This window comes from Amycolatopsis sp. NPDC049159, assembly GCF_040648295.1.
GTDB classification, from domain to species: Bacteria; Actinomycetota; Actinomycetes; order Mycobacteriales; family Pseudonocardiaceae; genus Amycolatopsis; species Amycolatopsis pretoriensis_A.
Genome location: NZ_JBEZDL010000018.1, coordinates 1 through 111271 on the forward strand (window position 1 = coordinate 1; position 111271 = coordinate 111271).

A 111271-nucleotide genomic window follows, 5' to 3' on the forward strand; every position below is an offset into this window, starting at 1 on the left:
ATGCCGTCGCTCTCCGCCTCGGCGAACCCGCGGATGGCGGCGTTCACGGTCTCGGACGAGGTCACGTTGATGGCGGGGTAGGCGAACTCGTTCGCTTTCGCCCGGTCCAGCATCTCCGCGTAGACCTCGGGGGTCGCGATGGGCATCGGTATTCCTCCTTGGCAGGGATGGGTCCCGACCGCATCGTACGAGGTGTACCGCCGCCGCACACCGGTCCCCGCGCAGAAACTTTTCCGCACGTGGGATCGGTTCAGAAGGGTCTGCCCGGCCGCCGGGCGCCCCGGCGGCCGGACGGGGATCACAGCAGCTCGGCGGCCAGCGCGCGGTAGCCCGGCCACGGGTCCTCGTTCAGGACCTGGACCACGACCTGGTCCGCCCCCGCCTCGAGGTGGGCCGACAGGCCGCGCGCGATCGTCGCGGCGTCGCCGTGCAGCGCCAGCGCGTCGACCAGGGAGTCGCTGCCCTCACCCTCCAGATCGGCGTCCGTGAAGCCGAGTTTGCGCAGGTTGGCGACGTAGTTCGACAGCCCCAGGTAGTACTTCACCGTCTGCCGGCCGATCGCCCGCGCCTCGGTCGGGTCGGTCGACAAGACGACCTTGTGCTCCGGCGCCAGCAGCGGGCCCGCGCCGAGGATCTCGCGCGTCGAGCGGGTGTGCTCCGGCGTCGTCAGGTACGGGTGCGCGCCCGCGGTGCGCGCGCCCGACAACTCCACCACCTTCGGGCCCAGCGCCGCCAGTGCGCGCCCAGCCACCGGCACGCCCGCCGCGTCCAGGCCGTCCAGGTAGTCGACCAGCGCCGCGTACGGCTTCTTGTACTCCTTCGTCGCTTCGCGGTGGCCCGCGCCGACGCCGAGCAGGAAGCGGTCCGGGTACTTGCCCGCGATGCGCTCGTACACGCGGGCGATCGCCGCCGGTTCGTCCTGCCAGATGTTCACGATGCCGGTCGCGATGACCAGCGAGTCCGTCGCCGCGAGCAGGTCGTCCACCGACGCAAGGTCGGCGACGCCGGGCGAGCCGCCCAGCCAGATCGCCCCGTAGCCGAGCTTCTCCGCTTCCGCCGCGAACTTCGCGTCGACGTTTGCGTGGTACCGCCAGATCCCGAGCTTGCCCAGTTCGATAGCCATGGAACACTCCAACGCGTGGGACGGCGATTTTCCTCCCGGATCGGCGAACTACCGTCGAAGGCATGACCAAGCTGGGAAACACCGACCTCGACGTGTACGGGCTCAACCTCGGCGGCAACGTCTTCGGCTGGACGGCCGACGAGCCGCAGTCCTTCGCCGTGCTCGACGCCTACACCGCCGCGGGCGGCAACTTCGTGGACTCCGCCGACCTCTACGGCGGGGGCGGTGGCTCCGAGGAGATCTTCGGCAACTGGCTGGCCGCGCGCGGCCGCCGGGACGACGTCGTCGTCGCGACCAAGGTCGGCATGTGGGAGGGCCGCCCCGGCCTGTCCGCGAAGAACATCCAGGCCGCGGCCGAGGACTCGCTGCGCCGCCTCCAGACCGACCACATCGACCTCTACTACGCCCACCGCGACGACCCCGACACCCCGCTCGAGGAGACCCTGGAGGCGTTCGACGCGCTGGTCCGCGCGGGCAAGGTGCGCTACCTCGGCGCGTCGAACTACACCGCCGAGCGGCTCGCCGAAGCACTGTCCATTTCGGACCGAAACGGGCTCGCGCGGTACGCCGTGCTGCAGCCGCACTACAACCTCCTCGAGCGGGACTACGAGCGCGACCTGGCCCCGCTCGTCGCCCGCGAAGGCCTCGCCACGCTGCCGTACTTCTCGCTGGCGAAGGGCTTCCTCACCGGCAAGTACCGGACGAAGGGCGCCGTGACCGACAGCCCGCGCGCCGCCCGTGCGGAGTCCTATTTGGACGAACGCGGCGAGCGCGTGCTGGCGAAGCTCGACGAGGTCGCGAAGGCGCACGACGTCGCGGTCGCCACGGTCGCGCTCGCCTGGCTGCGGCAGCAGCCGACGGTGGCCGCGCCGATCGCCAGCGCCCGGACCCCGGAGCAGCTCCCCGACCTGATCGCGTCCGTCACCTTGACGCTGTCCCCCGACGAGCTGGCGTCACTTTCATAGGGAAAGTGGCGCCTACTCTTGGGTAGCTTACTGCGGGTAAGTTGAGGTACGGTGCCCTCAAGTGACATCAAGGAGGGCACCGTGGCCAACCCGTTTTCGCTGTTGAGCGGCACCAAGAAGGTCGACGGGAAGGTCGTGCTGATCACCGGCGCCGCCCGCGGCATCGGCGCCGGGCTGGCCGAACGGCTCGCCGCCCGCGGCGCGAAGGTGGCCCTCGTCGGCCTCGAAGCCGAAGAGCAGAAGAAGGTCGCCGACCGGATCGGCCCGAACGCGCACGCGTGGGAAGCCGACGTCACCAGCTGGGACGCCCTCGAAAAGGCGACCGCGGGCGTCGTCGAGCACTTCGGCGGGATCGACATCGTCATCGCCAACGCCGGCATCGCGACCGCGGGCTTCGTCCGCTCGGTCGACAAGGCCGCGTTCGAGAAGGTGATCGAGGTCGACCTGCTCGGCGTCTGGCGGACGTTCCGCGTCACGCTCCCGCACGTCATCGAGCGCAAGGGCTACCTGCTGGCCATCTCCAGCCTCGCCGCGATCACGCACGCGCCGGGCATGGCCAACTACTCCGCCGCGAAGGCCGGCGTCGAAGCGTTCTCGAACAGCCTCCGCGCCGAGGTCGCCCACCTGGGCGTCAAGGTCGGCGTCGCGCACCCGACGTGGATCCGCACCGACCTGGTCGAGAGCGCCGACGCGCACCCGGTGTTCGGCAAGCTCCGCGCGTCGATGCCGGGCCTGATCGGCAAGACCTACCCGCTCGAAACCGCGCTGGACGACCTCGAAGCGGGCATCCTCAAGCGCGCCCGGACGATCCACGTGCCGCGCTGGGTCGGCGGGCTCAAGCTGCTTCGCGCGTTCCTGCCGCCGATCGTCGAAATCGGGTCCCGCAGCCGGGTACCTTCGGCGGACAAGGCCGCGCTGGCCGACATCGAGGCGCGCGGCGCGTTCGAGTCGGCGGTCACCGGCCACGGTGGACGAGCCGCCACCAAGGGGTGAACATGTCCCGTCGCGACCAGATCCGGATGACCGAGGACGAGGTGCGCGAGTACCTCGCCGGGCAGCAGGTCATCAACGTCGCCAGCGTCGGCCCGAACGGGCGGCCGCACCTCGCGCCGCTCTGGTACTTCCCGCACGGTGACGGCGTCGCGACCTGGACGTACGGCACCTCGCAGAAGGCCAAGAACTTCCGGCGGCTCGCGCAAGCGACCGTGCTCGTCGAGGACGGCGACAGCTACGAGAAGCTCCGCGGCGTTTCGTTCGAGGCCGACGTCGAGATCGTCGAGGACACCGCCGAGGTCACCCGGATGGGGATCGAGCTCATGCAGCGGTACGCGGGCGCCAAGCCGGGCGACCCCGTACCGGACGAGCTGAGGGCCTTCATCGCAGGTCAGGCCCCCAAGCGCGTCGGGTTGATCTTCCGGCCGACCAAGGTCGCCAGCTGGAACCACGGCAAGCTCGGCGGGACGTACTGATCAGTAGCCAGTACTTCCAAGTAACTGTTACTTGAGGTAACGTCATCTCCGCAGTTTCCTCGAAGCAGCGGAGGCCGACAGATGACCGAGCGGTTCAAGGTCGTGATCGTGGGCACCGGGTTTTCCGGGCTCGGCCAGGCGATCCAGCTCGAAAAGGCCGGCATCCGGGACTACGTGATCCTGGAGAAGGCCGGCGAGGTGGGTGGCACCTGGCGCGACAACTCCTACCCCGGGTGCGCGTGCGACGTGCAGTCGCACATGTACTCGTTCTCGTACGAGCAGAACCCGGACTGGTCGCGGTCGTTCTCGCCGCAGCCGGAAATCTTCGAGTACCTCAAGGGCGTCGCCGACAAGTACCGGCTGCGCGAGAAGATCCGGTTCGGCGTGGAGCTCACCGGCGCCCACTGGGACGAAGGCGAACGCCGCTGGACGGCGACCACCAAGGACGGCCGCGAGTTCGTCGCGCAGTTCCTCGTCTCCGGCGTCGGCGGCCTGCACATCCCGCAGGTCCCCGAGCTGCCCGGGATCGGGGAGTTCAAGGGCCAGACCTGGCACTCCGCGCAGTGGAACCACGAGTACGACCTGCGCGGCAAGAAGGTCGCCGTGGTCGGCACCGGCGCCAGCGCGGTCCAGTTCGTCCCGAAGATCGCCCCGGACGTCGCCGAGCTGACGCTCTTCCAGCGCACGCCGCCGTGGATCATGCCGAAGCCCGACCACGCGATGCCGTCGTGGGCGCAGACGCTGTTCAAGCGCGTCCCGGGCACCCAGCGCCTCTACCGCAACGCGCTCTACTGGCTGCTCGAAGCGCGGGCCATCGGCTTCAACGGCCACCCGGCGATCATGAAGGCCGGCGAGCTGATCGCGAAGCGCAACATCGCGAAGGGCATCAAGGACTCCGCGCTGCGCAAGAAGGTCACGCCCGACTACACGATGGGCTGCAAGCGCGTCCTGATCTCCAACGACTACTACCCGGCGCTCGCGCGGCCGAACGTCGACGTCAACACCTCGGGCGTCAAGGAGGTCAAGGCGCACTCGATCGTCGACTCCGCCGGGGTCGAGCACGAGGTCGACGCGATCATCTACGGCACCGGGTTCAAGGTGACCGACGCGCTGGAGTACCTCGACATCACCGGCGTCGACGGCCGCGACCTCGCCAAGGAGTGGGCGGCCGAGGGGATGCGGACGCACAAGGGCATCACGGTGTCCGGCTTCCCGAACCTGTTCTTCCTGCTCGGCCCGAACACCGCGCTGGGCCACAACTCGGTCGTGTTCATGATCGAGTCGCAGTCGAAGTACGTCGTCGACGCCATCAAGCTCGCCGACTCCCGTGACGCGGCCGCGCTCGACGTCCGGCCGGGTGTGCAGGAGAAGTTCCAGCGGGAGATCCAGGACAAGCTGGTCAAGGGCGTCTGGACCCAGGGCGGCTGCAAGAGCTGGTACCTCGACGCCAAGGGCGTCAACCGGACGATCTGGCCCGGCTTCACCTGGCGCTACTGGCTGGAGACGCGCAAGGTCGACCCGGCCGACTACGAGCTGTCCGGCCGCGCGTCGTGACCTCGCCGGAGGAGCAGCTCGTGCTGCACGCCCGGGACGTCGAATTCGACTGGGCGGCGCTGCCGATGCACTGGATCCCCGGCGAACCGCAGGCCACGCACACCATCAACGTCCTGCACCTGGCGCTGCCCGAAGGCGAGCGCTGGTTCGTCGAGGTGTTCAAGCAGGCGGTCCCGCTGATCCGCGACGAGCGGCTCAAGGCGGACGTCCTCGGCTTCATCGGCCAGGAGGCGGTGCACGCCGAGGCCCACGACGGTGCGGCGGCGCACCTCGAAAGCGCGGGCGTGCGGGTGCGGCCCTTCATCGCGCAGATGGAGTGGCTGTTCCGGAAGCTGCTCGGCGACCGCGACCTGACCGGGAAGGCTGCCGAGGAGTGGCTGGTCGAGCGGCTGGGGATCGTCGCCGCGATCGAGCACTACACCGCGTTCCTCGGCCAGTGGGTGCTCGACGCGCCCCTGGAGGCCGCCGGCGCCGACCCGGTCATGCTCGACCTGCTGCGCTGGCACGGCGCCGAGGAGGTCGAGCACCGGTCGGTCGCGTTCGACCTGTTCATGCACCTCGACGGCCGGTACACGCGCCGGGTCCGCAGCATGGCGGCGGTGACGCCGGTGCTGGCGTGGGTCTTCACGCGCGGCACGCGGTACTTGATGCGCAACGACCCGACCCGCCCCGGCCGCGCGTCCCTGCGGGCCTACCGGCGGGCGGCGAAGCGGGGACTGCTGCCGAGCGGAGGTCAGCTGCTGCGCGAGATCCGGCCGTACTTCCGGAAGAGCTACCACCCGACGGAGACCGGCAGTACCGAGCAGGCCGTGGCGTACCTGGCGAGTTCACCGGCCGCCCGGGCGGCGGGGTGACCGAAGTGCCCCCCTCGAATCCCGCACTTTCACGTGAAAGTGCCCACCTGGGCCCCGCACTTTCACGTGAAAGTGCGGGGCTCGGGTGGCCGGGGCGGCTGGACGGGAGTGGCCGGACCGACCTGCTGCTGTCCACTTTGGTCGGCGTCGTGGGTGCCTACCGGCGGATGTCGGGGTTCAGCGGGAGACGGCGGCCGCCGGTGCGCGCGGTCGACCGGGACCTTTCGCTCGTGGTCGAAGCGGTTCGAGCCGAAGCCGAAGACGTCGTCAGCCTGCGGCTCTCGAACGGCACGCCGTTGCCGGGCTGGCGGCCGGGCGCGCACCTGGACCTCGTGCTGCCGTCGGGCCTCGTCCGGCAGTACTCCCTGTGCGGCGATCCGTCCGAAAAGGATCATTACCGCATTGCCGTGCGGAAGATCGGCGTCGCGTCCGGCGAGGTCCACACCCTGCGGCCCGGTGCGCGGGTGACCGTGCGCGGCCCGCGGACGGCGTTCCCGTTCGTCGGCGCGGGTCCGTTCCTCTTCATCGCGGGCGGCATCGGGATCACGCCGATCCTGCCGATGGTCCACGCGGCGAGTGCGGCCGGCGCGGACTGGCGGCTGGTCTACACCGGCCGCAGCCGCGAGTCGATGCCGTTCCTGGCCGAGTTGCCGGCCGACGACCGCGTCCGGATCCGCCCGGACACCGAGTACGGCGTCCCGGCCTCGGGCGCGGAACTGCTCGAAGGCATCCCCGAGAAAGCGGCGGTGTACTGCTGCGGCCCGGTGCCGATGATCGCCGGCGTCCGCCTCGATCTGGCGCTGACCAGCGCCGCCGTGCACTTCGAGCGGTTCGCGCCGCCGCCGATCGTCGCCGGGGAGCCGTTCCGGCTGACGCTGCGCCGGTCGGGGCAGGTCCTCGACGTCCCGGGCGACCGGACCGCGCTCGACGTCCTCCTCGAGACGCGGCCGGCGACGCCGTATTCGTGCCGCCAGGGCTTCTGCGGGACCTGCGCGGTGCCGACGGCCGACGGCGGGTCGATGCGGATCTGCGTCGACCGCCGCCCCGCGGTGCTCGACCTATGACCCCTGGGGCAGCCAGGCGCCGATCACCGGCTTGAACTCGCGGACGGTCCGCTCGGCGACGACGCCTTCCAGCGCGTACGGGTCCTTGTCGAGCGTCTCCTGCAGGTGGGCTTCGTCGTCGGCCTGGTAGAGCGTGAGGCCGCCGGTGCCGTCGCCGAGCGGGCCGGCGACCGCGACGCGGCCCTGCGCGGCCAGCTCGCTCAGGAACTCGCGGTGCCGCGGCCGCACCTCCTGGAGCTTCTCCTGGACGTAGGTGATTTCGACGAGGTACCAGGCCATGTGGATCTCCGGGGCTGGGCAGGGGCGGGACAGGACCGACGCTACCCGGGCCCTGATCGCGTCCCAGCATCCGATCTGTGGCGACAGGAGGCCAACCCGATAGGCTGGGCGTGCGTCAGTACCTGTGTGAGCGCTGTGAATACCGTGAACCTGCTGACGCGACACACCGTGCAAACCGGGGTCGGAGACAGGCAGGGGTTCATGCTCGAGGGCAATGCGGAACGCAGTGTCGAGGCAACCCTCGGCCAGCTGCGGGTCATGGACGGGCCGGCCCCGGCGCAGGCAGCTGCGCCGCTGACCCTCGAAGACCTCTACCGGCAGCACCGGATGCGGCTGGTCCGGCTGGCGATTCTGCTGGTGGACGAACCCGCGACGGCGGAAGACGTGGTCCAGGAGGCCTTCACCGGCCTGCACCGCAACTGGGGACGGCTCCGGGACGCCGCGGCCGCCGTCGGCTACCTGCGCACCGCCGTGGTCAACGGGTCGCGCAGCGTGCTGCGCCGCCGCAAGACCGCCCGCGAGTACGTGCCGCCGCACGCCGTCAACGCCCGGTCCGCCGAGAGCCTCGCGATGCTCTCCAGCGAGCACCAGGCCGTCGTGTCCGCATTGTCCAAACTGCCGCCCCGCCAGCGCGAAGTTCTGGTGCTCCGTTACTACGGAGGGCTGAGTGAAGCCGAAATCTCTGAGGCGGCGGGCATCTCCAAGGGTACCGTTAAATCGACCGCCAGCCGGGCGCTCGAGGCGCTCCAGAAGGCCATGCAAGCCCCACAGTGACCCGGGTGGACCATTCCGATCACTGAGTCGTATCACCATGCTTGGTCCAGACCAATATATGCTGGGGTGCGTGAGAGGCGCCGGAGATTTCGTGATCATGGGCGGCCGGGTCGCCGCCCCGGACCGTGTACTCGACGACGGCTGGGTAGCCGTCTCCGACGGGCGGATCGCCGGCGTGGGTTCCGGGACCCCGCCGTCCGGCGAGCACGTGGACGTCGGAGGGGCGCTCGTCGTCCCCGGGTTCATCGACACCCACTGCCACGGCGGGGGAGGTGCTTCGTTCACCTCCCTCGATCCCGAGGAACTCCTGACGGCGGTGCGGGCGCACCGCCGTCACGGCACCACGACCATGCTGGCCAGCCTGGTCTCCGATCCGGTCGACATCCTGCGTGAGCAGGTGGCCGCGCTGCGTGAGATCGTGCAGGACGGCGAGGTCGCGGGCATCCACCTGGAGGGGCCCTTCATCTCGAAGGCCCGCTGCGGGGCCCACGACCCGGAGACGCTCCTCGAGCCGGACACCGGCACGGTCGAGAAGCTCCTGCGCGCTGGCCAGGGCGCGATCCGGATGGTCACCATCGCCCCCGAGCTGCACGGCGGCGTGAAGGCCGTCCGGCAGCTGGCCGAGTCCGGCGTCATCGCCGCCATCGGCCACACCGACGGCGTCGAGGAGCAGCTGCTGCCCGCCATCGACGCGGGCGCTTCGGTGGCGACGCACCTGTTCAACGGGATGCGCCCGCTCCACCACCGCGAACCCGGCCCGGTCGGGGCCCTGCTCGATGACGAGCGCATCACGATCGAGCTCATCTGCGACCTCGTCCACCTGCACCCGACGGTGGTCCGGCTGGCCGCGAAGCACGCGGGCCGCAACCGCACGGTGCTCATCACCGACGCGATGTCGGCGACCGACGCCGCCGACGGCCGCTACACGCTGGGCCGCCTCGAGGTCGACGTCCACGACGGCGTCGCGACGCTCGCGGACAACGGCTCGCTGGCCGGCAGCACCCTGACGATGGACACCGCCTTCCGCAATCTGGTCGGGGGTGCGAAACTCGGCATCCTCGACGCGGTGCACGCGACTTCGCAGCGGCCCGCGGAGCTGCTCGGCATCGCGGACCGCACCGGGATGCTGTGCACCGGCTACGAGGCCGACATCGTGGTCCTCGACGAGGGCCTGCGGCCGTCGAAGGTGCTGCGCCGGGGTGAATGGGTCGCCGAAGTGGGTACGGCTACCTTGAGCACTTAGGGTTTTCAGCACGAGGAGACGGGCGGAGATGAGCGAGCCGAAGGACCCCGAGCAACTGCTGGCGGACGCCCTTCGCGCGCAAGCCGTCTTCGCCCCTTCGGCGTCACCGGCGCCCGCCCGCGAGCCGGAGCCGGGCACCGACGCCGTCCCGACCAGCGCGATCAACGAGCTGCCCTCGGCGTACGGCCTGCTCTCGGGCGCCAGCGCGGACTCGCTGGAGCGCGAGCGCGCGGCGCTGGACGCGGCGTCCGAAGCACCCACGGCGTACGCACCGGCGCCGCCTCCGCCGCCGCGTTCGTCGGCGCAGCTGCCCGCGTACTGGATCTTGCTGCTGGCGGTGCTGCTGGGCCTCGCGGCGGGATCCGTCGTGGGCCTGCTGACGCTGGTCTGACGGGTCTCAGTAACGACTCAGGGTGACCCTGTACCGTTTTCCAGGTGATTCTCGCCCAGAGCACGGTCAACACGATGTCGCTGCTGCCGTCATGGCTGGACCCGCAGCACCTGCTGAGCGGCCTGACGACGCCGGTCATCGCGGTGCTGTGCCTGATCATCTTCATCGAGAGCAGCATCTTCCCGGTGCTGCCCGGTGACTCCCTGCTGTTCACGGCCGGCCTGTTCATCGCGAACGGCACCCTCGACGCGCCGTTGTGGCTGGTCTGCGTCCTGGTGACGGTCGCGGCCCTGCTCGGCAACGTGGTCGGCTACTACATCGGCTACTTCGCCGGGCCCAAGCTGTTCAACCGGCCGGATTCGAAGTTCTTCAAGCGGGAGTACGTCGACAAGACGCACGAATTCCTGGAGAAGCACGGCCCGAAGGCGGTCGTGCTGGCCCGGTTCGTGCCGTTCGTGCGGACGTTCATCACGTGGATCGCGGGCATCGGCCGCATGGACCCGAAGCGCTACTTCACGTACACGGTCATCGGCGGCATCCTCTGGGCGGCCGGCATCACGGTCCTCGGCTCGCTGCTGGGCAACATCGGCTTCATCCGCGACAACGTGGACGCGATCTTCGTGCTGATCGTGCTGGTGTCGGTGGTCCCGATCGGCCTGGAGATCCTGAAGTCCCGCCGCGAGAAGAAGGCGGCCCTGCAGTCGGCCGACCCGGACGTCACGCAGCGGATCCCGCGGATCAAGGACTGACAGCTTTCGAGATCTGGGCCCCACCGGTCGGCGGTGGGGCCCTTTTCGTCAGGTCATCGAGAACATCGACCCCGGGTTGAACAGGTTCTCCGGGTCCAGCGCCTGCTTGATCTGCCGGTGCACCCGCAGCCCCACCGGGCCGATCTCCCGGGCCAGCCACTCGCGCTTGATCTTGCCGACACCGTGCTCGCCGGTCACCGTGCCGCCGAGGGACAGGCCGACCTCGAGGATCTCGTCGAACGCGCGCTGGGCCCGCGCGAACTCGTCCGGGTCGTCGGGCTGGTAGACGATCGTCGGGTGCATGTTGCCGTCGCCGGCGTGCCCGACCACCGCGATCCGCAGGCCGACCTCGGAGCTGATCTTCTCGCAGCCGCGGATCAGTTCGGCGATGCGCGTCCGCGGCACGCAGACGTCGTCGGTCAGCCACATGCCGTACGTCTCCAGCGCGGTGAGCACCACCCGGCGGGCCTGCAGCAGCATCCGGCCCTCTTCGAGGTCTTCGGTCGTGTACGCCAGGTCGGCGCCGCAATCGACGCAGATCTGCTCCAGCGCCGCCAGCTCCCGGCGGGCGACCTCGCCGCCGGCGTCGGACTGGCCCAGCAGCAGCGCCTGGCAGTCCGAGCCCGCGCCGAGGTCCGTCTTCAGGTACGTCTCGGACGCCTTGATCGACGACGCGTCCATGATCTCCAGCAACGACGGCACGAGCCCTTCGCGCACGACCCGCGCCACCGCTTCGCCGGCCGCCTCGGTCGTGCTGAAGCCCGCGACCAGCGTGGCCGGCGCCTGGGGCAGCGGCTTGAGCTGGACCGTCGCCTGCGTGATGACGCCGAGCGTCCCCTCGCTGCCGACGAACAGGCGGGCCAGGTCGTAACCGGCCACGCCCTTGACCGTCCGGCGGCCCGTCTTCAGCAGCGACCCGTCGGCCAGGACGACCTCGAGGCCGAGCACCGAGTCGGTGGTCACGCCGTACTTCACGCAGCAGAGCCCGCCCGCGTTCGTCGACAGGTTGCCGCCGATCGTGCACCAGTCGTAGCTGGACGGGTCCGGCGGGTAGAACAGCCCGTGCTTCTCGACGGCGGTGCGGAAGTCCAGGTTGACGACGCCCGGCTGGACGACCGCGAGCCGGTTGCCCGGGTCGATCTCGACGATCTCGTTCAGCTTGGTGAGCGAGAGCGTCACGCAGCCGTCGATCGCGTTCGCGGCGCCGGACAGGCCGCTGCCGGCGCCGCGCGGCACGATCGGCACCCCGGCCTCGGCGCACGCCTTGACCACCGCCTGCACCTGCTCGGTGTTCGCCGGCAGCACCACCGCCAAGGGCTTGCCGGAGGGCGCCAGCGGCATCATGTCGCGCGCGTACGACGCCGTGACGTCGGAGTCGGTGAGCACGGCGCTCTTGCCGAGCAGGTCGCGCAGCTTGGTGACCAGGGCTTCGTTGCTCATGGCCTCATGGTAAGCCCGCAGAGTCCGCACTGCGGAACCAAAATTTCAAAACCAGCCGCGCGGAGCAGCCGTCACCGCACCAGGCCGAGCAGCTTGTCGACGTGGATCGTCAGCAGCACCCGCTGGTCGGTGACCATCGCCGCCCGGTACTCGTCCCAGTCCGGGTGCTCGCCCGCCTCGCGGCGGTAGTAGTCGACGAGCGCCTCGACCGTCGCGTCGTCGGGCGCGGCCGCCGGCGCCGTCAGCGAAGCGCTCCCCTCCGCGACCACGTAGCTCCAGCCGTCCTCGCTGCCGACGTGGTACGTCACCCGCGGATCCCGGCGCATGTTCTTCGTCTTCGCCCTGGTCTCGGTGATCGACGCGATGATCGTGGCCGATTCCCGGTCGTACAGGTGCGTGATGGTGGACAGCTGCGGCCGCCCGTCGCGGCGGATGGTGGCCAGGACGCCGTGGCGGTGGGCGGCGAGGAAGTCCTTCAAGGCTGTGTCGTCGGTCATACCTCCTGCAACCGCCGGAGACCGCGGTTGTTCCGAGAGCAGCCCGGAGGAAATCTGCTTGCATACGGCAACTAAAGTGTGTTCGGACACATCGAACGCGCGTCCGCTTGCATAACCGGTGGTGAAGGCACATCCTTGCCTGAGGCAACTAGTTGCAGCCGCCAACCAACGCCGTTGAAGGATCCCGCATGGCACCGAACAGCTCCGCCACCCGGCCCAACGCCGAACTCGACCTCGCCGACCAGCTCGGCCACGAGCTCGTGCGCCTGGTCCGCCTGATCAACAAGGCGAAGTCGCAGGTTTCGAAGCAGGGCCCGGACGGCATCGAGCGAGCGGCGTACGCGATCCTCTTCACCCTCATCCACGAGGGCCCGCAGCGCACCAGCCGGCTCGCGGAGTCGCTCCACTCCGAGATCTCCACGATCAGCAGGCAGTCGAGCTCCCTCGTCCAGCACGGCCTGGTGGAACGCCAGGCCGACCCCGAGGACGGCCGGGCGTGCCTGCTCGCGCCGACCTCCGAGGGCATGCGGGTGTTCGAAGAGAACCGCAAGCAGCGCAACCGATGGCTGGCCGAAGTGCTCGGGGACTGGACCGACGGGGAGGTCCAGACCCTGAACAAGCTGTTCGGCCGACTCAACACAGGTATCGAGAACCACTCTCCACAACTGGCCGACGCGCACGCGTCCGCCGGTGCTCCGGCCAAGGGGGCCAACGCATGAGTTCCACCACCGAAGCAGTCGCGCAGCCCGAGGTGGGTCAACCACCCCGGCTGAGCCACCGCCAGATCGTCACCATCCTGAGCGGCCTGATGTGCGGCATGTTCCTCGCCGCGCTCGACCAGACGATCGTCGGTACGTCGATCGTCAAGATCGCCAACGACCTGCACGGCTTCGACCTGCAGGCGTGGGCCACCACGGCGTACCTGATCACCTCGACGATCGTCACGCCGATCTACGGCAAGCTCTCCGACATCTACGGCCGCAAGCCGTTCTACCTGGCCGCGATCGGCATCTTCGTCGCCGGTTCCGCCGCGTCGACCTTCTCGACGTCGATGTACGAACTGGCCGCGTTCCGCGCGGTGCAGGGTCTCGGCGCCGGCGGTCTGATGTCGCTGGCCATGACCATCCTCGGCGACATCGTGCCGCCGCGTGAGCGGGCGAAGTACCAGGGTTACATCCTGGCCGTGTTCGGCCTGTCGACCGTGCTCGGCCCGGTGCTCGGCGGTTTCTTCGCCGGCATCGACAGCCTGGCCGGCCTGCACGGCTGGCGCTGGGTCTTCCTGATCAACGTCCCGATCGGCATCATCGCGCTGTTCGTCGTGGCCAAGGTCCTGAACGTGCCGCACCAGCGCCACGAGCACAAGATCGACTGGTGGGGCGCGCTGACGCTGGTCGTCGCGGTCGTGCCGTTCCTGATCGTCGCCGAACAGGGCCAGAAGTGGGGCTGGGGCGACGGCAAGGCGATCCTCTGCTACGTCGTCGGCGGCGTCGGGGTGATCTCGTTCATCCTGGTCGAGAAGATCATGAAGGACGCCGCGCTGATCCCGTTGCGGCTGTTCAAGAACTCCACGTTCACCGTGGCGATCATCGGCGGCGTCATCGTCGGTGTCGCGATGTTCGGCGCGATCACGATGATCCCGCAGTTCATGCAGGTCGTGCAGGGCTACACCCCGACCGAGTCCGGGCTGCTGATGCTGCCGCTGATGGCGGGCATCATGACCAGCTCGATCGTTTCGGGCCGGCTCACCGGGAAGACCGGGCGCTACAAGATCTTCCCGATCGTCGGCACCATCCTGATCGCCGGTGGCGCGTTCTTCTTCGCGCAGGTCAAGTACGACTCGCCGCTGTGGCACCCGCTGGTCGCGGCCGCCATCATCGGCCTCGGCCTCGGCCAGTGCATGCAGACGCTGATCATCGCGGTGCAGAACGCGGGCCCGCGCAGCGACATGGGCGTCTCGACCGCGTCGGCGACGTTCTTCCGCCAGATCGGTGGTACCGCCGGTGTCGCGATCTTCCTGACGGTCCTGTTCAACACCCTGATGCCGAACATCACGAAGGCGTTCGGCGGCAAGCTGCCCGAAGGCGCGGGCGCGAACATCGGCAACCTGTCCGAGAACACCAGCGTGATCCAGTCCCTGCCGGACGCGATCAAGACGCCGATCCTGGTCGGCTTCACCGAGTCGATCACCACGGTCTTCTACATCGCCGGTGGCGTGGCCCTGCTGGCCACGATCGTGCTGCTGTTCATGAAGGAGATCCCGCTGACCAACGCGGCCCCGGCCGCGGCGGCCATGGAGGGCGGCGAGGCGCTGCTCGAGGCGGACGAGCACGACTTCGCCGACGAGCCCACCGAGATCGTCGAGCCGGTCCGGCCGGCCGACCGCGAGCCGGCGCTGGTCGGCGGCGGGAAGCACGCGCTGAGCACCAACGGGCACGGTGACTACCAGGCCGTGTCGGGCGCGCTGCCGATGCCGATCACCAGCTCGATCGCGGACTCCGAGGTCGACGTCCCCGTCGGCACGGGCGGTGTGCCGGTGATCGGGCACGTGCGCCGGCAGGACGGCAGCCACGTCTCGGGTGCCGCGCTGACGCTGATCGACCAGCGCGGCCGCCAGGTCGCGCGGGCCACCGGTGCCGCGGACGGCAGCTACTCGGTGCCCAGCCAGGGTCCGGGCGCGTACGTCCTCATCGTGTCGGCCCACGGCCACCAGCCGCAGGCCTCCAGCGTCGTGATCAGCAACGGGCCGGCGACGGTCGACGTCACGCTCACCGGGTCCGGCGAGCTGACCGGCACCGTCCGGGCGGCCGCGACCGGCGCCCCGCTGGCGAACGTGACGGTGACGCTGACCGACGGCCGGGGCGAGGTGAACGGCGCGTTCATCACGACCGCGGACGGCACCTACGCCTTCGTCGGGGTCGGCGCCGGGGCCTACACCCTGGTCGCCAGCGGCTCGGGCTACCGGCCCGTCGCGCTCACGCTGACCGTGCCGGACAGCGGCGTGCTGCGCCACGACGTCGAGCTCGCCAGCTCGGTGCTGCTCGGCGGCACCGCGCGGACCGAGGGCGACCGGATCGTGCCGGACGCGCGGATCACCGTGCTCGACGCCGAAGGCAACGTGGCGGCCGTGGCCCGGACCGACGGCGAAGGCCGGTACGTGGTCAGCGACCTGCCCGCGGGCGCGTACACCGTGGTCGCGAGCGGCTACCCGCCGGCGACCAGCCAGGTGGAGCTGACCGGCGGCGAAGCCGACCACGACGTCCGGCTGAGCTACGACCAGGCCCTCGACGAGCTGGTCGACCGGTCATGACCGGTCTGCGCGCGACCTTCCGGACGGCCGAGGGCTGGGCGGTCGAGCACGCGGTGCTCACCGTCACGGACCCGGCGGGCCGGCAGGTCGCCCGGCAGGCGGCCGACGTCCGCGGGGAGGTCGTCACCGACGCCCTCCCGGCGGGCGCGTACACCGCCGTCGTCACAGCGGCCGGGTACACCCCGATCGCCCGGACGGCGCAGGTCGCCTCGGACGGCTCCGGCTCGCTCGGCGACGTCGTGCTGGCCCCGGTCGCCGAGGCGATCGACCTGCCGCCCGCCGGGCCGTGGGTGATCGACCCGATGCACTCGTCGGTCATGGCGACCGCGCGGCACCTGGGCATCGCGAGCATCAAGGCGCGGTTCCCGGACGTGTCCGGCCGGATCGAGATCGGCCGCCCGGCCGAGCGCTCGTCGGTGCACGCCGAGATCAAGGCGGCGAGCATCGAAACCGGCATCAAGATGCGCGACGACCACCTGCGGTCGCCGGACTTCCTCGACGTCGACGTGCACCCCGTCATCACGTTCACGAGCACCGGGCTGCGCCAGCGCGGCGTGGACTCGTGGACGCTGGTGGGCGAGCTGACGCTGCACGGCGAGCGCCGCGAGATCGAGCTCGAGCTGACCTACGGCGGCTGGGGCCCGGACCCGTGGGGCGGCGTGCGCGCGGCGTTCCACGCGGAGACGACGCTGCACCGGAACGACTTCGCGATCAACTACAGCGCGATGGTCCGGGCGGGCGTCGCGGCGGTCGGCACGACGGTGAAGATCGAGCTGGACGTCGAAGCGGTCCAGGGCGAGTCGCTGCCGCAGTTCTGAGTTCCCCGGGTTGCCGAAGGCCCTCTCACCGCTGGTGAGGGGGCCTTCACCGTTCGTAGAACTGAATATTCCGGACAGCCGGATTCGACCGTTCGCCGCGGGGTGTTCACCTCGGCCACGTAGGCTTCCGGTGTGAACGTCGTGAGCATCGAGGCCGCGGGCGTCGGCGTGAGCTGGCTGGACACCGCCGGTCCGCTGCTCGTCTGGGTGATCGTGCTGAGCTTCGTGCTGGTCGAATGCGCGTTGATCATCGGGCTGTTCCTGCCCGGCGATTCGCTGCTGTTCGGGGCCGGCGTGGTGCTGGCCCAGCACGGTTCGGACGCGAACGCGTGGTTCCTCTCGGGGGCCGCGCTGATCGTCGCGGTGCTCGGGAACCAGATCGGCTACTACATCGGCCGCACCGGCGGCACGAAGCTGATCGCGCGCCGCGACGGCAAGGTGCTCAACCGCCAGGCCCTCGACCGCGCGCAGCGGTTCCTGGACAAGCGCGGCTTTTTCGCGATCGTGGCGGCCCGCTGGATCCCGTGGATCCGCACACTGGCCCCGCTGATCGCGGGCGCCGCCCGGATGGACCCCCGACGCTTCATGGCGGCGACCGCACTGGGCGGCCTGCTGTGGGTGCCGACGCTGGTGCTGCTCGGCTACTACGGCGCGGGCCTGCTGGACACGCTGCCGTGGCTGAAGACGGCGGCGCTGTGGATCAGCATCGCGTTCTTCGTGGTCGGCACGGGCTGGGGAGTGCTGCGCTACCGCCAGGAGATGCGCCGCCCGGTCGAAGAACGCGACGACGCCCGAGCCTGAGGCGTCAGAGTTCGGGATCGGCCCAACCTGCGGACGGCATGAACGACCCTTTCATGACGTCCGGCGAGCTGAACGAGTCGTTCATGACGTCCGGGCGGGAAACGCTCAAGCCGCAAGCACCCCGGCCGCGAAGCGTCCCCCGGGAGCAGTTCGGCGAGCACGCCGGAACTCGCTGAACCTCAGAGCTCGGGATCGGCCCAGCCCGCGGACGGCATGAACGACCCTTTCACGACGCCCGGCGCGCTGAACGAGCCGTTCATGACATCAGGGCGGGAAACACTCAAGCCGCAAGCACCCCGGCCGCGAAGCGTCCCCGAGGAGCAACTCGGCAAGCACACCGGAACTCACTGGACCTACAGAGTTCGGGATCGGCCCAACCTGCGGACCACATGAACGACCCTTTCATGACGTCCGGCGCGTTGAACGAGTCGTTCACGACGTCAGGGCGGGAAACACTCAAGCCGCAAACACCCCGGCCGCAAAGCGTCCCCGAGGAGTAGTCGGCGAGCAAGCCGGAGCTCAGAGTTCGGGATCGGCCCAGATCTCGAGCTGGATGCCGTCCGGATCGCGGAACACGACCACCTTCGAGCCCTCGAACGTGCGGGACGGTGCGATCGGCAGGTAAGAAACGCCGAACTCCGCCAGCCGGGTCTCCCACTCGGCCAGTTCCGCCGTCGAGCTGACCCGGAACGCCACGTGGTCGAGGCCCGCTCGGTGTTCGTCGAAGCCGCGTCTGCCGGTGTCCGCGTGCTGCACCAGCACCACGGAGAACTCGTCGCCGGCGGACCGGAGCACGACCTTCCGCAGACCCGTGTCCGGCTCTTCGCGCCGGAGGACCTCCTCGAGGTCGAGAACGCGGGCGTACCACGGCACGCTGCGGTCCACGTCGGTCACGGTGAGCGCGAGGTGGTGCACGGACATGAGTTTGGCCATGGCTTCCGAAGCCGTCCTTTCGAGTGGCGGCTTCCCAGAGTTGCACAGCGTTCGCTTGCCGAAACCGAGGTGACCAAGTCCGCGTCCGATCGTGATCTCGCCGTCTCCGGGCGTCTCAGCAGGCGGACGCCGGTGACCGAAGGTCATTCACGTCTTCCGGACAGTACTCAGCCGGTCACCGGCCGCCACCGACTTCCAGGACCGCTCCCGTCGTGAACGTCGATGCCGGGGACAGCAGGAACAGCACCGCTTCGGCGATCTCCGCCGGCTCGCCCGGGCGGCCCATCGGGATCTGCGGCGCCAGCCGGTCGAGGCGGTCCGGGAGGCCGGCCGCGTCGTGCAGGCCGGTGCGGATCATGCCCGGACGCACGGAATTGACCCGGACGCCCTCGCCGCCGACCTCCTGGGCCAGCCCGAACGTCAGCGTGTCCACCGCGGCCTTCGATGCCGCGTAGTGCACCCACTCCCCGGCCGAGCCCGTGCGCGCCGCCGTCGAGGAGATGTTGACGATCGCGCCGCCTTCGCCGCCGTAGCGGGTCGACATGCGGCGGACCGCCTCGCGGCAGCACAGGAACACCCCCGTCACGTTGACGTCGAGGGTGCGCCGGACGACGTCGGCCTCGTAGGAGTCGAGCCGGCCGGGGGTGTTGCCGGTGATTGCCGCGTTGTTGACCAGCCCGGTCACCGGGCCCAGCTCGGCGGCCGCGTCGAACAGCGCGACGACGTCGTCCTCCACGGAGACGTCGGCGCGCACCGACAGCGCCTGGCGGCCCGCCGCCCGCACCCCCGCGGCAACCTCCTCCGCGGGCGCCGGATCACGCGAGTAGTTCACGACGACGTCGTGGCCGCGCGAGGCCGCCAGCGCGCAGACGGCCGCACCGATCCCCCGGCTGCCGCCGGTGACGATCAGGACGCTCAAATCGCGAAGTTCGCCAGCGGCAGGTTCTCCAGCACCAGGTCGGCGCGGTCCCGCGTCTGCGAGATCAGGTCGGCGTTGCGCTGGTCCGAGCCGAGCGCGCGGCGCCGGGCCTCGACCAGCGAACGGCCGTAACGGCGGTGGCGCGACACCAGGCGTTCGATCCGCTCGGGCTCGTCCGGCGCGAGGAACCACGCCTCGGTGAGCAGCGGCCGGATGGCGCTCCACGGGTCGTCCGGCAGCAGCAGGTAGTTGCCCTCGGTGATGACCAGCTGGACCTCGGGCGGCACGGCCACCGCGCCGGCGATCGGCTCCTCGATCTCGCGGCGGAACTCCGGCGCGTACACCGTCTCGCGACCCTCGGCGAGACGGCGGATCAGGTGGTAGTAGCCGGCCGCGTCGAACGTGTCCGGCGCGCCCTTGCGCTCGGTGCGCTCCAGCCGGCGCAGCTCGACCTGCGCGAGGTGGAAGCCGTCCATGCCGACCACGGCGGCGCGCGAGCCGAGCGCGTTGGCCAGCGCCCACGCGAGCGTGGTCTTGCCCGACGCGGGCGCGCCGATGATGCCCAGCACGTTGCGCTGCCCGCGCACGGTCAGGCCCTCGGCCCGGGCCAAGAGGTCGTCGAACGCCGTCATTTCCTGTTCCTTCCTGCGATCGCGGCCGGCCACGACCGCGGTCCCACCTGCCGCACCCGTTCGGCGGCCACCTCGTTCGCGAAGCGGATCCGGTCCGCTACCGTCGGTTCGCGTGCCACGGCCACGGCGAGCGCGCCGTGCCAGACGTCGCCCGCACCTAGTGTGTCCCGAGCTTCGACGGCGGGTACAGGCACCTCACCCGAGCTGCCGTCCGCTGTGGACCACCGCACCGGGCCGGGCCCGGCGGTGGTGATGACGGTGGGGACGCCGCGCTGGTGGAGGCCGGGTTCCGGCGCGCTGAAGTGCGCGGAGCACGCGGCGACGTCGACCAGCGGCAGCAGTTCGTCGAGCACCGGCTTCCAGCTGCCGGCGTCGAGCACGACCGGCACCCCCGCCGCCTTGGCCGCTCCGGCGACCGCCAGCGCAACTTCCGGATAATGCCCGTCCACCAGCACCACATCAGCCCCACTCGCCCCAAAACTGGGAACTTTCCCTAGGAAAGTGCGGTCCCTGGCGTTGCGGGAGACGACTGTGCGCTCGCCGTCGCGGTCGCGGACGGCGACGGCGCTGACCGGCGGCGGGTCGGGCAGGCCGGGCGCCAGGTCGATCAGCCGGACCCCGTGCGCTTCGAGGTCGGCGCGGGCGAGCGCCGCCAGCGGGTGTGCACCGAGGACGGTCAGCAGGGTCGCCTCGGCCCCGAGCGCGGCGGCCGCCACCGCGGCGTTCGTCGCGGGCCCACCGGCCGCGACGTCCACCGACAGCGACTGCACCTTCTCGCCCGGCGCCGGGAGTTCGGTGACCCGCTGGACGACGTCCACGGTGCACAAGCCCGCCAGCAGCAGCTTCACTTCAACCCGGCCACGTGCGTCGCGGCGGCGGCTTCTTCGACTTCACCGTTCTCGTTGAGCCGCAACGCACCGGTGAGCAGGCCGACGACCTGGTTCATCGAGTGCGTCTTCGGCGACACGACCGCGACGCGCTTGCCGAGGCGGTGCACGTGGATGCGGTCGGCGATGTCGAACACGTGCGGCATGTTGTGGCTGATCAGCACCACCGGCAGGCCGCGGTCGCGGATCCGGCCGATGAGGTCGAGCACCTTGCCCGACTCGGCGACGCCGAGCGCGGCGGTGGGCTCGTCCATGATCACGGCCTTGGTGCCGAACGCGGCCGCGCGGGCCACGGCGACGCCTTGGCGCTGGCCACCGGACAGCGTTTCGACCGGCTGGGCGATCGACTTGATGTTGATGCCCAGCTCGTCGAGGATCCGCTGCGCCTCCGACCGCATGGTCGCGGTGTCGAGCTTCCGGAACAGCCCGAGCGGTCCCTTGAGCCGCTTTTCCCGGCCCAGGAACATGTTCGACGCGATGTCGAGCGCGGGCGCGACGGCGAGGTCCTGGTACACCGTCTCGATCCCGTAGTGGCGAGCGTCCAAAGGGGACTTGAAGTGGACGGTCTTGCCGTCCACCTGGATCTCGCCCGCGTCCGGGATCACCGCTCCGGAAAGGGATTTGATCAGCGACGACTTGCCGGCGCCGTTGTCGCCGACCACGGCGAGCACCTCGCCGGGCAGCAGGTCGAAGTCGGCGCCGTCGATGGCGGTCACCCGGCCGTAGCGCTTCACCAGGCCACGGGCCCGCAGGATGGGTTCGGTCATGACTGCTGCTGCCTCCTCGCGATCCGGTCCACCACGACGGCGGCGATGAGCAGGGCGCCGGTGGCGAGGTCCTGGTAGTTGCCGTCGACGTTCATCTGCGTGAGGCCCGACCGCAGCACCGCCACGACCAGCGCGCCCATCAGGGTCCCGAGCACCGAGCCGCGGCCGCCGAAGAGGCTCGTCCCGCCGAGGACGACGGCGGTGATCGAGTCGAGGTTGCCGAGCTGGAACTGGTTCGGGTCGGCGTTCGGCGTGCGGCCGAGCGCCTGCCAGGCGGCGATGCCGAAGGTCAGCCCGGCCACGATGTACACCGAGAGCACCGTGCGGTTGACCTTGATCCCGGACAGCCGCGCGGACTCCGGCGCGTTGCCGACCGCGTAGACGTGCTTGCCCCATGCGGTTTTCGTCAGCGCGTACCAGACGCCGAGGTACATCAGCAGCGCCAGCGTCATGCCGTAGGTGATCGGGATGCCGCCGAAGAGGTAGCGCTTGGTGCCGAGCCACTGCAGCAGCCCGTCGGTCACCGGCACGGCCTGGCCGCCCGCGATCAGCTTCGACACCGCGGTCAGCATGGTGAACGTGCCGAGCGTGATGATGAACGCCGGCAGCTTGATCCGCGTGGCGAGACCGCCGATGAAGATGCCGACGATGATGGTCAGCACGACGCCGGCGAGCAGCGCGACGAAGCCGTTCGTGCCTGCCGCGGCGAGCTTCGCCATGATCAGCGTCGCGACGACCATCGAGGCCGCGTTGGACAGGTCGATGCCCGAGATGAGGATGACGAGCGTCTGCCCCAGCGCGAGCGTCCCGACGACCAGCGACTGCTGGACCACCGTCGACAGGTTGTCGAGGTCGAAGAACGTGTCCGTGGCCAGCGAAAACACCACGATGGCGACGATCAGCGCGAGCGCCGGGCCGACCGCGGGGGCGCGGAGGAGGAACTCGCCGAGGGACTCACGTTCCTTTGTGGACACTGCCGTGGCCGTGGTCACTTCTTGCCTCCCCAGCAGTTCTGCAGGCCCCACGCGGAGTCGTGGCTTTCCACGCCCGGCATCGGCTTGTCGGTGATCACGGCGGACCCGGTGTTCACGAAACCGGACGGCTTCTTGCCGGTCTTGGCGTATTCGACGGCGGCGAGCACACCCTGCTCGGCCATCTTCTTCGGGAACTGCATGACAGTGGCGGCGAACTGGCCGTTCTTGACGTTCTGGACGCCTTCGCAGCCGCCGTCGATCGAGCCCATCACGATCTGGCCGGTGAGCCCGCGGGCGTTCAGCGCCGCGTACGCGCCGCGGCCCATCGGCTCGTTCATCGAGTAGACGGCGTTGATGTCGGTGCTGCGCTGGAGCAGGTTCTCCATGCCCTGCTGGGCGAGGCTCTGGTCGCCGTTGGCCGCGGTGTGGCCTTTGATCTCCGGCGAGGAGTCGGTGAGCCCGATGCCCTTGAGGAAACCACCGTGGCGCTGGGTGTCGACCGTGCTGCCCGCGGTGCCGTCGACCATCAGCAGCTTGGCCGGGACGCCGTTGAGCGCGGCCTTGACGTAGGCGCCCTGCCCCTCGCCCGCGGCGAAGTTGTCGGTGGCGAAGGTGGCGTCGACGGCGTCGGCCGGCTCGGTGGCGGTGTCGAGGGCGATCACCAGGACACCGGCGTCGCGCGCGTCCTTGATCGCCTTGAGCACGCCGGTGGACGAGCTGGGCGTGATGAGGATGGTGTTCGCGCCCTGCTGGCGGAGGTTTTCGATGGCGCGGACCTGGCCGTCGTTGTCGCCGTCGAACTGGCCGGCGAGCGCGCTGAAGTCGGCGCCGTTGGCCTGCGCGGTCGCTCTCGCGGCGTTGCGCAGCTCCACGAAGTACGGGTTGGTGTCGGTCTTGGTGACCAGGCCGACCTTGGCCTTGCCGCTCCCGCCGGTGTTGGTGTTGCCGCCCCAGTGCCGTTCGACCGTGCAGCCGGTCGTCGCGGCGAGGACGGCGGCCAGCGCCACCGCGGTGAGACTTCGCTGTCTCATGGGTTCCCACCCTTTGTCTGGGTTCGAGGCTTGCCGATGGACGGGAAGGTAGACAGACTGCTCCGTGGACGCAAGCGTTTGCGCAAACGCTTGCCGGAAAGGATTGGCATGCCCCAGCCGAGGTCGTCGCGACCGACCCAGCGCGACATCGCCGAGCTCGCCGGCGTTTCGATCACCACGGTCTCCCACGTGGTGAACGGGACGCGGGCGGTCGCCGAGGACACCAAAGCGGCCGTGCTGCGGGCGATCGAGACCACCGGCTACACCGGCGACGCGATCGCGCGTTCCCTGGTCACCGGCGGTACGCGGTCGATCGGGATGGCGATCTCGCTGGTCGCCAACCCGTACTTCGCGACGCTGATGCAGGCGATCGAGCGGGAGGCGTCGGAGCACGGGTACACCGTCCTGCTGGCCGACACGCACGACACCGCGGACACGGAGCGTGACACCGTGCGAGCCCTGCGCTCCCGGCGCGTCGACGGCCTGCTGATCACCCCGGCGCCCGGCGACGGGCCGGTGATCGGCGAGCTCGTGTCGCTGGACGTGCCGACGGTGCTCATCGACCGGCTGGCCACCCGCACCGACGTCGACCAGGTGGGTTCGGAGAACATCCAAGCGACGTCGGCCCTGACCGCGCACCTGGCGACGCTCGGGCACCGGCGGATCGGGATGATCAGCGGCGCGCCCGGGTTGTCGACGAGCGAGGAGCGGGTGCTCGGCTACCGGCTGGGGCTGGGGCGATCCGGGCTGACCTGGTCGTCCGAGCTCGTGGCCTGCGGAAACTCGTCGCGCGAAGGCGGTGCGCTGGCGTTGAGCACGCTGCTGGCGCTGCCCGAGCCGCCGACCGCGCTGGTCGTCGGGAACGACAGCATGATGGTCGGGGTGCTGCACGCGGCCCGGCAGCGCGGGCTGCGGATCGGGCGCGACCTGCCGGTGGTGGTCTACGACGACGTCGAGTGGGCGGACCTGGTCGACCCGCCGCTGACGACGATGGCGCAGCCCATCGAGGAGATCGGCCGCCAGGCGGTCCGGCTGCTGCTGGCCCGCATAAACGACCCGGCCCGCAAGGCCGAGACGGTCCGGCTGGCACCCACTCTGCGTCACCGTGAGTCGTGCGGCTGCCCACCGGTTCACTCACATCAGTGATTCTGGAGTTTTGACGTCATCTCGCGGGCGTTCAGCGGATACCTTTCGGCTGAGTGTCTGAGAGGCCGTCACCAATCCGACCGGAAGTAGGCGGATACGGACCGCGACCGAGCTGCACCAGGCGCCGGTTTCCGCCGTGGCTGCGGCGGATTGGTGACGAAACGGCAGAGTATGACCGCACTTTCGCCAGACCTCCGGTTGTGGGACCCCCCGGTCACCTACCGGATCGGCGTCGCGATGGGTGTGCACGCGAACCCCTACTCAGGTGAGCTGCTGCGCTCGATCAGGGCAGCCGCCGCCCACGAGGGCTGCGACGTCGTGCTGGCGGACACCGACGACTCGGTCAGCGAAGAAGCCGCGCTGGTCCGCGCCCTGCGCGCGGACCTGGTCGACGGCGTGCTGCTGGTCCCCTCGGCCGGCGACGAAGCGGTGGTCAACGGGCTGGTCCGGATGGGCGTGCCGACGGTGCTGCTGGACCGGGTGGCCGCGCGCAACGACGTCGACCAGGTGGGCACGGAGAACGTGCACGCGGTGGCGTCGCTGGTCCGCCACCTGACCGAGCGGCGGCACCGCAAGATCGGCTTGATCTCGGGCGACGAGAGCCAGGAGGTCAACCGCGAACGCGTCCGCGGCTACCGCCTGGGCCTGGAGCAGTCGGGCCTGCGCTTCAACCGCGAGCTGGTGGAGAGCGGCTTTTCGAACTCCGGCGGCGCGGCCCGCGCGACAGCGAAGCTCCTGGACGGCTGGCCCTCGCCGACGGCACTGGTGGTGGCGGACGAGTCGATGCTGGTGGGCGTGCAGTACGAGGCCCACCGCCGCGGCATCCACATCGGCTCGGAACTGGCGGTGGTGGGGTACGGCGACATGGACTGGGCCCGCCGCGTGAGCCCGGCGGTGACGACGCTGGCGCAGCCGGTGGCCGAAATGGCCCGCCGCGCGGTGCAGCTGCTGATGTCGAGGATGGCAGACCCGGACCGGCCCCCGGAGTCGGTGTGGCTGACCCCGAGGTTCCTGCACGGCGCTTCCTGCGGCTGCTGATTCACGGGCGCGGTCCGGCCGGCCGATCCGAGTCCGCCGAGGTGTCCAGCGCCGAGTCGCTGCGCCTCGGCGCCTTGACCACGACCCTGCCGATCTTGACCAGGATGGGCCGGTCGTACCGGTAACTGAGCCACACCAAGATGACCAGCCCCGGAGACAGAAGACTTTGTCGAACGCCGGCATACCCGGGCGGCGAGTCGACCTCCAGCGTTTAAGCCGGTCAGAGCGTCGCCGCGGCCTCCAGCAGCATCCAGCCGCCCACCTGGACCGACATGTCGCGCTCGGGCGCGTCCTCAGGCAGGGGCCATGGCGTCGGGCGGTCCCAGTACGCGCTGAACACCCGCCCCTCCGGTGCGTCGTAAGCCCCCGACCAGCACGCCTCCGCCGACGTCAGCACCAACGACCGTGCCGTCGCGGCCTCCGGGCCCGGCAACGACCGGGCCGCCAACGCCAGGTACCGCGCCAGGATCGCCGCGAACAACCCGCCGTCGCCGCCGCCCTGGCCGCGGATCACGCCGCCGGGGGCGCAGTGCTCGGCCACCGCCCGGACCGTCCGCGCCGCATTGTCCATTGAGGACAGCTCCAGGCAAGCCCCGAGGTAAACCCCTTGGCAGTAGGTGAAGATGTGCTTGACCAGCTCACCCGTGTCCGCCCGGATCCCGTCCCACACCAAGCCCGTGGCCGGATCGACCAAAGTGGACGAAAGCCAGTCGAGCATCGCGCCGGCACGGGCAGGATTGCCCGACCGCGCGTGGAAGATCGCCGCCGGGCCGTTCGCGGGGGCGTTCTTGAAGTCGTCGCCGCGGCGCCACCAGATCCCGCCGCCGGCCGCCGCTGTCCAGCCCGACAGCAGCTGCGTGTCGATCGCCGCCAGGGCCGGGCCCACCTCGATGCCCAGCGGGGCCACCCGTTGCAGTGCGAGGCCGAGCCACGCGATGTCGTCGTAGTAGTCGTTGGTCCACCGGCCGAAGTTGCGCAGCCGCACCGAACGGACGAACGCGCGGATCCGGGCCAGCCGCTCCGGCGCAGGTGCCCGCAGCTGCGCGTCGACGAGGGTGTCCAGCAGGTGGGCCTGCCACCAGTAGTTCCAATGCCAGTGCAGCCGCTGGCCGAACGCGGGTGGCCAGCCGCTGCGGCCGAGGGCCGTGCCGGGCAGGCCCCACACCCGGCTCAGGTGGCGCGCTGTCACCGCGCGTTCGGCGGCCGAAACGTCCATGTCGCAATCGTGCCTTGCCACTCGACATACCGCTCGGTATGTTGAGTGGCCATGACGACCGCTCACGTCACCTGCCCGCTGTGCGAAGCCACCTGCGGCCTCGATGTCACGCTCGACGCGAACCGGCAGGTCACCCGCGTGCGGGGGGACGAGCTGGACGTCTTCTCGAAGGGCTACATCTGTCCCAAGGGCGCCTCACTCGGCGCGCTGCACCACGACCCCGACCGGCTGACCGCGCCGCTGCTCAAGCGCGACGGCGAATTCGTCGAAGTCAGCTGGCAGGAGGCCTACGACGAGATCGCCCGGCGGCTCCCGCCGATCCTCGAGGAGCACGGCCGGGACGCCGTCGCCGTGTACGCGGGCAACCCCGGCGTGCACAACATCGCGCTGACGCTCTACGGCCGCGTGCTCTACAAAGCGCTGGGCACCAAGAACTTCTACAGCGCGACGTCGGTCGACCAGATGCCGAAGCACTACTCCGCCGGCACCATGTTCGGCGATCCGCTCGCCATCCCCGTGCCCGACCTCGACCGCACGAAGCACCTGCTGATCCTCGGCGCCAACCCGCTGGTCTCGAACGGCAGCCTGATGACCGCGCCGGACGTCCGCGGGCGGCTGCGCGGGATCCGGGCGCGCGGCGGCAAGATCGTCGTCGTCGATCCGCGGCGCACGCGCACCGCCGCGTTCGCCGACGAGCACCACGCGATCCGCCCCGGCACCGACGCGTTGCTGCTGTTCGCGCTGGTCAACGTGCTCTTCGCGGAGAACCGGGTCCGGCCGCGAAAGCTCGAAGCACACCTCGACGGCCTCGACGACGTCCGCGAGCTGGCCCGGCCGTTCACCCCCGATGCCGTCGCCCCGCGCACCGGCATCGACGCCGACGAGATCCGCAGGCTCGCGCGAGAGCTGGCCGACGCCGAGAACGCCGTGGTCTACGGCCGGATCGGCACCACGACGCAGGCCTTCGGCACCGTCGCGAGCTGGCTGGTCGACGTCCTCAACGTCCTCACCGGCAACCTCGACGAGCCCGGCGGCGCGATGTTCCCGCTGGCCGCCTGCCAGCCGACCGGGAACCGGCGGCCGTTCGCCGTCGGGCGCTGGCGCAGCCGCGTGCGCGGGTACCCCGAGGTCGTCGGCGAACTGCCGGTCGCCACGCTCGCCGACGAGATCGAAACCCCCGGCGAGGGCCAGGTCCGCGCGCTGATCACGGTCAGCGGCAACCCGTGCCTGAGCACGCCGAACGCCGGGCGGCTCGCAAGCGCGCTCGAAAGCCTCGACTTCATGATCTCCGTCGACGTCTACCTCAACGAGACGTCACGCCAGGCCGACGTCATCCTGCCCGGCCCGTCCCCCCTCGAACGCCCGCACTTCGACCTGGCGTTCTACCAGCTGTCGGTGCGCAACGTCGCCAACTGGACGCCGGCGACGCTGCCCTCGGCGCTGCCCCAGGAGTGGGAGACGATGCTGCGGCTCACCGGCATCGTCACCGGTCAGGGCCCCGAGGCGGACGTCGCCGCGCTCGACGACTTCGTCGCCGCCGACGTCGCCCGCCGCGCCAAGCTCGAAGTCACCCACGACCGCACCGGCCCCGCCCGGCTGGTCGACCTGATGCTGCGCGCCGGCCCCTACGACGTCACGCTGGCCGACCTCGAAGCGGCGCCGCACGGCATGGACTTCGGGCCGCTGGGGCCGCGGATCCCGGAGGTGCTGTGCACGGCGTCCGGCCGGATCGAGCTGGCGCCGGAACCGATCGTCGCCGACGTCCCGCGCCTGCGCGCCGAGCTGGCGAAACCGCTGGACGACGGCCTGGTGCTGATCGGACGGCGGCACCTGAGCTCGAACAACTCGTGGATGCACAACCTCGAACCGCTGGTCCGCGGCGGCAACCGCTGCACCGTGCAGGTCCACCCCGCCGACGCGGCCCGCCTCGGCCTCACCGACGGCGGCCTCGCGGCGGTGACGTCCCGCGCCGGCAAGCTCGAGGTGCCGGTCGAAATCACCGACGAGGTCCGCCCGGGCGTGATCAGCATCCCGCACGGCTGGGGCCATGACGTCGACGGCGCGCGGACGCGGGTCGCGCGCGCGAATCCGGGCGTCAACTCCAACCTGGTCGCCGACGAAACGCTGCTCGACGTGCCGTCCGGGACGTCGGTGCTGAACGGCATCCCGGTGGAGGTCGCGCCGGCATGACCCGTCGTCTGCACGCCGTCATGATCGCGATCCTCGCCGCCGCCCTGCTCACGGTCCCCCAAGCGGCCGCCGCCACGAACGCCTTCCGCGGCGTGAACTGGGCGGACGCCCGCGACAACTACGTCGACGGCTGGGTCATCCCGACCGGCCTCACCGCCGGCGACAGCTACGACACCGTCCGCACGAAGGCGGACGGCATCCTCACCGGCTTCCGGCAGCAGCTCGGCGCGAACACCGTGCGGCTGCCGATCAACCCGCAGAGCGTGAACTCGGACTGGTGGGCGCGCTACAAGGGAGCGGCCGATTCCGCGCTGGCGCACGGCATGAAGGTCGTCTTCGGCTACTGGGAAGCGAACAAGGACGGTTTCGTCGACGACGTGACCGCGTGGAACACCATGTGGGACCGCGTCACCGCCGACTACGGCGGCACCAGCGCCGTCTACTTCGAGCCGATGAACGAGCCGTTCGGCTACAGCCTCAGCGCCTGGGTTTCGCTCTGCTCGACTTGGCTTTCCCGGCACCCGGCCGTCCCCCGCGGCCGGGTCCTGATCAGCGGCACCGGCTACAACGACAACGTCACCGGGGTCGGCGCGGCGAGCGCGTTGAGCGGAACGCTGCTGTCGCTGCACTTCTACGGCTTCTGGGCCTCGGACACCACGCGCTCGGCGTGGACGGCGAACCTGAGCAACCGGCTCGGCGCGTACTCGTCCCGGACCGTGATCGACGAGGCGGGCGCGCCGATGACGACCGGGCTCGACTACTCGGCGGGCCACCAGGACGGCAACACCTTCACCGCGTACTTCGCCGCCACCACGGACTTGGCGCGGGCGCGGCAGCTGGGCGTCGTCTACTGGCCGGGCCTGCGCTCGGGCGACACCTATTCGATCACCCGGCAGAGCGGCGGTGGCCTCGCGACGAACAACGCGTCCGGCGTCGTGCAGCTGCGCTGGGGCTGGGGGCTGTAGCTACCAGGCCGTGCTCAGGTCGGCGTGCCGGCGGACCCAGGCGTGCATGACGATCCCGGCCGCGACGCCCGCGTTGATCGACCGGGTGGTGCCGAACTGGGCGATCGACACGACCAGTGACGCGGCTTCCTGCGCCGGCTCGGACAGCCCGGGGCCTTCCTGGCCGAAGAGCAGCACGCACTCGCGCGGGATGTCGGCCGTCTCGACGGGCTGCGACCCCGGCGTGTTGTCCACCGCGACGACGGCCAGGCCGTGCTCGGCGGCGTACGTCACGAGCCCGGTGACCTCGTCGTGGTGGCGGAGGTGCTGGTAGCGGTCGGTCACCATGGCGCCGCGCCGGTTCCAGCGCCGCCGTCCGACGATGTGCACCTCGGCCGCGGCGAAGGCGTTGGCCGTGCGGACGACGGTGCCGATGTTGTGGTCGTGCTGGAAGTTCTCGATGGCGACGTGGAAGGGGTGCCGCCGCCGGTCCACATCGGACACGATCGCCTCGCGGCGCCAGTACCGGTAGGCGTCGACGACGTTGCGGCGGTCGCCTTCACGCAGCAGTTCCGGGTCGTAGCGCTCGTCGGTGGGCCAGTCGCCGGGCCACGGGCCGACGCCGACCTCTTCGCGGCTCACCCACTCGGTGGGTCCGGCGTCGGGGGAAGTGGTCACCCCGAGATTGTCGCTCAGCCCAGGTGGACCGGGCGCGCGTGGGTTTCCCCGGCGTGCTCGCGGTCGCGCCAGCGGTGGTAGACGCCGACGTAGGAGTAGACGACCACCGCGACCGCGACGATGCCGATCGCCGGCAGCCAGGCCCGCGGGAAGACGGTGTCGTACAGGTAGTACGCGTTGAACCCGCCGGGCAGGTCACCGAGGCCCTGCTGGTGGCGGAAGTAGTTCTCGAGCGCGGTGAAGGGGCACGGCACCGGCGCGACGTTCACCAGGACGCCCCAGGTCACGCCGAGCAGGTGGACGAAGATGAGCTTCGGCCAGCGCCAGGCGACGAAGCCGCCGAAACCGATCAGCACCAAGGCCAGCAGGTGGACCGCGACCGTCACGTCGGCCAGGAACTTCGCCATCACCCGCCCCCTTCACCGAACCCCCTACCAGCGACTTTACTCCGCTGATCGAGTTCGGCCGCCCTGAAGAGTGCCCCGCTGTGTGATGTTTAACCCACCGGAGCAACCCGTTCACCTGGGCGGTGACGGAGGCGTTACGCCCGGTGGGAATTCCGGCGGGCGCTTCGCGGGGTACTTGGTCGGCTCCTCGCGCGGGTACTGGTTCGGCTTCTCCCGATCGGGCTTGGTCCAGTCCGGCTGCGGCGGCGGGTCGTCCTCCTCCATGCGTCCGACGGTACGCCCGGGTCAGCGCGCCCGCGCTCCGGATTTCGCCGTCAGCCGAATTTCCAGCCGCACGGGCAGGTCCTCGACTTCGAGGGCCTGCTTGAGCCGCGGGACGGCGTGGTCGGTGATGCGTTCCCGGATGGCGGTGGCGTCGGCGTCCCGGTCGGTGGTGACGACCAGGGCGAGCTCGGGAGCGTCGCGGGGCCCGGAGAGCCAGGCGGAGGCGGCGCGGACGCCGTCGTACTCCTCGACGTCGGCGGCGACGGGGCCGGCGGCGGTACCGGAGTCGAGCACGAGGGCGCCGGTGTCGGTTTCACTCCGCCAGGCGACGCTCTTCGGCCGCCGGAACGCCTGCGCGGCCAGCCACCGGAGGCAGAGGAGGCCGAGCAGCACGGCAACGGCGATCGCGACCCAGAACACCCAGGTGGGCGGCGGTGCGGCGCCGGGCACGAGGGGCGCGGCGGGGTCGAGGAGGTGAAGGCGCCCGAAGTACGTGGCGACGGCGAACCCGCCGGCCGCGAGAAGGACGAGCCCGATGAGGGCGAGCAGAGTGCGGTTGAGGGCCGCGGGCCGGTTCATCGCTCGCCTCCCCGGACTCCCGAGCGGGTGGGCTGGTTCATCGCGCTCCTCCTCGCACCCGGACCCGGACCCTCGGCGGCTCCGCCAGGCCCACCTGCTCCAACCGCCGCGAGACCGCTGTCTCCACCGCGGCGGCCAGGCCTTCCGTGTTCGTCCGGTTCGTCCGCACCTTCACCCTCACCTTCCGCCGCCCCAGCTTCAGCGCGGCCGTCGCCACCCCGTCCACGCCCGCGGCCGTCGCGCGCAGCGACGTCCGCAGGCCGTGGCGGGTCGTGCCCGCCTCCACCCCGGCGGCCGGCGAGAGCGCCAGGACCACCGGGCGCCCCCGCAGGACCGCCGCCGCCAGGAGCACGAACCCGACCAGAACCGCTGCCCCGCCCCCGACGAGCACGGGCAGTTCGTTCCACGTCGTTTCGTGCACCCGGCCGGCGATCGCCTCGAACGACAGCACCGGCCGCTCGCCGAGCAGGCGCTGCACCAGCGCCGTCACGACCAGCGCGCACGCCGCGAGCACGACCAGCGCCGTCAGCACCGCCGGCACGCTCCGCCGCGGGCGCCTCACCGGACCCGCCGCTTCGGCTGCTCGGGCCGGGCCGGCTCGGCCGTGATGTCCACGCGCCTCGTGGTCAGGCCGGTCAGTTCCGCCGTCCGGCCGAGCAGGTGCGCCCGGACCGCCTCGGCCGTAGCCGTGATCGGGGCCGGGTACGCCAGGGGCAGCCGGATGTCCAAAGTGGTCGATTCTGCGTCCACAGTGGCCTCGGCGGTCACGTCGCCGCCGACGCCGTCCACCTCGCGGGCGGCGTGCGCGGCGATGCGCCGCACCGCCCGCGGGGCCACGGTGGTCACTCCGCGTTCCACGAGCTACCTCCGATCGCGCGCGGCGCCCACGAGGGCGGACAGGTCGAGCTTGCCGTCGAGCCAGCGCCCGGCCAGCAGGCCGAGCCCGCCGAGGACGAACACCGCCACGAACGCGCCGAAGCCGCCGAACGCGGCGGCGAAACCCAGCGCCAGTCCGTACAACAGGCCGAGCAGTGTCGCGTTCATCGTCAGCGCACCCGGTCCGAGGCGACCGGCTCGTCGTCGTCACCGGGCAGGTGGACGTCGTTGACGTTGATGTTCACCTCGACGACCTCGAGCCCGGTCATCTGCTCGATCGCGGTGATCACGTTGCGGCGCACCGCCCGCGCGAGGTCGGCGATCGCGACGCCGTACTCGACCAGGAGCTGCAGGTCGACCGCCGCCTGCTTTTCGCCGACCTCGACCGTCACGCCTTGGCCGACACTCGCGGAGGCGCCCGGGATGCGGTCGCGGATGGCGCTCAGCGCGCGGGCCGCGCCGCCGCCGAGGTCGTACACGCCGGTGACCTCGCGGGCGGCGAGCCCGGCGATCTTCTGGACGACGGTGTCGGCGATGGTGGTGGTGCCCTGCTTGGTGACGAGGGCGCTCTCGGTGGTGGCGGTGGTGGCCACGGTGTTCTTCTCGGCCGTCGCGGTCATGGGGTCCTCCCTGGATGTCCTCTGCCTCAAGGCGTTTCGCCTGGTTCGTAGGTAAGGACCCAGCGGAGGGGAGATCGTCACTTACCCTTTCGTGTGACGTGGGTCTCCGGCGAACGCGGCGCCGTCGAGGTCGGTGACGACCAGCCGCAGACGCGCTCCCTCCCATTCCGTCCCCGCCAGCACCGGGCGCACGAGCTCCGCCGCGCGGTCCAGCAGCGGGGGGATCGGCAGCCGGGTCGCGATCAGGCGGATCTGGACGACGTCGGCCGAAAGGTCGACGGCCATGCCTTCCCAGTCGACCGGCAACCACGTCGTCCCCGGGGAAACCGGCGTCGCCGGGCGGAGGCCGTCGATCTCCTTCAGCGCGCCGACGATCTTCTCGACGGCTTCGTCCGCGGTCACCGGGCCGCCGGCTCGATGTCCATGATGGACACCGACACTTCGTCGACGACCAAGCCGGTCTGCTCGGCGACGAACCGGGTCACCGAGCGCTGGACCGCACGGCCGACCGCCGCCGCCTGGTCCGCCCCCGCGGTGACCAGGTCGACGTGGACCGTCACCCGGCCGTCCGCGGTGCGGACCCGGACGCCGTCCGCCGGCGCCGGGTCGAGCCCCTTCCAGCGCTGGCGCGCCGCGCGCGTCCACGCCGTCACCAGGCCGCGCAGGCCCGGCTCGAGACGCACCACCCCCGGCGTGGCGATCGCCGCCCGTGCCGCCACGCTCGCGATCACCGGATCGGCGACCACGTAGTCAACGCTCATTCCCCTGGCTCCCCGACCGTGTCTTCCTCGAAGATGTCGTCCACGAGCAGGTCGAGCTTCGCCAGCGTCAGGCCCACCCGGGCCGCGGCCGCCGCGGTCACCCGCTCCCGCACCTTCGCCAACGCTTCACCGCCCGTGGCGTTCCGGAGACTCACCGCGAGGGTGAGGTCGACTTCGACCACCCCGTCGGCGCCGGTGCGCACGCGGCAGCGCCGCGCCCGGACGCCGTCGACCGTGTCGGCCGCGTACCGCAGCACCGCCGCCACCGCCTGCTCGCTGACCTCGACGAACCCGGGTTCCGGGGTCGGCAGCCGCACCATCCGGTCGCGCCGCACCTCGGCCCGCACGGCCGACATGATCCGGCCGAACAGGTCCGGCGACGGCACGTCGTCCTCGGCCACCAGTTCCGTGGTGGCTTCGCGCAGGGCCAGCAGGCTCTCGCGCGCGACCCGGCAGTGCGGGCAGGTCAGTTCGTGTTCGTCGGCCAGCCCGGCGCCGACCGCGTCGAGCCGGTCCCACACCTGCTCCACGTCGCGTTCGCAGGGCAGCTCGTAGTCCGTCATCGCCATGGCTTCATCACCTCCGCCAGCTGGGCCCTGGCCCGCGCGATCCGGCCGCGGACCGCGGTCGCGTTCGCGCCGACGACTTCGCCGATCTCTTCGTAGGACCGGCCGTGCACTTCGCGCAGCAGCCAGCATGCTCTCTGTTCGGGTGTCAGCTCCGCCAGCGCCGCGTTCAACGCCGCCAGCTGCCCGCTCACCTGGGCGGCCCGCTCCGGCTGCAGATCGGTCCGCGGCGACTCGGCGGCGTCCAGGTCGACGTCGGCCTGGGGCCGGCGCGCGCGGATCGCGTTGAGGCAGCGGTTCGTGGTGGCCCGGTAGAGCCAGCCGACGAACGCGGCGTCCTCGCCGAGCTGGCCGAGCTTGCGCCAGGCGTTGAGGAAGACCTCCTGCACGACGTCTTCGGCGTCCCCGCGGTGCGCGAGCATCTTCACGGCGAGCCGGAACATCGGGCCCTGGTAGCGCAGCACGAGCTGCTCGTACGCCCGCACGTCGCCATCTCGCGCGCGGCCGACGAGGGTCGCGTCGTCAAGCGGTGTGGCGGCGGTCGTCACGGCACCTCCTCTCGGGAGGAGGACACCGGCGAGCGGAAAACGTCACGCACTGATTGTCGGTGACGTGGGTCACCGGGGCGAATCCGTGACGATCACGCGCCCCGGTGGTCTTCACGGCACAGGGCGCCCCGCCGGGGTGCCACCGCAGGAGGAGGTGCCCGATGTCGTTGGGCGACAAGATCGGCAACAAGGCCGAGGAACTGGGCGGCAAGGCCAAGGAAGCGGCCGGTGACGCCACCGGGAACGAGCAGCTGCAGGCCGAGGGCCAGGCCGACCAGGCGAAGGCCGGGCTCAAGGGCGCCGTCGAGAACGTGAAGGACGCCGCCAAGGACCTGTTCAAGAAGTGAGCCGGGACCGGGGCCGCCGCGGCGGCCCCGGTCGGTCACTCGAGGCCGAGGTCGTCGAGCCCGAGGATGTACCGGTACTCGAGGCCTTCCTTTTCGATGGCCTCGCGCGCGCCGGTGTCGCGGTCGACCACCGTCACCACGCCGATCACGGTCGCGCCCGCTTCACGCAGGGCCGCGACGGCTTCGAGCACGCTGCCGCCGGTCGTGGAGGTGTCCTCGACCGCCAGCACGCGCTGGCCGCGGACCTCCATGCCCTCGATGCGCCGCTGCATGCCGTGTTCCTTGACGGACTTCCGGACCACGAACGCGTCCAGCACGACGCCGTCGGTGGCCGCGGAGTGCAGCATCGCCAGCGCGACCGGGTCGGCGCCGAGGGTCAGGCCGCCGGCCGCCACGTAGTCCCAGTCCGCCGTCAGCTGGCGCAGGAGCTTGCCGATCAGCGGCGCGGCCGCGTGGTGCAGCGTCGCCCGCCGGAGATCGATGTAGTAGTCGGCTTCCTTGCCGGACGCCAGGGTCACTTTTCCGTGCACCACGGAAAGATCGGTGACCAGCCTGGCCAGTTCGAGTTTCGCCGCTTGATCCAACCCGGGGTTCGCCACGGCCGAGAGTCTTACACACGCCCGTTCTCACTCCCCGATCGATGTGGCGTCGACCGCACGCCCGCGCGTCGCCGCCCAGGCCGGGACGAGGATCGCGACGAGCGCGAGCACGACGGCGATCGCGAGCACCACCAGGTAGACCGCGAGCGGTCCGGTCGGCAGCACCGAGCCGGTCACCACGAGGCAGAACGGCACGATCGCGCCGGCCGCGGTGGCCGTGCCGAGCAGCACGGCGATGGTGGCGATCAGCCCGCCTTCGACGCCCGCCATCCGCAGCACCTGGCCGCGGGTGAACCCGCTCAGCCGCTGCAGCCCGAACTCGCGGCGCCGCTTGGCCGTGGCCATCACCAGCGTGTTCACCACCGAAATCACCGTGTACGCAATGATCATCCCGACGAGCAGGTAGTTGACCCAGGCGCCGACTTCGTTGCCCTTCGCGTGCGCCGCGATCAGCGCGTCCCGGTCCCCGACGGACACCGGCAACCCGGCCGTCGCCTCGCGAAGGCGTGAAGTCAGCGTCGCCGTGTCGACGCCGTCGGCGGCGCGGACCAGCAGCTGGGGCGCGAGCCCGAGCGTGGTGTGCGGCGCCAGCAGCCCGGCGGGCAGCACGAGCTTCTCTAACCCGGCGCGCTGGCTCACGACGGCGGCCACCCGCACGTCCACCCGGGCACCGTCGCCGAGGCGCAGCGACAGCGTGTCGCCGACCTGGCGGCCGAGCGTCGCGGGCACCTCGACGGCGTTCCCGGTCAGCTCGCTGACGCCGAGCGCGGGCCAGCCGTCGTCGTCCTGGTTCGACTCGAACGGCTTCTCGATGAACACCGCGCTCGTCACGTACTCCGACGCGCCCGCGACACCCGGGGTGGAGCGCACCCGCCCCAGCACCGCCGGGTCGAGCCCGCCCGGCGCGCCGACGACCGCGTCCGCACGCAGATCCTCGGTGTACGCCTGGTTCGAGACGGCTTCCTGGGTGGTCTGCAGGTAGATGTTGGCGGTCGCGATGCCGACCGCGAGCATGATCGGGGTGACCGCGCCCGCCGCGCGCACCGCGCCGACCCGGGTGTTGAGCAGCGCGATCCTGCCGGTGACGCCGGTGACCGCCTGCACCGGCCAGCGCAGCAGCGACGCCGTCAGCTTCGTCACGCCGGGGCTGATCGCCGCGAGGCCGAACGCCCACAGCATCACCGCCGGGCCCGCCGTGCTGGCCGCGACCGGACCGGTCATCACGGCGACCGTGACGATGGCCAGCGCCGTCCCGCCGGCGAAGCAGAGGAGCGCGGTGATCAGCCGGATCGGCGTCAGCCAGCGGCGTTCGACGGCGGCTTCGGCGAGCGCCTCGGTCGGGCGCACCTTCGACGCCCGCCGTCCGGCCACGAAGGACGCGGCCACGACGGCCAGCAGCGACGCGGCCGCGGCGACCGTCGCCGGCAGCCAGCCCTGCTCGAACCGCAGCACGTCGGGGATGACGTGGTTGGCGGCGAGCTGGTCGAACAGCCACTGCCCGAGCACCGGGCCGAGCACGACCGCGGCGGCGACCGCGAGCAGGCCGACGACGAGCGCCTCGCCCAGCACCATCCGCCGCAGCTGGCGTGGGGTCGTGCCGATCGCCCGCAGCAACGCGAGTTCGCGCTGGCGCTGCTGGGTCGAGAGCGTGAGCGTGCCCGCGACGACGAACACCATGACCATCGCCGACAGCCCGCCCGAGACGGCGGCCAGCACGATCAGGTCCTCGCCGCTCTTGTTCACCTCGGGGAACTCCAGGGCACCGCGATCGGCGCCGGTCGCCACGACCCCCGCGTCCCCGACCACCGCCGTCACCGCGGCGACGTCGCCGCCGAAGACGCCGATGGTGTCGAAGGTCCCGGGGTGTCCCGAGAGCCTCGAAGCGTCCGAGGGCGAGAAGAACACCGCGGAGTCGCGCATGGTCTCCGGTGCCTGGGCGATCCCGGACACGCGGTACTGGCCGACGACCCCGTGCGCCGCGACGGGCAGCGTGTCCCCGACGGCGAGCCCGAGCCCGGCGTCGACGACGACTTCACCGGGCCGCGGTGGCTGACCGCTGAGCGCGTACGGCGTCAGCACGGCGGAATCCCAGGCGTGCCCGAACGCGCTCGCGCTGCCGATCTGCGCCGGGAAGCTGAGCTCGCCGACGACGTCCGTGACGCCGGGGACCGCGCGCAGGCGGCCGGCCAAGGAGGCGTCGAGGCGGACGCGCTCGGGCAGGGTCGCGTTCTCGAACTTGTGCTTGTCCTCCGGGTCGAGGGTCGCCGGGTCGTCCTTGGGCAGCTTCAGCGTCTGCTGCCCGCCGACGACGATCGGCGCCGCGGCCAGGCGCTGCACCGGCGTCTCGGACCGGATACCCGACTCCATCAGGCCACCGCACGCCGAGACGATCAGCGCGCCGAAGAACACGGCGACGAACGTCGCCAGGAAGCCGCCCTTGCGCAGGCGCAGCGTCCGCATCGCGAGGGAGAACATCAGGCCCGCACCGCCAGCCGGTCCCAGGCACCCAGGTGGGTCATCCGCTCGGCGACGGCTTCCGCGGTCGGGCGCGCGAGCCGCCCGGCGATCGAGCCGTCGGCCAGGAACACGACCTCGTCGGCGTAGGACGCGGCGACGGGGTCGTGCGTCACCATGATCACCGTCTGGCCCGACGACCGGACGGACTCGCGCAGCAGGCCGAGCACGTCGGCGGCGGTGCGGGTGTCGAGCGCGCCGGTCGGTTCGTCGGCGAACAGCACGGCGGGGTCGGTGACCAGGGCGCGCGCGATCGCGACCCGCTGCGCCTGGCCGCCGGAGAGCCGGCCGGGCAGGTGCTTGCGGCGCCCGTCGAGGCCGACGTGCGTGAGGATCCGCGCCACCAGGCGCTTGTCCGGGCGCTTCCCGGCCAGCTGCAGCGGCAGCACGACGTTCTGCTCGACGGTCAGCGCCGGCAGCAGGTTGAACGCCTGGAAGACGAACCCGACGCGGTCGCGCCGCAGCTTCGTCAGGAAGGTCTCGCTCTTGCCGTCGAGGTCCTGGCCGTCGAGCACGACGCGGCCCGACGTCGGCCGGTCGAGGCCCGCCGCGCAGTGCAGGAACGTGCTCTTGCCCGAACCGGACGGGCCCATCACCGCCGTGAAACCGCCACGCGGGAAGGAGATCGAGACCCCGTCCAGCGCGACCACACCGCCGTACTCCTTGCGCACGGCCTCGAGCCGAACCGCCTCAGTCGTCATGCGAAAAACGCTAGTGAGGCAGCCCCCGACCCACCCTGGTGCGCACGCGCCTCTTCGAGGTGGGGGCAGCCCTACCGCGTCACTTTCCCCAGGAAAGCTCCGTCGGAGCTTTCCTGGGGAAAGTGACGTCTCAGGTGCGGCCGCGACCGCCGCTGATCCGGCGCAGCACCGCGCGGGGCAACAGGCCGCCGATCGCGACGACGGCCTTGTACTGCAGGCTCGGCACCGAGATCACCTTGCCGCGGCGCAGGTCCGCGAGCGCCTCGCCGACCACCTGTTCGACACCCAGCCAGGCGATTTTCGGGCCGGGTTTGCCGATCCCCGCCCGCTCGTGGAACTCCGTCGCCGTGAAGCCCGGGCAGAGCGCCATCATCCGGACGCCCTTGGGCAGCGACGCGGCGATGCCTTCGGTGAACGACGTGACCCAGTTCTTGCTGGCCGTGTAGGTCGAACCGCGGCCGCTGAAGAACCCGGCGACGCTGCTGACCTGGATGATTTCCCCGCGGCCGCGCTCGATCATGCCGGGCAGCACCGCCCGCGTCAGCCGCAGCACGGCGGTGACGTTGACGTCGAGCTGGCGCTGCAGCGCGTCCGGCGGGATGGTCCAGAAGTCGCCGTTCAGGCCGAACCCGGCGTTGTTCACCAGCAGGTCGACCGGCCCGGCGGCGAGCCGCTCCTCGACCGCGGCCCGTCCGTCCACTTCGGACAGATCGGCGGCGAGCACTTCGACGGCGACCCCGTGCTTTTCCCGCAGCTCAGCGGCGTACGCCTCCAGCCGCGCGGTGTCGCGGGCGACGAGCACCAGGTCGTACTTCTCGGCGGCGAGCGTGCGCGCGAACTGCGCGCCGATGCCCGCCGTGGCACCGGTTATGAGAGCGGTGGTGGTCATGTGGGTGAACATACCCGCTGGTCACGGGCAGACATGCGTTCGAGCCGACGGGGAAGTATGGTCCGGCGCATGGGTAAGCACAGCAAGCGGAAAAGCGGCTACCTGCCCAAAGTCGCCGCCGGTGCGGCGCCCGTCGCACTGCTCTTCGCGGCCCCCGCCGCCGCCTTGGCGAGCCCCACCGACGTCACCCTGCCGCTGAACGGCATCTCGTTGCCCGTCGACCACCAGCACGCCGGGCAGCTCGACGGCGACGGCCTCACCGCGGGCCGCCGCGACGTCTTCGGCAAGCGGGTCGGCGAAGCCCGGTTCCTCGCCGACGTCGGGGAGGCCGCGGGCGCCGGTTCGTCCGGTGCCTTCGCGAGCCGGGCCGGCCGCCAGGACGTCGGGGTCGGCCAGGCCGTCGTGACCGCCGGCGACGAGCAGCGCCTGGCCGGCTCGCCCGCGCCCGCGCGGCTCGGCACGAGCGACAGCGCGCACCACGGCGTCCTGCTGGGCAACGGCGTCGACGTGCTGAGCGAGCACGCCGAGCAGGTCGACACCGGGCTGAGCCCCACCGGGCGGTTCGCCGGCGACCTCACCGGCGGGCTCGCCGTGCGCCGCTCGTCCGGGCAGGCCGTCGACCTCGGCCGGCTCGGCGCCGTCGGCACGTCGTCGGAGCAGCACGCGAGCGGGCAGTTCGCCGGCGACCTCGACCTCGGCCAGCAGCACGAGGTGGGCGGTCAGCTCGGCCCGGCCGGCGGCCTGGTGAAGGTGTCGCACGACCTTTCGGCCGGCTCGATCAGCGGCGACCTCGGCGTCGACCGCGTGGTCCACGTCCAGGGCGGGGCGGCCACCGTGCGCGGCACCCTCACCCCGTCGTTCTCGGGCAGCCTGTTCGACCGCCCGCTGAACCCCTAGTCCTGCTGCGTCGGCTCGGCGGGCGGCTGCTGGACCGGCGTCCCGGCGGCCGGGGTGGCGGGCGGGGTCGAGCCCGGGGTCGGGATGGGCGCGCTCGCCTGGTGGCGGCCCGCGTCGTAGTCCTCGTCGAACGGGTCGACGATGTCCGCGATCTCGCCGAGGTCGCGCAGCAGCCGCTCGAGCCGCGAGGGCCCGGCGGTCGGGACGACGCTCGCGAGCACCCACTCGGCCTCGAGCCAGGCCACGCCGACGTCGCCGCCGAGCTGGTCCGCGGCGTCGACGAGCTCCTGGGTGATCACCGCGCGGGCACCGTCGGCGTCGTCCGCGAAGGCGTAGCGGGAGCCGATCGGGCCGAGCATCTCGGGCATGTCGGCGCGCTGGAAGGGCACGCTGGACAGCCACATCTCGATCGGGATCCGGTGCTTCTTGTTGCAGCGCACGGCGACGACGACGGCCGGGATCTGCCCCTCGGACTCGATGTCGAAGATGAACACGGGCCGGCGGCCGTCGGAGGTGAAGGTCGACCCCGCGACGACGTTGACGGCGGCGTCCGCGCCGAAGTAGCCGATCGCGCCGTTGGACCACTGCTGCGGCAGCCGTTCGTCCTCCTCGACGAACTGCCAGCCGCGCAACTGAGCCCAGCGCATGCGCTCGCGGTTGCGCGAGCCCTCCTTCGCCCGGTCGGCCGCGAGCAGCCCGAGGCCGGCCACCAGGGCGACGGCCGCGATGACGAACCAGATCCACGCCGGAATACCCACGACGTGCAGGGTATCGCCTGCTAGGCCGAAGAGCTGATGGCCGGTACCCGTGTCGCCGGGCCCATTCGGATCAAATCCCCGCACCGAGTCGACAAATCTCTACAGTGGACGCCCGTCCTCGTGAGTGGTCAGGGCGGTTGGAACCGCCCTGACCACTCACGAGGTTCAGACGCGCTCGACGGTCAGCGAGTCACCGGCTTCCAGCTCCGGGATGTCGACGCGCACCGTGTCGCCGTCGCGGATCTCTCCCGACAGCAGCTCCTTCGCCAGCTTGTCGCCGATCGCCGACTGGACCAGCCGCCGCAGCGGGCGGGCACCGTAGATCGGGTCGAAGCCGTTGAGGGCGAGCCACTCGCGGGCGCCGTCCGTGACGTCGAGGTGGAGCCGGCGCTGCGCCAGCCGCGCGGCCAGCCGCGCCACCTGGATGTCCACAATGGACGTCAGCTGCTCGGTGCCGAGCGAGTGGAACACGACGATGTCGTCGAGCCGGTTGAGGAACTCCGGCTTGAACTGCCGCTGCACCACCGAGAGCACCGCGTCCCGCCGCTGCCGCTCGTCGAGGTTCGGGTCGGCGATGGCCTGCGAGCCGAGGTTGGACGTCAGGATCAGGATGGTGTTCCGGAAGTCCACCGTCCGGCCCTGGCCGTCGGTCAGCCGCCCGTCGTCGAGGACCTGCAGCAGCACGTCGAAGACGTCCGGGTGGGCCTTCTCGACCTCGTCGAGCAGCACCACCGAGTACGGCCGGCGCCGGACGGCCTCGGTCAGCTGCCCGCCCTGGTCGTACCCGACGTAGCCCGGCGGGGCACCGACCAGGCGCGCCACCGAGTGCTTCTCGGCGTACTCGCTCATGTCGATGCGCTGCATCGCGCGCTCGTCGTCGAACAGGAACTCCGCCAGCGCCTTGGCCAGCTCGGTCTTGCCGACGCCGGTCGGGCCGAGGAACAGGAACGAACCGGTCGGGCGGTCGGGGTCGGCGACGCCGGCCCGGCTGCGGCGCACCGCGTCCGAGACGACCTGCACGGCCTCGGCCTGCCCGATGACGCGCCGGCCGAGCTCCTCCTCCATCCGCAGCAGCTTGCCGGTCTCGCCCTCCAGCAGCCGTCCCGCCGGGATGCCGGTCCACGCGCTGACGACGTCCGCGACGTCGTCCGCGCCGACCTCTTCCTTGAGCATGACGTTCTGCCGGCTGGCCTCGTTCGCCTCGGTGGCCGCTTCGAACTCCTTCTCCAGCGCCGGGATCCGGCCGTAGCGCAGCTCGGCGGCCTTGCCGAGGTCGCCGTCGCGCTCGGCGCGTTCGGACTCGCCGCGCAGCTGCTCGAGCTGCTCCTTGAGCTCGCGGACGCGCTCGATGGAGCCCTTCTCGTTCTGCCAGCGGGCGGTCAGCGCCGTCAGCGACTCGCGCTTCTCGGCCAGCTCGGCGCGCAACGCGTTGAGCCGCTCCTTCGAAGCGGCGTCGCTCTCCTTGGCGAGTGCCATCTCCTCGATCTCCAGGCGCCGGACGGAGCGCTCGACCTCGTCGATCTCCACCGGCCGCGAGTCGATCTCCATGCGCAGCTTGGACGCGGCTTCGTCGACCAGGTCGATCGCCTTGTCCGGCAGGAAGCGCGCGGTGATGTAGCGGTCGGACAACGTCGAGGCGGCGACCAGCGCGGCGTCCGTGATCCGGACACCGTGGTGCACCTCGTAGCGCTCCTTCAGCCCGCGAAGGATCGCGATGGTGTCCTCGGGCGACGGCTCGCCGACGAGCACCTGCTGGAAGCGCCGCTCCAGGGCGGCGTCCTTCTCGATGTGCTGGCGGTACTCGTCGAGCGTGGTCGCGCCGACCATCCGCAGCTCGCCGCGGGCGAGCATCGGCTTGATCATGTTGCCCGCGTCCATCGCGCCCTCGCCGGTCGCGCCGGCGCCGACGATCGTGTGCAGCTCGTCGATGAACGTGACGACCTCGCCCGCGGAGTCGGTGATCTCCTTGAGCACGGCCTTCAGCCGCTCCTCGAACTCGCCGCGGAACTTCGCGCCGGCCACCATCGACCCCAGGTCGAGGGCGACGACGCGCTTGCCGCGCAGCGATTCGGGCACGTCCCCGGCGACGATGCGCTGGGCCAGCCCTTCGACGATGGCCGTCTTGCCGACGCCCGGCTCGCCGATCAGGACCGGGTTGTTCTTGGTGCGCCGCGACAGCACCTGCACGACGCGGCGGATCTCGGTGTCGCGGCCGATGACCGGGTCCAGCTCGCCGCGCCGGGCCCGTTCGGTGAGGTCGACGCCGTACTTCTCCAGCGCCTTGAACGTGCTCTCCGGGTCCTCGCTGGTGATCCGGGCGGAGCCGCGGACCTTGACGAACGCCTCCTGCAGCGCGTCCGGCGTCGCGCCGTGGCGCTTGAGCAGGTCGGCGACCTGGCCGCCCTCGGTCGCGAGCCCGACGAGCAGGTGCTCGGTCGAGACGTACTCGTCGCCCAGTTCGGTGGCGAGCTTCTGGGCGCGCGTCAGCGACTTGACGGCGTGGGTGTCGAACTGCGGGCTCGACACGGTCGCGCCGGTCGCCGACGGCAGCGCCGCGATGAGCGGCTCCAGCTCCTTGTGCACCACCTCCGGGTCGGCCCCGACCGCGGTCAGCAGCGGTGCGGTCAGCCCCTCACCCTGCGCCAGCAGGGCGCCCAGCAGGTGCGCGGCCGACACGTGGGGGTTGCCCGCCATCGTGGCCGCCTGCGCCGCCGACGAGATCGCCTGCTGGGTCTTCGTGGTCGGGTTGAAAGCGTCCATCCCTCACCTCATGCTCGATAACTCGAAAGTACTGGTGACAGGCCTGACCGAGGCCCGTCACTACCCTTAACGCACGAAAACTTGAGTCTGTTCCGCTCAACTCTGACCTGGTGCCACGGCACCTGCCGGCAGCCGTGATCCCAGTGTGCCGAGCCCGGCCACGGCGAGTCCGGCGCACGCCCCGACCAGCACCCAGGGTAACCAGTCGGCCACCGAAAACAACGCGACCACGACCGGCGCGATCACCTGCGCCACGGCGAACGCGTACTGGTACGCAGCGAGATAACGCCCGCGGGCGACCGGAGGTGCCGCGGCCTCGGCCAGCGCCCCCGACCGCGGCCCGAAGACCAGGTCGCCGGCGGCGAACACGAGCGTCGACGCCAGCAGGTAGACGACCTGCCAGCCGTCGGGGACCAGCAGCACGCCGAGGCTGACCAGGCACCACGCGGCGAACAACGCCGAACCCGCGCGCATCGCGGCGAGCCGCGTCAGCCGCGCGGTGAGCCGCAGCGCGATCGTGCCGCCGACGCTGGTCAGCACGGTCAGCAGGGCGAGGATCGCGCCGGGCAGCCAGACCGGGCCGTGCAGCCGGTCGAGCACGAACACCGGCATGCCGATCAGGAAGAAGTCGAGCGAAAGCCCGAAGAGGCCGCTGAACAGGATCAGCGCGAGGTAGGGCCGGTTCCGGAGCACCCGGACCGACTGCTCGGCGGGCCGCTTCACCGGGCGCGCCAGCCGGACGAAGAAGACCAGGATCAACGCCGCCGCGAAGAACGTCAGCGCGTCCAAGGCCAGCGCGATGCGGTACCCGGACGTGCCGGCCCACGTCAGGAGCGCGCCCGCGGTGAGCCCGCCGAGGCCGAAGCAGCCGGCCCGCACCATCCCCACCTCGGCGAACGGCCGATCCTTCTGGACGTCGCCCGCGACGTCGGCGATGAGCACGAACAGGGAGCTGTAGAACAACTGCTGGCCGGTCGCGAGCAGCACCGCCGCGACCACCACCGGACCCGGGCCGCCGGCGATGAGGTAGGCGCCCGTCCCGGCGGCCTGCAGCAGCTGGGCCCCGACCACCACCGTCCGCGGCCCGATGCGGTCGACGAGCCGACCGGCGAGCGGCGGCACGACGAGGCCGCCGACGGTGCCGAGGGTGACGGCCGTGCCCGCCACGGCGAGCGGCACCCCGACCACCTGGGTCACGTAGACCAGCGCCAACGGGAGGAACAGACCAGAGCCGAAGTTGTCGATCCCCAACGCGCACAGCAGTGCGACCCGGCTACGCGTCACCTACCGAAGTTAACCCGGCCGAACACCGCGAAGTCAGGCCCGAACGGAGACAGTACGGCTGGCAAAAAGGCCACTGCGGGTGTCCCCGCGGCGGCCCTGCGTCACCTGGTCGAGCCGGCCCCGCAGGCCGCGCTGCCGAGCGCGCGGCGGAGGTCCTCGTTCATCCCCGCGAGCCGCTCGGTGAGCTCGGTGACGCGCTCGTCGTCCCAGCCGCCGAGCGCCTTTTCCATGAACTCGAGGTAGTTGGCGCGCCAGCGGACGAGCTCGGCCCGCCCCTTTTCCGACACGCTGACCAGCGACGCGCGGCCGTCCTCGGGCGCGGGACGGCGGTCGACCAGCCCGGCGGCGGAGAGCTGGGCGATCTGCCTGCTCACCACGGAGAGGTCGACGAAACGGCGTTTCGCCAGCTCGGACGGCCGGGCCTCGCCGTTCTTCGCCAGGTCGGAGAGCAGCATCGCGGCCGCCGGGTGCAGTCCCGGCTCGCTCTGCCAGGCCTGCATGATCCAGGCGTGCTGGAGCTGGGAAGCCGTCTTCAGCTCGCGCATGAGCTCGACCCGGACGTCGTCGTCGGTGTCGTCGAAGCCCATCGGAACCTCCCTTAGTTGTGCAATACAAGTTTATTGCCGGACGCTTGCTCAGGGCAACCATCCGATCGGTGAGGTCGCCCACGCTCCCACCGGCGGAAATACACCCGGTCGGAGCAACAATGCGGGCAAAAGGCCGCCCGGCGGCTACCCTGCGGACGGGCCGCGTGCGCGGCGCGTTCGAGTGACGAGGTGGCTGCAGTGGCGATGGACCCAGGAGGCGGTCCCCGACCCGTGAACACCCCCTCATGACCGCCGACTCGGTCAGCCCGCTCCCCAGGTCTTCGGCCCCGCGTGAAGCCCCCGCCGCCGTCGCCGCGATGGTCAAGCTCATCCGGGACAGCTGGGCGAAGTCCGAGCCGTACATCGCGGACATCTCCCAGTTCTTCTACGGGATGCTGTTCACCCTGGCCCCCACCACGCGCGACTTCTTCCCGATCAACATGGAGATCCAGCGCGGCCGGCTGGTCCGCGCGCTGGTGCACATCGTGCAGATGGTGGACCGGCCCGACGACCTGGCGCCGTTCCTGCGCCAGCTCGGGCGCGACCACCGCAAGTTCGGCGTGGTGCCGCGGCACTACGAAGCCGTCGGGACGGCCCTGCTCGCGTCGCTCAAGAACCACCTCGGCCGGGAGTGGACGCCGGAGGTCGAACGCGCGTGGGCCGAGGCCTTCACGATCGCCGCGCGGGCCATGCAGGACGCCGCCGCGGCCGACCAGAACCCGCCGTCGTGGCACGCCACCGTGGTCGAGCACCGGCGGCTGACCTGGGACCTCGCCCTCGTCCGGCTGCGGCCGGAGCAGCCGGTGCCCTACCACCCCGGCCAGTACATGAGCGTCGAAGTGCCGCAGCGGCCGCGGCTGTGGCGCTACCTTTCGCCGGCGAACGCGCCGCGCGAAGACGGCGGCATCGAGTTCCACGTCCGCGCGGTCGACGGCGGCTGGGTCTCCCGCGCCATCGTCAGCCACACCCAGCCCGGCGATGTCTGGCGGCTCGGCCCGCCACTCGGCCGGCTGACGGTCGACCGCGAAGCGTCACGAGGCGTGCTGATGATCGCCGGCGGCACCGGCGTGGCGCCGCTGCGCTCGATCCTCGACCACCTCGCGCTCTGGGGCGAGAACCCGAAGACGCACCTCTTCTACGGCGGACCGTCCCGTGAGGACCTCTACGACCTCGAAGAGCTGCGCGCGCTCGCGGCCATCAACCCGTGGCTCACCATCTCGCCGGTGGTGGAGCGCGGCGGCGACGTCCCCGGGTTCGAGCAGGGCACGCTGGCCGAGGCCGTCACGCGCTACGGCGCCTGGCCCGGCCACGACATCCTCGTGTCCGGCTCGCCGGCGATGATCCGCGCGACGGTCTCGCGCATGCTCGTGGCGGGCAGCGCACTGGACCAGATCCAATACGATCCGTTCACGATCGACTGATTCCCGTAACACCGGAAAGGCAATACTCCTGTCCGGTGAACATTTCACCGTGAACTGATCGTTTTTACGCAGTGCCAGATCGGGTTGACCCGGTGTGTCCAAATTGCTCCGATCGAGCGGGACCGCGCGGAATCACGCGCATCTGCACGGGAATGCGCCTACAGTCGGGAACCCTCGGGGGCGGCACCGCGACAGCGACGCCGCATGGACGGCGCTTTTACCTGTGCACGACTGGAGATTACCGTTCCCGATGAATGCTGAATCCGTGAAGATCTCCACGCTGCCCGAGACACTTCCTGTTTCGGCCGTGGAAGGTCGCGAACTGGCGCGATTGATTCGTGAAAGTTTTGCGGCCGTCGAGCCGAGAGCCGACGAACTGGCGCAGTACTTCTACGGCGCGTTGTTCGTGATCGCCCCCGATTGCCGTGACCTGTTCCCGGTCACCATGTCGACCCAGCGGAGCAGGCTGCTGCGCGCGCTCGTGTACGTCGTGCAGATGGTCGACCGGCCCGACGAGCTGGTCACTTTCCTCGGCCAGCTGGGCCGCGACCACCGCAAGTTCGCCGTCGTCTCCCGCCACTACGACGCCGTCGGCGTGGCGCTGATCGCGGCGCTCAAGCGGTTCCTCAAGGAGAAGTGGACGCACGAGGTCGAATCGGCGTGGACCTCGGCGTACGGGCTCATCGCCAAGACCATGCGCGAGGCGGCGCAGGCGGAGACCGGGCCGGCGGCGTGGTCGGCGACCGTGCTGGAGCACCGGAAACTCGCCCGCGACGTCGCACTGGTGAAGGTGCGCACCGAGGGGCTGCTGCCGTACCGCGCCGGCGGGTACGTCAGCGTCGAAGTGCCGCAGCGGCCCCGGTTCTGGCGGTACCTGTCCCCGGCGAACGCGCCGCGCGGCGACGGGCAGCTCACGTTCCACGTGCGCGCGGTGCCCGGCGGCTGGGTCAGCGGCAGCATCGTCAACCACACCCGGCCGGGTGACGTCTGGCGCCTCGGGCCGTCGATGGGCGCCCTCGACGTGCGGCCGACCACCACCAAGCGGCGTCTGCTGCTGATCGGCGGCGGCACCGGCATCACGCCGCTGATGGCGATCATCGACGACCTCGCGCACTGGAAGCGTAATCCGCCGGTGCACCTGTTCTTCGGCGGCCGAAGACCGGAAGATTTGTACGCATTGGACGATTTGCGCCGGCTGGCCGCGACGTCCAAATGGCTGACGGTCACGCCGGTCACCGAGGAAGGCGCGGTGGCCGGCGGCGACCGCGGCACGCTCGCGCACGCCGTGACGCAGCGGGGTTCGTGGAAGAACCACGACGTCCTCGTTTCCGGTTCGCCGCCGATGATCCAATCCACCATCGCGAAGCTGCTCGCCAAGGGGATCGACCTGGAGCGGATTTCGTACGACCCGTTCACCCTGGATTGAACGCGCTATCGTCGCCGATATGGAGATGACGATTCCGGTTTCGGACGGCACCATCGGCGGCTACCTGGCGGAACCCGCCGGCGAAGGGCCGCACCCCGGTGTGGTGCTCATCCACGACGCTTTCGGGCTGAGCCAGGACACGAAGAACATCACCGACCGCTTCGCCGCCGAGGGCTTCTTGGCGCTCAGCCCGGACCTGTACTCGCGCGGGGGCATGCGCCGCTGCGTGCGCCGGGTGTTTTCGGACATGTTCGCCAACCGGGGGCGCAGCTTCGACGACATCGAGGCGTCCCGCGCGCTGCTCGCCGCCCGCCCGGACTGCACGGGCCGGATCGGCATCGCCGGCTTCTGCATGGGCGGCGGCTTCGCCCTCGTCGCGGCGGCCCGCGGGTTCGAGGCTTCGGCGCCGTACTACGGGCAGCTGCCGAAGAACCTGTCGGTGCTCGACGACGCCTGCCCGGTCGTCGCCAGCTTCGGCAAGAAGGACTTCTCGCTGCGCGGCGCGGCGGCGAAGCTCGAGACGGCGCTCACCGAGCGCGAGATCCCGCACGACGTCAAGGAGTACCCGGGCGCGAGCCACGGGTTCGCGAACAAGATCGACGTCGTCCTGCCGCTGAACCTGCTGCTCAAGGTGGTCGGGTTCACCTACCACCACGAAGCGTCGGAAGACGCCTGGCGCCGAGTGACGTCTTTCTTCGGCGAACACCTGCAGCAGCCGTCCCGACCTTCGCATTGAGCCGAGCGGAGCAGCGAAATCGTCGAACGGCGGTAGTTCGTTGACCGTTGTGCCCGAATCGACTTATGGTCTAGACCACATCTTCCCCGGATGTGCTCGTTCGTCCTCCCCCCGGAACAGAGCTGTTCCCCCTCGAGGAGCCGAAATGACCTGGAAACGAAAGCTCTTCGCGGCCGCGGCCGGTGCCCTGCTGGCGCCGGTGCTGGTCGTCGTCCTCCCCGCGGCCACCGCGAGTGCCCACGGGTACATCTCCGACCCGCCCAGCCGGCAGGCCAACTGCGCGGCCGGGAAGGTCTCGAACTGCGGCGAGATCGTCTACGAACCGCAGAGCGTCGAAGGCCCGAAGGGGCTGCGCAGCTGCAACGGCGGGCTGTCCCAGTTCGCCCAGCTGAACGACGAATCGAAGGCGTGGCCCGCGAAGTCCGTCGGCAGCACGGTGACGTTCAACTGGGTGTTCACCGCCCGCCACTCGACGACGAACTACGAGTACTACGTCGGCAACACGCGTGTCGCGGTCTTCAACGGCAACAACCAGCAGCCGCCACCGACGCTGTCGCACACGGTGAACCTGGCCGGTTACTCGGGCCGGATCAAGGTGCTGGCCATCTGGAACATCTCGGACACGGCCAACGCGTTCTACAGCTGCGTCGACCTGCAGGTCGGCGGCGGGGGCACCACTCCGCCGCCCACCACCACGCCGCCCCCGACCACGACCCCGCCGCCCACCACGACCCCGCCCCCGACGACGACCCCGCCGTCGACCGGCACCTGGTCGGCGGGCACGGCGTACAAGGCGGGCGACGTCGTGACGTACAACGGCGCGAGCTACCGCTGCCTCCAGCCGCACACGGCGATCGCGGGCTGGGAGCCGCCGAACACCCCGGCCCTCTGGCAGCGCCAGTGAGGCTGGTCCTGGCCGTCGTCGCGCTGCTGCTGACCGGATGCAGCAGCGGCGCGACGCCGGCCGCCCCGTCCCACAACGCGGCCGACGTGATGTTCCTGCAGATGCTGATCCCCCAGAACGAGCAGGGGATCGAGATCGCCCACCTCGCCGCGGGCCGCGCGGTTCCGGCCCCGCTGAAGGAACTGGCGGCGGCGATCGAGGTGACGCAGCGGACCGAGGTCGACCAGGTGAAGAGCTGGCTCCGAGCCTGGAACGAGCCCGAGACGATGGACGCGAACCCCCAAGCCCACGCGGGCCACGGCGGCATGAAGATGACGGCCCCGGACCTGGTGGGAGCGCTGAAGTCGGCGCCGGACCAGGAGTTCACCCGCAAGTTCCTCGACGTGCTGACGGGCCAGCAGCAAGGCGCGGTGGAGCTGGCCCAGTCGGAGAACGGAACTTCCGGCGGCGTGAACGCCGAGGCCCGCGACCTGGCCCGCCGGGTGATCGAGTCGCGGACGGCAGAGGTGAAGCAGCTGCTGAACTTCAAGGCTTGACCGCGACACGAAGCCGCGGGCACCCGGGAGGGGCTGCCCGCGGCTGCCGCGCGTCGGTTCCGCGCTCGCGCGGGCCGGCCCTCGCCGTCCGGTCGGTTATTCGCTTGGCCGCCCCCCTCCGCGCGGGTTAGCCTCGCGATCATGTACTCCTGTCCCGTCTTCATGAGGTTGCGGAACCGCCGCTGACGGCGGTGCGCCCCCTTTTCCGCCCGCCGTTCCGGTCCTTGCCGGGCGGCCGCTTCCGTGCTGCCCGGCTCCCTCCTGAGCCGCGGAGCCACCCTTGTCTTCCCCTCTTTCCTCCCAGCCCGTCCACCTGCGCGCGGAAGGCGTCGGCGTCACGCTCGGCTCGCGCCGGGTGCTGCACGACGTCAGCGTCACCGTTTCCGCCCGGTCGCGGCTGGCCGTCGTCGGCGAGAACGGGCGTGGCAAAACCACGTTGCTGCACGTCCTCGCCGGCCTTTGCGCGCCCGATCACGGGGTCGTGCACCGGACCGGCACCGTCGGAGTCGCGCGGCAGGCGTTGCCGTTCCGGTCCGGCGAGACCGTCAGGACGCTGACCACCGCGGCGTTGCGGGACGTCCACGCCGCCCTGCGCGCCCTCGATACCGCCACCGAAGATCTCGCGAAGTCGGCCGAAGGCGCCGAAGATCGCTACGCCGCCGCGCTCGACGCGGCCACGCGCCTCGACGCGTGGGACGCCGAGCGCCGCATCGACGTCGCGCTCGAAGCGCTCGACGCCTGTGCCGACCGCGGCCGGGCGCTGAGCACGCTTTCGGTGGGGCAGCGCTACCGCGTGCGGCTGGCCTGCCTGCTCGGCGCGCGGTACGACTTCCTGCTGCTCGACGAGCCCGGCAACCACCTCGACGCCGCCGGCCTCGCGTTCCTCACCGCCCGCCTGCGCGGGCACGACGGCGGGGTCGCGCTGGTCAGCCACGACCGGGCGCTGCTGGCCGACGTCGCGACCGAGTTCCTCGACCTCGACCCCAGCCAGGACGGCCGTCCGCGCCGGTACGCCGGGGGTTACGACGCCTGGCAGGACGGGCGCCGCCGCGACCGGGAGCGGTGGGTGCAGGACCACGAGGAGCAGCAGGACGCCCATCGGCAGCTCACCGCCGCGGTGGCGCAGGCCCGCGACCGGCTCAGCACCGGCTGGCGCCCGGACAAGGGCACCGGACGGCACCAGCGGCAGACCCGCGCGCCCGGCGTCGTCCAGGCCCTCAACCGGGAACGGGCCGCGCTCGAAGCGCACCGCGTCACCGTGCCCGAACCACCGTTGTCGTTGCGGTGGCCGGATCTCGGCTCCGGCGCTCAGGCGCTCGTCCGCCTGGACGACGTCGGCGTCGCCGGACGGCTCACCGGCCCGGTGACGCTGTCACTCGACCGCGGCGACCGGCTGCTGGTCACCGGCGAGAACGGTGCGGGCAAGTCGACGCTGCTGTCCGCGCTCGCCGGAAAGCTCACGCCGACAACGGGTTCGGTCCGGCACCTGGCCCGCGCGAAAGTGGCCCTGATCGGCCAGGAAGTCCCGGCGTGGCCTGAAGAGCTCACCGCTCGCGCGCTGTTCGAGCGAGCGGGCGTCCCGTTTTCGGCGATGGGACTGCTCGACGCCGAAGCGCTGCGCACCCCGGTCGGGCGGATGTCGCAGGGTCAGCAACGCCGGCTCGACCTCGCCCTGCGGCTGGCCGGACGGCCGGACGTGCTCGTCTTCGACGAGCCGACCAACCACCTGTCGGCGGTGCTCGTCGAGGAGCTGACCGAGGCCTTGCTGAAGACCCCGGCCGCGGTGGTCGTCGCGACGCACGACCGCCGGATGCTGGCCGACCTCGCGGCCTGGCCGCGGCTGGAGCTCTGACGCACGAAGGCCTCCCCGGTCACCCGGGGAGGCCTTCGCGGTTCACGTGCTCAGCGGCGCTTGGGACGCCAGACCACCATGGCGGTCTGCTGGTTGAGCGGCACGAGGTCCCGGCGGTAGGACGCGTGCGCGGCCGCCGCGGCCTGTTCGCCGGCCACGTACGCCGCGGCCAGTTCCTCGGTCAGCTCGGTGATCCGGGCCCGCAGCGCGTCGACCTGGTTCTCCAGCTCGATGATGCGCTTGATGCCGGCCAGGTTGACGCCGTCCTCCTGCGACAGGCGCTGGACCTCGCGCAGCAGCGCGATGTCCCGCATCGAGTAGCGCCGCCCGCCACCGGAGGTGCGGCCCGGTGACACCAGGCCCTGCCGGTCGTAGGTGCGCAACGTCTGCGCGTGCATCCCGGCGAGCTGGGCCGCCACCGAGATGACGAACACCGGGGTCTCTTCGTCGCCTTCCTGCGGGATCCCGCCGAACATCCCACTCACCTGCCTTCGAGCAGCTCAGTGATCTCGGGCCGGGGGTCGTGCCCGGCCATCGACTCGGCGTACGCCTGCAGTGCTTCGCGCGCCTTGTCGTCCAGTTTGGCGGGAATCGCCGCCTGGAGGGTGACGAGCAGGTCACCTTGCGCACCGTCGCGCTTGGCGATGCCCTTGCCGCGCACGCGCAGCACCCGGCCGCTCGCGGTGCCCGGCGGCACCTTGAGCGAGACCTTGCCCTCGAGCGTCGGCACCGTGATCGTGGTGCCGAGCGCCAGTTCGGTGAAGTCGACCGGCACGGTGACCGTCAGGTCGAGCGCCTTGCGCCCGAACAGCTTGTGCGGAGCCACGTGCACCCGGACGTACAGGTCGCCCGCCTGCGCGCCGCCCCGGCCCGGCTCGCCCTGACCGGCCAGCCGGATCCGCTGGTCGTCGTCGACGCCCGGCGGGATCCGGACGGTCAGCGTGCGGGTCCGCGTGCTGACGCCTTCGCCGCCGCACTCGGGGCACGGGTCGTCGATGATCGTCCCGCGGCCGCGGCAGTCGCGGCACGGCTCCGAGAACGCGAAGGCACCCTGGCTGCGGCTGACCAGCCCCGAACCGGAACAGGTCGGGCAGGTCCGCGGCGACGTACCCGGCTTCGCACCGTTGCCGCTGCACGTCGAACAGGTCGCCGGGCTCGACAGCCGCAGCGGCAGGGTCGCGCCCTTGACCGCCTCGGTGAAGTCGATCCGGACGTCCGTCTCGACGTCGGCACCGCGCTGCGGCCGGTTGGCCGTCGCACTCGCCGCCCCGCGGCCACGGCCGAACAGCCCGCCGAGGATGTCCCCGAGGCCGCCGAAGCCCTGCTGCTGGCCCGCGCCGGCCTGGCCGAAGATGTCCCCGACGTCGAAGCTGCCGGTGCCGCCGCCACCGCCGGGGAAGTTGAACCCGCCCCCGCTGCCGAACAGCCGTCGCGCTTCGTCGTACTCCTTGCGCTTGCTCGCGTCGGAGAGCACGCCATACGCCTCGGAGACCGCCTTGAACTTCTGCTCCGCGTCGGCGTTGCCGGCGTTCGCGTCCGGGTGGTTCTCCTTGGCCAGCTTCCGGTAGGCCTTCTTGATCTCGTCCGAGGTGGCGTCGGAAGAGACGCCCAGTTCACGGTAGAAGTCCTTACCGATCCATTCCCGTGCACTCATCGGGCGTCTCCTCCTCCCACTTGAACCGGATACGTCTTACTGCTGCTGTTCATCGACTCCGCCGCCGAGTGGCAGCTCGCCACCGACGGGCGGGTCCACCGGGGCCGCGCCGGGCTCGTGGTCGGTCACGCCGACCAGCGCCGCCCGCAGTACGCGGTCCCCGAAGCGGTAACCGCGGCGCATGACCACGGTGACCGTCGGGCCCGCCACGTCCGGCGAGGTGTTGTGCTGCACGGCTTCGTGCACGCTCGGGTCGAAGGGCTCGCCCTCGTTGCCGAACGACTCGAGCCCCGCGCGCTGCAGGCCGCTGATCAGCTTGTCGCCGACCGCCTTGAACGCGCCGGTGAGGTCACCGTGCTGCTCGGCCCGCTCGAGGTCGTCGAGCAGCGGCAGCAGGTCGTTCACCACGGTCGCTTTCGCGCCGAGGACGACCGCCTCGCGGTCGCGCTCGACCCGCTTGCGGTAGTTGGCGTACTCCGCCTGCAGGCGCTGGAGGTCGGCGGTGCGCTCGGACAGCTCCTTCTCCACGTCGGAGACCACCGACACCGAGTCGTCCACAATGGACTCGCCGAGCGAGGGACCCGCGTGTTCCACGGGCGCCTCGTCCGGCTCCGGCGCGGCGTGGGCCGGACCGGGCGGGCGGACCTGCCCGGTCTGGGGGTCCACCCGACGCCGATCCCGCACGACCACCGGCTCCTCGGGGCCTCGGCCCTGGCTCTCGGATTCGTCGTAGCTGTGGGTCACTTCTTCTCGTCCTCTTCGACGATCTCGGCGTCCACCACGTCATCGGCCTTGGCCTGGCCGCCGGCCGCACCGGCGTCCCCGGCCGCGCCAGAGGCACCGGCCGCACCGGCCGCAGCGTCGGCGTTCGCGTTGGCGTACAGGGCGGTGCCCAGCTCCTGCGAAGCGGTGTTCAGCTTCTCGATCGCCTCGCGGATCTTGGTCGAGTCCGTGCCCTTCAGGGCTTCGTTGGCCTCGTCGATCGCGGACTTGACCTTGCCCTTGAGTTCCTCGGGCAGCTTGTCGTCGTTGTCCTTGAGGAACTTCTCGGTCTGGTAGACCAGCGTCTCGGCCTGGTTGCGGGTCTCGGCCTCTTCGCGGCGGGTCTTGTCTTCCTCGGCGTGCGCCTCGGCGTCCTTGACCATGCGCTCGATGTCGTCCTTCGGCAGCGCGGAGCCACCGGTGATCGTCATCGACTGCTCCTTGTTCGTGCCGAGGTCCTTGGCCAGGACGTGCACGATGCCGTTCGCGTCGATGTCGAAGGTGACCTCGATCTGCGGCACGCCACGCGGGGCGGGCGGGAGACCGGTCAGCTCGAACATGCCGAGCTTCTTGTTGTGCGCGGCGATCTCGCGCTCACCCTGGAACACCTGGATCTGCACCGACGGCTGGTTGTCGTCCGCGGTGGAGAAGATCTCCGAGCGCTTGGTCGGGATCGTGGTGTTGCGCTCGATGAGCTTGGTGAACACGCCACCCTTGGTCTCGATGCCCAGCGACAGCGGGGTCACGTCCAGCAGCAGGACGTCCTTGACCTCACCCTTGAGCACACCGGCCTGCAGCGCCGCGCCGACCGCGACGACCTCGTCCGGGTTCACGCCCTTGTTCGGCTCGCGGCCGCCGGTCAGCTCCTTGACCAGCTCGGACACGGCCGGCATGCGGGTGGAACCACCGACGAGCACGACGTGGTCGATGTCGCCGACGGCGATGCCCGCGTCCCGGATGACGTTGTTGAACGGGTTGCGGGTGCGCTCGAGCAGGTCCGAGGTGATCTTCTGGAACTCGGCGCGCGACAGCGTCTCGTCGAGGAACAGCGGGTTCTTGTCCGCGTCCACGGTGATGTAGGGCAGGTTGATGCTGGCCGAGTTCGAGCTGGACAGCTCGATCTTCGCCTTCTCCGACGCCTCGCGGATGCGCTGCAGCGCCATCTTGTCCTTGGTCAGGTCGATGCCGTTCGTGGCCTTGAACTTGTCGACCAGCCACTTGACGATGCGCTCGTCCCAGTCGTCGCCACCGAGGTGGTTGTCACCGGAGGTCGCGCGGACCTCGACGACGCCCTCGCCGATCTCCAGCAGCGAGACGTCGAACGTGCCGCCACCGAGGTCGAAGACCAGGATGGTCTGTTCCTTCTCGCCCTTGTCCAGGCCGTACGCCAGCGCGGCGGCGGTCGGCTCGTTGACGATGCGGAGCACGTTCAGGCCGGCGATCTGCCCGGCTTCCTTGGTGGCCTGCCGCTGCGCGTCCTCGAAGTACGCCGGGACGGTGATCACCGCGTCGGTGATGGTCTCGCCCAGGTACGCCTCGGCGTCGCGCTTGAGCTTCATCAGCACCCGGGCGCTGATCTCCTGCGACGTGTAGTTCTTGCCGTCGATCTCGGTCTTCCAGTCGGTGCCGATGTGCCGCTTCACGGACCGGATCGTCCGGTCGACGTTAGTCACGGCCTGGTTCTTCGCCGGCTGACCGGTCAGCACTTCGCCGTTCTTGGCGAAGGCGACGATCGAGGGGGTGGTCCGGGAACCTTCAGAGTTGGCGATGACCGTCGGCTCGCCGCCCTCAAGGACGGCGACGACCGAGTTGGTCGTGCCGAGGTCGATGCCGACCGCTCGCGCCATGGTGCTTTCCTCCTGTGTAAGCCTGCTATGTTCGTGACCTGCACGTTCGTCCCCGCCTTGAGCGGGTACGTGGCAAGTTTAGTCTGGTCTTCGCGGGCCTCGTCAAGCCGGACTTGAGTCGACTGCGCTCAACCTTCGTACCCAGCCTAACGAGCCGGTGCCGGTTCTTGTTCCCGGGTCCGGCCGCAGAGTCGGGGGAAACCGGGTGTGAGCCCGCTCACCAGGTACTCCACCTCGACCGCGCGGGCGCAGGCCGAGTTGAACAGGCCCGTGTGACCGTCGTCGGTGCGGGTGAGCAGGGCCGAGCCGTCGATGCTCGCCGCCAGGCCGCGGGCCCAGGACAGCGGCGTGGCCGGGTCGTGGGCGCCGCCGACCACCAGGATCGGCGGGGCGCCGTGGACCGGGTGGGGCTGCGGCGGGTTCTTCGCCGGGACCGGCCAGCCGGTGCAGCCGCTCGTGAAGTCCCAGTATTCGGAGTACCGCCAGCTGTGCGGCGCCACCGCGCGCAGCAGGCCGGCCATCGCGCCCATGTCCGCCGGGCCGGTGAACGGCGACGGGAAGTCGTGGCAGCCGATCGCCCGGTACGCCCCGTAGATCGGGGAGCGGAACTGGTTCCGCTCGGTCAGCCCCTCGGCGTCGGGGAACTCCCCGCCGGCGGCGGCCAGCGCCTTGCCCAGCGCCGGCCATTCGTCCCGGAGGTAGAGGTGGTTGTAGACACCGGCCGAGATCTCGTCGGCCGTCGCCGAGCGGCCCAGGTCGCTCGCCCACACCGCGCCGCGCGCCGCGCGGGCCACGACGTCGTCGTAGAAGCGGAGGACGTCACGCCCCCGCAAGGCGCAGCCGGCCGACCCGCGGCACCAGTCCGCGAACCGGACCAGCGCGTCTTCGGTCGCCGCGGCTTCCTCGAGGATCGCCTGGCGCAACGGCCGGGCGTGGTCGACGGCGCCGTCGAGCACCATCGTGCGCACCCGGCCGGGGTGCTTCGACGCGTAGACCGCGCCCAGTTCGGTGCCGTAGGACAGGCCCAGCCACGAGATCTTCGACTCGCCCAGTGCGGCGCGGATCGTCTCGATGTCCTCGGCCGCGCTCTGCGTGTCCGCGTTCGCGAGCAGCGGCCCGGTGCGGGCCAGGCAGTCTTCGCCCGCCTCGCGGTTGTGCGCCACCAGCGCGTCGAACGCCGGCCGGGACGCCGGGAACCGGTCGAGCGCCGGCTCCCACAACGTCGGCCCGCACGTGATGCGCGGTGTGCTGAACCAGTCTCCGCGCGGGTCGAAGCCCACGACGTCGAACCGCTGCCGCAGCCGGGCGAGCTCCGGCGAGGCGAGCCCGCCGAACTGCACGAACCCGACACCGGAACCGCCCGGCCCGCCCGGGTTCACCAGCAGCGAGCCGATCCGGTGGGCCGGGTCCAGCGCGGGCAGCCGGGCCAGCGCGAGCCGCGCCGTCCCCAGCTCCGGTCTCGCGCGGTCGATCGGGACGTCGACCGCCGCGCACTCCGCCGCCGGCTCCTGCTGGGTGGCGCACGGCCGCCAAGACAGGCCCGAAGCTTCGGCGACGGACGGCACCGCCGCCATGACCACGACCACCGCGGCGACCGCGGCGAACCGGCGCAGATCCATGCTGGAATCCCTCCCCCTGCACGCCGTCCTTCGGCGCACCCCATTCCTAACAGCGACCACCGACGGTTCAGGAGCGGCGGGTCGTCCAGGAGGAGAAGAAGAAATCTGGGTTTCCTTGCCGCACAACGACTTCCGCGGGCGTACCCACCCAGGAAGTCACTCGATAGTGGGAATCCGCGGTGACCGGCACCCCCTGCGCCGGAGTCACCGCGGACCCACCACGCGCGAAGCCGACGACCCCGAACATCGCCACCGCGCCCAGCAGCGCGGCAGCCAGCACGCGCCGTTCGATCTTGCCCATCGGAAAAAGTCCCCCGTAGTAAGGAAAAAGTCAGGCCGCGCGGACCGTGACGCTGCCGCTGTCGGTCGTGAGGTCGAGCGTGTGCGGCGCGGAGCCGTCGGTCGGCACGTCGATGTCGCGGTGCCCGCTGTCGCTGTCGCCGACGACGCGGTACGGCCCGCCCGGCACGGTGACGTCGACGCTCCCGCTGTCGGCCTTCACCTTCACGTTGTTCGCCTGGTCGAGAGAAAACTCGACGCTGCCGCTTTCGGACGTCACGTCGACCGGGCCGCGCACGCCCTTGCCCTCGATGCTGCCGGAACTGGCGTGCACCTGGACCTCACCGACGTGTTCCAGGTCGATCCCGCCGCTTTCCAGCCGCAGCTTCACCAGCCCCGGTACGTCTTCGACCTTGGCGTGCCCCGAATCGGCCTGAACGTCCACACTGGCCACCCCGCGGACGTCCAGCCCGCCGGAGTCCAGCTTTCCGCTGACCGGCACGCCTTCCGGCACGACGACCTCGAAGTCGACCGAGCAGTTGTTCCCGCAGTCGGTGAGCACGAGCTGGTCGCCGTCGACGCGGTAGAACGTGTCACCCGGCTTGCCCCGCCAGTGGTAGTTGACCGACTGGTGCACGGTGGACGGCCCCGAACCGGTGCGGATCTTCACCGATCCCGAGTCGCCTTCCAGCTTCACGCTGCGGATCGTCTCCGAGAGCGTCCTGCTGTTCTCGAAATCCGATCCCCAGCCCCAGCCGAACGCGGTCGCCAGCCCCACGCCGATCAGGACGATGCCACCCAGAGCCAAGAGCGGGCGCGCCATGGTCGTGATCCCCTCAGTGTTGTTTCCCCTGCGTGAGGAACGTTATGGCCGGGGCGGGATCGAGTACATGGGGGTAACCCCCCGAATGACCCTGAGATCCGTCCCTGACACGCGGGGGCCGTCCCGGGGGCCTAACCTGGCGCAAGACTCCAGTTCCGTGATCAGGAGGATCCATGCCGCAAGCACCCGGCCCGTACGAATCCCTGCCCGACGTGCCGTCGTTCACCCTCACGAGCACCGACGTCGCCGACGGTGAAACCCTGGCCACGCCCCACTTGTCCGGCATCTTCGGCGCCGGCGGCGAGGACCGTTCGCCGCAGCTGGCGTGGGAGGGCTTCCCGGCCGAGACGAAGAGCTTCGCGATCACCTGCTACGACCCGGACGCCCCCACCGGCAGCGGTTTCTGGCACTGGGCCGTGTTCAACGTCCCGGCGTCGGTGACGGAGCTGGCCTCCGGCGCGGGCGACGGTTCGGGCCTCCCCGAAGGCGCGGTGACGCTGAAGGGCGACGGCGGGGTCAAGCAGTTCCTCGGCGCCGCGCCCCCGCCCGGGCACGGCCCGCACCGGTACTACTTCGCCGTGCACGCGCTGGACGTCGACAAGCTCGAGGTGCCGGAGGACGCGACGCCGGCGTTCCTGGGCTTCAACATGTTCGGCCACACGCTGGCCCGCGCGGTGCTCACGCCGGTGTACGAGAACAAGGGCTGACTCCCGCACCCGGATCCGGCGCCGGCCCGGTGCCGGATCCGGACGCCGTCAGCGCAGGGCTTCCTGGTTGACGCCTTCGCGTTCCAGGTAACGGCCCTTGGTGTGCTCGCCGAAGCCGAACTGGCGGTACAGCCCGTGCGCGTCGGCGGTGTGCAGCATCCAGCGGAAGCCGGCGCCGGGCCCGTTGTCGATCATCTCCCGGACGAGCTCCTTGCCGAGCCCGGTGCCGCGCGCGGAGTCGACGACGAACACGTCGGCCAGGTACGCCGACCCGACGCCGTCGGAGAAGGCGCGCGCGAAGCCGACCTGCTCGCCGCCGCGGTAGGCGGCGACGATCCGCCACGAGCCGGCGACGGCGGCCTCGACCTGCGCGCGCGTGCGCCAGCGGCCCCAGTAGGCCTCGGTGGAGAGGAACTTCCACACCACGTCGAGGTCCAGCCGCGCCCGGTCGTCGTCCAGCTCGTACTCACCGAAGATCCGCATGATCCGAAACTAAGACCGGCGTCAACGCGGTTTCAGCAGGTAGTCCACGACGGGACGCAGCTCGTCCGCGGACGGCGGCTCGTCGTCGATGAGCCCCTGGATCAGCAGCCCGTCGATGCCCGCGAGGAACACCCGGAACGCCACTTCGTCGTCGTGGCGGACCATCGACGTCAGCACGTCGAGCCAGCGCCGGGCGGCCGGGCGCAGCTCCGGCTTCCGCGCGGCCAGCAGGTACAGCTCGTACTCGGCCATCGTGCGCCCGCGCCGCGGCCCCAGTGCCTCGGCCAGCAGGCCCGCGACCTCCTCGGCGCCCCGCGAGCCGCGTGACCGGGCCCGGTCGATCATCCAGTAGACCTCGGTCGCCATGTCGCGGGCGCACGAGATGAGGGTCGCGATCAGCAGGTCGTCGAGCGAGGTGAAGTGGTAGGTCGTGGACGTCGTCGGCACGCCGGCCTCGGCCGCGACGGTCCGGTGGGTCACGCCCGCGACGCCGTCGCGCTCGATGATCCGCAGCGTGGCCGCGATGATCTCCGCGCGCCGTTTGTCCCCCCGCGCCTTGCGGCCGTCGACCTGCAGTTTCACGTCGATGCGCTCCCGAGTTCGATCAGCACCACGCCGCCGATGACCAGCGCCAGCCCGGCGACCATGGTCGCGTTGACGGTCTCCTTGAGGAACACGACGCCGACGATCGCGACCAGCGCGACGCCCGCCGCGGCCCAGATCGCGTAGGCGACGCCGATCGGCAGCCCCAGCTTGAGGACGTACGACAGGGCGACGAACGCGATGGCGTACCCGATCACCACGACGATCGACGGCCCGAGCTTCGAGAAGCCCTCGGAGAGCTTCAGCGAGACCGTCGCGGAGACCTCGGCGGCGATCGCCAAAGCGAGGAGGAGGTACGCACCCATAGTGTGAAAACTACCTGAACGATCGTCCCAAAACAAAGAGCGACGTACACCACATCGGTGGGACTTAGGCCCACTCAACGGGTTACTCATCAGTAAGGAAGGCTAGTCTCCCGGCACCACCACAGTTTTGAACCGGACGAAAGGCACCCGAACGATGGGCGCTCTGCAACTGACGCTCGGCGGGATCTCGGTCCTGCTCGGCGTCGTCGCCTGGGGAATGTTCGCCGCGACGATCGCGCGCTTCGTGCGCATCATCCGTCTCGGGCAGCCCGACTCGACGCGCAACGGCCCCTTCGCGGGCCGCATGAAGACGCTGATCAAGGAGTTCGCCGCGCACACGCGGATGAACCGCAAGCGCAGTGTCGGGCCGGCGCACTGGCTCGTGATGTGGGGCTTCCTGCTCGGCTCACTGGCGCTGTTCGAGGCGTACGGCGAGGTCTTCGTGCCCACCTGGGGCTGGCCGATCCTCGACGACTTCCCGCCGTTCCAGCTGCTCATGGAGCTGCTCGGGGTCGGGACGATCGTCGGCATCCTGGTGCTGATGGCGATCCGCCAGCGCAACCACCCGCGCCGCGCCGACCGCCAGTCGCGCTTCCAGGGCTCCAACTTCAAGTGGGCCTACTTCATCGAGGCCGTCGTCCTGATCGAGGGCATCGGCATCATCGGCGTCCGCGCCGCGAAGTCCGCGCTGAACACGCACGAAGGACCGCTGTGGGCGTCCTTCGTCTCCAACCCGATCGGCCAGCTGCTGCCGGCCAGCCCGAACCTGGTCACGGTGTTCGCGTTCGTCAAGCTGATGAGCGCCACGGTCTGGCTGATCGTGGTCGCGCGGACGATGACCATGGGCATCGCCTGGCACCGCTTCAGCGCGTTCTTCAACATCTACTTCAAGCGCGAGGCCGACGGCGGCGTCGCCCTCGGCGCGCTCAAGCCGATGATGAGCGGTGGCAAGGTCCTCGACCTCGAGGAAGCCGACCCGGACGAGGACACCTTCGGCGTCGGCAAGGTCGAGGACTTCAGCTGGAAGGGCTGGCTGGACTTCTCGACGTGCACCGAGTGCGGCCGCTGCCAGGAGCAGTGCCCCGCGTGGAACACCGGCAAGCCGCTGTCGCCGAAGCTGCTGATCACCCAGCTGCGTGACCACGCCTACGCGAAGGCGCCGTACCTGATGGCCGGCGGCAAGCGCGACATGGCGGGCGACGAGGTCGGTTTGTCCGGTGACAACATGTACGCCGGGATCGACGTCCTCGCGATCGCCGAGTCGCAGAAGGCCCTGATCGGCGACGACGGCGGCGTCATCGACCCGGACGTCCTGTGGTCCTGCACCAGCTGCGGTGCCTGCGTCGAGCAGTGCCCGGTCGACATCGAGCACGTCGACCACATCGTCGACATGCGCCGCTACCAGGTGATGATCGAGTCGTCGTTCCCCAGCGAGCTGAACGGCATGTTCAAGAACCTGGAGAACAAGGGCAACCCGTGGGGCCAGAACGCCAAGGACCGGCTGGCCTGGACCGAGGACCTCGACTTCGAGGTGCCGGTGTTCGACGGCGACATGGGCGACGCGGAGTACCTGTTCTGGGTCGGCTGCGCCGGCGCGTTCGAGGACCGCGCGAAGAAGACGACGCGGGCGGTCGCCGAGCTGCTGCACATGGCCGACGTCAAGTACAAGGTGCTGGGCTCGGAGGAGTCGTGCACCGGTGACCCGGCCCGCCGCGCGGGCAACGAGTTCCTGTTCCAGATGCTGGCGCAGCAGAACGTCGAGGTCCTGAACTCGGTGTTCGAGGGACGTGAGCGCAAGGCGCGCAAGGTCGTCGTGACCTGCGCGCACTGCTTCAACACCCTCGCCAACGAGTACCCGGAGCTGGGCGGCCAGTTCGACGTCGTGCACCACACGCAGCTGCTGAACCGCCTGGTCCGCGAGAAGCAGCTGGTGCCGGTGGCGCCGGTCGCCGAGGACGTCACCTACCACGACCCGTGCTACCTCGGCCGCCACAACAAGGTGTACGAGGCGCCGCGCGAGCTCGTCGGCGCGACCGGCGCGCGGCTGCGCGAGATGCCGCGGCACGGCGACAAGTCGATGTGCTGCGGCGCGGGCGGCGCGCGGATGTGGATGGAAGAGAAGATCGGCAAGCGGATCAACGTCGAGCGCGTCGACGAGGCGCTCGGCACCGCGCCGTCGAAGATCGCGACCGGCTGCCCGTTCTGCAAGGTGATGCTGAACGACGGCCTGACCGCCCGCCAGAGCGACGGCAGCGCGAGCGAAAAGGTCGAGATCGTCGACGTCGCGCAGATGCTGCTGGAGTCGGTCAAGCGCACACCGGCGCCGAAGCCGTTACCGACTGGAGCGCCTTCGCTCGCAGAAGAGTGACGCGCTAATCGTTCACGGCCCCGGTCAGGAAGTTCCTGGCCGGGGCCGTTTTACATTGCGTTATTCGCATTGAAGTAGCCACCGCACTACGCGTTGTCACAAGTCCACTAGCTGGGATTTCGGGCGCAGCAATCGTTTTCTTGAAAGTTGTTCATGAAAATCACCGAAATGGCCCATCAGGTGGAAGACAAACGAAGGCCTGAACCCTGGACAGCGGGCGTATCCTGACGTTTCCTTCGCCGCCGCCGTTGCCAGCGAAGGCTTCCATTCGACGATCACGGAAACAGGGGGCGGCCAGGTATGAGCGAGGACCGGAGCACCACGACCGGGCGACACGCTCTCCGCACCTACATCGACGACATGGACGTCCGGTTCCCCGGCGCCGGCGCTCAAGATCCCGTGCCCGCCCAGCGGACCCTCGTGCGCCCGTACGTCCTGACCCGCGGCCGCACGCAGTCGCGCCGGCACCTGGCGATCGAAGCGCTCGTCTCGACGCGGGCCGGCGCCCACTGGAACGGCGCCCAGCTGACCGGCGAGTTCCGCTCGGTCCGCACCCTCTGCTCCCGCCCGCGTTCGGTCGCCGAGGTCGCGGCCACGCTGAGCGTGCCGCTCGGCGTCGTCCGCGTGCTGCTGGACGACATGGCCGAGCAGGGCCTGGTCACGATCCACGACAACCGGGTCAACGCCGAAGGCCGCCCGGCGGTGGCGCTGATGGAGCGCGTTCTGCACGGCTTGCGCAGCCTCTGAGCATTACGCTCACCGGGTGAGTGAGGAATCCGCGAGCCCTGGTGGCGAAAGCACCCTGACCGTCCTGCTCGCCGGCGGCGTGAACCTGGCGATCGCCGTGATGAAGCTGATCGCCGGCATCATCACCGGCTCGGGCGCGATGCTCTCCGAAGCAGCGCACTCGGTGGCCGACACGTTCACCGAGGTCCTGCTGCTGACCGCGTTGAAACGTTCCGACCGCCCGGCCGACCGCGTGCACCCCTTCGGCTACGGCAAGGAGCGCTACTTCTGGTCGCTGCTCGCGGCCGTGTCGATCTTCGCCTCGGGCTCGATGTTCGCGCTCTACGAGGGCGTGTCGACGCTGTTCGGCCACGGCGAGGCGCAGAGCACGTCGATCCTCAGCTACATCGTGCTGGCGGTGGCGTTCCTGCTCGAAGGCACGTCGTGGGTGCAGGCGGTGCGCCAGACCGTGCGGGAGTCCAAGGCCGAGAACCGGTCGTTCTGGGCGTACCTCCGCCTGATCGACGACCCGACCCCGAAGACCGTCCTGTTCGAGGACTCCGCCGCGCTGATCGGCCTGCTGGTCGCGTTCGCCGGCATCGGGCTGCACCAGCTCACCGGGTCGGAGGTCTGGGACGGCGTCGCGTCGATCGTCATCGGCGTGCTGCTCGCGTTCGTCGCCTACCTGCTCGGGCGGACGAACCGCGGCCTGCTCATCGGCCGCCAGGCCAACCCGGAGATCGTCCGCGGCGTCCGCGACCACCTCTCGGCCGCGCCGGAGATCGAGGCCGTGGTGGACCTGCAGACCATGCTGATGGGCACCGACCAGGTCCTGGTCTGCACCCGCGTCGACTTCGACGACTCCCTGAGCGCCGGCGACCTCGAACGCGCGTGCGTCCGGCTCGCGAGTGAGCTGACCGAGTCGTTCAACGACGTCACCGAGGTGTTCATCGAGCCGGTGCCGCGGACCGATCCCGACCTGCGTGCGACGGTGCTGGCGCGCTACGGCGACATCGCGGAGCGGTGGAACGCCCCGAACCAGTAGCTCAGTACCCGAAGTCCTGGACCCAGTAGTTGCCCGCCTTGGTGAACCCGACGCCGAGCTTCTTGAGGCTGCAGTTCAGGATGTTCGCGCGGTGGCCCTCGGAGTTCATCCAGGCGTCCATGACCTGCGCCGCGGACGTCTGCCCCTTCGCGATGTTCTCCGCGCCCGGCTTCGCGTAGCCGGCGACCTTGATGCGCTGGTCGAACGTCGTGCCGTCGGGGCTGGTGTGCGAGAAGAAGTCGCCCGACGACATCTGGTCGCTGTAGTCCTGCGCGGCCTTGGTCAGGTGCGATTCCTCGGTCAGCGCTTCGCAGCCCGCCTTCGAGCGCTCGTCGTTGACCAGCGCGAGGACCTGGGCGGCCGTCGAAGACGCGACGCGCGCCGCGGCCTTGGTGGTCGGCGGCGGGGCCTCCGACGTCGTCGGCTGCGCGGAGGCGGAGGTCTCGGTCGGCGTGGGCGCCGCGCTGGACGTCGCCGGCGCCGGACCGGCGGACGTGGGCTCGGCGGGCTTGCTCGGCTGCGCCTGTCCGCCGGCGAGGTCGGTGCCGCTGCCGCCACCGGAGCCGGCGGGCGCGTTCGGCAGCACCAGCGCCGCGGCGCCGAGCTCGGCGGTGTTTCCTTCCGCGGTCGCCATCCAAGTGCCGGTCGCGGCGGAAAAAACGCCGAGCAGCACACTGAGTGACACCATCACCACGCGAGCACGTTCACCAAGGGGGGACACGGCGCAGGAACGTATCACGGGACGATTACGGCGAGAACCTGCTAACGCACTGATCACATTTCTTCGGGCGCACTCGTCGCCGACGGGTCGGAATTTCGCGGCAATCGGACGCTGCCGCGTTGCTCCATTCAGCCGCTACGCACGACGAAGGTCGCGTCGCCGGACGCCGACACCGGGCGCCCGGTCGGGTCCTGCCCGGTCGCGGTCGCCTTTCCGGTGAAGCCCCGCTTGCCCGCGATCACCGTGCAGGTGTAGGTGATTTCGGCGTCCACGGCCAGCTCCGGCGCGGTGTGCGCGCACGACGGCGTGTGGTCGTCGACGACGGTGACGGCCGTCAGCGGCACGTCACCGGTGTTCTTGACCAGGACGGAAAACGTGACGGTGTCGCCTTCCCGGACTTCGTACGGCGTCGCGTCCTTCATCACCGCGATTTCGGGGTGGACGACGTCGACTTTCGCTTCGGCCGTCGATTGCACGGAGCGACCGGTCGGATCTGTTCCGGTGACGCTCGCGGGGGCGGTGAAATCGTCGGCCGGTGCTTTCCGGGTGCAGGTGTACGTCTGCGTCGCGCCGGCCGGGAGACCGTCGAACTCCCTGGCGCACGGCTGATCGTCCACAACGGACACGCTGGTCAGCGCGACGTCGCCGGTGTTGCGCACGACGACGGTGAACGTGACCTCGTCGCCGGCACGCACCTTCTCGGGCTTCGCGTCCTTCGTCAGCTTCAGGGCCGGGTGGATGACGTCGACCTCATCGCTGTCCGCCGCGGTGACCGGCGGGCCGACGGGGGCGTTGGCGGTGGCCGTCGCGGTGGTGACGGCGTCGTCGGCCGGGGCGGTCGTCGTGCAGTCGAACTTCTGCGCGGCACCGGCTTCCAGCTTGTCGAACGTCTTCGCGCAGGACGCGTCGACCTTGACCGCGGTGAGCGGCCCGTCGCCGGTGTTGGTGACGGTGATCGTCGACGGCACGGGGTCGCCCGCGCGGAAGGGGCCGCCGTGGATGTCCTGGGTGAGCGCGAGCCCGGGGTGCAGCACGGTGTACGCCGCGTCGTCGGTGGCGCTGACCTGGCGGTTCGTCGGATCGGTGCCGGTCGCGGTGGCGGAGCTCACGAAATTGTCGGTGCCGGCGGCTACCTTGCAGGAGTGGCGCTGGGTGGCGCCGGGGAGGAGGGTGCCGATGGGGTGAGCGCACGCCGGAGTGCGACTGTCCACTACGGACACGTCGGCCAGTGGCACGTCACCGGTGTTCGCGACGACGAGGGTGAACGTCACGGTGTCGCCTTGCCGGACCTGCGCGGGCGCCGCGTCGTTCGTGATCGTGACCGCGGGGTGGATGACCTCGACCGGGACCCCGGCGGTGGCGGTCACCGGACGGTTCGTGGCGTCGGTGGCGGTCACCTTCGCGGTGGCAGCGAAATCGGCGTCGCCGGCGATCTCGGTGCAGCTGTAAGTCTGCTTCGCCTGTGGCTCCAGCCGTTCCCAGGACCTGGTGCAGTCCGGGGCGAGCTGGTCGGCCACCGAAACTTCCCGCAGCGGGCTGTCACCGGTGTTCGTGACGGTGATCGTCGACGTCACGGTGTCGCCGTGGCGGACCAGCGTCGGCTCGGCGGACCTCGTGATCGCGACGGCCGGGTGGATCACGTCCACGGCGGCGACGGCGGCGGCGGTGACGTCCGGGCCGGCCGGTGGGGTGGCGCTCACCCGCACGGTGCGGGTGACGTCGTCGGCCGGAGCCGGGGCGGTGCAGCCGAACTCGCGGGTGGCGCCGGGCTCGAGCGCGCCGTCGATCGCCTGGGTGCAGCCGGTGGTCCGCGCGGCCTGCGCGTCCGTGACGTGGAGGCCGGTCAGCGGCACGTCGCCGGTGTTGCGCACGGTGATCCGGAACGGCACGGTGTCGCCTTCGCGGAACGGGCCACCGGTGACGTCGGCGGTGATCGCGACGGCGGGGTGCTGCACGGTGAACGCGGCTTCGGCGGTGGCCGTGACCGGCCGGGTGGTCGGATCGGTGCCGGTCACCACCGGCTTGTTCGTGAAGCCGGTGGTGCCCGCGACGGTCGTGCACGCGTACGTCTGCGTCGCCTTCGGCTGCAGCGTGCCGAGCGGCTTCGCGCAGGCGGCGACCTGGTCGTCCGCGACCGCGACGCCGGTGAGCGGCACGTCGCCGGTGTTGGTGGCGGTGATCGTCCAGGTCACGGTGTCGCCTTCGCGGACCTGCGCGGGCGAGGCCCGCGCGGTGAGCGTGACGGCGGGGTGGATGACGTCGACGACGGCGTCGTCGGTGACCTTCACCGTGCCGCCGAGCTGGTCCTTGCCGGTCGCGGTGGCCGTGTTGGTGAAGTCGTCGGCCGGGGCGGGCGCGGTGCACGTGTACGTCTGCTCGCCCTGCGGTGGCAGCGCGCCGATCGCCTTGGCGCAGGCCGGGGTCCGGTCGTCGGTGACGGCGACGTCGGTCAGCGGCGCGTCACCGGCGTTGGCCACGGTGATCGTGAAGGTCACCGGGTCGCCGGCGCGGGCGACGGCCGGGGTGGCGTCCTTCGTGAGCGTCAGCGCGGGGGTGATCACCGTGACGGTGGCCGCCGCGGTGGCGGTCACCGGCTGTCCACTGAGGTCGGTGCCGATGGCGGTCGCGTGGGACGTCGTCGTGCGGGACGGGTTCGCCGTGCAGGTGTACGTCTGCGTCGCGCCTGCGGCCAGGCCGGCCAAGGTGCGCGAGCACGACGTCGTCGTGTCGTCGGTGACGGTGACCGGCGCCAGCGGGCTGTCGCCGGTGTTGTGCGCGGTGACCGTCCAGGTCACGGGGTCGCCGGCGTGGACCACCGGCGGGTTCGCGGTCTTGGTGAGCTCGACGGCGGGCGCGATCGTCGGCGCGGGTGCGTCGGCGGTGGCCGTGACCGGCTCGCCGAGCTCGTCGGTGGCCGTGGCGGTCGCGGTGGTGACGCCGTCGGCGATCGGGGCCTTCGCCGTGCACTGCCACGTGCGGCTCTCGCCGGGCGCGAGCGTGCCCAGCGGCGGCGCGCCCGCCGCCGGCTGCGCGCACGAAGGCGTCTTCGGGTCGGTGACCTGGAGGCCGCTCAGCCCGGTGTCGCCGGTGTTCACGGCCTTGACCGTGAACGTCGCGGTGTCGCCGGCGCGGTAGGCGGGCCGGTCGGCCGTCTTCGTGAGGCCGAGGGCCGGGTGCAGGACGTCGACGGGGGCGGCGGCGACGCCGTCGAGGGCGTCGCCGAGCGCGCTCGTGCCGGTCGCCTTGGCGGAGTTCGTGAAGTCGTCGGGCGGGGCGGTTCCGGTGCAGGTGTAGCTGACCGTCTGTCCCGGGGCGAGCGTGCCGAGCGGCTTCGCGCAGGCGGGAACGGCTTCGTCGGCCACCTGCACGCCGGTCGCCGGCACGCTGCCCGGGTTGGTCACGGCGACGGCGAACGTCACCGGCTCGCCGGCGTGCACCTTGGGCTGGGTCGCGCGAAGGGCGAGCTGGAGTTCGGGCACCGGCACCGAAAACGTGAGGTTCTGCGCGAGGTAGGCGTCGCCGCTGGTGACGAAGCCGAGCTTCGTGCTGGTCGCGCCGGCGGGGATGCGGTCGACGTTGAACGCCTTCGCGTCCACGCTGAAGTTGTTCTTCGCGGCCGGGGCGGCGGCGAAGTCGGCGTTGGAGACGAAGAAGTTGGACGTCCCGCCGGTCGCGGGCTCGGCGGCCGGGGTGCCGTCGACGAGGAACTGGTCGCCGGAGGCACCCCAGTCGCCGTCGTAGGCGGTGACGCCGAGGTGGGCGTCGGCGGCCGCGGCGCGGAAGCCGGTGATCGTCGTCTCCGCGGCCGGAGCGCCCGCGGTCTGCTGGACGTGCCCGTCGTAGACGACGACCTTGCGCTTGTTCGGCGCGTAGTCCGCGTTGCGCTCGGGGTAGGCGTAGACGAGGGCCACCGACCACCCGCCGACGCAGTCGAAACCCTTGGCGGCCCAGACGTTCCCGACCGTCAGGTCGAGTGCGGTCCCGGTCGGGGCGCTCGCGAACCGGTCGGTCACGTCGGCGTGGGCCGAGTAGTGGCCCGCGTCTTCGGCGTACCCCGAAGGCGCGAGGTCGACGGGTTTCGCGCTGCCGACGGAAAGGCGGACGTTCTGCTTCGCGGGCGTACCGGGCGGGGCCACCGCGCTCTTGCACGTCGTGCTGCCCGCCCAGTTCAGGCGGGCGAAGGCGATCTCGGCGCCCGGCGGGATGCTCACCGACGCACTGGCCGAGTCGAAGGTGCCCGGGTCGGCGTCGATGTCGGCCCACTGCAGGAAGAAGTCGTCGTTGGGCAGGGTGTCCTTGCGGTCCGCGGTGTTCGCGCACGCCGCGGGGGTGGCGACCGGACCGGACGTCGGCGCGTGGTCGGCGGCGACCGGGCAGCGCAGGACGCCGTTGCCCGCGTACAGGAAGTCGCCGTACACGAGGGCGTCGTAGCCCACCGCGAACGGCGGGGCGGTGGTCGCGCTCGCCGACGGCACGACGGCCGCGGCCAGGAAGACCAGTGCCAGCACCACAACCAGGCGAAGCGGTCGTTCGGGCAACGGCACTCCTCGCCACCTCCGGGGTCGAGACGACCTAGGGAGCCTGGCACGGACGCCGGGTTTACGCCTTCAAACTCACTCTTTCGTGGATTCCGTCAGCTTCGTCGTCGACTCGTGGGTGAGGGTCGTCGCCGCCTCGACGAAGCCGATGACGGTCCGGAGTTCGTCGTCGGTGTAGCGGTCGCAGAGCTCGTACATGCCCTTGACCAGGTGGTCCCACAGGTGCACGCCGCTCGCGATGGCCCGCTCGTCCAGCGCGATCAGCACCCGGCGGCGGTCGTCGGGGTGCGGGCGGCGGTCGACGATGCCCTTGCGCTCCAGCCGGTCGACCATCGCCGTCACGGACGCGGGCGCGAGCCCGGACAGGCGCGCGAGCTCCTTCGGCGTCTGCGGCCCGAACCGCGCGAGGTAGTCGAGGACCTTGCTCTCCACCGCCGACAGCCCGCGGGTCTCGGAGATCGCCGTGTGGAACATGACCGTCTCGGTCGACAGCTCCCGCGACCTGAGCAGGACTTTCTCGACCAGGTGCGCACGCTCGCTTGACACGGCCGTCAGCCTAGCGCACTCTTTAGTTCGACAGAACGAATTAGTTTCTAAGAGATTCGAGGGGACGAACGAGATGACACGGGCACTGATCATCGGGGGCGGCATCGCGGGCACGATCACGGCCATCGCGCTGCACGAAGCCGGGCACGAGCCGCTGCTGTTCGAGGCGTACGACCGGGGCGCGGAGGGCGTCGGCGCGTTCCTGACCCTGGCGGTGAACGGCCTGGACGCGCTGCTCCCGCTCGGCTTGAAGGACGTCGTCCGGCGCACCGGCTTCGACTCGCCGCGGATGTCGATCGGGCTCGGCGACGGCACCCGGCTCGCCGAATTCCCGCTCGGCGGCACGCTTTCGGACGGCACGGTGAGCCAGACCGTCCTGCGTTCCGAGCTCTACGTCGCCCTGCGCGACGAGGCCGCGCGGCGCGGCATCCACGCCGAGTACGGCAAGCGGCTGATCGGCGCGAGCCAGGCGGAATCGCACGTCAGAGCCGACTTCTCCGACGGCTCGCACGCGAACGGCGACCTCCTGATCGGCGCCGACGGCCTCCGCTCGCGGGTCCGCACGATCATCGACCCGGACGCGCCGTCGCCGCGGTACGTCCCGCTGCTCAACACCGGCGGGTTCGCCGAAGGCCTGTCCCTGCCGGACGAGCCCGGGGTGCTGAACATGGTGTTCGGCAAGCGCGTGTTCTTCTGCCACGTCGTCAGCCCGGACGGCCGCGTCTGGTGGTTCGCCAACCCGGCCCGCAAGACCGAGCCGACCGCCTCCGAGCTGGCCACGCTCGCCGGCGAGAAGCTGCGCGCCGAGCTCCTGCACCTGGTGTCCCGCGACCGGACGCCGGCCACCGGGATCATCCGCGCCACGCGGGAGATCTACCCCGCGTGGCCGACGTACGACTTCCCGTCGGTCCCGGTCTGGCACCGCGGCCGCATGGTGATCATCGGCGACGCGGCGCACGCGACCTCACCGGCGGCGGGCCAGGGCGCGTCGATGGCCATCGAAGACGCCGTCACGCTGGGCAAGTGCCTCCGGGACGTGCCGGACGTCTCGCAGGCCCTCGCCACCTACGAGGGCCTGCGGCGCGAGCGCGTCGAAGCGGTCGTCGCGGCCGGCAAGCGCAACGGCGACGACAAGGTGATCGGCCCGGTCGGCCGCGTGGTGCGCGACTTCTTCATCAAGCGGGCGTTCTCGAAGCCGTTCGACGAGGACCCGAACGCCTTCATGTGGGACCACCGCATCGACTGGGCCGAGAAGATCGCGGTTTAGCGCCAGGTGTCGACGCGGTGGAAGTTCTTGTACGCCCGGCTCGGGGTCGGGCCACGCTGCCCCTGGTAGCGGGACCCGGCTTCGGTGGAGCCGTACGGGTGCTCGGCCGCGCTGGACAGGCGGAAGATGCAGAGCTGGCCGATCTTCATGCCCGGCCAGAGCGTGATCGGCAGGTTCGCCACGTTCGACAGCTCGAGCGTGATGTGCCCGGAGAAGCCGGGGTCGATGAACCCGGCGGTCGAGTGCGTGAGCAGCCCGAGCCGGCCGAGCGAGGACTTGCCCTCGAGGCGGCCGGCCAGGTCGTCGGCCAGCGTGACGAGCTCGTAGGTCGAGCCGAGGACGAACTCGCCCGGGTGCAGCACGAAGGGCTCGTCGCCCTCCTTCTCCACCAGCGACGTCAGCTCGTCCTGCTGCAGCTGCGGGTCGATGTGGGTGTACTTGCTGTTGTCGAAGACGCGGAAGAACCGGTCGAGCCGGACGTCGATGCTCGACGGCTGGACCATGCCGGCGTCGAAGGGGTCGATGCCGAGCCGGCCGGCGTCGAGCTCTTTGCGGAGGTCACGGTCACTGAGCAGCACGCCCGGCAGCCTATCCGGTGGGTTCAGGCGGCCCGCATGTGCTGCGCGTAGGACGAATCGGGCGCGAAGATCTTCTCGAGCCGCTTCACGTACCCGCGCCGCCCGGCGCGCCCGATCCGTTCCTGGAGCAGCGTGGCCCCGGGGATGAACCGCCGCACGGTCTCGGCGGCGAAGTTGACCCCGGCCACGGCGACGATCGCGGCCTGCGCGACGGGATCGTTCGGCAGCTCGAGGAAGTCCGCGTTCGTCTTCCCGAGCACGAGCCGGCTGATCGAGGAGTGCACGGCGACGGAGACGTGCGACAGGACCTTCCCGACGGTCCCGCGCCCCTCACCGACGGCGGCGTTGGCCTCGACGAGCGCCTTGGCGAGCCGCTTGGAGTCGTCGTCCGGGATGAACTCGGTGGCGGCGAGCAGCCACAACAGGCGCCAGGCGTCCTCTTCGGAGGTCGGCAGCAGCTCGTCGTCGACGCCCATGAGCCACCCGATGTACCGCCAGAGGTGCAGGATGTCGCCGCGCTCGCGAGCGGAGTAGCGAAGGCCGAGCAGCTGCGTGCCGAAGACGTAGACGAGCGAGAAGAGCAGCAGCGTCCCGGCGGTCTGCACCTGGTTGACGGGCCGATCCCAGGCGGCGTAGTCCCAGTCGTCCCGCCCGTTCATGGCGGCGCGCACGTGGGCGTGCACAACGCGGATCCGCAGCGCGGCGGCGTACCCCGGCTCACCGTGCTTGAGCGCCCCGGGCGTGGTGACGTCGATCCACCAGGCCGCGGTCTCGACGAGCCGCCGCGTCGCCCGGTACTCGATTTCCCCGGTCCCGACCAGCGCTTTCGTCGCGCGAGAGGCGAGGTAACCGCCCATCAGCGACATGTCCCCGAGCGGGAAGAGCCCCAGCAACCCGGCCCGTGTGATGGCCCGCGCCCCCCGCTCGACCCGCTCGTCATCGACCCAGTACGGCTTGGCGTTCACCTGGCCGAAGAAGTCCTTGAGCGGCCCGGGCGCCTCGACCCCGTCGCGGAGCGCGTCCTCGAAGAGCCGCCGCCCCTGCCCCTTCGGCTGCCGCGCCATCCAGGCGACGACGTCGTCCGCGAGCCGGTCCTGCACCTGCGCGAACTCCCGCAGCCGCGCCACCTGCCGCTCGTCCCCGCGGATATCGCCCCCGACGAACAGCCGCGACGCGAGCCGGAACCCACCCTGGCGGAACAGTTCGGGATCCTCCACGCCGCTCACCTCCGAGGTCGACAACAAGTGTTGTCACTTGCGGCGCCGACGTCAAGGAGGAGGGGTCTGGACAAGGGGATCACGCCGCCGTGTATGCTGGCGACGCACTGCGGATGTAGTTCAATGGTAGAACATCAGCTTCCCAAGCTGAATACGCGGGTTCGATTCCCGTCATCCGCTCTCATAGAGAAGCCCCAGGTCACACGGTGTCTACTGTGGACCTGGGGCTTTCTCTATCTCCGCTGTTCACTTCTCGCGTGCCATTAATGTGCCATTAGCCGACTGGCACCGGTTGGCCGTCCTGATCTTCGTCGTCGTCCGGAGTGACGCCCTTGCGGTGCCGGTCGACAAGCTTGGACAGCCGGTCTGCGATCTGTGCGTCCGCATCGCTGGTCGCCCGCTGATAGATCAGGGCTGCCCGCATGTCGTCGTGGCCCATCCGCGCCATCAGGTCCTTGGTCGAAGTGCCGGCCTTCGACGCCCAGATGTTCCCGGCGTGTCGAAGGTCGTGGAAGTGCAGGCCCTTGAGCCCCATCTTCTCCACGACCTCAGTCCACCTGGTCCGCTGACTGAAGTTCGGCCGGCGGACCGCGTGCCCAGCTCGCTCACCCGTGAAGAGCAACGCGTCCTGCTCCGGCTTGACCCAGGTCTCCAGGTGCCGCAGCAGGTCACGGCGAACCGCCGTCGGAATGATCAGCGTCCGAACACCCGCCCGCGACTTGGGCGGACCTACGACGAGCCCACGGCCGGGAATCTCGACCATCGCCCGCGACACCCGCACCCATGACGCGTCCTCGGCGACGTCGCATCGACGAAGCGCCGTCACTTCGCCCCATCGCAGCGACCCGAACGCGGCGAGCAACACGAGTGCCCGGAACCGCTCCGGCATCCGGCTGGCCAGGTCGAACACCTGGGCCACGGTGATGATCGGCCGTTCGTCGGGGTTCTCCTTATCAGCACCACGGACCCGGCAAGGGTTGCGCGGGAGGATCTTGTCCTCATCGACGGCCGTGTTCAGGATCGCCCGCAGCAGCCGGTACGACTTGGCGGTCACCGACTCCGAGACGCCCGCCGTCAGCCGGTCCGCCCGCCACTGACGAACGACCGCTGTGGACAGCTTGCCCAGCTCGACCCCGCCGAGGTCCGGCGCAATGTGCTTACGCAGCAACCACTTGTACAGCTCGACCGTGCGCGGACGCAGTCCCGGACGTTGAGCGATCCACTGGTCCGCGTAGTCGCCGAGCTTGCGCTTCGCACGTTCCGGGTCGATCCACTCACCCTGCATGATCTGCGTTTCCACGCCCGACAGCCATTGCTCAGCGGTCCGCTTCGTGTCGAACGTTTTCGGCGCCGACCGCACGACCCCATCCGGGCCGGGATAGCGAGCCTGCCACCGCCCGGACGGAAGTTGCCGAACACTCCCGAAACCGCGATGCCCTTGCTTGTTCGCCATGTCAGGCCGCCCTTCCCAGGTCCCGCCGGACCGACGCCCGCGTGATCGGCTCGACTCGGCCGGCCTGCATGAAGCTCTCCAGATCTTCCAACGCGAACCGGACGTGCACCCCGGCCTTGTGAAACGCGATCCGTCGTTCGGCGATCAGCCGACGCACGAACCGAACCCCCGTGTTCAGGTAGACGGCCGCCTCATCAACCGTCAGGTACCTCTTTTCCATGCCTCCCCCTTCCAGATCAGGCCGCGAGCTGAGTTGCCGAAGTTTCTGGTTCACTCCCTGGTGGTCCGGCGGCGGCGAGTAGCGCCCGGTCGTACTCGGCCTTCCACGTGATCCGTTCCGCGATGGCGCGCATGACCAGGTGCGGCCGGGGCGGGACCTGCGGGTCTCCGGGCTCGACCTTGCGCCACACCAACCGGGCCGGGTCCGGTTGCGGCTTCTCGATCCCGATCGCAGCCAATGCCTGCGCAACGAACGCCTTCCGGTCGGCCTTGTGATCGTCGAGCGTCTTCCCGGACCACTTCCGCGACACCAACACCCGACGGCCGGGCAGTCCGAGCGTGGTCCGGCGGTGAGCGCGTCCCTTGCAGTGGCCCGGGGTGGTTTTGCTGCCCGCGCCCTTGGGCTGGACGCCGTACAACAGCCAGACCGCACAGCGAGGGGAGCACGGCGTGATCGACAGTTCGGCGTGGAGCCGGTCGTGGTGATCCCGCAGCCGCGCGCTATCGGCCTCGACCACCTCGCCGGTGGACTTGGTCAGGTACTTCGTGAGGTAGCCGATGTGACGGCCGGCCTCCTCAGTCCCGCCGAGGATGCCCTTCGAGTGCACCTGCCGCCCGAACACGACGACATGCGCCGGGTCCTCCACCTCTTCCACGGCGTCATCCCAGCTGGTCAGCGGTTCCCGGGTGTCCGGGTCCAAGAACGCGCGAGTGTCCGGGTCCCAGACCGGCAACCGGTCGGTGTAGACGATCTGGTCGTGGTTGGGCCACCAGACCTGGTGATAGGTGGCTTCGGTGACCTGGCGGATGACGTCGTGCGGGATCGCCCCGCGGATCGCGGCGTGCAGGTGCGGAGCGGTCCGCTTCTGCGGCTCGACTGTCGCGAAGTACTGCGCGTCCCAGCCGACGACCCGCCGCAGGTTCTGCCACCACCGATCCACCAACGCCGAGAAGTGCACCGCGTCCCGGGCCGCCCGCCGGTAGTCATACCGCGACGGGTCTACCGGCGCCCCATCACGAACGGGGCCGTAGGTGTCGCAGGTCAGCGTCACGAACATGGACGGCCGGAATTTCCCGGCGTATTCCCGGCCGACGGTGGTCTTGGCGACCTTCTGCCGGGGCAGGTTCGGCGCGTCCTGCCGACGACGGGTCGAGCGCTTCACGGCCCGTTTGGTCGGGACGTCGAGGGCGGGCAGTCGCCCGCGCATCCCGAGTTGCCGAAGTTCCGCGTCGACCCCGGTGATCTCCTCCCGCAGCTCGTCGGCTTCGGCCTGGTCGTGCTCGACCACCTCCCGATACGCCGCCACCAGGTCCGCCCGGTACGTCAGCAGCTCTTTGTGGTCCTCCGAGGGCGGTTCGGCGGTGAGGTTGGGTTCTTCGGTCATGTGCCAGCCTTCGCGGCACTGGGCCTGCCGAAGCGCCTTTGCCTTCCGAGCGCACGGCAGGCACACGGACTCCACCGTGGACCCGCACGGCACCGGGACGTAGCGAAGCTCGCCGGTCTCGGTGTCGCCCACCTCCATCGTGAAGGGCCGAACGCAGACGCCGTGCTTCTCCGCCGTCGCCCGAATCACGTCCGCCGCGAGCGGTGTCCGCATCCGTTCTGCCCGCGTCCCGGCAGTGGCCGGCTGGGTCTGTTGCTGGTCGGTCATCAGGCGGCCACCTCCCCGGAGCGGGACCATTGCCGCAGCACGAACACGGGCATGTCCTGCCGCGACCCGACCGGCAGGTCCGGGAACAGACCCTCGGAAAACTCGACCGCGCCGTATACGCGGACCGGGACCCCGCAGGGCATCCGCCCGCTGACGATCAGATGCACCGACGTTCCAGCGGGTGTCCGCCAGATCTGCGCGGACACCTCATCCAGCGTCTCGGCCCAGGTCACCAGCGCCGACGCCACCTCAGACAGCTCCCGACGGGCACCGAGCTGCACCCAAATCGGGTCCGAACCAGACGTCACGTTCATCGACGCCACCGGACCCAACACGTGCAGATCCAGGTGATCGCGGATCGCGTCGAGAAAGACCATGGTCGTGTTCACGCCGCCACCCCCTCGCCGCCGAGCACGGGCCGAGCTACGCCGCCGTTGGTGACGTAGTGCTCCAGGGCCTTGACCGTCTCGTCGGAGACCCAGCCCGCGCGGATACGCAGGGGTTCGCGGATGCCTTCGCCCCATACGAACCCGACCCCGGCCTCGCTGTCTCCGATGCGGTTGGCCCACGCGCCCCGTTCATAGGCGCCGTCGCCGAGGACCATGCCGACGTGCGTCTTGGAGGTCACCCGGAGGCAGACGCGCCGGGTGAACAGCTCCCGCACGGGCACGGTGTCCTTGGTCGGCTCCTGCACATAGCCGCGTACCGAGATGTTCAAGGCGCGGCCTTGGGTGTTGAGCAGCGCCACCCGTTCGACGATCTGTTCCCGGGTCTTGCGATCGGTGTACTTGGTCAGCGCGCCGATCTCGTCGAACTCCAGCAGCTCCAACGGGTACTCCGTGGACAGGGGGATCGTGCGGACCCGCCCGGCGAACTCCCGTTTCCGCGTGTCCATCTCCTCCACCAGGCCGTCCAGCACCTCGAGCGCGTCCTTGCCCGACACCGCGTAGCGGGAGAAGATCCCGCGACCGTAGGCGAGCTCCATTCCCTTGGGGTCGATCCCGGACATGCGCACCAGCCCGGACCGGATCGCCGGGGCCGCCGACACCAGCGGGCACCACATCACGCTGTTCTTCCCCGCACCCGAGGCACCGGCGGTGAGGCAGTGTGCGCCGGAGCCAAGCAGCGGCACCCGCCAGTCGTAGCCGTACTCCGTGCGCCCGGCCCAGACACGACGAAGGTCCACCGAAGACTCCTGCACCGCGAGCAGGTCAGGAACGGCCGGGGAGGGCACGAGCGACGCCAGCTGGTCCCGCCGCTGAAAGTCGACCGACACCACGTTCGGCTCCAGCTCCCGCACCTGACACCGCGCAACCTTCCGTGCCGACGCCAACGCGCGGGCAGCGTCGTCAAAGTCCTCAGGCTTCTGCCCCGGCACGAGCCGTACCCGCACCTCGTCCCACGACGGGCCCGACCGGACCCCGAGGACCTTGGGGACCTGCACTCCGGACTGCCGAGCCGTCGCCCGCGAAGCCTTACGACGGCCGACCAGGTTCACGGTCACCTCGACCGGGAGCGCGGCATCCCGGACGCTGAGGCCGCAGGCGTGCAGCCAGCCGGGGAGTTTGAGGTGGTAGACGGCCCAGCGCAGCCACCACGACCGCAACGGCCGGCCGCACCACTGGTCGAACGAGGTCACGTCGAGCAGCCGCCACACGCCGAGGATCAGCGCCAGGCCGCCGAGGTTCACCACGAGCCAGACCCAGCCGATCCAGACGCACCACAGGTAGACCGCGATCACGGTCAGCGAGGTGCGCCAGTGGATCAGGACTTGGGAGAACAGCCAGAACACGACCTTGCACGCCCACCACAGGGCGACGAACACGACGACCATGGCGGCCAGCGCCTCAGCCATCGACGCCAGCGCGCGTCCGATCTTGGCCAGCACCCACACGCCGAGGCCGAGGCCGGCCAGGGCGATCACGAGAAATCCGGGAGAGGTCATCGCCGACCACCCCGCAGCACCGCCGAGAGATCCAGCGGCAACACCCCCAGGCACGGGGCGCACTTGGTCTCACCCGGCAGCAGCCGAGCGAACTTCTTGCATTCCGCGCATCGCGAGCGGGTGACCCCCGCTGGCGTTGGTTGCTTGTCATCGTCTAGCGTTTGCATTGTTCACACCTCGCGGTTGTGGACAGCGCAGGAGCGGCATGGTTGGTAGCCGAGTTTCCGCTTCTGCGCCTTACGGTTCCGCGTCACCCGCATGAGGACGCGTTTCATCGCCGCACGTCATAGCGTGCGTTTTTCGCTGCTATCGTTGACTTCTTGTTCGTCTACACGCGACTATTCAGACTTCGACTTGCCGCCCTGGATCTTCGCCGACACCTCCCCCGCCTGACGTCGCTCATAGTCCGCCCAGTACAGGGCTTCGTGGTGGTGACCCCGGTCGACATCGGCAACCGCCTCATACATCCGCGCATTCGCCTGACGAAATGCCAGCCACACGGACGGATTCGCGTCCGGCGCCGGTCGACGATCCGTCGCGATCTCGTGCGCGTCCCGCAAGGTTCGTGGCTTATCCGGCGTCTTCATCACGCACCAGCCGAGCCGTCGCGCGGGCTTCGAGGAGCGCCGCCATGTCCTCCGCGCTGTCGCGGAGTTGGCGAAGGAACCTGACGCACGTCGGCCACATCGCCGGGTCGTCCGGCGGCCGCAGCATCACCACGCACGGCGCCCCCGCGAGCACCAGCATCGGGGGATGCGCCGGGTCTGAACCAGTCTCCTCGACCGTCAGTTCCGCTTCCGACCCGACGATCCACGTCACGCCGAACCCGTCCCACCCAGCTTTCACCGCGTCCTGCTTCTTCTCGTGCGCCATGTCCCCGAACACTTTCCCCACGCCGCAGGCGGGTCTCCCACTTGTCGGCTTGAATTTCGAATGCCTCAGCGGCGGAGATGACGGCCGCACGCGCCCAGGCCGGTAACGGGACCTCGGCCGCCAGATCACGCCAAGCTGTGGCAACCGCCCGCGACACCGGAGGCAACTCGTCGTCCGATGCGCCCGCGTAGCGCGTGTAGGCCAGCTCCCAAGCCCGTATCCGCTCCCACCGGCTCATGTGATCTCCCCTGGTCGTTGGGCCGAATCAGCGCGGTCGAACTCCATGCGCGCCCGCCGCTCGAACTCCTCAGCCGCCACGGCCGACGCGTGTCGTGCCCACAACGGGGCCGCGAGATCGGCGGACAAAGCGCGCCACGCAATCGCGACCGCGTGGTAGGCGTGAGCAAGACGCCGCACTGCCGCCAGATCGTCAGATGTCGACCTCATCGCGGCGAACAGTGCGGACGTCTGCTCCGCGTACGCCTCGTTCCACCGAGCGACCGCCTCACGCGACGGCCGCCCCGCCATCACGCGGCCTTCTGCTGACCACTCTGGCCGGCCGGGGTCTTCGCGGCGGCTTGCTTCGAGCCAGCACCACTAACCGGCTCCCGCATCCCGGTAGCCCGCAGCGCCCAGCCCTGATACTTGAACTTCTCGCCCATGACCCTGGCCTCGACCGTCAGGCCCTCGAACACGACCGGCCGGAAGTCGAACCCCTGCATCGCGGCCGGGGGCGGGACGGGCTGGACCCGGTCGAGCAGGGTGACCGTGGCCGACTTGTCGCGGTCCTTCTCCGCCGACGGGTCGGTCACGGTGACCTTCCACTGCGGAAGGCCGGTCTGCTCGTCGATCTTCTGCTTGGGCTGCTTGCCCCGGGCCTTGTCCTCGTTGGAGACGTACTCCATGTCCGGGGCGACGGGGCCGACGATCGCCGCTCCGGCCGGGAACACGGCGTCGTGGTCGATGTCGAAGCGCGTTCCGCGCGGTACTGCCATGTCGGTTCTCCCTGGTCAGGCGCCTCGCTCGGCGCTGCCTATCGTGGCTGACATGGTCAGGTTAGCCAGGTTGGCTAGCCAAGTCAAGCAAGACGGAAACGGTCCAGGCCGCTAGGTCGCCTAGACAACCCTCGGCCTGCTGGTAGACACTGGTTTTTGACAAGGGCCACTGGCCGCCGTCAAAGAAGGAGCAAGCAGCATGGCACTCGACCCGGACGATCCGCGACCGCCGTATGTGCAGGTAGCGAACGCCCTGCGAGCTGCGATCCTTACACGCAAGTTCACACCCGGCGACAAGCTGCCGTCCCGGAACGAGCTGGCCAAGACCTACAACGTCGCGCCGATGACCGTGCAGAACGCCATCCGTGAGCTTCGCGATGAGGGTCTGATTGTCTCGCGACAGGGCAGCGGCGTCTTCGTGCGAGAGCGCACCGAACGTCCGGTCGGACTTCGACCGCACATCGAACGAGCCTTCGAGGCCCAAGACGTCACGATCGACTTCGCCGGGTTCTCCGGCGAAACCCTCCACGGCGTCATCGCCGAACCACTGGACAAGATCCGCATCGGCCGGCTGCGGCCGGAGTCGATCACCGTCCGCCTACTGGTGCCGGACCCCACCCAGCCGTGGTCCCTCCCGGTCACCGTCGACGAGCACGCCGACAGCCCGCTGTTCCGCAAGCGCGCCGAAGAGATCATGCGGCGTCACACCCTGGCCATCGTCGACTCGGTAACCGAACTCGCCGAGATGGGCCTGATCGACAAGGCGACCGCCCAGGTTCGCGTGCACCCGGCACCACCGATGTTCAAGCTCTACCTGATCAACAACGAAGAGACGTTCTTCGGCTTCTACCCGGTCCGCGAGCACGTCATCAACTTCGGCGGCGAGACGCAGGCGATCTACGACCTCATGGGCAAAGACGCCATCCTCTTCCACCACTCGATCAACGACGACGACACGTCGACCGGATCGCAGTACGTCGACCAGGCAAAGACCTGGTTCGACAGCCTGTGGAACAGCGTCGCCAAGGACTACCAGCGGTGACACCGGCCGACGTCCTAACGCGAGCACACATCCTTTTGATCGACTTCGACGGCCCGGTCTGCGCTGTCTTCGGAGGCATTCCGGCACATTCGGTCGCGGAACAACTTAGACAGGTACTTGTCGACGGCGGCCTCCACGAGCTGCCCGCCTCGGTCACGGCAACCTCCGACCCGTTCGACGTCCTCCACTTCGCCGCCACCATTGGCCCGGAGGAGGCTCGATACGTCGAAGCGGCCTTTACAGCTCATGAGGTCGAGGCCGCCTCGACTGCCACGCCGACCGAGGGAGCTCACAGATTGATCCGAGACTGGCAAGCAGCCGGAAACCGGATCGCAATCGTCAGCAATAATAGCGTCTTGGCAATTGAGACCTACCTCAACCTCTACGACCTACGCAAATCAATTGATCTAGTCTCAGCACGACAGGGTCCGAACACTGCCACACTCAAGCCCAATCCCCACCTTCTTCTTCGTGCGATTGCCAAATTCAAGGCCAAACCGAGTGATTGCGTTTTTATCGGAGACTCAGTTTCCGACATCGAAGCTGCTAAGGCTGCCCGCGTTCCATCGATTGGCTACGCCAATAAGCCGGAAAAGTTGTCAACACTGGCAATGGCAGACGCCATAACTGAGACAATGACCAACCTCATAGCTGAATCCCCCAGCAATTCGGATCAGCGAAACTAGAATCGCCTAACGAGCTCAACGATAGCAGTTGGATCGGTGACAGCATTAAGCTGCGGACCAATCCTGTCGTAAAACACTCCGTCATAGGCGACCGGGGCAGCCCCCTTGAGCGGTTCAAGCTTCCACAACAGGTGATCCTTGTACCTGAACGGCTTGAGGGTTGCACTTAGACGTCGCGCGAAAGCTTGGTCCAGCTTCGAAGCAAGGATCTTGTCCGTAAACCACCGGAAGAACTCATCAATAGACATCTTCATGGCATCCAACTCATGCTGCGTTCCCGTGACATAGAACTTATCGACAGCATGAATGGAAATGCCAGCAAAGCGCTTGATTTTCTCGGCGTCATCCCCATCGTCCGCCACGCCGTAATAGATGACTCCAGGCACGTCGGACGAACTATTTGCCATAGCGGAAGCGATCTTGAGCATCTTCTCGAAGGCGCCCTCATCGAATTTGCCCTTTTTGTCGATCCTGCAGAACCCCTGCTTCAACTCGAAGAGAGCTTCCTCCGTAAGAGCCATTCGCAACGTCGCTTCGAACTCTAGCGCTTGTTCCTGCAATTTTTTCTTGTGCTCGTCTTGCACAACCTCAAAGTGCGGGCTCAATAAGGCCTTTACGGAATCAATGAGGCCGACTTTGCGCTCCGCGCCCCAGTTGCCGCCGCCGCCCGGGATCGTAATATCCCTGTCCCAAAAGCCCTTTAGCGCCCCAGCCAGTTGCGCATGACTGCGCACAGCTAAGCCATCGTTGTTGAGGAGTTGACAGATTGCAATAAAGACCGCATGGAAGTACCGTGGAACACCACGAGGATTCTGCTGAGTTACAGTCCACTCAGACCATTTCGCGCCTGCTTCATCTAAGGTTATCTTGATAAGATCAAGAGTCTCAACAAAGCGGCGTTCAACCTCATCCTCCCCGATGACAGCCAGCCTCGCCTGAACATTTCGCGCCGCCGTGGCCGTACCTCGTCGACGCTCGTTACCATAGGCCGCGTCACGATATTCAGTCCCAGTGGTCGCCAGTGGGTCGAGGATGATATCCAACAGAAGATCCAGAACCAATTCTTCGTCCCGCGACTCGCGAACAGCCTCCCGAGCAAGGATACCTTGCTCAATCCAGAAGATGCTGGCGTCGTAAATCCCGTAGTTCAACTCCTTATTCGTAATGCTAATCTTCGGCATGTCTTCGAGCGAGACATACTCTGTCAAAGATGCATCGCCACGAACGGTTGCACTAATTCGACGAACAAGTCCAGCAATGCCCGTCAAAGAACCGGCTTGCCGAATCTCTTGCAGACTCAAATAGCGCCCGGACGAGTTAATCCGTCGAAAGACCTCGTCAACCGACGACTCACTCGCAGACTTGTACGTCGATACGGGGAGTTGATAATTTGACAGCTGACGGCAAATATCTCGCTCCAAGACAGGAGACTTCTGCTCAAGATCGCCTTTGTCCAGCAGAATTTTGGTGTCAGCCAAAGTCTCTAGATCGAAATACTTGCCTTCGACAGGGAACTCGTTTTCGATGAACGCGAAAAGCGCATTGAGCCTCTGCAGGCCGTCGATGATCTCCAGGCGCGGACTATCATCTTGCATCGCCTCAGCCAGAAGAATCAGAGGGATTGGCAATTTCTTGATGACGGAGTCGATCAGAAGAGACTTTTCTTCGACCGCCCATACAAGCTTCCGCTGGTAACGGCGGTTGACGAGGAACCGATGTGACTGATAGTCGTTATAGAGCTTCTGAATACTCTCACCCTGCACAGACAGCTCGGTCGCATCGACCACAGTCATCCCTACTCCTTCCGATTGCAGCAGCTTAGAGGCTCCTGACCGAGGCAGCTACGTCTGCCACGCGGGAAGCTGGCGATTGGATACGAAGCCTGCCGAACTTGGCTCTATGGGATCAAGGCGCCGCCAGCGGCGGCGCGCACGTCGCCTGCCGTACGGCGGCCCACCCGCTCGCGGCACGGACGGCCTGCCGCTCCGCTCCGGCCGCCGGCCGCCGGGTGGCCCGCCGCATCGATCGACCGCATAGCGCGCCGCCGCTGGCAGCGATCAGCTCATCGGCCTAGTTACCACCGACACGCCCGCTGGCAAGGTCGAAGACATGCCGACCTCTGACCGAGCCGCAGCAGACGCTCACGCCGCAGCAGCACGCCGAGCCATCGAGCAGGGCAAGGGCAAGGCCGATCCGATCAGCCTGGCGACCGCCGAGGCACTCTTGGCCATCTTCCACCAGCTCAGGGACATGGAAGACCCGTCGATCACGCTCAAGGGTGCCGCCGACCTGACCAGCGCCATGTACGCCCTGACCAACAAGCTCCCAGATCGGTAGACCCACCACCCCGAAGCCGGATCATGACAACGGCCGGCAGCACCGCGTCAAGGCGGGAAAGCGTGCCTTGACCCGGCACCACCGGCCGCGTGCTGGCTTCGTATCGGGGTGATGGGGGAGGTCTGGGTGGGGCTCAGGTCATGCCATTAGCGTGCCATTCAGGCCGGTCAACCAAGGTCAACAGCGGGTACCACGAGGTAGGCCCGTCCGCAGGTCAGAGCCACTTTCGAGCATGATCACCCTGGTTCCCAAGCTGAATACGCGGGTTCGATTCCCGTCATCCGCTCTCACCGAAACCCCGGGCATTCTGTCCGGGGTTTTCGCTTTCTATCCGGCTTCGCAATTGAGCGGCGTGCGCGTCGGGCAATCCCGTTTCCACCGCACGTTCCCAAGCCACTAGCGCCGACGGCGAACCCATGCGGTGCAACAACTCCGCGCGCGAAGCGTGCCACCACGGGTAGTCCGCCAAATCCGGCAGCCCGTCCACCAAAGCCAGCGCCACCGACGGTCCGTCCCGTTCCGCCACCGCCGCCGCGCGGTTCAACCTCACCACGGGGGTGTCCTGGACCGACAGCAACACGTCGTACCAGGAAATCACCGCGGTCCAGTTCGTCTCCGCGTACGAGCGGGACAGGTCGTGGCAGGCCGCGATCGCCGCCTGGACCACGTACGGGTTGGGCGCCGACGGCGTGCGGCGGAGGCCGGTGCCCACCAGCTCGACGCCCTCCTTGATCAGCTCGAAGTTCCACGTCGAACGGTCCTGGTCGGCCAGCAGCACCGGCGTCCCCGACGAAAACCGGGCCGGGCGGCGGGCGTCCTGCAGCAGCACCAGCGCCAGCAGCCCCAGTGCCGTCGGCTCGTCCGGCATCAGCGAAGCCAGCAGGCGCGCCAGCCGGACGGCTTCGTCGAGCAACGCGACGCGGCCCGTGTAGCCCTCGTTGAAGATCAAGTACACCGTCGACGCCACACCCGACAACCGCGAAGGCAACTCCGAAGCGGCAGGCACCCGGTACGGGATCCGCGCCTGGGCGATCTTCTGCTTCGCGCGCGTCAGGCGCTTCGCCATCGTCGCTTCGGGGACCAGCAGCCCGCGCGCCACCTCCGCGGTCGACAGCCCGCCGAGGGTCCGCAGCGCCAGCGCCACCTGGGCGTCCAGCGACAACGCCGGGTGGCAGCACGTGAACACCAGCCGCAGCAGGTCGTCGCGGACCGAGAGCGGGTCGGGGTACGGGTCGATGGCGGGCATCGCGTCCGCCTCCTTCCCGAGGCGCTTCGCTTCGCGGCGGACGACGTCGACCGCGCGGCGGCGGGCCGCCACCAGGAGCCAGCCGCGGGGGTTGGCCGGGACGCCGTCGCGCGGCCACGTCTCGAGGGCGCGCACGACGGCGTCCTGCACCGCGTCTTCGGCCAGGTCGACGCTGCCGGTGACGCGGACCAGCGTGGCCAGTACCCGGGTGCCCTCGTCCCGGACCAGCCGCGCGACCGCGTCCCCGGCGCCGGTCACTGGCCGAAGTCGACGACCGGCCGGACTTCGATGGCGCCGTCCCACGCGCCCGGGATCTGCGCCGCGCGCTTCACGGCCTCGTCGAGGTCGGCGCATTCGAGCAGGTAGAAGCCGGTCAGAGCTTCCTTCGTCTCCGCGTACGGGCCGTCGCTCGTGACGATGTCGCCGCCCTTGCCGCCGGTGACGCGGACCGTCGTCGCGGTGGCCGTCGGGTACAGCGCCGCGCCGCCGCGGATGACGGCTTGGGCGCCCTCGTGGAACTCGTTGTAGTCCTTCATCATGTCCGCGGCCTCGGGCTTGGTCGGGTCGACGTCGGAGGCGTAGATGATCGCGGCGTACTGGGGCATGACTGCTCCTCACAGAGTCCTGACCGGCGCCGATCGCCGGCTCTCACTGTAAGGACGAACGGCGCGGACGTCGCCTGGACAACCGCGCCGGACTTTTTTCTCAGCCTTCGACGAGCTCCCACTCGCTGTCCGGCGTGGCGCGGTCGTAGACCTGGCCGGGCGCGGCCTTCAGCACCGTCCGGACGTCCGGGTACAGGTTCGCGACGTGCTCCAGCTCCAGGCCTTCGACCTCGAAGTCTTCCGCCTCCGGGACCTCGAAGCCGACGAACAGCCACGTGCCGTCCTGCTCGCGGACGACCTGGCGGACCGCCCGCGCCGGCTGCTGCGGACCGGTCGGGATCTCGGTCAGGCCGCTGCTGATCTGGGCTTCGTCGTCCGGCGAGCCTTCGAACTTCCAGGCCGCGCGGCGCTCGGCCAGCAGCCGGATGTCCTCGTCCTCGTCGTCGGAACCGGTCACCGACGACAGCAGCCACGTGCGGCGCTCGGGGTCCCAGTCGGCGGCCATGCCCATCGGCACCTCCGCGAGCGCGCCCAGCTGCGGCAGCAGTTCGACGGCTTCGCGCAGCGACATCTTGCCGAAGCTCTCGCGGTTGACGACGACGTCATCCGACAGCTCGGTGCCGTCGCTGATGAAGAAGTCGTCCTCGTCGTCCAGGACGACGAACCCCAGCGCGTCCGGGTCGTTGACCAGTGCCAGTGCGATGATCACCGGCGCTTCCGGGTCCTGGCGCAACGGCCATGCGGTCGACATGCGCCATATCCCACCATCGGGGTACCCGGCGCGCAGATCCGGGGTCACCCGAAAATCGCGCGAACCCCGCCGCCGGTTCCGGCACCATGAACGACATGCTCGAAGGTGACCTGGTCCGGCTGCGCGCGCTCGAGCCGGAAGACGCCGACCGGATCCACCCGTGGGGCAGCGACCCCGAGGTCGGCCGGTGGATGAACACCGGCTACCCGCGGTCGCTCGCGCAGCTCCGCAAGCACGCGGCGGAACGCCCGGTCAACAGCTACGAACTCGTCGTCCTCGGCATCGAGGCCGACGGCAAGCTGATCGGCATCGTCGACCTCCGGGACGCCGTGCCCGAGGTCGGCAACGCCGAGCTGGACATCTACATCGGTGACGCCGAGTACCGCAACGGCGGCGGCTACGGCACCGAGGCGCTGCGCCTGATGTGCCGCTACGGCTTCAACCACATGCGGCTGCACATGATCACGCTCTGGGTGGTCGCGGAGAACGAACGCGCGCGCCACGTCTACCGCAAGGTCGGCTTCAGCGAAGACGGCCGCCACCGCGAAGCGTTCGTCGCCGCCGACGGCACCCGGCACGACATGATCCTGATGAGCATGCTGCGCGGCGAACTCAAGTGAGCAGCCGGCGCGGTGCCTTCCGCCGCCACGCTTCTTCGAGCAGCTCACGCAGCTGATCGACGTCGACCCGCTCGAGGTCGACGATGATCGAGCCGGAGCCGTCGTAGTGCGGGGTCGTGAAGAAGGCCGCGTCGCCGGAATCCAGCAACGCGGCCTTCTCGTCGAGTCCGCACAGCACGACCAGGCCGCCCTCGGCCTCGGTGCGCAGCCGCGCGAACCCCTTGCCCGCCACCTTCAGCGCGGGCGTGCGGTACCAGGTCGCCGCCTCGACCTCGGGCAGTGCCGAGGCCAGGCGGACGACGTCTTCCCAAGTCGTCATGGGTCCATTGTCGACCCGGCGTCTTGGAAGAACCGGACTACGGCAGCTGGGTGATCCGGTCCGCCGCGGGCGGGGCCAGGTTCGGGTGGGCGCCCAGGTACGCGATCAGCGCGTCCAGGTCCACCGGTCCGCCGGCCAGGTTCGTGCCCTTGGTGAACTCGGCGAACCCGTCCCCGCCGGCGGCGAGGAAGTTGTTCACCGACACGCGGAACGTCGCCGCCGGGTCGACCGGCGTGCCGTTCACGGTGATGTTCGAAACCCGCGAGCCCTGCGGCGCGGACGCCGAGTAGCTGTAGTGCAGCGAGCTCGAAATCTGCAGGATGCGCGTGGTCGTGCCCTGCCACTGCTGTTCCAGCACGTTCTTCAGGTTCGCGCCGGTCAGCGTGATCGTCTGCATGATGTTGGCGAACGGCTGGACGGTGAACGCCTCGCCGTAGGTCACCACGCCGTCGCCCTCGTTGTTCGGGGACGACTTGTAGGTCAGGTCGGCGCGAATGCCGCCCGGGTTGGTGATCGCGATGACGGCGTTGTTCGACTGCGTGCCCGCGAGCTGCGCGTCGGCGATGACGTCGCCGAGCGGGGACTCACCGGCCGCGTTGCCCGCCGCCGGCAGGTCCGCGGTGATGGTGCCGACCTGCTTGTTCGCGATCGGGCCCGACTTCGTCTTGGCGTCGGCGACCAGCGCCGCGACGGCCGGGTCCGGGGTGACCGTGCGGGTGACGATCTCGTTGAACGCCTTGGTCTGCGACCGCACGACGTCGCGGGTCTTGGTGCTGATCTTCAGGTCCACCACCGAAAGCAGGCGGCCGAAGGACGAGCCCTGGATGACCGGCCGCGGCTGGCCCGCCGGGTCGTTGATCACGCAGTTGTACTGCTGGTGGCTGTGCCCGGTGAAGAACGCGTCGACCTTCGGCGTCACCGCGGCCGCGATCGCGGCGGCCGGGCCGGGGCGCAGCTTGCAGTCGTTCGGGCCCTCGACCTCGGTGCCGTCACCCTGGTGCATGAGCACGACCTGGGCCTTGACGCCGAAGAAGTCGAGCAGGTTCGAGGTGCGGTTGATCGCCTCGACCTCGTCGCCGAACTTCAGGCCCTTGATCGCCTCCGGCGTGACGACGGACGGCAGGTCCTTCAGCGTGGCCCCGATGACGCCGACCGGCACGCCGCCCTCGAACTTGACGGTGAACGGCAACAGCGCGGGCAGGCCGTTGGTGAAGTACACATTGGACCCGAGGAACGGGAACTTCGCACCCTTGAAGGTCTTCTCGAACTGGCACCCGTCGGTCGGGTGGCAGCCGCCGAACTGCATGCGCTGCAGTTCCTTGTAGCCTTCGTCGAACTCGTGGTTGCCGACGACGGACGCGTCGACGCCCAGCATGTCGAGGAAGTCGACGGTCGGCTCGTCGTGGAACAGCGCCGAGACCACCGGCGACGCGCCGATGTTGTCCCCGGCGGACACGACGAACGAGTTGCGCACCTGCGCGCGGAGCTGCTTCACGTGCGTGGCCAGGTAAGCGGCGCCACCGGCGTCCACTGTGGTCCCGTCCGACTGCACGACCCGGCCGCTGGAGCCGGACGGCGGCTCGAGGTTGCCGTGCAGGTCGTTGAACCCGATGATCCGGACGTCGGTGGTGGGGTCCGGGCGCTGGCCCGCGGACGCGGGTGCGGTGGTCACCGCCGTCGTCGCCAGCGCGGCCGCGGCGAACACCGCGAGCCGGGTTGAAAGCCTCATGAGTGTTCTTCCTCCGATTCGCGCCCAGGGTCCCCGAACGGGCGCACGGCGGAGGATTCTGCCTCGCGGAGGAGTCAGCTACCAGGGTCAAAAGACGGACGTAAAGCGAATGTCACCTAACGGCTTCCGTCGAGCAGCACCCTCGCGACGAGCGCCGGGTCGTCGTTCATCGGCACGTGCCCGCAGCCGGGCAGCAACCGGAACGTCCCGTTCGGAGCGACCTTCCGCAGGTCGGCGACGCGGGGGCGGGCGAGGATCCGGTCGTGCGCGGCCCACGCGATCGTCACCGGGACGCCGGTGACCGGGCCGGTGAAGCGGAAGTCCCCGCGGGACTCGGCGGCGGTGGGCTCGAAGCCGGGCGCGGACGCGAGCGCGTGGGCGTCCTCGACGACGGCGTCCGGGGTCAGCCGCGCCGGCTTCCCGACGATCATCCCGGTCAGCGCCTTGCGCCCGGCGGCCGTCGCGGCGATGCGGCGCACGACGTGCGGCGGGGTGCGCTGGGCGAGCGCGCGGTGCGCCTTGAGCGTGGCGATCGCGTACACCTTCTGACGCCGGTTCCACAGCCCGGCCGGCGACAACGCCGTGACGCTGCGGACGAGCCCGGCCTGGCCGAGCGCCAGCGACAGCAACCCGCCGAGCGAGTTGCCGGCGACGTGCGGCCGGTCGAGACCCAGCTCGGTGAAGAGCTCCTTGAACATGACCAGCGCGGGCTCGACGCCGTAACCGCCGGACGGCTCGGGCGACTCGCCGAAGCCGGGCAGGTCGACGGCGATGACGTCACGGTGCGGCGTGAGCAGCGGGACCACCGGCGCCCAGGCCTGACGGCGGTGGCCGATGCCGTGGATCAGGACCAGCGGCTCGCCCCGGCCCTCGCGGTCGTAGACAACGTCGTCCATTACCCGAGAGTAAGTTGAGCCCGGCGGAAAAGCTACAACCGCCGGTAACAGTTACTCTGCGTCCGGGTGAACCCGCGTCCCGGTGTCGGCCGACCGCTGGACGGCGTCGAGCACCCGGTGCACGCGCACGGCTTGCGCGAAGTCCGGCAGGTCGCCCTTGAGGTGGCGCGCGTAGGCGTGCGCGACGTTGTACGACGGCTCGGCGCTGCGCCCGGCAAGCTGCGGGAGCTCGTAGCGCGCCGGCACGGTCAGCTTCTCCAGCGTGCCGGTCCGGCTGCCCCGCAGCGTCAGCTTCGCGATCCAGAACAGCGGGTCGGCGGCCTCGACGACCAGCGTGCCCTCGGTGCCGTTGACCTCCCAGTGGAAGTCCGTCGCGGGCGACGACCCGCCGCGCAGGTGCACCGACGCGACCGCACCGCCGGCCAGCACCCCGGAGACGGCGATCTGGTCCGGCGCGGTCATCGGGACCGAATCGCCGGTGACCTCGTCGCGCACCCGCGACCGGACGGTCGCCATCGTCGCCGACAGCTCGGTGAACCCGCCGAGCACCATGTCGAGCGCGTCGACGGTGTGCGCGAACGGGATGGTCAGCATGGTGGCGCCGCCCTCGGGGTGCAGCTGGTAGTCCCGCCCGGCGCGGACGCTCGGCCCCCAGTTGCCACCCGAGCCGATCAGCGACGTCGAGAGCACGCGACCGACGTAGCCGTCCTTGATGAGGTCACGCAGGTAGCGCAACGCCGGCGCGGACCGCCCCTGCAGGCCGACGGCGGTCTGCCCGGTCTTCGCGGCTTCGGCGAGCGCCCGCGTTTCGGCCAGGCCGACGCCCAGCGGCCACTCGCTCAGCACCTGCTTGCCCGCGGCCAGCGCGGGCTCGATGAGCGCCCGGTGCTCGGACACCTTCACCGCGACGACGACCAGGTCGACCTCCGGGTGCCGGGCGAGTTCCCCGGCGTCGCCGAAGGTCAGCGGCACGCCGTACTTCTCCCCGGCCACCCGCGCCGACTCGGCGCTGCTCCCGCTGAGCGCGCGCAGCTCGTAGCCCTCCACCGCGGCCAGCGCGGGCACGTGCGCGGTCGCGGCCCAGCCGCCGTTCGCGCTGAGCCCGACGATGCCGACCCGGATCGGTGCCATGAGCGTTCCTTTCGTTGCCCGCACAACACTCCGACGTGCGAAGCGTCGTTGGCATTCCCGGGTCGGCGCAAGACGCATCCGGTTATCCCTGAATGACTTCGGCCACGTCCGGCACCCGGCCGATCGGCCCGTAGCGGGGTCGGCCAAGTGGCCGATGGCGGTCCGGGCCGTCCGGCTCTTCGACCGAAGCGAGGGCCGGGCCAAGATCCATAACGTCGATGGCATGACGAACGCACAGGTCACGGCCCTGCAGTACGGCTTCATCGGCTTTCTCGCGCTGTGGACCGTCGTCCTGGTGCCGCAGCTGCTCACCCAGCTCGCCCGCTACGGCGGCCTGCGCCTGCGCGGCATCGCCACGACCGCGGCGGTGCTGTTCTACGCGTGCATGACCCTGGCGGTCGTCTTCCTCCCCCTGCCCGGCCCCGGCACCCGCCGGCTGACGCAGACGGTGCAGCTGCACCCGTTCCAGTGGCTCAACGACATCCACTCCGAACTGCTCAAGCACGGCGAGCCGCTGTCGCTGTGGTTCGCGACGCAGACGTTCCAGCAGGCGTGCCTGAACGTGCTGCTGTTCGTCCCGCTGGGGGTGTTCGCCCGGATCCTGTGGCGCCGCGGCCTGGTCGGCACGACCCTGATCGGCTTCGCCGCGTCACTGCTCATCGAGATCACGCAGCTCACGGCGAACTTCGGCACCGCGCCGCACGTCTACCGCATCTTCGACGTCGACGACCTCATGAACAACGCGTTCGGCGCCGGCGTCGGCTGGGTCTTCGGAGCGCTCTTGCTCACGCTGCTGCGCGGCCGGCGTTCAACGATCGGCGTGCAGCCGGCTCGGCGCGAGCGGATCCACCTCGCCCAGACGCGTTAACCGGGCTTTCCGCTGGAGCGCGGCTCGTTTGGCGGCTCGGCGATCCTCGAGGACGACGACGAGCGCGGCCACGGCCAGGACGAGCGCGACCAGTCCGAGGATGAGCGGAAGCTGCACGAAATCCTCCTCGGTACGACGCTGTGCGGGAGATCACACAGGGTACGCAGGTCTGTGCGTGATCCGCTACCCCCGGTGGCGAGCCCGGGCGGCGAACCAAGTCCGGTCAGCAGTGAGCCAGCTATCGAAGACGAGATCGGCCGAGGTCAAGGCCGCGTCGAGCGAAAACCGGCAGCAGGTGAACTCTTGCTCCCACCGTTGTCCCCGCGCCGAGTACCGGACCGTCGCCGACAGAACATCGCCATCGCGGACCACGTCGGCCAACTCGACCGTCACCTCGCCGATCACCCCGCCCTGACCGGACGCGACGGTGTCGAACCACCCCGGCGGATGCCATTCGACGATCAGCCGCCCGGCGGGAGCGAGGTGCCGCCGGGCCGCGACGAGCATCGCGCGCCTGTCCGCCTCGCGCGGAGCGTTGATCAAATGACTGCCCAGCACCACCGCATCGAACGACCGCCCGACGTCCAGGTCGCCGATCCGCGCGCACACCGTCTTGGTGCGGACGTGCCGGAGCATCGCCGGCGAGTCGTCCACAGCGACCACGGGATGGCCGAGTTCCAGCAGCGGGTGCGTGACCCGGCCCGGTCCGCTCCCCAGCTCGAGGATCGAGGCGCCGGGCGGGATCGCCGCGTGCACGATCTCCGCTTCGCCCTGAGGCGGCAGCACCAGGTAGAGATCGACGGAACACCCGTCCGCGGTGAGCCCACAACCCAACCGTGCCCGAAACTGGCTACGTGAGCACCCGACCCACCAAGGACCAACTCGCCGCCGCCCAGGACACCACCATCCCCGACGTCATCGCCCCCGGCCTCGACGTCCTCTTCTGCGGCATCAACCCCGGCCTCTACTCCGGCGTGCTCAAGCAGCACTTCGCCCGCCCCGGCAACCGCTTCTGGCCCGCCCTCCACGCCGGAGGCTTCACCCCGCGCCTCTATAAACCCGCCGAACAGGAGCAGCTCCTCGACCTCCGCCTCGGCATCACCAACGTCGTCGCGAGGACCACCGCCCGCGCCGACGAACTCACCAACGACGAGCTGCGCGAAGGCGGCGAGCTCCTCGCAGCCAAGGTGCTGAAGTACCGGCCGGAGTGGCTCGCCGTCGTCGGGATCACCGCCTACCGGACCGCGTTCGGCTTCCCGAAGGCTCGCGTGGGGCCGCAGGAACACCGGATCGGCGATACCCACGTATGGGTGCTGCCCAACCCGAGCGGGCTCAACGCGCACTGGACGCCTACCGGGCTCGGGGAGGAGTTCGGGCGGCTGCGGACCGCATCCCGGGATCGTCGAAATCGTTGAACGACGTGCGGGCCACCCTCAGTAGCAACGACACCCCCATCAGGTCCTCCGGAGAACCACCGCACGAGCTCGGTCGCACCGTTTTCTACCGAGAGTTTGCTGTGACCTGCCGGTTGGGCCATGAGGGGGAATTGGCGTCATGAGCTGCGCAATCGCGACTCGTACCAAGCAGGAGGAGTCACTTTTGGCCCGGTCCCGGCAGGGGGACCGGACGATGCCGGGAGGCGTCCCAGGAGCGACAGCGCAGGAGACGGAGGCCCGCGATGCACAGCATCGAGCCCACCCGCAGGCCCACGGGGCCGATCGGACCCGGCGGGCGCAGTCTCGGCGTGGCGGTCGTCGATCCCGTGCCGATCTACCGGGACGGTCTCGCCGCCCTCGTCCACCGCAGCCAGGGACTGCACTGGGCCGGGCAGGCGGCCAGCCACCACGCCGCGTTGCAACTGTGCGAACAGGTCAAACCGGACGTCGTCGTGCTCGATTCGGCGCTCGACCCGAACTGCCACCTGACCAAGCTGCTCAACGCCGGCGACCCGGCGCTGATCCTCGTCACGCTCATCCGTGACGCGAATCGCACCCAGCAGTACCTGGCGGCCGCGATCGCCGCGGGGGCGCACGCGATCGTGCCCCGGTCGATCGATTCACGGCGGCTCGCCGAAGCGATCCGGAGGGCCCACACCGAACGCCGGTACATCGACCCGGCGCTGGCCGCGCTGACCGCCCGGCCGAAGCGGGCGACCGTGCCGAAGGGCGACCTCGCCCACGACAGCCCGGCGGCCGGGCGCGGCGCGATGCCGCTGTCCAGGCGCGAATACCAGGTGCTCCAGCTGGTCGCCGAAGGTCTCGAGAACTCGGCGATCGCGAAGCTGCTGTTCCTTTCCGTGGAGACCGTCCGGACGCACGTGAAGAGCATCCTGCGCAAGCTGTCCGCACGGGACCGGACACACGCGGTGACCATCGCCTTCCGCGGCGGGATCCTCATCGCCCGGACCGAGGACGGCCACGTCCCGGTGACGGCCGACACAACGGCGATCCCGGGGCACCGCTGACGCCGTTCCCCAGGGACAACGCCACTTTTGTGGGGATTTCCGGTACTCGGTAGTGCGGATCTGCTTGCTCCAGTTACCCGCAGGTAATATCCTGAAGTTACCGGCGAGTAAGGCGAGTATGTGCCCGGCCGGGGAGCCGAACACATTGGAGTGACGACATGGGCCACTACAAGAGCAACGTCCGAGACCTGGAGTTCAACCTCTTCGAGGTACTCGGCGTGCAGGAGCGCCTGGGCAAGGGCGTGCTCGCCGAGTCCGACGAAGAGACCGCGCGCGGTGTGCTGGCCGAGCTGAACAAGCTCGCCACCGGCCCGCTCGCCGAGTCGTTCGCCGACGCGGACCGCAACCCGCCGGTGTACGACCCGAAGACGTTCAGCGTGAAGATCCCGGAGTCGTTCAAGAAGAGCTACCAGCAGCTGATCGAGGGCGAGTGGTGGCGCCTCGGCCTGACCAACGACCTCGGCGGCTTCGGTCTGCCCCCGACGGTGCAGTGGGCCGCCTCCGAGCTGATCCTCGGCGCGAACGCCCCGCTGTTCATGTACATGGCGGGCCCGAACTTCGCGATGATCGTCGACAAGAACGGCACCGAAGAGCAGAAGCACTGGGCGCAGCTGATGATCGACCGCGCCTGGGGCGCGACGATGGTGCTGACCGAGCCGGACGCCGGCTCCGACGTCGGCGCGGGCCGCACCAAGGCCACCCAGCAGGAGGACGGCTCCTGGCACATCGACGGCGTGAAGCGGTTCATCACCTCCGCCGAGCACGACATGAGCGAAAACATCATGCACCTCGTGCTGGCGCGCCCCGAGGGTCCCGGCATCGAGACCAAGCCGGGCACCAAGGGCCTGTCGCTGTTCCTCGTGCCGAAGTTCCACTTCGACTCCAAGACCGGTGAGCTGGGCGAGCGCAACGGCGCCTACGTCACAGGAGTCGAGCACAAGATGGGCATCAAGGCCTCGACGACCTGCGAGCTGACCTTCGGCCAGCACGGCACCCCGGCCAAGGGCTGGCTGCTCGGCGAGGTCCACGACGGCATCGCGCAGATGTTCCAGGTCATCGAGTACGCCCGCATGATGGTCGGCACGAAGGCCATCGCGACGCTCTCGACCGGTTACCTCAACGCGCTCGAGTACGCCAAGGAGCGCGTCCAGGGCGCCGACCTGCCGAACATGCTGAACAAGGCCGCGCCGCGCGTCACCATCACGCACCACCCGGACGTCCGCCGCTCGCTGATGCTCCAGAAGGCGTACGCCGAGGGCCTGCGCGCGGTGTACCTGTACACGGCGTCGTTCCAGGACCAGCTGTGGACCGGCGAGGGTGACCAGAAGGTCGCGCACGGCGTGAACGACCTGCTGCTGCCGATCGTCAAGGGCGTCGGCTCCGAGCGCGCCACCGAGCAGCTCGTGCAGTCGCTGCAGACCCTGGGCGGGTCCGGCTTCCTGCAGGACTACCCGATCGAGCAGTACATCCGCGACGCCAAGATCGACTCGCTCTACGAGGGCACCACGGCGATCCAGTCGCTGGACTTCTTCTTCCGCAAGATCGTCCGCGACAAGGGCCAGTCGCTGGCCTTCGTCGCCGGCGAGATCACCAAGTTCATCGAGTCCGAGGCGGGCAACGGCCGGCTCAAGAACGAGCGCGGGCTGCTCAAGCAGGCCCTCGAGGACACCCAGGGCATGCTGGGCTCGCTGATCGGCTACCTGACGTCGTCGCAGGAAGACCCGCAGAACATCAACAAGGTCGGCCAGCACACGGTCCGCCTGCTGATGTCGGTCGGCGACCTGCTCATCGGCTGGCAGCTGCTGAAGCACGCCGAGGTCGCGATCGGCAAGCTCGACGCGGGCGCGTCCGCCAAGGACGTCCCGTTCTACGAGGGCAAGATCGCCGTGGCGTCGTTCTTCTCGAAGCAGGTGCTGCCGGAGCTCACGGCCCGCCGCGCCATCGTCGAAGCCGCCGACAACGCGCTGATGGAGCTCGACGAAGCCGCGTTCTGATGGTCACGAAACGGGCTCTCCTCGCGTGAGGAGGGCCCGTTTCGCGTTTCAGGGCCGAGCAGGGCGGGCACTCCGCTCACCGAGTCCGACGGACCCGAGTGGCCGGGTCCGCGGATCCTTGAGAGGAGAAAGTGATGACTGTCGCGGGCATCGTCAGCGCCATCATCGTCGGGCTGATCATCGGCGTTCTGGGCCGTCTGGTCGCACCCGGCAAGCAGAGCATCCCGATCTGGCTGACCATCGTGATCGGTATCATCGCCGCCTTCATCGGCACGGCCATCGCGCGCGGTCTCGGGTACGCCGACACCAACGGCATCGACTGGCTGGAGATCCTGACCCAGGTCGTCCTCGCCGCCATCGGGGTGAGCATCGCCGCCGGCGCGTACGGACGCCGAGGCGTGACCAGGTAACCCCTTCCCAGGCCGATCCGGCCCGGTTCGCCGTCGGGGGCGAACCGGGCCGGATCTTTTTGCGCTCACTCCATCGGGGGTCTGCGCGGGCGCTCCGCCCGGATCGGTGCGACGGTGGCGCTCAACGCACTACCCGAGGAGGCACCTGTGCTCGGCGGACTTTGGGGCATCATCTCGACCATCATCGTGGGCCTGATCCTGGGCGTGCTCGGGCGCTTGTTCGCGCCGGGCGACCAGAAGATCCCGATCTGGCTGACCATCGTCGTCGGCATCGTGGCCGCGTTCATCGGCAACTGGCTGGCCGGGGTGTTCGGCGTGCGGGACACGTCCGGCATCGACTGGATCCGGCACATCTTCCAGATCGTGGCCGCCGTCGTCGGCGTCATCGCGGCTTCGGCGATCTACGCCAAGGTCAAGGGCGGCAGCCGCACTACCGCCTGAGCGCCAGACCTGCGCCGCCGAGCAGCAGCACGGCGGCGCAGGTCATCGCCGTGGTGAGGGCGGTCGCGGACGACGTCGCGGCCAGCGTCAGGAACACGCTGCCGAACGTCGCCACGCCGACGACCTGGCCCAGCTGCAGCGTGGTGGTCAGCAGGCCGCTGACGTCCGCCGCGCGCTCGAGCGGGACGTGCGTCAGCGCGTTCACCATCAGGGAGCCGAACGCGGGCCCCATCGACAGGCCGAACAGCAGCAGGGCCGCGAAGAACAGCGTCCCGCCGTCCCGGCCCACCGCGAGCAGCGCGTACGCGATGGCGGATCCCCCGTAACCGCACGGGGTCAGCCAGGCGTGCACGCGCTGGGGCAGCCGGTTCCAGAAGAACCCGCAGAGGCCGAAGACGATCCCGCCGGGCGCCATCGCCAGGCCGGCGGCCATCGCCGTCTTGCCGAGGCCCGACTGCAGGTGCAGCGACACGCAGAAGAGGAACCCGCCGTAGGAGGCGACGCCCGCCGCGAGCGTGGCCAGACCCGGCGCGACGCCGCGGATCTTGAGCACGGCGAGGTCGACGAGCGGGTCGCGCACCCGGCGTTCCACGACCACGAACAGCACGGCCAGCAGGAGACCCGCGGCGATCGAGGCGTACGTCCAGGCGGGCCGGCCGGTTTCGTGCCCGAGCACCAGCGGCAGCACGACGAGCACCACGGCGGGTACGGCGATCGCGAGGCCGGCGAGGTCGAGCCGCCGTCCCGTCTTCGCACCGCCGCCGGGCACCAGCTTGACCGCGAACACGGCCACGACCACGCCGATCGGGACGTTCACCAGGAAGATCGGCCGCCAGCCCGCACCGAACAGGTCCGCGCCGACGAGGACGCCGCCGAGCACCTGACCGGCCACGAAGGCGACCGAGATGACCGCGGTGTACGCGCTGAGCGCCTTGGCGCGAGCGGCGCCGGTGAACCGCGCCTGGATGAGGCTGATGACCTGCGGCATCATCAGCGCGGCGCCGGCGCCCTGCGCGATCCGCGCGACGATGAGGACCGCTTCGCCCGGCGCCAGGCCGCAGAGCGCGGAGCAGACCGTGAAGGCGATCGTGCCGGTGACGAAGAGGCGGCGCCTGCCGAACAGCTCGCCGAGCCGGGCGCCGGTGATCAGCAGCATCGCGTAGCCCACGGTGTAGCCGGAAACGACGAGCTGCAGGGCGGCGCCGGACGCGCCGAGGTCGGTGCGGATGTCGGTCATGGCGACGTTCACGACGGTGACGTCGAGCAGCGCCATGAACTGGCCGAGCAGCAGGACGGCCAGCATGAACCACGGCCGCCGGTCGGGCCGGGCTTCCCGGTCCACGGCCGGGGCAGGGGTGGTCAGAGTCATGGCTCCGAGCCTGCTTTTCCCGGGCTGACCTCGGAGAGAGCCTGGTGGTGCTGGTGCTGGGAGTACCTGCTTCGCGGCTGAGCCGGCCAAAACTGTCGTACCCCTCGGGCACCATGTCCGCATGACCCGGACACAGGTCCACGCGAACCGCCGAGAGGAACTCGGTCAGTTCCTCAAGGCGTGCCGGGCGCGGATCGGCCCGGCGGAGGTCGGCCTCGCGCCCGGCCCGCGCCGCCGGCTCAGCGGGTTGCGCCGCGAGGAGGTGGCGCTGCTCGCCGGTGTCGGCGTCACCTGGTACACGTGGCTCGAACAGGGGCGGCCGATCAACGCGAGCTCGCAGGTGCTCGACGCGGTGGCGCGCACCCTGCGGATGGACCACCCCGAGCGGGAGCACCTGTACCGGCTGGCGGAGCTGACCCCGGCGCGGCTCCCGACGCCGGCCGAGGTGGTGCCGGAGGCGGTGCGCGAGGTGCTGCGCGCGCTGGATCCGTTGCCCGCCACGGTGGTCAACGGCCGGTTCGACGTCCTGGAGTCGAACGCCGCGCAGGAGGAGATGTTCTGGGAGTGGCACAGCATGCCGTGCCTGCACAAGAACCTGCTGTGGTGCTGCGTGACCGAGCCCAACGCGCGGCGGTTCCTGCTGAACTACGACGAGGAGGTGCCGCACATGGTCGCGCGGATGCGCGCCGAGTACGGCAGGCACGTCGGCGATCCGTCCTGGGAGGAGGACATCCGCCGGCTTTCGGCGCTGAGCCCGGAGTTCGTCGAGCTGTGGGCGCGCCACGAGGTGGCCGAGCCGCGGGCGCGGCTGCGGCGGATGGACCACCCGCGGGCCGGGCGGCTGAACCTGCGGCTGACCGAGCTGGCGGTGTCCGAGGCGCCGGGGCTGCGGATCCAGGTGTCCACTCCGGACGACGCGGCGACGTGGGCGCTGTTGCCGTCGACCAGGCGGTCGTCGTGACGGCACTCGATCTGAGCGGCCAGGAGCTGACTTCGGTGCCTTCGCTGCCGCCGGGGTTGACCCGGCTCGACCTGTACCGGAACGCGCTCACGGAGGTGCCCGCGTCGCTGTGGTCGCAGACCGGGCTGACGGTGCTCAACCTGGCGGCGAACCGGATTTCCTCGCTGCCACCGGGGATTTCGGCGTTGAAGTCGGTGCACACGCTCGATCTGGCGCACAACCGGTTCGACGCGTTGCCGGACGAACTGGGTGAGCTGGCCGGGCTCACCGAATACCTGTACGTCAGCGACAACCGGCTCACGGCGTTCCCCGCGGCGTGGTGCTGCCTGGGCCGCTTGCGGTACCTGGGGTGCACGGACAACCGGCTCACGTCGCTGCCCGCCGACCTCTCGGGGTTCACGTCCCTGCGCGAACTCCGGCTCTACCGCAACGAGTTGACGGCGTTGCCGGAGTCGATCGGCGCGCTCGGCGCGTTGCGGGAGCTGCACCTGCGGGGCAACCGGTTGACGTCGCTGCCGTCGTCGATCGGCTCGCTGGGCGAGCTGCGCCAGCTCGACCTGCGGGAGAACGCGCTGACGACGTTGCCCGCGTCGATGACTCAGCTGTCCAAATTGGACAAGCTGGATCTGCGGTGGAACAAGCACTTCCGGGAGCCGGCCTGGCTGCGCGACTTCGAGGAGGCGGGGTGCATGGTCCTTCGCTGACAACTCAACAGAGGATGGTCGGGCGCGGACCGTAGGTCGCCGTGTGCGACGTCCGGCGGACTTCGGCTCCGCTGGCGGCGTCGTAGAGCACGCGCGTGTCGGTGACGCTGAAGCCGGGCGTGCCGATCGACGGCTGGCACGGCGCCGTCCCGCCGGCGCCGAACTGGACGGGTGGCGGCGCGCCGGGCGTCTGGGCGCCGGTCTGGCCTTCGACGCGGTAGTGCCGGGTGCCCCAGATCCGGACGGTCACCGAGTCGCCGGAAACGACGGCCTGGATGGCGATGCCGGTGGGCGCGTCGTTGGTCAGCTTGAGCTCGACGGCGCTGCCGTCGGCGTTGACGGCCTTGGCGTCGCGGCCGGCGGGGTAGCGGTCGAGGTACTGGTCGTGCTCGAGGTGCCCGGCGTCGGTCAGGCCGGCGAGGTAGCCCGCGTTGTACAAAGTGGACGCCAGCTGCGAGACTCCACCGCCGACGACGGTGGCGCCGGTGCCGTCCTCGTTGACCGGCGCGGGCACGTAGCCGGCGTCCGCGGTGCGCGGACCGGAGCGGCCGCCGAGGCTGAACGTCTCACCGGGCTTGACGATGGTGCCGGAGACGCGATCGGCGAGCGTCCGGTTGTTCGTCGCGGCCGGGCCGGCGAGGCCGCCGGTGGTGAACTCGCCGATGACCTCCTTGATGCCGAGCGCGCTGGCGGCGTCGGTGGTCACGCCGGGCTTCGACCCGCTGTAGACGACCGGGAGGTCCCGCCCGCCGGTCTTCTTGAGCACGTCGATGAGCGGCAGGAAGGTCTTCTCCCAGTTGATCTTCCGGGTGTCCTCGGAGGGTTCGACGGCGGGCTGGTCGCCGGTGAAGACGATCTGCGCGTCCTTGCCGTCGGTCTCGGTGCTCGCCAGGGGGTCCTTGAGCGCGCCCTGCAGCTTGCCCTGGTCGATGCGCACCTCGACGGCGCCGCCCTCGACCGCGGCGAACTGGAAGGACGCCGCGATGGCGTCGGGCTTGAGCGGCACGTCCTTGCCCTGGCCGTGCACGACGACGGGCTTCGCGACGGCGGGCACGACGATCTGCTGGTAGGCCGCCATCACCCCGGCCGCGGTCGCCTTGACCGGCGTGATGGCCATGGCGAGCCGGACCCCGCCGGGGTCGAGCCAGTGGTCGGTGACGGTGTGCACGGCGCCGGCCAGGTCGAGCAGCTGCTGCCCCTGCCGCGGCAGGACGGGGTAGGGGTTGACGCCGCCGTCGCTGCCCGGGATCGCCAGGAACCCGACCGCCCCTTCGGTGGCCAGGTGGTCGAGCTTGCCCTGGGCGAGCTGCCGGACGGCGTCGGTGATCTGCCGTTCGTCGGTGCGCGTGGCGACGCCGACCTCGCGGCTGCTGAAGAAGGACATGATCCGCGTGATCGGGCTGAGCGGCTGGTGCCCGGCGAGCCCGAGGGTGTTCGGCCAGTCGAGCCCGAGCCCCGACCGCGACGGCACGAGTTCGGCCTGGACGTCGCCCCCGTGCACGACGACGGGCCGGATCAGCCGCGGCTCGAGTTCCCTGCGCAGCTTGGCTTCGGCGTCGGCGTGGCTCAAGCCCCCGACCTCGATCCCGGCGACGGTCACCCCGCGCGGAACGTCACCGGCGCTGACGACCAGGTCGATCGCGTAGAGGATGACGAACAACCCGAGCGCGAGCCCGACGGCCATCATGGCCCGCGCGACCCCCTTGCGCAGCTTCCGCGCGGGCGTCTCGGGCGGCGGCGCGAGGACGGGGGTTTCGAGCAGCTCGCCGAGCAGGTCATCGGCGAAGAGATCGGTGGTGACGGCGGCATCGTCGCGCCCGGACCCGGCCGCGGCGGCCGCGGGTTCAGGCTCCGCGACGGCCGGCGCGGTTTCGTGCTCAGCCGGCGCGGCGGTTTCGAGCGGCTTCGGCTCCAGCGCGGCCGGTCCTGGCTCGGCGACCTCGTCCGGCACCGACTCCGGCTCGGCAGGCGGCGTCCCGCGCTCCGCGGCGGGCGTTTCCGCGCGCTCGGTCACCTCTTCGTCTGCCACGCCCTCGCCCTCCGCGGGACCCGACTCGCCTACCGATCTCGCCTACAGGTAGAGCCCCGTACCCTGCTCGGTTCGCTCCGTCGCCACCGCGTGGATGTCGCGTTCGCGCATCACCAGGTGCCCTTCGCCCTGGATTTCGACCTCGAGCTGGTCCTCCGGGTTGAAGAGCACGCGGTCGCCCGTCTTCACGTTGCGCACACTGTTGCCCACGCCCAGTACATCACCCCACGCGAGCCGGCGTGCGACCTGCGCCGTCGCGGGGATCACGATGCCGCCGCTGCTGCGGCGCTCGCCTTCCTCCGGGGACAGCCGCACGAGGACGCGGTCGTGCAGCATCTGGATCTCGAGTTTCGCCCCGTCAGACACGGCGTGCATGTTACCCGTCGGTCCGCGGTGCACCGGCCATGACCAGGCTCAGTTCCCGCGCGCCGCCCGGCTCGAGCCGGACCGGGACGCCCCAGTCCTGCCGCGTGATCCGGCACGCCGGGTGCTCGCCGCCGTCGTCGCAGCTCGCGGCCTGGGCCACGACCTGCAGAACGCCCTCGGTGACGCCGTCGGCCAGGCGGATCTTGCGGGTCAGGTTCGTGCCGGTGCCGGTGCCGTCGGCCAGCAGCTCGGGCGGCGACGCGCTGACCTCCAGGCGCGTCGACGGGCCGAAGCGGTCGTCCAGCTTCTCGCCGGGCGGGGCCGTGAACACCACCGAAAAGTCGATCTCGCCCGGCGCGAGCACCGTCGGCGGGCGGCGCACGGCGTGCGCGTCGCCGGTGACGACCGTCGCCTCGCTCGCCGGCAGCGGGCCGACGCGGTGGCCCGCGGACTCGACGACCAGCAGCTCACCCTCGTGCACCAGCAGCCCCTGCGGCTCGGCGAGGCCGGTCGCGATCGTCGTCACCTCGCGGGTGAAGACGTCGAAGGAGCGGACGGCGCCGTTGTAGGTGTCGGCGATCGCGATCTTGTCGCCGGCCAGCACGGCGAGGCCCAGCGGGTGCTGCAGCAGCGCCTGGTCGGCCGGGCCGTCGGTGTGGCCGAAGGAAAAGAGGTCGACGCCGATGGCCGTGTGGACGGTGAAGGACTCGCCGTCCGGCTCGATCCAGCGCAGCGCCGACGTCTCCGCGTCGACGAGCCACAGCTTGTCGCCCTCCACGGCCAGGCCGGACGTCTGCGCGAAGAACGCTTCGCCGACGTCGCCGTCTCGAAGGCCTTCGACGGTCGTCCCGGCGAAGCGGCGGATCGTGCCCGACACCGGGTCGAACACGCCCAGCGTGTGGTTGCCCGCCATCGCGACGACGACCCCGCCCGCCGGCCCCCACCAGGCGACGTCCCACGGACTCGTGAGGTCGACGTCGGCGCCCTTGCCCGAGTCCGGCCCGGTGCGCCACTGGGCGCCGGTGCCGGCGACCGTCGTCACCTCGCCGGTGATGAGGTCGAGGCCGCGCAGCCGGTGACCGGCGGTGTCGGCGACGACGGCGTGGTAACCGACGCGCTCGGCGACGTCGTACGGCAGGAGCGCGACGCCCGACGGCTCGGCGAAGGTCGCGACGTCGAACGGGCCGTCCTGCCCGCCGCGGGCCCCGCTGCCGAAGCGGCGGATGACGGTCTCGCCGTCCGAAGCGAACTCGACGATCGAGTGGTGCCCCGTGTCCGCGACGAGGATCCGGCCCTCGGCGGTGGCGACGGCCTTGCTCGGGAACCGCAGCTCGCCGGGCTGCTCCTCGACCGGGACGTACGGGCTGCCGCCGCGGCGGAGCGTGCCCTTGGCCTCGTGCTTCGCCACGAGGTCGGCGATCACGCGGCGAAGGGCCTCTTCGTGCCCCTCACCAGCGGCGACGTGCACGACGTAGCCCTCGGGGTCGACGACCGCGAGCGTCGGCCACGCGCGGACCGCGTACTGCGACCACAGCTCCATCTTCGGGTCGTTGACCACGGGGTGGTGCACGTCGTAGCGCCGCACGGCGGCTTCGATCGACGCGCGCTCGCCCTCGTGCAGGAACTTCGGCGAGTGGACCCCGATCGTGACCAGCACGTCCGCGAACTCGGCCTCGAGCGGGCGCAGCTCGTCGAGCACGTGGAGGCAGTTGATGCAGCCACTGGTCCAGAAGTCCAGCAGCACGATGCGCCCGCGCAGCTCGGCGAGGGTCAGCGCGCGGCCGCCGGTGTTCAGCCAGACGTCGCCGCGCAGCTCGGGGGCACGCACGCGGCTCTGCGGTCGTGGGGAAGTCACGGCATGAGTGAACTACACGCGCTCACGCTCTGTTCCGCGGTCCGGCCGATGAGAGAACAAACTCACCCCTTGTGGGTGCCTCTGGTGGGGTCGAAAAAGGACGCGCGTGCCGGTGAGCCGCCGCTTAGGCTCGCCCCATGACCCCAGTCCAGCCGGCCGGTGCCCTCACCCCCGAGGAGGCACGGCACCTGCAGGAGAACCTCCGGGAACCCGTGCGCCCGGGGCTGAGCGAAGCCGAACTCGACGACGTCGAGCACCGGTTCGGCTTCCGCTTCGCCGCGGACCACCGCACGTTCCTGTCCGCCGGCGTCCCCATCGGCGACCGCTGGCCCGACTGGCGCTGCGGCAACCCGGAGCAGCTGCGCAAACGTTTGGCGTGGCCGGTCGACGGCGTGCTGTACGACGTCGAACACAACGGCTTCTGGCTCCCCGACTGGGGCACCCGCCCGGTCGGCCCGGAGGACGCGGTCCGCGAAGCCCGGCGGCGCCTGACCGACGTGCCGCAGCTGGTGCCGGTGTGCGGCCACCGCTACCTGCCCGGCGTGGCGGGCACGGTGGGTTACCCGGTGCTGTCGGTGTACCAGACGGACATCATCGTCTACGGCAGTGACCTGCGCGATTACCTGCACCGCGAGTTCGCGACGGGCGGCATCTCGACCGCTCCGCCGGACGGCCCGCGGTACATCCCGTTCTGGTCCCGCTTCCTCGACTAGCCACGGCGGCCCGTCGGCACCAGCACCGGCTCAGCTCTCCCGGCGCAGCATCCGGCTCACGCCGGCCGCCACCGTGGTCGCCAGGATCCAGCCCGACGCCGTGAAGCCCGCCGCCACCCAGTTGTCGGGGCCGTGCATGTACCAGCGGCTCTTGTTGCCGAAGTCCACGATCGGCACCAGCAAGTCGGCCGTGTAGATCACCGGGTTCCACTGCAGGCCCGTGTCCTGCTGGTTCACCACGCACCGCGGGCCGTTCGCGATGATCTGGTGGGCCGGGTCCGAGGTCGCCCAGTGGATGCAGTCGTCCGTGCCCAGGCCGAACCACAGGCTGCCCAGGACCAGCAGCGTGAACAGCCAGCCGAGGGCGCGGACCGGGCGGTAGCCGTAGCCGACCATCGATCGCTGCAGCCAGCTCCACAGCCGCACGCCCGGGCCGAAGAACTTGAAGCCCCTGGCCAGGGCCTCGTACCGGAACTGCTGTTTGCGCAGCGCCACCGTCGAGGCGTGCTCCTCGTTGCCCGCCGCGCGGAGCATGTGGGCCAGCTGGTCGTACGGGCCCGGCCGGTACCCGCGCATCGCTTTTCGCAGGAGCTCGATGCGGTGGTCGAGGGCCGTGTCGTCGTCGAGGGGGATGCCTCGGCCGAGGGCGTCGTAGCGGAAGTCCTCCAGCTCGATGCCGTCGGACGCGGCCCAGAACTCGTCGTTGTCGGTCAGCGTTCCGCAGTGCGCGCGGCGCAGGACGATGCGGCCTTCCGGGGGCAGGTTCGGGGTCAGCGTGAACTCGTCCGCCGCGACGTCGCCCGCGTCCAGGGCCACGTGGAACGGGGGCAGCGACCGCAGCTCCGAACCCCGCAGGTCGACGCGCCGCGCGACCTGGGCGCCGTCCAGGTTGACGCCGCCCTCGGCGGTGAACGGACGGCCGTTGTTGTCGCGGAGCGTCAAGTCGCGGCCGATCCGGCCGGTACGCACATCCAGGGAAAAACTGCTGGTCGCGCGCAGGCCCGGCTCCGTCAGGCGGGTGCCCGCCAGGTTGATCGAACCGCCGACCTCGACGCCTTGCAGCCGCAGCGTGCCGTGGATGGTGGCGTCCGTCAGCTGGAAGTTGCCCGCGATCTTCGACCGGCGGGCCGAGAACACGTCACGGCCGGGGTGGCGGAACATCGAGTTCGACGCCAGGAAGTTGCCGCCGACCGTCACATCGGCCAGCCGGAGCTGACCGGCGGGCACGCGCAGGCTCGTCGCCTCGATGTCGCCGCCGATCTCGGTGCCGTCCAGGTGCAGCGCGCGATCGTAGTACGGCTGCGACTTGCCGCGCTCGACCCTGATCTCGGCGCCGGCCAGCCGCAGCGAGCCGCCGATGCGGGCGTTGACCATGCGCAACGTCCCCAGCGCCTGGAGGCCGTCCGAGAGCTCGACGTTGCCGTCGACGCGCAGGCGGTCGGCGACCAGCGCGGGCCGCGGGTCGAGGTACGGGTCGTTGGACTTCCACGCGTCGACGGCGATCGGCCCGTGCTGGGACACCGTCAGCTTCGCTTCGCGCAGCACGATGTCGCTGTCGACCGTCGCGCTCGGCAGGTAGACGATGCCGGTCGCGGAGAAGCGTTTGCGCTGGCTGGCCGGGCCGTAGTTGTCGACTTCGCAGAGGAGACTGCCGCCGATGTGCAGGCCGTTGCCGTTGAGCGCGAAGCCGTCCGGGTTGTTCAGCGTGGCGCCGGAGAAGTTGACGTTGCCGCCGGTCCGCAGGCCGGGGAGCCGGACTTCGCCGTTCGCGACCATCCGGTAGGCCAGCAGCGCGCCGGTCAGCACGAGCCGGTCGGCGTGGATCGCCTTGCCGTGCGGGTGCGAGATGACGGTGCGGGTGAGCACCATCGACCCCTCGATCACCGCGTCGGTGAAGTTGACGGCGGCGTTCGGCATCCCGCGTTCGCGGTCGTCGCCGCGCTGGACGGTCGTCTCCTCGATCTCGCGGTCGGCGCCGTCGACCTGCACGACGCTGCGGATCAGCCGGACGTCGTTGCGGCTGCGCATGTTGCGGGCCTTGAGCCCGGGCAGCCAGCACTTGCGGAACACCAGGCCGAGCAGGTTCGCCTCGCGCACGTCCGGCGGGTGCTCGAACCGGCAGCGCTCGAACCGGAACAGGAACTTGAGGTCCGCGGCACGCAGGTCGAGCGTGCCGGTGATGTAGGCGTCCTCGACGTAGACGGTCGGGGCGTTCGTCGCCTGCCGCCGCCAGCGCAGCAGCCCGGCGTTGCCGGGTTTCAGCAGGTCTTCGGCCTTGACCTCGTACCGGCGATCGGGGATGCCGGCGAAGGGGTCGAGAGGGGGCAGCGCGCTTTCGGTCGTCAAACGCCCAGCCCCCCTCGCTCACCCGCTTTCAAAATAGCGAATCCGCACGCTTTCGTCAGGCGTTCGGGTTCAGCACCCGGGCGAGGAACGACTTGGTCCGCTCCTCGCGCGGGCTCCCGATGACCTGGTCGGGCGGGCCCTCTTCGACGACGACGCCGCCGTCCATGAACAGGACCTTGTCCGCCACCTCGCGCGCGAACTGCATCTCGTGCGTGACGACGACCATGGTCATGCCGTCCTTGGCGAGCTGCTTCATCACGCCCAGGACGTCGCCGACGAGCTCCGGGTCCAGCGCGGACGTCGGTTCGTCGAACAGCATCAGCTTCGGCTTCATCGCCAGCGCCCGGGCGATGGCGACGCGCTGCTGCTGCCCGCCGGACAGCTGCGCCGGGTAGTTCTTCGCCTTGTCGCCGAGGCCGACGCGGTCCAGCAGCTCCAGCGCGCGCTGCCGCACCTGGGACTTCGGCTCGCGCCGGACCTGGATCGGCGCCTCCATGACGTTTTCGAGCGCCGTCATGTGCGGGAAGAGGTTGAAGCGCTGGAACACCATGCCGATGTCCTTGCGCTGGAACGCGACCTCTTTCTCGCGCAGCTCGTGCAGCTTGTCGCCGCGCTGCCGGTAGCCGACCAGCACGCCGTCGACGTAGAG

The 111271-nt window shown here is 70.2% G+C and carries 117 protein-coding genes and 1 tRNA gene (1 of these 118 cut by a window edge); 46 read left to right on the forward strand and 72 right to left on the reverse strand.

Going from position 1 to position 111271, the window contains the following annotated elements:
* Positions 1-146: class II fructose-bisphosphate aldolase (locus AB0B33_RS30080; protein ID WP_360778113.1), on the reverse strand; the 146-nt coding region annotated here is incomplete at its 3' end.
* Between the two features lie 152 nt (positions 147-298).
* Positions 299-1123, reverse strand: a complete 825-nt coding sequence (locus tag AB0B33_RS30085) for an LLM class F420-dependent oxidoreductase (protein WP_247016747.1) — start codon at positions 1121-1123, stop codon at positions 299-301.
* Between the two features lie 62 nt (positions 1124-1185).
* On the opposite strand from AB0B33_RS30085, the gene AB0B33_RS30090 reads away from it, so the two are divergent.
* The 6 genes from AB0B33_RS30090 (at position 1186) to AB0B33_RS30115 (ending at position 7029) form a co-directional block, all read left to right on the forward strand.
* On the forward strand, positions 1186-2088 hold the full coding sequence (locus AB0B33_RS30090; protein WP_360777754.1) for an aldo/keto reductase: 903 nt from the start codon (positions 1186-1188) through the stop codon (positions 2086-2088).
* Positions 2089-2169: 81 nt separating this feature from the next.
* Positions 2170-3081 carry an SDR family oxidoreductase gene (locus AB0B33_RS30095; protein ID WP_360778115.1) on the forward strand — a complete coding sequence of 304 codons (912 nt, stop codon included), beginning with the start codon at positions 2170-2172 and terminating at the stop codon, positions 3079-3081.
* A gap of 2 nt (positions 3082-3083) precedes the next feature.
* Positions 3084-3557, forward strand: coding sequence for a pyridoxamine 5'-phosphate oxidase family protein (locus AB0B33_RS30100; protein WP_247016745.1), 474 nt, complete (start codon positions 3084-3086; stop codon positions 3555-3557).
* Positions 3558-3638: 81 nt separating this feature from the next.
* Entirely contained in the window at positions 3639-5111 is a 1473-nt protein-coding gene (locus tag AB0B33_RS30105; protein WP_360777756.1) for an NAD(P)/FAD-dependent oxidoreductase, read from the forward strand.
* Positions 5108-5965 (forward strand): metal-dependent hydrolase, encoded by an 858-nt coding sequence (locus tag AB0B33_RS30110; protein ID WP_360777759.1) that lies wholly within the window; start codon positions 5108-5110, stop codon positions 5963-5965. Before AB0B33_RS30105 ends, AB0B33_RS30110 begins: the two co-directional genes overlap by 4 nt.
* Before the next feature lie 125 nt (positions 5966-6090).
* On the forward strand, positions 6091-7029 hold the full coding sequence (locus AB0B33_RS30115; protein WP_360778117.1) for a PDR/VanB family oxidoreductase: 939 nt from the start codon (positions 6091-6093) through the stop codon (positions 7027-7029).
* Here the strand turns inward: AB0B33_RS30115 and AB0B33_RS30120 are convergent.
* Entirely contained in the window at positions 7024-7308 is a 285-nt protein-coding gene (locus AB0B33_RS30120) for a YciI family protein (RefSeq protein ID WP_247016740.1), read from the reverse strand. The two genes, AB0B33_RS30115 and AB0B33_RS30120, sit on opposite strands and share 6 nt — an antisense overlap.
* A gap of 201 nt (positions 7309-7509) precedes the next feature.
* Here AB0B33_RS30120 and AB0B33_RS30125 point away from each other — a divergent pair, with 201 nt between their 5' ends.
* The 4 genes from AB0B33_RS30125 to AB0B33_RS30140 all read left to right on the forward strand — a co-directional run bounded on the left by AB0B33_RS30125 (position 7510) and on the right by AB0B33_RS30140 (position 10465).
* Positions 7510-8082 (forward strand): SigE family RNA polymerase sigma factor, encoded by a 573-nt coding sequence (locus AB0B33_RS30125; protein WP_247025448.1) that lies wholly within the window; start codon positions 7510-7512, stop codon positions 8080-8082.
* Positions 8083-8173: 91 nt separating this feature from the next.
* Complete coding sequence (gene nagA / locus AB0B33_RS30130; protein ID WP_247025447.1) at positions 8174-9325, forward strand: N-acetylglucosamine-6-phosphate deacetylase; 1152 nt, start codon at positions 8174-8176, stop codon at positions 9323-9325.
* A 28-nt stretch (positions 9326-9353) separates the two neighbouring features.
* Positions 9354-9716: a hypothetical protein gene (locus AB0B33_RS30135; RefSeq protein ID WP_360777761.1), complete on the forward strand. Its 363-nt coding sequence runs from the start codon at positions 9354-9356 to the stop codon at positions 9714-9716.
* A 44-nt stretch (positions 9717-9760) separates the two neighbouring features.
* Complete coding sequence (locus AB0B33_RS30140; protein ID WP_247016736.1) at positions 9761-10465, forward strand: VTT domain-containing protein; 705 nt, start codon at positions 9761-9763, stop codon at positions 10463-10465.
* 48 nt (positions 10466-10513) lie between these two features.
* Here the strand turns inward: AB0B33_RS30140 and AB0B33_RS30145 are convergent, their stop codons facing one another.
* Both AB0B33_RS30145 and AB0B33_RS30150 read right to left on the reverse strand, forming a co-directional pair.
* Positions 10514-11905: an FAD-linked oxidase C-terminal domain-containing protein gene (locus AB0B33_RS30145; protein WP_360777764.1), complete on the reverse strand. Its 1392-nt coding sequence runs from the start codon at positions 11903-11905 to the stop codon at positions 10514-10516.
* A 71-nt stretch (positions 11906-11976) separates the two neighbouring features.
* Positions 11977-12402: a PPOX class F420-dependent oxidoreductase gene (locus AB0B33_RS30150; protein ID WP_360777766.1), complete on the reverse strand. Its 426-nt coding sequence runs from the start codon at positions 12400-12402 to the stop codon at positions 11977-11979.
* Between the two features lie 188 nt (positions 12403-12590).
* On the opposite strand from AB0B33_RS30150, the gene AB0B33_RS30155 reads away from it, so the two are divergent.
* The 5 genes from AB0B33_RS30155 (at position 12591) to AB0B33_RS30175 (ending at position 17504) form a co-directional block, all read left to right on the forward strand.
* Positions 12591-13121, forward strand: a complete 531-nt coding sequence (locus AB0B33_RS30155) for a MarR family transcriptional regulator (protein WP_247016730.1) — start codon at positions 12591-12593, stop codon at positions 13119-13121.
* Positions 13118-15709, forward strand: a complete 2592-nt coding sequence (locus AB0B33_RS30160) for an MFS transporter (RefSeq protein WP_360777768.1) — start codon at positions 13118-13120, stop codon at positions 15707-15709. The genes AB0B33_RS30155 and AB0B33_RS30160 overlap by 4 nt, the downstream gene beginning before the upstream one ends.
* Positions 15706-16527, forward strand: coding sequence for a YceI family protein (locus tag AB0B33_RS30165; RefSeq protein ID WP_247016726.1), 822 nt, complete (start codon positions 15706-15708; stop codon positions 16525-16527). Before AB0B33_RS30160 ends, AB0B33_RS30165 begins: the two co-directional genes overlap by 4 nt.
* Before the next feature lie 132 nt (positions 16528-16659).
* Positions 16660-17328, forward strand: coding sequence for a DedA family protein (locus tag AB0B33_RS30170; RefSeq protein ID WP_360777771.1), 669 nt, complete (start codon positions 16660-16662; stop codon positions 17326-17328).
* 38 nt (positions 17329-17366) lie between these two features.
* Positions 17367-17504 (forward strand): hypothetical protein, encoded by a 138-nt coding sequence (locus tag AB0B33_RS30175; RefSeq protein WP_360777773.1) that lies wholly within the window; start codon positions 17367-17369, stop codon positions 17502-17504.
* A 343-nt stretch (positions 17505-17847) separates the two neighbouring features.
* Here the strand turns inward: AB0B33_RS30175 and AB0B33_RS30180 are convergent, their stop codons facing one another.
* The 7 genes from AB0B33_RS30180 to AB0B33_RS30210 all read right to left on the reverse strand — a co-directional run bounded on the left by AB0B33_RS30180 (position 17848) and on the right by AB0B33_RS30210 (position 23471).
* A complete protein-coding gene (locus AB0B33_RS30180) occupies positions 17848-18261 on the reverse strand; it encodes a VOC family protein (protein WP_247016722.1) in 414 nt (137 codons plus the stop codon).
* A 175-nt stretch (positions 18262-18436) separates the two neighbouring features.
* Entirely contained in the window at positions 18437-19180 is a 744-nt protein-coding gene (locus tag AB0B33_RS30185; RefSeq protein WP_360777775.1) for an SDR family oxidoreductase, read from the reverse strand.
* Positions 19177-19812, reverse strand: a complete 636-nt coding sequence (locus AB0B33_RS30190) for a nucleoside/nucleotide kinase family protein (RefSeq protein WP_125308919.1) — start codon at positions 19810-19812, stop codon at positions 19177-19179. The genes AB0B33_RS30185 and AB0B33_RS30190 overlap by 4 nt, the downstream gene beginning before the upstream one ends.
* Positions 19809-20654 (reverse strand): PfkB family carbohydrate kinase, encoded by an 846-nt coding sequence (locus tag AB0B33_RS30195; RefSeq protein ID WP_360778120.1) that lies wholly within the window; start codon positions 20652-20654, stop codon positions 19809-19811. Before AB0B33_RS30195 ends, AB0B33_RS30190 begins: the two co-directional genes overlap by 4 nt.
* A 2-nt stretch (positions 20655-20656) precedes the next feature.
* Positions 20657-21466: an ATP-binding cassette domain-containing protein gene (locus AB0B33_RS30200; RefSeq protein WP_247016718.1), complete on the reverse strand. Its 810-nt coding sequence runs from the start codon at positions 21464-21466 to the stop codon at positions 20657-20659.
* Positions 21463-22458, reverse strand: coding sequence for an ABC transporter permease (locus tag AB0B33_RS30205; RefSeq protein ID WP_192782696.1), 996 nt, complete (start codon positions 22456-22458; stop codon positions 21463-21465). The genes AB0B33_RS30200 and AB0B33_RS30205 overlap by 4 nt, the downstream gene beginning before the upstream one ends.
* The gene (locus AB0B33_RS30210; RefSeq protein WP_247016714.1) at positions 22455-23471 is read right to left on the reverse strand and encodes a substrate-binding domain-containing protein; all 1017 of its coding nucleotides are present in this window, start codon (positions 23469-23471) and stop codon (positions 22455-22457) included. The genes AB0B33_RS30205 and AB0B33_RS30210 overlap by 4 nt, the downstream gene beginning before the upstream one ends.
* Before the next feature lie 108 nt (positions 23472-23579).
* Here AB0B33_RS30210 and AB0B33_RS30215 point away from each other — a divergent pair, with 108 nt between their 5' ends.
* Positions 23580-24617: a LacI family DNA-binding transcriptional regulator gene (locus AB0B33_RS30215; RefSeq protein WP_360777779.1), complete on the forward strand. Its 1038-nt coding sequence runs from the start codon at positions 23580-23582 to the stop codon at positions 24615-24617.
* Between the two features lie 171 nt (positions 24618-24788).
* Complete coding sequence (locus AB0B33_RS30220; RefSeq protein WP_360777781.1) at positions 24789-25655, forward strand: substrate-binding domain-containing protein; 867 nt, start codon at positions 24789-24791, stop codon at positions 25653-25655.
* A 220-nt stretch (positions 25656-25875) separates the two neighbouring features.
* Here AB0B33_RS30220 and AB0B33_RS30225 read toward each other — a convergent pair whose 3' ends face one another.
* Positions 25876-26871, reverse strand: coding sequence for a glycoside hydrolase family 76 protein (locus AB0B33_RS30225; protein WP_360777783.1), 996 nt, complete (start codon positions 26869-26871; stop codon positions 25876-25878).
* A 51-nt stretch (positions 26872-26922) separates the two neighbouring features.
* On the opposite strand from AB0B33_RS30225, the gene AB0B33_RS30230 reads away from it, so the two are divergent.
* On the forward strand, positions 26923-29061 hold the full coding sequence (locus tag AB0B33_RS30230; RefSeq protein ID WP_360777785.1) for a molybdopterin-dependent oxidoreductase: 2139 nt from the start codon (positions 26923-26925) through the stop codon (positions 29059-29061).
* Positions 29058-30026 (forward strand): cellulase family glycosylhydrolase, encoded by a 969-nt coding sequence (locus tag AB0B33_RS30235; protein ID WP_360777787.1) that lies wholly within the window; start codon positions 29058-29060, stop codon positions 30024-30026. Before AB0B33_RS30230 ends, AB0B33_RS30235 begins: the two co-directional genes overlap by 4 nt.
* Here AB0B33_RS30235 and AB0B33_RS30240 read toward each other — a convergent pair whose 3' ends face one another.
* From AB0B33_RS30240 to AB0B33_RS30295, 12 genes are all read right to left on the reverse strand, one after another.
* On the reverse strand, positions 30027-30683 hold the full coding sequence (locus tag AB0B33_RS30240) for an RNA methyltransferase (protein WP_360777789.1): 657 nt from the start codon (positions 30681-30683) through the stop codon (positions 30027-30029).
* Between the two features lie 14 nt (positions 30684-30697).
* The gene (locus tag AB0B33_RS30245) at positions 30698-31090 is read right to left on the reverse strand and encodes a DUF2784 domain-containing protein (RefSeq protein ID WP_247016699.1); all 393 of its coding nucleotides are present in this window, start codon (positions 31088-31090) and stop codon (positions 30698-30700) included.
* 111 nt (positions 31091-31201) lie between these two features.
* Positions 31202-31354, reverse strand: a complete 153-nt coding sequence (locus AB0B33_RS30250; RefSeq protein ID WP_360777792.1) for a hypothetical protein — start codon at positions 31352-31354, stop codon at positions 31202-31204.
* 21 nt (positions 31355-31375) lie between these two features.
* On the reverse strand, positions 31376-31933 hold the full coding sequence (gene amaP / locus AB0B33_RS30255; protein ID WP_360777794.1) for an alkaline shock response membrane anchor protein AmaP: 558 nt from the start codon (positions 31931-31933) through the stop codon (positions 31376-31378).
* A gap of 37 nt (positions 31934-31970) precedes the next feature.
* Positions 31971-32465, reverse strand: a complete 495-nt coding sequence (locus AB0B33_RS30260; RefSeq protein WP_360777796.1) for a DUF6286 domain-containing protein — start codon at positions 32463-32465, stop codon at positions 31971-31973.
* A gap of 26 nt (positions 32466-32491) precedes the next feature.
* Positions 32492-32779 (reverse strand): Asp23/Gls24 family envelope stress response protein, encoded by a 288-nt coding sequence (locus tag AB0B33_RS30265; RefSeq protein WP_360777798.1) that lies wholly within the window; start codon positions 32777-32779, stop codon positions 32492-32494.
* A gap of 15 nt (positions 32780-32794) precedes the next feature.
* Positions 32795-32977, reverse strand: a complete 183-nt coding sequence (locus tag AB0B33_RS30270; RefSeq protein WP_086856482.1) for a hypothetical protein — start codon at positions 32975-32977, stop codon at positions 32795-32797.
* A gap of 2 nt (positions 32978-32979) precedes the next feature.
* On the reverse strand, positions 32980-33429 hold the full coding sequence (locus AB0B33_RS30275) for an Asp23/Gls24 family envelope stress response protein (RefSeq protein WP_247016691.1): 450 nt from the start codon (positions 33427-33429) through the stop codon (positions 32980-32982).
* An 81-nt stretch (positions 33430-33510) separates the two neighbouring features.
* A complete protein-coding gene (locus tag AB0B33_RS30280; RefSeq protein ID WP_360777800.1) occupies positions 33511-33831 on the reverse strand; it encodes a hypothetical protein in 321 nt (106 codons plus the stop codon).
* Positions 33828-34190 carry an Asp23/Gls24 family envelope stress response protein gene (locus AB0B33_RS30285; RefSeq protein WP_360777802.1) on the reverse strand — a complete coding sequence of 121 codons (363 nt, stop codon included), beginning with the start codon at positions 34188-34190 and terminating at the stop codon, positions 33828-33830. The genes AB0B33_RS30280 and AB0B33_RS30285 overlap by 4 nt, the downstream gene beginning before the upstream one ends.
* On the reverse strand, positions 34187-34759 hold the full coding sequence (locus tag AB0B33_RS30290; protein WP_247016684.1) for an Asp23/Gls24 family envelope stress response protein: 573 nt from the start codon (positions 34757-34759) through the stop codon (positions 34187-34189). The genes AB0B33_RS30285 and AB0B33_RS30290 overlap by 4 nt, the downstream gene beginning before the upstream one ends.
* On the reverse strand, positions 34750-35304 hold the full coding sequence (locus AB0B33_RS30295) for an RNA polymerase sigma factor (protein ID WP_247016683.1): 555 nt from the start codon (positions 35302-35304) through the stop codon (positions 34750-34752). The genes AB0B33_RS30290 and AB0B33_RS30295 overlap by 10 nt, the downstream gene beginning before the upstream one ends.
* A 161-nt stretch (positions 35305-35465) precedes the next feature.
* On the opposite strand from AB0B33_RS30295, the gene AB0B33_RS30300 reads away from it, so the two are divergent.
* Complete coding sequence (locus AB0B33_RS30300) at positions 35466-35651, forward strand: CsbD family protein (RefSeq protein WP_247016681.1); 186 nt, start codon at positions 35466-35468, stop codon at positions 35649-35651.
* Between the two features lie 35 nt (positions 35652-35686).
* On the opposite strand, the gene pyrE is transcribed toward AB0B33_RS30300, so the two are convergent.
* The 4 genes from pyrE to AB0B33_RS30320 form a co-directional block, all read right to left on the reverse strand.
* Positions 35687-36250: an orotate phosphoribosyltransferase gene (gene pyrE / locus AB0B33_RS30305; protein ID WP_247016679.1), complete on the reverse strand. Its 564-nt coding sequence runs from the start codon at positions 36248-36250 to the stop codon at positions 35687-35689.
* 27 nt (positions 36251-36277) lie between these two features.
* Positions 36278-38725, reverse strand: coding sequence for an FtsX-like permease family protein (locus tag AB0B33_RS30310; protein ID WP_360777805.1), 2448 nt, complete (start codon positions 38723-38725; stop codon positions 36278-36280).
* Complete coding sequence (locus AB0B33_RS30315) at positions 38725-39465, reverse strand: ABC transporter ATP-binding protein (protein ID WP_360777807.1); 741 nt, start codon at positions 39463-39465, stop codon at positions 38725-38727. The genes AB0B33_RS30310 and AB0B33_RS30315 overlap by 1 nt, the downstream gene beginning before the upstream one ends.
* Before the next feature lie 130 nt (positions 39466-39595).
* Positions 39596-40354, reverse strand: a complete 759-nt coding sequence (locus tag AB0B33_RS30320; protein ID WP_247016673.1) for an SDR family oxidoreductase — start codon at positions 40352-40354, stop codon at positions 39596-39598.
* A gap of 69 nt (positions 40355-40423) precedes the next feature.
* Between AB0B33_RS30320 and AB0B33_RS30325 the strand changes: the two genes are divergently transcribed.
* Positions 40424-41251, forward strand: a complete 828-nt coding sequence (locus AB0B33_RS30325; protein ID WP_360777810.1) for a hypothetical protein — start codon at positions 40424-40426, stop codon at positions 41249-41251.
* Here the strand turns inward: AB0B33_RS30325 and AB0B33_RS30330 are convergent.
* From AB0B33_RS30330 to AB0B33_RS30345, 4 genes are all read right to left on the reverse strand, one after another.
* Positions 41248-42009 carry a hypothetical protein gene (locus AB0B33_RS30330; RefSeq protein ID WP_360777812.1) on the reverse strand — a complete coding sequence of 254 codons (762 nt, stop codon included), beginning with the start codon at positions 42007-42009 and terminating at the stop codon, positions 41248-41250. The two genes, AB0B33_RS30325 and AB0B33_RS30330, sit on opposite strands and share 4 nt — an antisense overlap.
* Before the next feature lie 165 nt (positions 42010-42174).
* A complete protein-coding gene (gene clpB / locus AB0B33_RS30335) occupies positions 42175-44769 on the reverse strand; it encodes an ATP-dependent chaperone ClpB (RefSeq protein ID WP_247016668.1) in 2595 nt (864 codons plus the stop codon).
* Between the two features lie 96 nt (positions 44770-44865).
* A complete protein-coding gene (locus AB0B33_RS30340; RefSeq protein WP_360777814.1) occupies positions 44866-46053 on the reverse strand; it encodes an MFS transporter in 1188 nt (395 codons plus the stop codon).
* Positions 46054-46154: 101 nt separating this feature from the next.
* Positions 46155-46640: a MarR family winged helix-turn-helix transcriptional regulator gene (locus AB0B33_RS30345; RefSeq protein WP_360777816.1), complete on the reverse strand. Its 486-nt coding sequence runs from the start codon at positions 46638-46640 to the stop codon at positions 46155-46157.
* 245 nt (positions 46641-46885) lie between these two features.
* On the opposite strand from AB0B33_RS30345, the gene AB0B33_RS30350 reads away from it, so the two are divergent.
* The 6 genes from AB0B33_RS30350 (at position 46886) to AB0B33_RS30375 (ending at position 53515) form a co-directional block, all read left to right on the forward strand.
* On the forward strand, positions 46886-48061 hold the full coding sequence (locus tag AB0B33_RS30350; protein WP_247016663.1) for a globin domain-containing protein: 1176 nt from the start codon (positions 46886-46888) through the stop codon (positions 48059-48061).
* Between the two features lie 322 nt (positions 48062-48383).
* Positions 48384-49487: a globin domain-containing protein gene (locus tag AB0B33_RS30355; RefSeq protein ID WP_360778122.1), complete on the forward strand. Its 1104-nt coding sequence runs from the start codon at positions 48384-48386 to the stop codon at positions 49485-49487.
* 19 nt (positions 49488-49506) lie between these two features.
* On the forward strand, positions 49507-50223 hold the full coding sequence (locus AB0B33_RS30360) for a dienelactone hydrolase family protein (protein ID WP_360777818.1): 717 nt from the start codon (positions 49507-49509) through the stop codon (positions 50221-50223).
* A 145-nt stretch (positions 50224-50368) separates the two neighbouring features.
* Entirely contained in the window at positions 50369-51127 is a 759-nt protein-coding gene (locus AB0B33_RS30365; RefSeq protein WP_247016657.1) for a lytic polysaccharide monooxygenase, read from the forward strand.
* Entirely contained in the window at positions 51124-51663 is a 540-nt protein-coding gene (locus AB0B33_RS30370) for a DUF305 domain-containing protein (RefSeq protein ID WP_360777821.1), read from the forward strand. The genes AB0B33_RS30365 and AB0B33_RS30370 overlap by 4 nt, the downstream gene beginning before the upstream one ends.
* A 280-nt stretch (positions 51664-51943) precedes the next feature.
* Positions 51944-53515 carry an ATP-binding cassette domain-containing protein gene (locus tag AB0B33_RS30375; protein WP_360777823.1) on the forward strand — a complete coding sequence of 524 codons (1572 nt, stop codon included), beginning with the start codon at positions 51944-51946 and terminating at the stop codon, positions 53513-53515.
* 50 nt (positions 53516-53565) lie between these two features.
* Here AB0B33_RS30375 and AB0B33_RS30380 read toward each other — a convergent pair whose 3' ends face one another.
* The 7 genes from AB0B33_RS30380 to AB0B33_RS30410 form a co-directional block, all read right to left on the reverse strand.
* Positions 53566-53991: a helix-turn-helix transcriptional regulator gene (locus tag AB0B33_RS30380; protein ID WP_125308982.1), complete on the reverse strand. Its 426-nt coding sequence runs from the start codon at positions 53989-53991 to the stop codon at positions 53566-53568.
* A gap of 5 nt (positions 53992-53996) precedes the next feature.
* On the reverse strand, positions 53997-55169 hold the full coding sequence (gene dnaJ / locus AB0B33_RS30385; RefSeq protein ID WP_360777825.1) for a molecular chaperone DnaJ: 1173 nt from the start codon (positions 55167-55169) through the stop codon (positions 53997-53999).
* A gap of 36 nt (positions 55170-55205) precedes the next feature.
* Positions 55206-55913: a nucleotide exchange factor GrpE gene (gene grpE, locus AB0B33_RS30390; RefSeq protein WP_247016649.1), complete on the reverse strand. Its 708-nt coding sequence runs from the start codon at positions 55911-55913 to the stop codon at positions 55206-55208.
* Positions 55910-57778 carry a molecular chaperone DnaK gene (gene dnaK / locus AB0B33_RS30395; protein ID WP_247016647.1) on the reverse strand — a complete coding sequence of 623 codons (1869 nt, stop codon included), beginning with the start codon at positions 57776-57778 and terminating at the stop codon, positions 55910-55912. The genes grpE and dnaK overlap by 4 nt, the downstream gene beginning before the upstream one ends.
* A gap of 146 nt (positions 57779-57924) precedes the next feature.
* Positions 57925-59397, reverse strand: coding sequence for an alpha/beta hydrolase (locus AB0B33_RS30400; RefSeq protein WP_360777827.1), 1473 nt, complete (start codon positions 59395-59397; stop codon positions 57925-57927).
* A gap of 67 nt (positions 59398-59464) precedes the next feature.
* Entirely contained in the window at positions 59465-59698 is a 234-nt protein-coding gene (locus AB0B33_RS30405; protein WP_360777829.1) for a hypothetical protein, read from the reverse strand.
* Between the two features lie 30 nt (positions 59699-59728).
* Positions 59729-60499, reverse strand: coding sequence for a DUF4097 family beta strand repeat-containing protein (locus AB0B33_RS30410; RefSeq protein WP_360777831.1), 771 nt, complete (start codon positions 60497-60499; stop codon positions 59729-59731).
* Positions 60500-60672: 173 nt separating this feature from the next.
* Between AB0B33_RS30410 and AB0B33_RS30415 the strand changes: the two genes are divergently transcribed.
* Positions 60673-61206: a YbhB/YbcL family Raf kinase inhibitor-like protein gene (locus AB0B33_RS30415; protein ID WP_247016639.1), complete on the forward strand. Its 534-nt coding sequence runs from the start codon at positions 60673-60675 to the stop codon at positions 61204-61206.
* Positions 61207-61254: 48 nt separating this feature from the next.
* Here the strand turns inward: AB0B33_RS30415 and AB0B33_RS30420 are convergent, their stop codons facing one another.
* From AB0B33_RS30420 to AB0B33_RS30430, 3 genes are read right to left on the reverse strand one after another with little or no spacing between them, the layout of a single operon-like run.
* A complete protein-coding gene (locus AB0B33_RS30420) occupies positions 61255-61689 on the reverse strand; it encodes a GNAT family N-acetyltransferase (protein WP_247016637.1) in 435 nt (144 codons plus the stop codon).
* Positions 61690-61710: 21 nt separating this feature from the next.
* Positions 61711-62271 (reverse strand): TetR family transcriptional regulator, encoded by a 561-nt coding sequence (locus AB0B33_RS30425; protein WP_360777834.1) that lies wholly within the window; start codon positions 62269-62271, stop codon positions 61711-61713.
* On the reverse strand, positions 62268-62597 hold the full coding sequence (locus AB0B33_RS30430) for a multidrug efflux SMR transporter (protein WP_247016633.1): 330 nt from the start codon (positions 62595-62597) through the stop codon (positions 62268-62270). The genes AB0B33_RS30425 and AB0B33_RS30430 overlap by 4 nt, the downstream gene beginning before the upstream one ends.
* Positions 62598-62751: 154 nt before the next feature.
* On the opposite strand from AB0B33_RS30430, the gene AB0B33_RS30435 reads away from it, so the two are divergent.
* Positions 62752-64965 (forward strand): (Fe-S)-binding protein, encoded by a 2214-nt coding sequence (locus AB0B33_RS30435; protein WP_360777836.1) that lies wholly within the window; start codon positions 62752-62754, stop codon positions 64963-64965.
* Positions 64966-65061: 96 nt separating this feature from the next.
* Here AB0B33_RS30435 and AB0B33_RS30440 read toward each other — a convergent pair whose 3' ends face one another.
* Positions 65062-65244, reverse strand: a complete 183-nt coding sequence (locus AB0B33_RS30440; protein ID WP_360777838.1) for a hypothetical protein — start codon at positions 65242-65244, stop codon at positions 65062-65064.
* 21 nt (positions 65245-65265) lie between these two features.
* Here AB0B33_RS30440 and AB0B33_RS30445 point away from each other — a divergent pair, with 21 nt between their 5' ends.
* A complete protein-coding gene (locus AB0B33_RS30445; RefSeq protein WP_360777840.1) occupies positions 65266-65712 on the forward strand; it encodes a DUF742 domain-containing protein in 447 nt (148 codons plus the stop codon).
* 16 nt (positions 65713-65728) lie between these two features.
* Positions 65729-66736: a cation diffusion facilitator family transporter gene (locus AB0B33_RS30450; RefSeq protein WP_360777842.1), complete on the forward strand. Its 1008-nt coding sequence runs from the start codon at positions 65729-65731 to the stop codon at positions 66734-66736.
* Between the two features lies 1 nt (position 66737).
* On the opposite strand, the gene AB0B33_RS30455 is transcribed toward AB0B33_RS30450, so the two are convergent.
* The 3 genes from AB0B33_RS30455 to AB0B33_RS30465 form a co-directional block, all read right to left on the reverse strand.
* Positions 66738-67430 carry a CAP domain-containing protein gene (locus tag AB0B33_RS30455; protein WP_360777844.1) on the reverse strand — a complete coding sequence of 231 codons (693 nt, stop codon included), beginning with the start codon at positions 67428-67430 and terminating at the stop codon, positions 66738-66740.
* Positions 67431-67585: 155 nt separating this feature from the next.
* Positions 67586-71995 (reverse strand): hypothetical protein, encoded by a 4410-nt coding sequence (locus AB0B33_RS30460; protein WP_360777846.1) that lies wholly within the window; start codon positions 71993-71995, stop codon positions 67586-67588.
* 75 nt (positions 71996-72070) lie between these two features.
* A complete protein-coding gene (locus AB0B33_RS30465; protein ID WP_360777848.1) occupies positions 72071-72541 on the reverse strand; it encodes a MarR family transcriptional regulator in 471 nt (156 codons plus the stop codon).
* Positions 72542-72614: 73 nt separating this feature from the next.
* Between AB0B33_RS30465 and AB0B33_RS30470 the strand changes: the two genes are divergently transcribed.
* Positions 72615-73808, forward strand: coding sequence for an FAD-dependent monooxygenase (locus AB0B33_RS30470; protein WP_360777850.1), 1194 nt, complete (start codon positions 72615-72617; stop codon positions 73806-73808).
* Here the strand turns inward: AB0B33_RS30470 and dcd are convergent.
* Together dcd and AB0B33_RS30480 are read right to left on the reverse strand one after the other, a co-directional pair.
* Complete coding sequence (gene dcd / locus AB0B33_RS30475) at positions 73805-74386, reverse strand: dCTP deaminase (protein WP_086865668.1); 582 nt, start codon at positions 74384-74386, stop codon at positions 73805-73807. The genes AB0B33_RS30470 and dcd overlap by 4 nt on opposite strands.
* 23 nt (positions 74387-74409) lie before the next feature.
* Positions 74410-75603 (reverse strand): oxygenase MpaB family protein, encoded by a 1194-nt coding sequence (locus AB0B33_RS30480; protein ID WP_360777853.1) that lies wholly within the window; start codon positions 75601-75603, stop codon positions 74410-74412.
* Between the two features lie 109 nt (positions 75604-75712).
* On the opposite strand from AB0B33_RS30480, the gene AB0B33_RS30485 reads away from it, so the two are divergent.
* A tRNA-Gly gene (locus AB0B33_RS30485) sits at positions 75713-75783 on the forward strand.
* A 94-nt stretch (positions 75784-75877) separates the two neighbouring features.
* Here the strand turns inward: AB0B33_RS30485 and AB0B33_RS30490 are convergent.
* The 8 genes from AB0B33_RS30490 to AB0B33_RS30525 all read right to left on the reverse strand — a co-directional run bounded on the left by AB0B33_RS30490 (position 75878) and on the right by AB0B33_RS30525 (position 82740).
* Positions 75878-77056, reverse strand: coding sequence for a tyrosine-type recombinase/integrase (locus AB0B33_RS30490; protein WP_360777855.1), 1179 nt, complete (start codon positions 77054-77056; stop codon positions 75878-75880).
* A gap of 1 nt (position 77057) precedes the next feature.
* Entirely contained in the window at positions 77058-77276 is a 219-nt protein-coding gene (locus tag AB0B33_RS30495; RefSeq protein WP_360777857.1) for a helix-turn-helix domain-containing protein, read from the reverse strand.
* A 16-nt stretch (positions 77277-77292) separates the two neighbouring features.
* Positions 77293-78927: a replication initiator gene (locus AB0B33_RS30500; RefSeq protein WP_360777859.1), complete on the reverse strand. Its 1635-nt coding sequence runs from the start codon at positions 78925-78927 to the stop codon at positions 77293-77295.
* Positions 78927-79316: a hypothetical protein gene (locus AB0B33_RS30505; RefSeq protein ID WP_360777861.1), complete on the reverse strand. Its 390-nt coding sequence runs from the start codon at positions 79314-79316 to the stop codon at positions 78927-78929. Before AB0B33_RS30505 ends, AB0B33_RS30500 begins: the two co-directional genes overlap by 1 nt.
* Positions 79313-80872, reverse strand: a complete 1560-nt coding sequence (locus AB0B33_RS30510; protein WP_360777863.1) for an FtsK/SpoIIIE domain-containing protein — start codon at positions 80870-80872, stop codon at positions 79313-79315. The genes AB0B33_RS30505 and AB0B33_RS30510 overlap by 4 nt, the downstream gene beginning before the upstream one ends.
* A 338-nt stretch (positions 80873-81210) precedes the next feature.
* Positions 81211-81459, reverse strand: a complete 249-nt coding sequence (locus AB0B33_RS30515) for an AMED_5909 family protein (protein WP_360777865.1) — start codon at positions 81457-81459, stop codon at positions 81211-81213.
* Positions 81443-81745, reverse strand: a complete 303-nt coding sequence (locus AB0B33_RS30520; RefSeq protein ID WP_360777867.1) for a hypothetical protein — start codon at positions 81743-81745, stop codon at positions 81443-81445. Before AB0B33_RS30520 ends, AB0B33_RS30515 begins: the two co-directional genes overlap by 17 nt.
* 527 nt (positions 81746-82272) lie before the next feature.
* On the reverse strand, positions 82273-82740 hold the full coding sequence (locus AB0B33_RS30525; RefSeq protein ID WP_360777869.1) for a hypothetical protein: 468 nt from the start codon (positions 82738-82740) through the stop codon (positions 82273-82275).
* 199 nt (positions 82741-82939) lie between these two features.
* Between AB0B33_RS30525 and AB0B33_RS30530 the strand changes: the two genes are divergently transcribed.
* The gene (locus AB0B33_RS30530; protein WP_360777871.1) at positions 82940-83782 is read left to right on the forward strand and encodes a GntR family transcriptional regulator; all 843 of its coding nucleotides are present in this window, start codon (positions 82940-82942) and stop codon (positions 83780-83782) included.
* Between the two features lie 35 nt (positions 83783-83817).
* On the forward strand, positions 83818-84468 hold the full coding sequence (locus AB0B33_RS30535) for an HAD-IA family hydrolase (protein ID WP_360777873.1): 651 nt from the start codon (positions 83818-83820) through the stop codon (positions 84466-84468).
* Here the strand turns inward: AB0B33_RS30535 and AB0B33_RS30540 are convergent.
* On the reverse strand, positions 84465-86261 hold the full coding sequence (locus AB0B33_RS30540) for a DUF262 domain-containing protein (protein WP_360777875.1): 1797 nt from the start codon (positions 86259-86261) through the stop codon (positions 84465-84467). The genes AB0B33_RS30535 and AB0B33_RS30540 overlap by 4 nt on opposite strands.
* A 316-nt stretch (positions 86262-86577) precedes the next feature.
* Between AB0B33_RS30540 and AB0B33_RS30545 the strand changes: the two genes are divergently transcribed.
* Positions 86578-86805: a hypothetical protein gene (locus AB0B33_RS30545; RefSeq protein ID WP_360777877.1), complete on the forward strand. Its 228-nt coding sequence runs from the start codon at positions 86578-86580 to the stop codon at positions 86803-86805.
* Between the two features lie 277 nt (positions 86806-87082).
* On the opposite strand, the gene AB0B33_RS30550 is transcribed toward AB0B33_RS30545, so the two are convergent.
* The 3 genes from AB0B33_RS30550 to AB0B33_RS30560 form a co-directional block, all read right to left on the reverse strand.
* The gene (locus AB0B33_RS30550) at positions 87083-88309 is read right to left on the reverse strand and encodes a DUF6596 domain-containing protein (RefSeq protein WP_360777879.1); all 1227 of its coding nucleotides are present in this window, start codon (positions 88307-88309) and stop codon (positions 87083-87085) included.
* A complete protein-coding gene (locus AB0B33_RS30555; RefSeq protein WP_360777881.1) occupies positions 88306-88656 on the reverse strand; it encodes a YciI family protein in 351 nt (116 codons plus the stop codon). Before AB0B33_RS30555 ends, AB0B33_RS30550 begins: the two co-directional genes overlap by 4 nt.
* A gap of 100 nt (positions 88657-88756) precedes the next feature.
* On the reverse strand, positions 88757-89407 hold the full coding sequence (locus tag AB0B33_RS30560; protein WP_247016611.1) for a hypothetical protein: 651 nt from the start codon (positions 89405-89407) through the stop codon (positions 88757-88759).
* Between the two features lie 95 nt (positions 89408-89502).
* On the opposite strand from AB0B33_RS30560, the gene AB0B33_RS30565 reads away from it, so the two are divergent.
* Positions 89503-90027, forward strand: coding sequence for a GNAT family protein (locus AB0B33_RS30565; RefSeq protein WP_360777884.1), 525 nt, complete (start codon positions 89503-89505; stop codon positions 90025-90027).
* On the opposite strand, the gene AB0B33_RS30570 is transcribed toward AB0B33_RS30565, so the two are convergent.
* From AB0B33_RS30570 to AB0B33_RS30585, 4 genes are all read right to left on the reverse strand, one after another.
* The gene (locus AB0B33_RS30570) at positions 90020-90346 is read right to left on the reverse strand and encodes an MmcQ/YjbR family DNA-binding protein (protein WP_360777886.1); all 327 of its coding nucleotides are present in this window, start codon (positions 90344-90346) and stop codon (positions 90020-90022) included. The two genes, AB0B33_RS30565 and AB0B33_RS30570, sit on opposite strands and share 8 nt — an antisense overlap.
* A gap of 37 nt (positions 90347-90383) precedes the next feature.
* Positions 90384-92075, reverse strand: coding sequence for a bifunctional metallophosphatase/5'-nucleotidase (locus AB0B33_RS30575; RefSeq protein ID WP_360777888.1), 1692 nt, complete (start codon positions 92073-92075; stop codon positions 90384-90386).
* Between the two features lie 116 nt (positions 92076-92191).
* Positions 92192-92971, reverse strand: a complete 780-nt coding sequence (locus tag AB0B33_RS30580; RefSeq protein WP_360777890.1) for an alpha/beta fold hydrolase — start codon at positions 92969-92971, stop codon at positions 92192-92194.
* 51 nt (positions 92972-93022) lie between these two features.
* Positions 93023-94102, reverse strand: coding sequence for a Gfo/Idh/MocA family oxidoreductase (locus tag AB0B33_RS30585; protein ID WP_360777892.1), 1080 nt, complete (start codon positions 94100-94102; stop codon positions 93023-93025).
* A gap of 223 nt (positions 94103-94325) precedes the next feature.
* Here AB0B33_RS30585 and AB0B33_RS30590 point away from each other — a divergent pair, with 223 nt between their 5' ends.
* Positions 94326-94970, forward strand: coding sequence for a VanZ family protein (locus tag AB0B33_RS30590; protein ID WP_360777893.1), 645 nt, complete (start codon positions 94326-94328; stop codon positions 94968-94970).
* 183 nt (positions 94971-95153) lie between these two features.
* Here the strand turns inward: AB0B33_RS30590 and AB0B33_RS30595 are convergent, their stop codons facing one another.
* On the reverse strand, positions 95154-95726 hold the full coding sequence (locus AB0B33_RS30595) for a class I SAM-dependent methyltransferase (RefSeq protein WP_360777895.1): 573 nt from the start codon (positions 95724-95726) through the stop codon (positions 95154-95156).
* Between the two features lie 98 nt (positions 95727-95824).
* Here AB0B33_RS30595 and mug point away from each other — a divergent pair, with 98 nt between their 5' ends.
* From mug to AB0B33_RS30620, 5 genes are all read left to right on the forward strand, one after another.
* Positions 95825-96385, forward strand: a complete 561-nt coding sequence (gene mug / locus AB0B33_RS30600) for a G/U mismatch-specific DNA glycosylase (protein ID WP_360777897.1) — start codon at positions 95825-95827, stop codon at positions 96383-96385.
* A gap of 263 nt (positions 96386-96648) precedes the next feature.
* Entirely contained in the window at positions 96649-97434 is a 786-nt protein-coding gene (locus AB0B33_RS30605) for a response regulator transcription factor (protein WP_247016593.1), read from the forward strand.
* Positions 97435-97592: 158 nt separating this feature from the next.
* Positions 97593-99428: an acyl-CoA dehydrogenase gene (locus AB0B33_RS30610; protein WP_360777900.1), complete on the forward strand. Its 1836-nt coding sequence runs from the start codon at positions 97593-97595 to the stop codon at positions 99426-99428.
* A gap of 134 nt (positions 99429-99562) precedes the next feature.
* Complete coding sequence (locus tag AB0B33_RS30615) at positions 99563-99838, forward strand: GlsB/YeaQ/YmgE family stress response membrane protein (RefSeq protein WP_360777902.1); 276 nt, start codon at positions 99563-99565, stop codon at positions 99836-99838.
* A gap of 147 nt (positions 99839-99985) precedes the next feature.
* A complete protein-coding gene (locus AB0B33_RS30620; protein ID WP_247016587.1) occupies positions 99986-100279 on the forward strand; it encodes a GlsB/YeaQ/YmgE family stress response membrane protein in 294 nt (97 codons plus the stop codon).
* Here AB0B33_RS30620 and AB0B33_RS30625 read toward each other — a convergent pair.
* Positions 100269-101648: an MFS transporter gene (locus AB0B33_RS30625; protein ID WP_360777904.1), complete on the reverse strand. Its 1380-nt coding sequence runs from the start codon at positions 101646-101648 to the stop codon at positions 100269-100271. The genes AB0B33_RS30620 and AB0B33_RS30625 overlap by 11 nt on opposite strands.
* A gap of 121 nt (positions 101649-101769) precedes the next feature.
* Between AB0B33_RS30625 and AB0B33_RS30630 the strand changes: the two genes are divergently transcribed.
* On the forward strand, positions 101770-102609 hold the full coding sequence (locus tag AB0B33_RS30630) for a helix-turn-helix transcriptional regulator (protein ID WP_360777906.1): 840 nt from the start codon (positions 101770-101772) through the stop codon (positions 102607-102609).
* Entirely contained in the window at positions 102606-103313 is a 708-nt protein-coding gene (locus tag AB0B33_RS30635) for a leucine-rich repeat domain-containing protein (RefSeq protein WP_360777908.1), read from the forward strand. The genes AB0B33_RS30630 and AB0B33_RS30635 overlap by 4 nt, the downstream gene beginning before the upstream one ends.
* Positions 103314-103317: 4 nt before the next feature.
* Here the strand turns inward: AB0B33_RS30635 and AB0B33_RS30640 are convergent, their stop codons facing one another.
* The 3 genes from AB0B33_RS30640 to AB0B33_RS30650 are packed head-to-tail and all read right to left on the reverse strand — an operon-like array spanning position 103318 to position 107536.
* Positions 103318-105342, reverse strand: coding sequence for a VanW family protein (locus AB0B33_RS30640; protein WP_360777910.1), 2025 nt, complete (start codon positions 105340-105342; stop codon positions 103318-103320).
* A gap of 42 nt (positions 105343-105384) precedes the next feature.
* Positions 105385-105717 (reverse strand): co-chaperone GroES, encoded by a 333-nt coding sequence (locus AB0B33_RS30645; protein ID WP_247016577.1) that lies wholly within the window; start codon positions 105715-105717, stop codon positions 105385-105387.
* 1 nt (position 105718) lies between these two features.
* A complete protein-coding gene (locus AB0B33_RS30650) occupies positions 105719-107536 on the reverse strand; it encodes an NHL domain-containing thioredoxin family protein (protein ID WP_360778124.1) in 1818 nt (605 codons plus the stop codon).
* Positions 107537-107700: 164 nt separating this feature from the next.
* On the opposite strand from AB0B33_RS30650, the gene AB0B33_RS30655 reads away from it, so the two are divergent.
* The gene (locus AB0B33_RS30655) at positions 107701-108276 is read left to right on the forward strand and encodes a hypothetical protein (protein ID WP_360777912.1); all 576 of its coding nucleotides are present in this window, start codon (positions 107701-107703) and stop codon (positions 108274-108276) included.
* Between the two features lie 30 nt (positions 108277-108306).
* Here the strand turns inward: AB0B33_RS30655 and AB0B33_RS30660 are convergent, their stop codons facing one another.
* Complete coding sequence (locus tag AB0B33_RS30660) at positions 108307-110622, reverse strand: oxidoreductase (protein ID WP_360777915.1); 2316 nt, start codon at positions 110620-110622, stop codon at positions 108307-108309.
* 55 nt (positions 110623-110677) lie between these two features.
* Positions 110678-111271 carry the 3' portion of an amino acid ABC transporter ATP-binding protein gene (locus AB0B33_RS30665; protein ID WP_360777917.1) on the reverse strand. The gene runs 180 nt beyond the window's last position, so only the last 594 of its 774 coding nucleotides appear in the window; the start codon falls outside the window, past its right edge; its stop codon occupies positions 110678-110680.

Bases quoted from the DNA above. Each gene is read 5' to 3' on its own strand.
- AB0B33_RS30085 (WP_247016747.1), bottom strand. From the start codon at position 1,123: ATGGCTATCGAACTGGGCAAGCTCGGGATCTGGCGGTACCACGCAAAC.
- AB0B33_RS30090 (WP_360777754.1), top strand. From the start codon at position 1,186: ATGACCAAGCTGGGAAACACCGACCTCGACGTGTACGGGCTCAACCTC.
- AB0B33_RS30100 (WP_247016745.1), top strand. From the start codon at position 3,084: ATGTCCCGTCGCGACCAGATCCGGATGACCGAGGACGAGGTGCGCGAG.
- AB0B33_RS30105 (WP_360777756.1), top strand. From the start codon at position 3,639: ATGACCGAGCGGTTCAAGGTCGTGATCGTGGGCACCGGGTTTTCCGGG.
- AB0B33_RS30120 (WP_247016740.1), bottom strand. From the start codon at position 7,308: ATGGCCTGGTACCTCGTCGAAATCACCTACGTCCAGGAGAAGCTCCAG.
- AB0B33_RS30125 (WP_247025448.1), top strand. From the start codon at position 7,510: ATGCTCGAGGGCAATGCGGAACGCAGTGTCGAGGCAACCCTCGGCCAG.
- AB0B33_RS30135 (WP_360777761.1), top strand. From the start codon at position 9,354: ATGAGCGAGCCGAAGGACCCCGAGCAACTGCTGGCGGACGCCCTTCGC.
- AB0B33_RS30145 (WP_360777764.1), bottom strand. From the start codon at position 11,905: ATGAGCAACGAAGCCCTGGTCACCAAGCTGCGCGACCTGCTCGGCAAG.
- AB0B33_RS30150 (WP_360777766.1), bottom strand. From the start codon at position 12,402: ATGACCGACGACACAGCCTTGAAGGACTTCCTCGCCGCCCACCGCCAC.
- AB0B33_RS30155 (WP_247016730.1), top strand. From the start codon at position 12,591: ATGGCACCGAACAGCTCCGCCACCCGGCCCAACGCCGAACTCGACCTC.
- AB0B33_RS30160 (WP_360777768.1), top strand. From the start codon at position 13,118: ATGAGTTCCACCACCGAAGCAGTCGCGCAGCCCGAGGTGGGTCAACCA.
- AB0B33_RS30165 (WP_247016726.1), top strand. From the start codon at position 15,706: ATGACCGGTCTGCGCGCGACCTTCCGGACGGCCGAGGGCTGGGCGGTC.
- AB0B33_RS30175 (WP_360777773.1), top strand. From the start codon at position 17,367: ATGAACGACCCTTTCATGACGTCCGGCGAGCTGAACGAGTCGTTCATG.
- AB0B33_RS30180 (WP_247016722.1), bottom strand. From the start codon at position 18,261: ATGGCCAAACTCATGTCCGTGCACCACCTCGCGCTCACCGTGACCGAC.
- AB0B33_RS30190 (WP_125308919.1), bottom strand. From the start codon at position 19,812: ATGACGGCGTTCGACGACCTCTTGGCCCGGGCCGAGGGCCTGACCGTG.
- AB0B33_RS30200 (WP_247016718.1), bottom strand. From the start codon at position 21,466: ATGACCGAACCCATCCTGCGGGCCCGTGGCCTGGTGAAGCGCTACGGC.
- AB0B33_RS30210 (WP_247016714.1), bottom strand. From the start codon at position 23,471: ATGAGACAGCGAAGTCTCACCGCGGTGGCGCTGGCCGCCGTCCTCGCC.
- AB0B33_RS30215 (WP_360777779.1), top strand. From the start codon at position 23,580: ATGCCCCAGCCGAGGTCGTCGCGACCGACCCAGCGCGACATCGCCGAG.
- AB0B33_RS30220 (WP_360777781.1), top strand. From the start codon at position 24,789: ATGACCGCACTTTCGCCAGACCTCCGGTTGTGGGACCCCCCGGTCACC.
- AB0B33_RS30225 (WP_360777783.1), bottom strand. From the start codon at position 26,871: ATGGACGTTTCGGCCGCCGAACGCGCGGTGACAGCGCGCCACCTGAGC.
- AB0B33_RS30230 (WP_360777785.1), top strand. From the start codon at position 26,923: ATGACGACCGCTCACGTCACCTGCCCGCTGTGCGAAGCCACCTGCGGC.
- AB0B33_RS30235 (WP_360777787.1), top strand. From the start codon at position 29,058: ATGACCCGTCGTCTGCACGCCGTCATGATCGCGATCCTCGCCGCCGCC.
- AB0B33_RS30245 (WP_247016699.1), bottom strand. From the start codon at position 31,090: ATGGCGAAGTTCCTGGCCGACGTGACGGTCGCGGTCCACCTGCTGGCC.
- AB0B33_RS30250 (WP_360777792.1), bottom strand. From the start codon at position 31,354: ATGGAGGAGGACGACCCGCCGCCGCAGCCGGACTGGACCAAGCCCGAT.
- amaP (WP_360777794.1), bottom strand. From the start codon at position 31,933: ATGAACCGGCCCGCGGCCCTCAACCGCACTCTGCTCGCCCTCATCGGG.
- AB0B33_RS30270 (WP_086856482.1), bottom strand. From the start codon at position 32,977: ATGAACGCGACACTGCTCGGCCTGTTGTACGGACTGGCGCTGGGTTTC.
- AB0B33_RS30275 (WP_247016691.1), bottom strand. From the start codon at position 33,429: ATGACCGCGACGGCCGAGAAGAACACCGTGGCCACCACCGCCACCACC.
- AB0B33_RS30285 (WP_360777802.1), bottom strand. From the start codon at position 34,190: ATGAGCGTTGACTACGTGGTCGCCGATCCGGTGATCGCGAGCGTGGCG.
- AB0B33_RS30290 (WP_247016684.1), bottom strand. From the start codon at position 34,759: ATGGCGATGACGGACTACGAGCTGCCCTGCGAACGCGACGTGGAGCAG.
- AB0B33_RS30300 (WP_247016681.1), top strand. From the start codon at position 35,466: ATGTCGTTGGGCGACAAGATCGGCAACAAGGCCGAGGAACTGGGCGGC.
- AB0B33_RS30310 (WP_360777805.1), bottom strand. From the start codon at position 38,725: ATGTTCTCCCTCGCGATGCGGACGCTGCGCCTGCGCAAGGGCGGCTTC.
- AB0B33_RS30315 (WP_360777807.1), bottom strand. From the start codon at position 39,465: ATGACGACTGAGGCGGTTCGGCTCGAGGCCGTGCGCAAGGAGTACGGC.
- AB0B33_RS30320 (WP_247016673.1), bottom strand. From the start codon at position 40,354: ATGACCACCACCGCTCTCATAACCGGTGCCACGGCGGGCATCGGCGCG.
- AB0B33_RS30325 (WP_360777810.1), top strand. From the start codon at position 40,424: ATGGGTAAGCACAGCAAGCGGAAAAGCGGCTACCTGCCCAAAGTCGCC.
- clpB (WP_247016668.1), bottom strand. From the start codon at position 44,769: ATGGACGCTTTCAACCCGACCACGAAGACCCAGCAGGCGATCTCGTCG.
- AB0B33_RS30345 (WP_360777816.1), bottom strand. From the start codon at position 46,640: ATGGGCTTCGACGACACCGACGACGACGTCCGGGTCGAGCTCATGCGC.
- AB0B33_RS30350 (WP_247016663.1), top strand. From the start codon at position 46,886: ATGACCGCCGACTCGGTCAGCCCGCTCCCCAGGTCTTCGGCCCCGCGT.
- AB0B33_RS30360 (WP_360777818.1), top strand. From the start codon at position 49,507: ATGGAGATGACGATTCCGGTTTCGGACGGCACCATCGGCGGCTACCTG.
- AB0B33_RS30365 (WP_247016657.1), top strand. From the start codon at position 50,369: ATGACCTGGAAACGAAAGCTCTTCGCGGCCGCGGCCGGTGCCCTGCTG.
- AB0B33_RS30380 (WP_125308982.1), bottom strand. From the start codon at position 53,991: ATGTTCGGCGGGATCCCGCAGGAAGGCGACGAAGAGACCCCGGTGTTC.
- dnaJ (WP_360777825.1), bottom strand. From the start codon at position 55,169: ATGAGTGCACGGGAATGGATCGGTAAGGACTTCTACCGTGAACTGGGC.
- dnaK (WP_247016647.1), bottom strand. From the start codon at position 57,778: ATGGCGCGAGCGGTCGGCATCGACCTCGGCACGACCAACTCGGTCGTC.
- AB0B33_RS30400 (WP_360777827.1), bottom strand. From the start codon at position 59,397: ATGGATCTGCGCCGGTTCGCCGCGGTCGCCGCGGTGGTCGTGGTCATG.
- AB0B33_RS30405 (WP_360777829.1), bottom strand. From the start codon at position 59,698: ATGGGCAAGATCGAACGGCGCGTGCTGGCTGCCGCGCTGCTGGGCGCG.
- AB0B33_RS30410 (WP_360777831.1), bottom strand. From the start codon at position 60,499: ATGGCGCGCCCGCTCTTGGCTCTGGGTGGCATCGTCCTGATCGGCGTG.
- AB0B33_RS30415 (WP_247016639.1), top strand. From the start codon at position 60,673: ATGCCGCAAGCACCCGGCCCGTACGAATCCCTGCCCGACGTGCCGTCG.
- AB0B33_RS30420 (WP_247016637.1), bottom strand. From the start codon at position 61,689: ATGCGGATCTTCGGTGAGTACGAGCTGGACGACGACCGGGCGCGGCTG.
- AB0B33_RS30430 (WP_247016633.1), bottom strand. From the start codon at position 62,597: ATGGGTGCGTACCTCCTCCTCGCTTTGGCGATCGCCGCCGAGGTCTCC.
- AB0B33_RS30435 (WP_360777836.1), top strand. From the start codon at position 62,752: ATGGGCGCTCTGCAACTGACGCTCGGCGGGATCTCGGTCCTGCTCGGC.
- AB0B33_RS30445 (WP_360777840.1), top strand. From the start codon at position 65,266: ATGAGCGAGGACCGGAGCACCACGACCGGGCGACACGCTCTCCGCACC.
- AB0B33_RS30470 (WP_360777850.1), top strand. From the start codon at position 72,615: ATGACACGGGCACTGATCATCGGGGGCGGCATCGCGGGCACGATCACG.
- AB0B33_RS30490 (WP_360777855.1), bottom strand. From the start codon at position 77,056: ATGGCGAACAAGCAAGGGCATCGCGGTTTCGGGAGTGTTCGGCAACTT.
- AB0B33_RS30495 (WP_360777857.1), bottom strand. From the start codon at position 77,276: ATGGAAAAGAGGTACCTGACGGTTGATGAGGCGGCCGTCTACCTGAAC.
- AB0B33_RS30500 (WP_360777859.1), bottom strand. From the start codon at position 78,927: ATGACCGACCAGCAACAGACCCAGCCGGCCACTGCCGGGACGCGGGCA.
- AB0B33_RS30510 (WP_360777863.1), bottom strand. From the start codon at position 80,872: ATGACCTCTCCCGGATTTCTCGTGATCGCCCTGGCCGGCCTCGGCCTC.
- AB0B33_RS30515 (WP_360777865.1), bottom strand. From the start codon at position 81,459: ATGAAGACGCCGGATAAGCCACGAACCTTGCGGGACGCGCACGAGATC.
- AB0B33_RS30520 (WP_360777867.1), bottom strand. From the start codon at position 81,745: ATGGCGCACGAGAAGAAGCAGGACGCGGTGAAAGCTGGGTGGGACGGG.
- AB0B33_RS30525 (WP_360777869.1), bottom strand. From the start codon at position 82,740: ATGGCAGTACCGCGCGGAACGCGCTTCGACATCGACCACGACGCCGTG.
- AB0B33_RS30530 (WP_360777871.1), top strand. From the start codon at position 82,940: ATGGCACTCGACCCGGACGATCCGCGACCGCCGTATGTGCAGGTAGCG.
- AB0B33_RS30540 (WP_360777875.1), bottom strand. From the start codon at position 86,261: ATGACTGTGGTCGATGCGACCGAGCTGTCTGTGCAGGGTGAGAGTATT.
- AB0B33_RS30545 (WP_360777877.1), top strand. From the start codon at position 86,578: ATGCCGACCTCTGACCGAGCCGCAGCAGACGCTCACGCCGCAGCAGCA.
- AB0B33_RS30555 (WP_360777881.1), bottom strand. From the start codon at position 88,656: ATGCCCCAGTACGCCGCGATCATCTACGCCTCCGACGTCGACCCGACC.
- AB0B33_RS30560 (WP_247016611.1), bottom strand. From the start codon at position 89,407: ATGTCGACCGCATGGCCGTTGCGCCAGGACCCGGAAGCGCCGGTGATC.
- AB0B33_RS30565 (WP_360777884.1), top strand. From the start codon at position 89,503: ATGCTCGAAGGTGACCTGGTCCGGCTGCGCGCGCTCGAGCCGGAAGAC.
- AB0B33_RS30570 (WP_360777886.1), bottom strand. From the start codon at position 90,346: ATGACGACTTGGGAAGACGTCGTCCGCCTGGCCTCGGCACTGCCCGAG.
- AB0B33_RS30575 (WP_360777888.1), bottom strand. From the start codon at position 92,075: ATGAGGCTTTCAACCCGGCTCGCGGTGTTCGCCGCGGCCGCGCTGGCG.
- AB0B33_RS30580 (WP_360777890.1), bottom strand. From the start codon at position 92,971: ATGGACGACGTTGTCTACGACCGCGAGGGCCGGGGCGAGCCGCTGGTC.
- AB0B33_RS30585 (WP_360777892.1), bottom strand. From the start codon at position 94,102: ATGGCACCGATCCGGGTCGGCATCGTCGGGCTCAGCGCGAACGGCGGC.
- AB0B33_RS30590 (WP_360777893.1), top strand. From the start codon at position 94,326: ATGACGAACGCACAGGTCACGGCCCTGCAGTACGGCTTCATCGGCTTT.
- AB0B33_RS30605 (WP_247016593.1), top strand. From the start codon at position 96,649: ATGCACAGCATCGAGCCCACCCGCAGGCCCACGGGGCCGATCGGACCC.
- AB0B33_RS30610 (WP_360777900.1), top strand. From the start codon at position 97,593: ATGGGCCACTACAAGAGCAACGTCCGAGACCTGGAGTTCAACCTCTTC.
- AB0B33_RS30615 (WP_360777902.1), top strand. From the start codon at position 99,563: ATGACTGTCGCGGGCATCGTCAGCGCCATCATCGTCGGGCTGATCATC.
- AB0B33_RS30625 (WP_360777904.1), bottom strand. From the start codon at position 101,648: ATGACTCTGACCACCCCTGCCCCGGCCGTGGACCGGGAAGCCCGGCCC.
- AB0B33_RS30630 (WP_360777906.1), top strand. From the start codon at position 101,770: ATGACCCGGACACAGGTCCACGCGAACCGCCGAGAGGAACTCGGTCAG.
- AB0B33_RS30645 (WP_247016577.1), bottom strand. From the start codon at position 105,717: ATGCACGCCGTGTCTGACGGGGCGAAACTCGAGATCCAGATGCTGCAC.
- AB0B33_RS30655 (WP_360777912.1), top strand. From the start codon at position 107,701: ATGACCCCAGTCCAGCCGGCCGGTGCCCTCACCCCCGAGGAGGCACGG.